We start from the raw sequence: 115,343 nt of genomic DNA, 5'->3' as shown, positions 1-115,343 counted from the left end.
GTTCCCATCAAGAGTAGGCCCATCATCACAAGGCAGACGACTACAGCCGGAAGATTGATCAGGCCACCGCGGCCTGCTTCTGGAGCATGAGCCAGCAGATCCGGCAGTTCAATTCCCACCAACTTGAGAACATTGACAAAATACCCGGACCAGCCAATGGCCACAGCCGCACTCGCCACGCCATATTCCAGAATCAAATTCCACCCCACTAACCAGGCAATCAATTCTCCCAACGTGGCATAGGTGTAGGAATACGCGCTGCCGGCCACTGGAATCATAGAGGCAAATTCCGCATAGCAGAGCGCAGCCAGCGCGCAGACCATTCCCGAACACAAAAAGGACAGAATGATGCCGGGCCCCGCACCCGGTCGGTGGGAATTGCCGACCGTGGCCGTTCCTATTAAGACAAACACTCCGGTCCCAATAATGGCGCCAATCCCAAGCGCGACTAAATGCCACACAGTCAGATCCCGTTTTAACTTCAATTCATGGGAATCCTCGGAGCGCGGGTGGCTCAGTAAACGTTTCGTCCGAAATACTGAACGATCCATCACACGTTCAAGCATAGTGGTGGTTCGACTTTCCTTTCCAAGGTACGGTTTTTATGCCTTAAGGGGAGGACCGGTTTAGAAAAAAGAGACCTTCACTCCCTAAGCACGACCCGACTATGCTATAACTGTGCCTGATGTCAGCCCCCTGGATACGAGAAGCCCATTTGAAGCAGAAGGACTTGAATTTGAATTCGTTCTTCCTCAAGAATTAAAACTCTCAAGGTAAAAGCCCGGGTATCTTGTAAGACCCATGATTCTCTTGGAATGGCGCCATGCAGAAAATCATGCCCTCCCCGGCATGTCGGGTGAACCCAAGCCATCAGCTTTTCCTCAACATACGGGTTCTTCTACAATTCAATCTCCGGCTCCCCTCCAGTGCATGTCACGGCCGGGCAATGACGTCTATTAACGTAATCTGTTTAGTTGATTGATCTTTCATAAGATTTTCTCATGAAAACCTCCGGACCTCACGAATCGTACAACCTGGATATTCAAACCCCTGCCGGAAATCTGGCGGCGTCGGTTTCCGTACCGACTGGATTCATTCCCCTTACCGATATTCTCCCCCTCATGCGATCCCTTGGAGAACAAGCTCAACAGTTGGAAATCGACAACACCACTCAAACCGGTGACACCATTTCCTGCCAAAAAGGCTGTGCCGCCTGCTGTCGCATGATGATTCCCGTCGCCCCACCGGAGGCCTTTGCGCTCCTGTCGGTTGTCGAGGCACTCCCTTCTCCAAAAAAGGAGCGTTTGCTTGAGCGATTTCAGGCGGCTCAAGAAATCTTACGTGAGGCCGGCCTGGAGGATGGATTGCAACGATTGGCTTTTTCCGAACATCAAGGCTCCGATGAAGAACTGGAACCTCTTAATCGCGCGTACTATGCGCTTCGAATGCCCTGTCCATTTCTGGAAAACGAAATCTGCTCCATCTATGAACAGCGGCCCTCCGCCTGTCGGGAATTGCTGGTCACGTCCCCTGCGGAACTTTGCCAAGACGTGATACAGAACCCCGTCAATCTGATACCCTCCCCGTTTCGAATCGGCACGGTCCTAAGCAAACTATGGGCAGATTGTTACCAAGGCCCGATTCGCCTCATTCCCCTCCCCTTCGCCCTGGACTGGGCCAAGGCTCATGAAAGCCAAACCACCCGAACCTGGGCGGGGCCTGAACTACTGAGCCGGGCCTTAGATGCCGCCACACAATATTTACAACGCCGATCATCATAAGAGGCATTGAACTCCTTCAGTTTCCTGGACGTATTCAACGGCCTCCGTCTGTGCCGACCAGGTATCCTCCAGCGTAGGCAACAGAATGGTAAGGGCTGGTCAAGCCTCGGATGACCAGCCAGAATTTATTCCCGACCCTCCCTGGAACCCCAGGAGAAAATTTTAAAACGAACCTCCCAAGCGGGACCAGAATTTCCAGAAATTTTGGACAAGATTTCTTGCACTGGACAGGATGTCTCTTCGCATCATGTTCCTTCGCGAAATTTCATCGACTTATCCGCAAAAAATAGGGAAATTACCCCTGCAACACGGATCAAAAACTGGCATTACCTTTGCTTTTATATCTCCGAATAGTAAGCCATGACGGCTTACCTAACCTTCAAAGGAGGTGCTACTGTGAGCCAATCCAATCAAAAAGATCCCAAAAAGGGTATGCCAATCGGGAAACCGACTGCCGCTCCCAGCCCTGCTAAACCACAGCAAAATCCGCCCAAAAAGCCATTCGGCAAATAGGTATCCTGACGATCCCCACGACCTGCAACTCCCGACCTTTTACCATTGAGGAAAAGGCCCTACCTGTTCAGGTTTTGATGCGGGCGAACGACAAGAGGGGCCGGAACGTTTCGGCCCCTCTTCCTCTTCATGAAGAACGACCTTCCCGATGTCAAAGAATGCTCCAATAATCGTGACAGAAAGACTTCAACTCAACATGGCTGTATGGAAATCCACCAGTCAACGCAGCCCTCGACAGGTTAACCTTCTCCACTACACCCAGGCACTTTTTCTGCTCTGGCTGCTCATAGCCGGTTGCGCAGAACCACCTCTCTCCCAATGGAACGCAGCCACGCAAGCCCTTGAAGACGCGAGAATGTCAGAAGCCGAACAGTACGCGATTGAGAGATTCACTGAAGCAGAAACGGGGTATCAACAGGTCAAGCAAAATCTGGATCAACAGGGAGATCGGATACCGCTCTTTCGAAATTATGATCCTGCGATCACGATATTGTCAGAAGTTTTCGACGATGCGACCCAAGCCAAAATGGAAGCCATCGCCAATAAAAGAGAGAGTAAAGCGAATGCCGAGGTGGCTCTCGCCTTTGCCAAACAGCATCTTCAAGACGTTCGTGCCCTTCTGACAGAAGTGTCCACTCCCGCATCTGATCACGGGAAGCTGGACCAACTTCTCCAAGCCTTTCAGGATACCGAAAGGCTCCTCGCCGAAATCGACTCCATTATGGCCCAGGAACAATTCATCGACGTGATGATCACCTCCCATTCCGTAGAATCTTTTTCCACCCGACTTCAAGCCCGGATTATCTCTCTCAAACGGCTTCCCGCAAAGCAACAGGCCTGATGAGAGAGAACACATTGATCACTCCGCCCACCTGTTTTCAGTCGGCCTGGCGTCGGCGCTGGATCATCACGTTCATACTGGTCCTGCTTCCAGCCTTGGCGTATGCCTGGTGGGGGCACACAGGGAAGCCCGAGACCTTTCCCCCTCTGATCGAGGATCTGGACCGACAAGCCCGGGCCAACGGCGCAGAGGCCTTATTTCCTGATCGTTACCAACAATTTCATCACCAGGTGATTGAACTCCGTTCCCAATGGCGGAGGGAGGCCAATTACTGGTGGACAAACGGCGATGAAGCGACCTTCAACCAGCAGTATCAACAACTGGTGGAAGAAGGCTCTCTGCTGATCCAAGCTTCGCGCCAGAAAGTGTCAGCGCTTCACACGGAGGTCAAGGAACTCCTTCAACCCGAACAAGCTCATCTCACACGATTACGTGAACTGTCCCACCTGTTCGATCTGGAAGACGACATGTTTGCGCTTTCCCTGGCAGAGGGACTGTTACAAGAAAGTATCTTGCGATTAGAGCAGGGACAATACCGGCAGGCACGGGCAGCCGGAGAAAAGGCCCTTGAGCATCTTCGCCGCGTGGAACCCCACGTACTGGCTCAGATGAATCGCTACAGAAATGATGCCCAGATTACCCTCTGGGAACAATGGGTCACGGACACCATTCAACGATCAACCGGGACAGCCGGCACAGCGGTCATTGTGCTCAAAGCTCCCCGTCGCCTACTCGTCTACCAACGGGGCCGGATCATTGCCGACTATCCGGCACGCGTGGGGTTTTCAGGATTGGCAGATAAGCTCTACGAGGGAGACGGCGCCACGCCGGAAGGCCAGTTTCATGTGATACACAAAAAAGACGGATCGGGGACCAATTATTATAAGGCCTTATTATTAGATTACCCGACCGTTGCCCATCAAAAGCGCTTCCAGGATGCCCAAGCCAATGGCCTGGTTCCAGCGGATCGATCCATCGGCAGTCTGATTGAAATCCATGGCGAAGGACCTAATAACGAAAATACCACCAGCGGCTGTATTGCCTTGAAGAATTCAACCATGGATGACGTATTTGGTCGGACACAAGTTGGAACGCCTGTCACCATCGTCGGGGCACTGAACCAAGACAATGAGGTCGTGAACTTAGTACGCCGGATGGAAGCGCATATTCAGGAGCGAAATGAACGCTGGCACACCCTCCCCACATTTGCGGCCTCATTCACCGACATAGAATAGAATGTCATTCTTCATGACCCCCCACTCACACCTGACGCTTCTGCTGAGCCTACTCGTCCTGCTGACAACGACACTTGGGGCCTCACGCCCCCCCGCCCCCAAACGCACTACAACCGTGGTCCCGGTGGCGGCGCACCCCCAGGAAGAAAACATCCCGTTTTATCCTTCCGCTCCCCGCCTCCTCGCCACGGCGCCCAAGGGCCTGTACCTCGTGGTCGATACGGCCCAAAATCGGGTGTCCCTTCGAAAGGGCAATCGAATCCTCTACAGTGCCGTAGCCTCAACCGGCAGTGGAGCGCGGTTACAAGATCCTCGCAATCCCGGCAACGGATGGGTATTCGATACTCCGCGTGGGGTCTTTACCATTTCCAGCAAAATTAAAAACCCGGCCTGGAACAAACCCGACTGGGCCTTCATTGAAGAAGGGCAACCCATTCCAACTAAACCCAAAGACCGGATTGAAACCGGGGTGCTCGGCGACTATGCCCTCGGCTTCGGCAATGGCTATTTCATCCATGGCACGCTGTACACGCGAACGCTGGGCACCAACGTCACCCATGGCTGCATCCGACTTGGCGATGAACCGCTTGAATATGTCTTTCACCACGTGCCCCTTGGCACCACCCTGATCATCTATTGAACCCGCTCAAAGCTTCCTTCAACCCCTGGCCGCTCCAACCCCCCGGTTCCTACCTGGTGGTGACGCTTCTTTTTACCCTTGTCCTGGGAGAAGCCTGTTCTTCTCAGAGCGGGGCTCAACCGAAAACCTCTTCTCATCCCGTTGAACAAGAACTGCAAATGGCACAAACAAAATCTCTCTATGTCATCGTCGATACCGACAAAAACATCGTATTGCTCAAAGCCCGTGGCATTCCCTTGCGGACATTTCCCCTCACCCGCGCCGAGTGGATCGGAGACCCGTTCTCCCACTCAACCGTGCTTCATCTCAAGACGAAAGACCCATCGGTCTCACCCCTGCCCATTTCCCCGCCATCAGATTCTTCTCCGGACTCTCCGCCGGTAGATCCCATCACTCCGTTAACCGTCAACAATATGCCCAATCGCTATGAGCTCATCTTTCAAGAATCCGTGACTATTTTGGTACAACCGTCTCACCTTCCCTCTTTTTGGGCAAACATGGGACACCAGATAGCCGGCTGGGGGCGACGGGTCACAGCCAGAATAGGCACCTGGGGCGGGTCCCACCAATACCTGGTGCTCTCACTTGATCCTGTGGAAGCCCAGGCTCTGTATTGGGCGGCCATCCCGCCTATGACGTGTCTGGTGATTCCGGGAAACCCCACAGCCCCATAAAACCAGACCCCGGCAGTGAACAGAAAGAGGGGTAGGACCATCTGAAGGATCAACGAGGGATTACAAAACAACAAGGGAGACGGGGACCTAAAACAACAACCGGAGAACAGGAACTCCAGGCAGGCAGGACGCACTTCGATTCAAACCACTGAATATGATCAGCGCCGGGTAGGAAAATCCCCTTCGTATGGATCGACACGAAAGACGGAGAGGGTACGTTACCGGGATGCTTGAAAATCAAGCCTGTTCCAGACGAATGAATAGGCTTGAACTCGGGATGGGGACGGCTATTCTTTCAACATCACATACAATTGACCATCCTGAACTTTCATATCCTTCACCCCCTTCGAAAATTGATCCCAAAACCCGCCTGAGCCGCCAAATTCTTCCACCAGGTTGGTATTTTTGATATCTCCCCACCAGGCACTGGGAAGCGGAATTCCACCTAAACTAATCCCGCGCATCGCCACCACCGGCTTTCCATCGGCATAACTCAGCGCCAATCCAAAATTGACCTTCAACATCCTTCCACCCACAAGGGGCATCTCGTGTTTTACCGGGACCACAAGTTGGACACTCAGGAGATCATCCGACATATCAACAGCCATATGTCTGGCCATATACGAATCGGTGGCAATCAAGGCATTCACCTCCCGCTCGGTTAACTGAATCTGCCGACTCGCATCCGCTTCAGAATACGGCACCGGCTCAATGGGCAAATTTACCGTGGAGGAAGGAGGTTGGGACATAGATGAAGAAGGGGAATCGGCCGTGTGAAGCAAATGAGCCATTTTGACATTCAGGACCTGCTGTTCCGACTCACCCAATCGGGTCGGCGGAAACATCGCGGCATTCACGTACTGGTTGATCCACAATACAACGCCCAACGCCATGACCAACATCGCAAGCCCGACTACAAGGATAACCTGTTTCCCACTAAACTTTCGCCGTGAAACCACGACTTGGGTTGTCTCAGTATTCATCGCCTCTCCCTTTTCCAGGTGCCCATCCGGCATGGATACATGCATCTCATGATTATCAACGCTAGCCTCGCCTGGCTTGTTTGCAGTAAGCTTTCACTGCCTTCCCATGTATTCTACCGCAAAAATTTATTAGCGATACTGCTTGATTAAGCCCCCGGAGAACACAGGCGATGCGCTTCGGATTATTTGGGAGAAATAGGGGAATAGGTGGACAACCCCGTGCACGCATGAGTTGGAAAATGCGGCTCATCCCGCTCGTCCTATTCGCGATATACGGACTGTATTTTTACGTCTCGAACCAGGAAACAGTTCCGTTGACCGGCCGTTCCCAATTGGTGGACATGACCCATGAGCAGGAAATGGCCTTAGGGCTGCAATCGTATCAAGAAATCCTCAGCCAGTCCCAAGTCATTCCGGAAGGGCAGGTCGTGGATCTGGTCCGAACCATCGGACGCCGTCTGGCAAATGCGGCAACCGATGTGGATCCCGGATTCGACTGGGAATTTAATGTCATTGAATCTCAACAGGCCAATGCATTTGCCTTACCGGGGGGAAAAACCGCCGTGTATACCGGGCTCATTCCAGTTGCGGAAAACCAAAGCGGGTTGGCCATCGTCATGGGCCATGAAATCGCCCATGCCATCGCGCGTCATGGGGCCGAGCGCATGGCTCATCAAAAATTAGTGCAGATGGGCACCATCGCCGCCACGGTGGCCGTCGGCGATATGGATTACGACACACAGAGAATGGTCATGGGCGCATTAGGAGTGGGTGCTCAATATGGTGTGCTCCTCCCCTTTTCCCGTGACCATGAATCAGAAGCCGATTATATGGGCCTGCTGTTTGTGGCCCGTGCCTGCTTCGATCCGACCGAAGCTCCAAAACTCTGGGAGCGCATGGGAGAAATGAGTCAAGGGAAACAACCGGCCGAATTCATGTCCACCCATCCCAGCCACGGGACCCGCATCAAACAATTTCAGGAATGGATGCCCGAAGCCCTCGCCCTTCGCGAACAACATTGTGGCAACCCGCCCCCCTCCTCGTAAAAATATACTATCGAAATATTCAAAATTCTTACGCCTCACTTCTTTCTTCGGCACGACGCCTGCTCCCTGGCCCTTGGGCGGACGCTCTCATCCACCGGCAGCCCCTGTTCGAGCCCTTCGACCTGGCTCAGGGCAGGCTCCGTGAGTTGGGCGGCTCTCCCCAAGTTCGCGTCCGGCCTCTCCGATCTTCCCAGGGAGGGCGTCACGGGTTTTGGCTACTTTTGCCCGACCAAAAGTAGCTCGGCTGCCGGGCCGAAACCCGGCAACCCTCGAATATGCAAATCACACCCAGGTAATAAAAGGAGGGGGCTCAAACTTGTTGGCAATTATTCAGAAATACTTTTAGGTGAAGGAAGAACTAGGCGTTAAAAAATTGAAGAGCCTCCGCAAACCTCCGATAGTCTCGCTGGTCAATTTTTCCGCTGTCGAGGGGGAGCGACACCCGAGGCAACACGGATTGAATCAAACTTCTATACGTGGTGAACCACTGGCAAGCTTTCTGATAGGCGTCCTGCACCTCAGGGTGATCCTGCCAGGGTTTGAGGTCGAGTTGATCGTTAAAAAGTATTTCCAACCAGAACAACCGTCTGGCCCGAGGGACTTGCAGAATGGCCTCAACAGTATCCAAACCCGTATAGGCTGGTAAAATTTTAAGGCCATGAGATGAGGAAGGAGTTGAATAATTCTGCATACCAGCGAGTGTAAGCCAATAAGACCTTTCCATCAAGCTCAAACCCTGCTTCCCGTTGCAGAATGACTACGAGTTTCCTCCTTCTTTAAATCAAGTTCTGGAATAAGAAAAATGCTTGACATCGTAAGGGGTTACGTCTAATTTCCGTTGCACATGCCGCCTACAATTCCCCCATTCCAAGTATCAACGTTAAGTGACACGCTTGATCGGCTCCACTGAGCCAGGAATCATCATGTCCGCCAAGGAAGCCACAGCCAGGATTAAAATCAACAGGCTGCTTGACGGCGCAGGCTGGCGCTTCTTCGCCGATGGCAATGCCCCAGCCAACATCCGCCTTGAACCCAGCGTCACGATCAAAACGACCGATCTCGACGCGTTAGGTAACAATTTCGAAAAAACGACCAAAGGCTACATTGACTTTCTGCTCCTGGACGCCAGAAATTATCCGCTCATTGTTCTTGAGGCCAAGTCCGAAGATAAAAACCCGTTGGTTGGCAAAGAGCAGGCTCGCACATATGCCCGTTCTCAGAATTGCCGCTTCATCATCCTCTCGAATGGAAACCTGCATTACTTCTGGGATCTTGAAAGAGGCAACCCCTACCTCATCACCTCGTTCCCGACCCCGGGCTCGGTGGTTGGCTATCAAAAAATCACGCCTAACCCACAGCGCCTGATCGATGAGCAAGTTGGGGACGACTACATTGTCCTCACCCAACGCCCGACCTATGCATCCGAAGCGGCCTGGAAAAACGAACCCGAACGAACTGGTTACATACAAACCAACAAACTGCGATTCCTACGCCCTTATCAGTTGAAGGCCGTGCATGCATTACAACGGGCTGTCAAAGACGGAAAAGATCGCTTCCTTTTCGAGATGGCCACGGGCACAGGCAAAACGCTCATTGCCGCCGCCGTCATTAAGCTGTTTCTCCGGTCCGGCAATGCCCATCGCGTGCTCTTTCTCGTCGATAGACTCGAACTGGAGGACCAGGCGAAAAAGGCCTTTGTGGGGCTACTCTCCTCAGACTTCAAAACGGATATCTACAAAGAAAGCCGCGACGACTGGCGACGCGCCGAAGTGGTCGTCACCACGGTGCAGTCCTTGCTGTTCAACAACAAATATCAGAGGCTCTTCTCTCCAACCGACTTCGATTTAGTGATCTCCGACGAAGCGCACCGCTCGATTGGCGGGAATGCCCGCGCCGTGTTCGACTATTTCATTGGCTACAAACTTGGCCTGACCGCCACACCCCGTGACTACCTGAAGCGGTTCGACCAGAGCAGCCCAACCACGCGGGATCCGCGTGAGGCAGAGCGACGTTTGCTGCTGGATACCTACCGGACCTTCGGGTGCGAAAATAGCCAGCCCACCTTTCGCTACTCCTTGCTAGATGGGGTGAAGGAGGGTTTCCTGATCAATCCCATCGTGGTGGATGCGCGGACGGTCGTCACAACCGAGCTGCTTTCCAAAGAGGGATTCGTGGTTTCCATGAACGACGATACAGGGGAGGATCAGCAGGAAGCCTTTAAGCAACGTGAGTTCGAGAAACAGTTCTTTTCCAAGTCCACCAACCAACTCTTTTGCAAGACCTTCCTAGATAATGCCCTTCGCGATCCGGTCAGCGGTGAAATCGGCAAGTCCATCATTTTTGCTGTCAGTCAGAATCACGCGGCCAAACTGGCGCAGATTTTCAATGAGATCGCCGACCGCATGTTTCCGGGCATGTATCAGTCGGACTTCGCCGTCCAGGTGACGTCGCAGATACCGGATGCCCAACAGTTCACGATCAACTTCACCAACAATAACTTGCTCGGTTCGGCCAACGTTCTACCCAGCTACAAAACCAGCAAAGCCAGAGTCTGCGTGACAGTCGGCATGATGACAACCGGATATGACTGCCCGGACATTCTCAACCTCGGCCTGTTTCGGCCTATCTTTTCTCCCACGGATTTCATCCAAATTAAAGGGCGTGGCACCCGTAAGCATAACTTCCTGGAGCAGCTTTTCGACGACACCATCAAAGAAGGAGTTAAGGAACCAAATAAGACGTCGTATAAGCTCTTCGACTTCTTCGCTAATTGCGAATACTTTGAGGAGGAATACAACTACGATGAAGTCATAAAGCTGCCCAAACCTACTCGTGGAAGAAGTGATGGTGAAGGAGAGGGAACTGACCCGGTCGTGGTGGGAGGCACCTACGAGCACCTGGGGCAAGACATCCTCTCCACCATTAAAGAAGAGAAAATCAATGAATACGGCATGAGAATCGACCGCATGTTCTTTGAGAGGTTTGGAGACTCTATGCGCGAGAACGAAAACATTGCGCAAGCCGTCGAGGCTGGACAATGGGATAGAGTCATCGACTACGTCAACCGGGAGGTCTTCGATAAACCCGAGGAATACTACAACCTCGACAAGCTGCGCAAAGCTGCCGCAGTGGATCGCCGCCTCACGCTGCGCGAGATTCTGGAAAAAATATTTGGCCTCATCCCACGGTTCAAATCCAAGGACGAACTTTTGGAAGAGGAATTCGCCAAGTTCGTCGCCGACCACAAGCCGGACAAAGCCGAAGCCATTTCAGCCATCAAAAACTATTTCAAAGCCTATGTCAGTAGCAACCAGATTCGCTCCATTATTGAAAATCGACATTTCACGGACCTGGCCACCAATGCGGTCTTCTCCACACGCGACTATAAGGCGGTGCCGGAGAAATATCGCGCCCTCATTCCCGAGTACATCAAGGATTACGTCTCCTTGACCCAGTTCGTCGCCTGAAAGAAAATAGGAAAATGAGCAAATCCAAGAAAACAAGCATTGATGTCCTCGGAACGACCATCACTGTCCTTTCGCGCAAGGATGCGGACTATATTTCCTTGACGGATATGTTGAAGGCGAAAGACGGCGAATTTTTCATCTCGGACTGGCTAAGAAATCGCAACACCGTTGAGTTTCTCGGTATCTGGGAACGCGTCCACAACCCCGACTTTAATTATGGCGAATTCGCCATAATTAAAAGCCAAGCAGGTCTGAACAGCTACAAAATCAGTGTCAAGGAATGGGTCGCCAAGACCAACGCCGTCGGCCTTCGAGCCACGGCCGGAAGATACGGTGGGACCTTTGCACACAAGGACATTGCCTTTGAATTCGGCATGTGGATCAGTCCGGAATTCAAGATCTACCTTATCAAGGAGTTCCAGAGGCTCAAGGAAGAGGAGAGCAATCGGCTCAAGCTGGAGTGGAATCTGCAACGGACCCTCTCGAAGATCAACTATCGCATCCATACGGATGCCATCAAGGAAACCCTGCTCCCGGCCATCGTCACGAGTAAGCAGACATCTCTTGTCTATGCCAATGAGGCCGATCTGCTCAACGTCGCACTATTCGGGAAAACAGCAAAGGAATGGCGCACACGGCATTCGAATACCCAGGGCAATATTCGTGACCAGGCCACATTGGAGCAGTTGGTCGTTCTGACCAATCTGGAAAGCCTCAACGCAGTCCTTATCCGCCAAAGGCTTCCCCAATCCGAGCGCCTCGTCAAATTAAACCAGATTGCGATCACCCAAATGGGGTCATTGCTCTCCAGTCCCGCAATGAAAAATATGAAATAATGTTAGACACCGACACCAAACGCCGAATCGATACCGCCCGCGACATTCTCGTGGGCAAAGTGCCAGACCCCAAAAGCCAGGTCGAGCAGATCACCATCGCGCTCATCTATAAATTCATGGACGACATGGATGCCGAGAGCGAAGAGTTCGGGGGAAAGCGCAAGTTCTTCGCCAGAGAGTTTGCGCGCTACGGTTGGGCCAAACTCATGCGCTCCGGCCTAGGCGGGCACGAAATCTTGACCCTTTACGCTGAGGCCATCGCCAAGATGCCGGAGAACCCCGGCATTCCGACTCTATTTCGCGACATCTTCAAGAACGCCTACCTGCCCTATCGTGACCCGGAAACCCTGCGTGCCTTTCTTAAGATCATCGATGAGTTCGCCTACGACCACTCCGAGCGCTTAGGGGACGCCTATGAGTATTTGCTTTCTGTCCTCGGCTCCCAGGGAGATGCCGGACAGTTCCGCACGCCGAGGCACATCATCGACTTCATCGTCGCCATCCTCGATCCGAAGAAGACCGAGACGGTGCTCGATCCAGCCTGCGGCACCGCTGGATTTCTCATCTCGTCCTACAAGCACATCCTCAAAGCAAACAGCTCACCGGAAGGTATCGAACCGAACGGGAGCAAGATAAGCGGGGAAGAAGCACTCCATACTTCCAAAATTCCCCCCGCCAAGGGCGACCTGCTGACCCCGGATGAAAAGGGTCGCCTGGCCACCAACTTTAAGGGGTACGACATCTCACCAGATATGGTGCGCCTGTCCCTGGTGAATCTCTACCTGCACGGCTTCACCGACCCACACATCGTCGAATACGACACGCTCACCAGCCAGGACCGATGGAACGAGTATGCCGACGTCATTCTCGCCAACCCGCCCTTCATGTCACCAAAAGGAGGCATCAAGCCGCACAACCGTTTTTCGGTGCAATCCAAGCGAAGCGAAGTGCTATTCGTGGACTACATGGCGGAGCACCTCACGCCCACTGGCCGTGCTGGCATCATTGTGCCCGAGGGTATCATTTTCCAGAGCCAAAATGCCTATACCCAACTACGCAAGATGCTGGTCGAGGAATACCTGGTTGCCGTCATCTCACTTCCAGCAGGAGTCTTCAATCCTTACTCTGGTGTGAAGACCTCGATCCTCATCCTCGACAAGTCCCTGGCAAAGAAGACAAACACCATCGCCTTCTTCAAAATCGAGAACGATGGCTTTGGGCTTGGCGCCCAGCGGCGTCGCTTTGATAAAGACGACTTACCACAAGCCCTAGTGGAACTCAATGAATACTTGCGTCGCTTGCGGGAACAAGGCCTGGTTGAAAACTTTCAAACTACCCTTGGCTTGATCGTTGGGAAGGAAAAGATCGCCGAAAACGGCGACTACAACCTGAGTGGGGAGCGGTATCGAGAGAGGGGGGTCTTGAATCAAAAGTGGCCACAGGTGGAACTCGGCACCATCTGCAAACCGGAATACGGATTCACGGCGAGCGCCGAGGAAAAAGGTGATGCACGGTTTGTGAGGATCACTGACATCGCTCCAGATGGGCGAATCAGGAAAGACGAACCCAAGTTCATCAAGCTTACTCAGGATTCCGAGCCGTATCTGTTAAAAAAAGGCGACCTCCTCGTTGCGAGAACTGGTGCCACCTTCGGCAAAACGATGCTGTTCGACGAAGAATATCCGGCAGTCTTCGCGTCCTACCTGATTCGCCTCAGATTTCCACAGGATAGCCTTTTGCCTGATTTCTACTGGTCGTTCGCTCAATCAGAAAAGTATTGGGAACAGGCGCGAAACCTTACGACCGGCGGCGGACAGCCACAGTTCAACGGCAACGCGCTCACTCAAATTAAAATCCCCCTGCCGCCGCTGGAGGTGCAGAAGGAGATCGTGGCGGAGATCGAGGGCTACCAGAAAGTCATCGACGGCGCCCGCGCCGTCCTCGACAACTACCGCCCCCACATCCCCATCCACCCCGACTGGCCGATGGTTAATCTTGGTGAGCACTTCTCAACCTCAAGTGGTGGCACCCCATCGACGGAGGAACCAATTTATTGGATAGGTGAGATTCCGTGGGTCTCACCGAAGGACATGAAATCAGATGTTATTGTCGATACCGCAGACCACATCTCGGAGAAGGCGATAGCCGGAAGTTCCACGAAGTTGTTTCCTGCCAAAACAGTTGTTTGCGTGGTGCGATCAGGCATACTCAAACACTCATTCCCTGTGGCCATCCTTTCGCGGCCTATGTGCATCAATCAGGATTTGATCGCGTTCCTACCAAAAGACAGGGCAATGAGCCCAGATTTTTTGTTTTATGTGCTCAAAACAAAATCTGCTTCCATCCTCGCAGAAGGCATTAAGCCGGGCGTTACGGTTCAAAGTTTCTCCAACGGCTTCTTTAAAGAATACAAAATCCCCCTCCCACCCTTCGCCACACAACAAGCCATCGTGGCCGAGATCGAAGCAGAGCAAGCACTGGTCGCCGCCAACCGCCAACTGATCGAACGCTTCGAGCAAAAGATCCAAGCCACCCTCGCCCGCATCTGGGGGGAAGAACCAGCTACCTCATCGGAGGAATAGGATTGTGAAGGGTCATCGAGGAAACCCAGGGCTTAAAGGACGATTGGTTGATAAGAGTGTAGAGGCATACATCCACGCCTTAGAAACCATCAACAGGCTTTCCATCAAATACCGGCTCGAAACGTTCTGTTACTTGATCTGCAATGCTTGGGAATTGTTACTCAAAGCAAAGATATTGGAGGACACAGGGAAGCAAAACTCTATCTATTACAAAAAGAAACGAGGACTTCCGAAACGTTCGCTTTCTTTGCGAGACTGTCTGGAAAAGATCATCCCCGAGCAAGAAATCCCTGAGCGGAGAAATATTGAACGCATTGCTGACCTGCGAGATGAAACGGTTCACCTTGTGTTCAGCCAGATTCCGCGCGAAGTGCTCTGTCTTTTCCAGGCAAGCGTAATCAACTACCACAACCGCCTGAATGGCTGGTTCGAAGTTTCGCTTTCCGATCGAGTGCCGGTAGGAATGATGAGCCTGGTTTACGATCTTTGCCCGGAGCAAAGCGACCTGACCGACAAACGACTTCGTCGAGAGTTAGGCCGGGATACCGCAGAATTTCTCACCCGCTACTGCTCGCAAATCAAACATGAATTCGACTCCCTCCAACGGCCTTCACAATTTTCAATCGGTATCGAATATCGCCTAGTACTGACAAAAAATCAAAATGATGCAGATATTGTGCTTTCGACGGGAACGGAAAGCGGTGATTCCGTCAGGATTATTGAAGTCCCCAAAGACCCCAGCAAGTCCCACCCGTTCCGGCAAAAAGAAATAATTGAACAGATGAAAACAAGGGTTCCAGGATTGCAGATCAATCAACACGGCATCCAATGCGTAAGTAAAGTGTATGGCATCAAAAAACGTTCGGAATATTTTTACAAAGGAAAAATTAAGGGATCTCCGACCCAATATAGCCCAGCTTTTATTGACTGGTTGGTACATCAATACAGCAAAGACAAGGCCTTCTTCACCAAAGCCAAGGCAAAAGCGAAAGGATAATCTATGGAAGGAGCCTCCGAACTCGGAAACTACCTACCGCTCTCCTCCAAGACCCCAAAGGAGCAGGAGTATATCGCCTTCCTGTGGGATGTTTCCGAGACGAACAAAATCCCCTGAAAGGCACCAATTTTGGTAATCCTTTTATCAGCACTTTCTGTAAAAAATTGACAGCGAATCCCATTAGATTTCTTTGCTCACGGTTCGTCACTTGTTGCCTTCCGTCTTTCGAGTGATGATTTGAACAAGCTTGAGTAACACCGTTAGGATCAGCTGAATGGTAAGCGATTGAGGCACGCAGGCCTGGGCGCCTATGGCATCATGAAGATGAAGATGGACCTCGCCGAACTTTAAATGCTTCACCTGGATACAGATCATTCGTCATGGACTCAGGATGACAACTTGGGGAAGGGCGAACTGAGACAGCAGGTGTTGCCCTAAAGCCTGAAATGATTAATTCCAATTTTTGTAGATGATGACTTCCTTGAAGATTCCCGCACCAATGCTTAAGATATGGGCGTTCCCATCGCACGGTTTCATGTATCCGTTCTTCCTCGTCATTCTCCCGGACTGTCCTGACGACCACTGTAACCCGCAAACTGAATTTGTTCCCTGCATATGAAGAAAGATCTCTCAGGGCAACTGGTGTTCTCGCCGAGCGACCTTATTCGCTATCTGGGCTCACCGTTTGCATCATGGATGGACCGATATTTTTTGGAAAACCCCGGCGCCGTTGCGCCTGATGAGGATACCGAGGATGGACAACTGATTGCACAGACCGGCGCGCAGCACGAGCGCGAGGTGCTCGATGAGTTCAAATCATCCGGTGCCAACGTGGTCGAGATTTCAAAGTCCGATCCGGTCATTGCCCGAACAACAACCCTCTCCGCAATCAGCTCAAAAGTCCCCATTATCTATCAGGCGTTTTTGGAGCATGAGCCGTTCGCCGGGTTTGCGGACTTTCTTCTGCTCGAGGAATCGGGACAGTATCAGGTGTGGGACACGAAGCTGGCCCGCTCGCCTAAGCCGTATTATGCGATTCAGCTGTGTTGCTATTCGGACTTGCTCGCCGCCGTCACCGACGCTCCAATGCCCGAACAGTTCGGACTCATCCTCGGCACTCAGGAACGAGTTCAGTTTCGCATCGAGGACTTCATTCATTACTACCGTCGCATCACGGCGAATTTCCTGACCATGCAGAACGGTTTCACCGGGAACATCACGGATCGCCCTGAACCCCTTCCCCGAGCCGATCACGGCCGGTGGACTTCCCATGCCGAAAAATTTTTCCACGACACGGACCACCTTGTGCAGGTGGCGGGAATCACCGTGGGCCAGATCAAGAAGCTGAAGAAGGGTGGGATCGCCACAGTCGCCGATCTTTCTGAGGCCTCAGGCACGTCCATTCGCAAACTGGCTGCCGACTCACTGGAAAAACTCGTGGCTCAGGCGCGTCTGCAGTGCCAGACCCGGGCCGACCGCATAGGAAATCCCGATGCCCCGCCCCGCTACGAAGTACTGTCTTCCATTGGGGCGAATGGCGAACCCGTGGGCCTCGCCGCTCTTCCGCCCGATCATCCGACGGATGTCTTCTTCGACATGGAGGGATACCCGCTGGTTGCCGGTGGATTGGAATACCTGTTTGGAATCTGCACCCGGAGCGAACAGTCGGATTCTTTTGAGTTCATGGACTGGTGGGCACACACACGTGAGGAAGAACAGCTCGCTTTCGAAGGCTTCGTGGACTGGGTCTTTAATCGATGGCAGCACAACCCCGGCATGCACATCTACCATTACGCCCCCTACGAAGTCAGCGCAGTTCGGCGGTTGAGCACACGCCACGATACCCGGCAGGACGAGGTGGACGCGCTGCTCCGGAACGAGGTGTTTGTTGATCTCTTTCAAATCGTCCGTCACGGCCTGCGCCTCGGCGAGAACAGCTACTCACTCAAAACCGTCGAACGCCTCTACCGACCGAAACGCGCCACCGAGGTGGCCACCGCGGCTGACTCGATCGTTCAATACGCCAGGTGGATCGAAAGCCAACAGCCGGATGATTGGAATCACAGCCCCATCCTGAAAGATATCCGCGACTACAATCAGGACGATTGCACATCCACGGCAGAGTTGCTGCAGTGGTTACGAAAAGTGATCGTCGAACATCAGATCACTGCGGTGAACCAAAATCCCGACCCGGCTCCTTCGGCCCCAAAAGAATTGCCCCCGGAGGTCGTGGCGCGATTGGAGACCGCTGCACAGCTTCGCACGCAAGGAGATGCTATTTCCCTGATTCTTGCCGATGTGATCGACTTTCATCGCCGGGAAGAAAAGCCCATGTGGTGGCGCATGTTTGACCGCGCCACCGCGACCCCTGAAGAACTCCGCGACGACCAGGCCTGCATCGAGGGGATTCGCGCCGTTGGGCCTCCCGTGCCCGAAAAACTTTCACTTGTACAAGAATATCGTTTCGACCCCTCTCAGGAATGCAAATTGTCTGCGGGGGATAAATCCAAAGTGATGTTCACCCATAACCTGAATGCGAAATTCACACTCGTGGAGTTGGATGTGTCCATCGGAAGACTGGCTCTCAAAATCGGCAAGAAGGGTCTAACCGAGAAATGCGCAGGTATATTCCCTCAGCAGGGGTCACTGCTTCCCGACGAACATGTGTCGCCAACGGCCATTCAGCTTGCGCTGACAGAAGTGGTAGGCAGGCACCTATTGGGAAACCTCGATGCCTCGGTGTCCGCCCTCTTGAACCGAGTGCCACCCGCAACACCTCTGCAACATGCGGACGAAACGCCAACGGATGCGGCCAGCCGGATCGCCGGCTCAATGGCCGGTGGATGCTTAGTCATTCAGGGACCTCCCGGCACGGGAAAAACATTCACAGCTTCACAGGTCATCACCAGATTGCTCGCTTCCGGCAAGAAAGTCGGCGTCGCATCCAACAGCCACAAGGCCGTGATCAATCTTCTCACTGCCTGCGGGGACGCTGTTAAAGGGAGTGGTTCCCAGCTCCACGGACTTAAAGTTGGTGGTGACCCCGATGATCCCTTGTTTAACTGTAACCCCGGCGTGCAATACCTCAAAGACACCGGCACCGCGCACCAGACTTACACCCGTGGCGTGGTCGGCGGAACGGCTTGGCTTTTTACCAGGCCTGAGTGGGAAGGCACACTTGATTTCCTGTTCATTGATGAAGCCGGGCAGGTGGCCCTAGCCAACGCCATGGCGATGGCTCGATGCGCGAAGAACCTTGTGCTTCTAGGTGATCAGATGCAACTCGAACAACCCGTGCAAGGCTCCCATCCCGGCGATGCGGGACTTTCCGTCCTCCAGTATGCGCTCAAGGACATGGAGGTCAGCCAACCCGACTATCCCGTCATGCATGCCGTGGTACCTCCCGACTACGGGCTTTTCCTCGGGGAGTCCCGCCGGATGCATCCGGCCGTCTGCCGTTTCATCTCGGAAAGCATATATGAGGGCCGCCTTGGGTCCCATCCGGATTGCGCCCGGCAGCGGATCAGTGTCCCACCAGGTGCCAACAGCCTCATCACCTGCGAAAGCGGAATCCTCTTCTGTGGGGTGGAGCATGATGGCAACATCCAACAGAGCGATGAAGAGGTTGAACGGGTCACGTCCATGTACCATGAACTCCATGGACGTCTTTACACCGACAAGGATGGCATCACCAAACCATTAGACTTGGATCACTTTCTTTTCATCGCCCCCTACAACGCTCAAGTCCGCGCGCTTCAGGCCGTGCTACCCGACGGCGCACGCGTCGGAAGCGTTGACAAATTTCAAGGGCAGGAAGCTCCCGTCTGCATTCTTTCCCTCTGCTCCAGTTACGGTGAATACGGTTCACGCGGACTGGCCTTCATTCTCGACCGCAACCGGGTGAATGTGGCCATCTCCCGGGCTCAATGTCTTGCCGTGGTCATTGCTGATCCCCGCATCGCCGGCACTCCTCCCGGTTCCCTGGAGGAGATGAAACTCATCAATTTGTTTTGCAAATTGACCATGTATTCACCTCCATGTGCAATATGATCGCTCCGTCACCTAGCGAGGCCCATAAGGGAGTTCCCCCATTTCTGATGTAAGCGTTTGAGACCCGTCGCAGATTGCGCGAGGGCTATACCCTTTCCGGAAGCCTACATACCGCTGGAAGACTGGAATCCTAAATTCTGGATAAGCTTTAACCCTGCCACACGGTTCCCACGATCAGAACCGGCTAGGATTTAAAAGCGTTGGACTTTCCAGACGACATGAATGGTTTCAAGGAAGGTGATGAGGTATCCGGCCGGATCCAAAGACGCCGGTTGGTTCACAGCGGTGCGCTGATGGGCGTGATGGTAGCTATGTAGCCCTTCACCCAAAAAGAGAAGCGTGACTCCCCAATGCATATTTCGCGATTCATCCCGGCTCCCTTCCGTTTTCCCACCGAACATATGACCAAAAGAATTAACCATCCAGGTAAATTGGTGCATGAGGAAAATTCTCAAACACCCGGCCCAGAAGAAAGCCCGAACCGCTTCATCCGAACCTCCCATGGCATACCCAAGCATGGCCGGCACCAAAAACGACGTGGCACAGATCGGCCAATACCACCGGCTGCATCTTCGACTGATCGGATCACTAATCGTATCTTTCGCATAGAGACGGGTATCGGTTGGCCATTCCACAAACATCCATAATAGATGAGCATGCGCGAAACGCTTGAACCCGGAGGTGATCTTATTTTGCCGACTCCAATACGGACTATGAATATCCAATGGCTGATCAGAAAAACGATGATGCCGCCGGTGGTCAGCCACCCATCGATCAATAGGACCTTGCATCGCCCAGGTGCTCAAAATACCCAATAGCCATCGAACCCAAGGACTCGTTTCGAAGGCATGATGAGAGAAATATCGATGCAACCCCACGCTCACCCCGATAAGGTTGAACAGGAAAAACAACAGGAAGAGAAAAACCGTGGAGGAAGTGGGAGCAGAGAAACCAGAAGACAGGAGCCCGATAAGCGTGCCAATAAAAGGGATTCCAATCGACACCCCATTCACGATAGCATTGCGCCTCATGGCCTTTGAATCTGTCATAATGCCCACTTCACTCAATTCCACCCTCATCAGAAACTCCTACCTTCCTCACAAAACAGGTGTCTGTGTCTCTCATTCACCTTGAAAAAATTTGATCCAACATTACAAGAAAGCCATTTGCGTTTTGACGTCAAAAGGAGAAAACCAACCGGAACATGCACCAGCCTTTTACCCCAAGACAATGGGTTGGGGAGTGTAAGGAAATTTTAACTGAACGAGGGCGTCTGACAAGGGGGCATGAGCCTAAAAAGGATATGACCCACAGGAATGGCTCATTCGAAACAACAAGTGAACGGTGGTATTAAACAACCGGAGGCTCTGGCACCTGAATGGTAACCTTGCCGGAAAAGATGCTGTGGGTGTCCGACTTCCTGGAGAAGCATGTCGATGCGAGGCACGACCATGTCTTCCTAAAAAACCTTCCCATTCGTTTCCACGATAAATGAATCCTGAGAAACATCCTCCTTGAGAATGCCCAGTGAAGCCGATTATGGTGGGCAAACATTTTGCCGATACCTTACCTAATTTCTGGTGAAAGGAAGTCGTGCCCAATACCTTAGCCCACATCGGCGTGCAAGGCCTTCTGAATCAGGCGGTCAAACCCGGAATCGATCCCAAACTGGTCTGCATGGGTTGTTTGCTTCCGGACATCCCCTGGATTTTCCAAAGAGTCTTGATGGGATTCCTGCCGGGAAGCGATCCCTACACCATTCGCCTGTATTGTATCGCCCAGGCCTCTTTATTCGTCACGTTGGTCTTATGCGGGGCCTTGGCCTTTCTTACGCGTACACCACGAGCCGTGTTCCTGATTCTCGGGGTCAACGTTCTCCTACATCTCGTGCTTGATGCGCTTCAAACCAAATGGGCCAATGGCGTCCATCTCTTTGCTCCACTGTCATGGGACTTATGGAATGTGGGGTTATTTTGGCCGGAAAGTCTTCCAACCTATATCATGACCGCGGGTGGCTTATTTTATATCGGATGGCAATGGCGAAAGGGGATCTCACAGCCTCTCCCAATTTCGCTTCTGTCTCCGTTCAAATTGGCGATATCGGCGTCGTTACTCATACTCTATTTCGCACTGCCCTTTGTCCTGTTAGAAGGACCGCGAAACGCCAATAACCATTTCGTCCGAACACTTGAGGAAACGGAGAATCGCCCAGGACATCTTCTGGAACTGGATCGGTCATTCTATCTGAAAACCCCCTCAGAAGATTTGATTGGCCTATTCAATGGTGAACAAATCGGCACCACGCAACAGATTCTGGATCACTCCGCTACCGTCTCGGTTCGTGGGCGGTTTGTCACACCCACCAAACTGGACGTTCTTGAATTTCATGAACATTCCAGTTGGTTCCGTGATACGGGTAGTTACCTGGGTATCCTTCTCCTGTTTGGCATGTGGGTGGGGGCATTCCTGAAACAAGGCATGTTCCCCTATTCACACAAATTCAAAAAATTTTCAAACACGTAACAAACCGTAGATACCCAAACCATCCAGGAGGGATACCGCTAAGTAGGAAGGCGAGAAAGGTCATCCAACTGCCAGCCAAACGGGGATATTCTCCCAAGCCAGGCCGGATTTCGGTCGAAGTTTTGAAACCAGCCATAATTTTTTAAGACCCGCTTCACTAATTTCCATTTTTCACCCGCCGAATCACCCCATCACTTCTCTGAGTTTAAACCTCCGAACTAGTTTTCCCTCTACTGGATTTATTTCCACGACTGGGGTAAATTTCTTTTTCCCATGGATTTATTCATCATCGCCGGATTTTTTCATCCCGGCTTCATCGTTTTTCTAAATTCATCTTTTTCTATCCGAGTTTCCCAAAGGGTTACAACCATAAGTCATACCATTAGGAAATTCGAGAGAAAAAGTACGTGAATCGCACATTCCAGAACAAAAAAATAGTCCCGGCATGGACACGATCCGTTTTGGCCGGCAGCGTTTTGATCGCTCTCATAGGAACCCTCTTACCCGAGACGTTCGCACAAGAGAACAGACCCAATGTCGGCAGGGACAATCACGACCGCAGACCCGGTGCTAACAGGGACAATCCCGAGACCAGACCCGATCATGGCTGGAACAATCTCGAGATCAGAGCCATTGATGGCAGGAACAATAATGTGCAGAACCCCGACTGGGGAAGCGCCAATAGCCAATTGCTTCGGCAGGTTAAACCGGATTACGAAAATGGTAGCTGGACACCTGCCGGCTCCAACCGGCCAAATGTCCGTGACATTTCCAATACGGTGGCCGCCCAAGACAAAGCGATCTACAACGAAAAATCGGCCTCGGACTTTATCTGGCAATGGGGACAATTCATCGACCACGATATCGACCTGACCGAGGGGGCAGACCCCCTCGAACCCTTCCATATTCAAATCCCGACAGGCGATCCTCACTTCGATCCACAATCAACCGGAACACAGCACATGTCGCTGAACCGGTCCACCTATGATCCGGCTACCGGGACGGATTCCCGGAATCCACGGCAGCAAATGAACCAAATCACAGCGTTCATCGACGCATCGATGGTGTATGGCTCCGACCCGGTACGCGCCGCGGCCCTTAGAGCCACTGACGGAACAGGCCGGCTGAAAACCAGCCCGGGCAATTTGCTGCCGTTCAATACCATCGGCCTGCCTAACCAGGGCGGTCCCGCTCCCACGCTATTTGTGGCGGGAGATGTGCGAGCCAATGAGCAAGTGGGGCTGACGGCCATGCATACGTTGTTCATGCGGGAACATAATCGCCTGGCCGACCTCATGCATGCCAATTCCCCCCGATTAAGCGAGGATGCCATTTACGAAGCCGCGAGGATCTGGGTCGGGGCGTTGATCCAGGTCATCACCTATAAGGAATTTCTCCCCGTACTCCTCGGACCCAATGCCCTGAGGCCCTACACCGGGTACAAGCGTGGGGTCAATCCCGATATTGGCAATGAGTTCAGTACGGCTGCCTATCGTGTGGGCCATACCCTGCTCTCACCGGTATTACTCCGACTGGGTAAAGATGGAAAGTCGATTCGGGAAGGCCATTTACCGCTGCGAGAGGCATTTTTTGCTCCAGGGCGTCTCATCAATGAAGGAGGGATTGACCCGTTACTTCGAGGGCTCGCGAACAATCGCGCGCAAAAGGTCGACAACTATATCATCGACGACGTAAGGGGTTTCCTCTTCGGCCTCCCTGGAGGAGGAGGATTCGACCTGGTCTCACTCAATCTTCAACGGGGACGGGACCACGGACTGGCGAGCTACAATGATGCCCGGTTGGCCTTGGGCCTCTCACCTGCCGTGTCCTTTGACGACATCACCAAGAATCGTGAAGTACAAGAACGTCTGGAAGCTGCATATGGAAGCGTCGAACTTGTGGATTTATGGATGGGCGGGGTGTCTGAAGATCATCGCCCTGGCACGTTAGTGGGGAATTTATTTTATACGATTCTGGTGGATCAGTTCGAACGGTTGCGGGACGGAGACCGGTTTTTTTATCTCAATGGGTTCCCTACTTTTGAAATTAAAAAATTGGAAGAGACCACCCTAGCCGACATCATCAGGCGGAATACTTCCATCGACCGGGAGATTCAAGATAACGTGTTTCTCGTCTCGCAAAAAGACAATCGTCAGAGAAGACGCTAAGCCCTTTCCTCAAGACCACGATCTAGATTTTGAATCAACCCTGGCAGGAAGCTCAAATGGGCAGCACCCGGGTTTTCTGCTATTCATTTTGGGGGTGTTTCAGATTGCCTTTTGTCATCATCCACCTTTTCGGTTCCCGCGCAGGTGGGTAGATTTTTGATCAGACCACTACTTCTCTTTCACGATATCGGAAGAGGGCACATCAATGGTGAGTTTGACAGGAAAGAGTGTGTGGGAGTCTGAGCGGTGCCGGACTTCCTGTAAAAGCGTGTCGATGCGTGGCTCGACCATGCCTTCATAGGATACCTTCCCATTCGTTTCCACGATGACGGGTTTGGAAAAATCCACCAGGTCCTGATTTAGAAACAGGGTATAGCGGCGAATCCGATTGGTACTCACCTCAAATTTGTTGGAATCTGTGACTTGGGCGTGCAATTTGGCGTATACCCCTCCCGTGATAAATTCATCCCGGCTGTCAATCAGGTTTTCCGTAAAGGCGGCAATCTGATCCGTCATATCGATACGCACCCACGAGAAGGGCGTCAGATGGGTGGCATCCCGAACCAATGAAATGGTCCGTGGCAATGGCTTTCGTTGTTGACTATCGAACCAGGTGATCAATTCCGGCAGGGCTTGCTTGGGAAAGAAATGCCCTCCCGCATGGGGATGCGTCCAGGTATGCTCCTGGTACTGATAAGAAATGCCGCGACGCTCCATCTCTTTGACCAAGTCGCGACTCAACTGCACGGGCATGACCCTATCCGCCGCACCGTGAATCACATAGACGGGCGTGTGGACCAGGTTTTCGACGAAGGGAAACAGCACATCATCAATACCGCTAGCCATCGGCGCAATACCCGCAAAGCGATCCGCATAATGCATCCCGATAATCCAGGTTCCAATCCCACCATTGGACATGCCGGTGAGAAAGATCCGATCGGGATCGATATGGTATTGCGTTTGAACCTCAGCTAAGACCGTTAACGCCAGATTCTCCCCGAATCGGGTCCACCATGACCCCATGGTTACCGACGGACAAGCCAGAATGTATTTTTCACCCAGACGTGGAATCCAGCGATCCAGATAAGCTTCCCCCGTAAACCCTGCCCCATGCAAACAGAGAATGAGGGCCATAGGCTTCTCGGGTGAATAGGAAGGAGGAACATACAAGGCATACTCAGCATCCTCACCTCTCACTCGTATTGGTCGTCTGGGTTGGGCACCAACCGGTTGAGTCTCATATTGGCGGGGCTGCTGAAGAATTTTTGAAATGGATTCAACCGTGGCGTCGGGGCGCTGTTGAATGTCAGCCAACAACTCTTTGGCTCTATCCGGAGCGGCCTCCACATATTTTTGCACCAATGAGGACAGACTCCGATCAGAAGGCTGTGCGCTCTGGTTTCCTGCTGTTTCCGGAAATGGATGAGCCCAACTCTGTAGAGCCCCCAGGCTCAGTACCAGACATGAGAGAAGGACAATAATTTTTTTACCGTGCATCATGAATATCACTCTTACAATTATGATTATGAAAGCGTTCGGATCATTGAGCGTTCTCTATGTATCCTCTCATATTCCAACAGGCATTCCTATAGGCTCATGGAAGTGAAGGCAACTGGAAGACGAGAAGAACTGACCGCTTAACATTATGGCGCATCCAAGTTTTCCGTGGATAATCCGCTAGGCTACTGATCTTTTTGGGAATTGAATCGGCTTTGAATTCCTCTCCTTTGTAAGGAGAGGCAAGGTGAGGTAGAGTCCTGGTACCATCAGGAAGCCACGATGGTATCAGCCATTCCGTGCGGTGAAGAGGCTACCTCCCCTCCGCCCCTCCTTACAAAGGAGGGGGCTCGAGGAGGATCAACTCTACTTTTTACCCATGCGAATGTCTGAAGGACCAACACAATAGAGCCCCTCCAAATATTTTCAGACGTTTTCGAGGACAATATTGCATCAACTAGAATAATTGGCATGTACAAGCGTTTCCGGGTTTCGGCCGAGCAGCCGAGGTTTTGCCTGCTGCGTCCCGAAGAGCGCGACCTAACGTCTGGTTCGTCTCGAAGAGCGGATCCTTTGTGTGGAGGCAAAGGTCCCCAAAACCGATGAGACGCCCCACCGGGGCTTCGCTACAAAGACCAACCTGAACACAACCAGGATTTCATCTTGTTGGGACGTTCCGGTGGAACGTCTTCGTCATTGGACAACATGATGGCAGAACGGTAGGGCGGGCAACGCCCGCCTCATAGGCTTCAGAGTTCCTGAGGCCAGAGAAGACAGAGGTCAGCGTGAAGAACATGGAGAGGCCACCACTCGAAACCCGAGGTAGTCATACCTGCGACACGGGAAGTACCAGTTGCGGTAGGCACAGTGCACTATGTGTTCATTGTTGTTCCACGACCCGCCACACAGCACACGGGATTGATTTCTTTCGGCCGTGAGATCTTCCCGTGTGGACCATATTTTTTGATCAGAAGGGTATGGCTCCATCATAAATAAACTCCTTGTCCATTCCCACACATTGCCGCTCATATCTTCGAGGCCATAAGGACTGATTCCTTGTGGGAAACAGCCAACCCCGGTCGTCGCGTTGAGGTAGGTCTCACGATAATTCGCTCTATTGGGATCAGCCTTGTTACCCCAGGGGTACATTCGGTCATCCTGTTCGCCTCGTGCAGCCTTCTCCCATTCTGGTTCGTTAGGTAGAACAATCGCCCAAGGCTTTCCAGTCTCTCCTCCTGTGCTTAGCAATGTTTTCACCGGCTCCGGCGTGTCATCCCACGCTCGAAGCTTTTGCGTGAGCCATCGGCAATAGGCCAGAGCTTCATACCAGGTCACACCCACTACGGGATGATTGAGAAGATCAAAGAAGCCACCATAATTTTTGGGTCCATTTCGTCCCTGTACTTTCCCTGCCTCCCAGATACCCGCCGCTATGGCTTCCAGCCACAATGCTTCTTCTTGATACCCGCCATCCTCCACAAACGCTTGGAATTGGGCCTGCGTGACGGGATAGCGAGAGATATAATAGTCGTACGGAATTTCAATCTTTTTGTTTGCCCATCTTTCGCCCATCTGAAAGTGGCCAGCCGGAATTTTCACAAAACCTAAAAGAGATTCATCCGGAAGTGACCATCCAGCGGCTCGAAATCGGGGATCACCGATATCGACCAATGTTTGGGAGGCTTTCGTTCGTTGACGAAGGAGACCGTCCCTCATCACGCTCACTAGGCGATTTTGCACACGTGGCAACAGTTCCCGGCCCAGGCTGCGGTCCTTCACACGATTGAGGCCAATCTCCTTCACAATATCTCCCGCCAACCATTGCTTGGGCCATTCGACAATCGAGCCCTCCTTGATCTGTTCCGGACACAGTTCCGCGATCAACGCGAGAGGTTTCTCAATATCTCCGCTCCAATGGACGAGTCGTCCAACCGCTAAAAGAATGACTTCACGCCACACGGCAAATTCCTCAGCCAATTGCGCGGCTTGCCGGCAAAAGTCGGTCTGTGCGGCAATATGCGCACCTGCGAGGTATTCTTGGTAGGTCCGGTGAGGAAAGGTAAATCGCCCCGGCACCCGTTCGACTAACAGGCCCGCCCGCAGCTTGATTGCCGCCACCATTTTTCTTCCCCAATCCAAACTCTGTGTGGGATGCAGCGGGGCCAAGGCTTGAATTAAATCCATTTCACCGATATCTGCGATACGCTCGTATCCACTACGGCCTTTCCAATGGGCGGTAAAGGCCAATTCCCATAACACCCGCTTAAGGTCCACATTGGTTCGCTTGGCTTGCTGTAACAACTGCAGCACACTTACTTCCTGTTCTTTTTGCGCCTTGTCCTTGACCTTCATCTGTTCCCATCGCCACAACAAAATCTCAATAGTCTTTTCGTAAAGCAGCGCACGCTCATTAGGAAGGCGCCCTTTGTGCGTATGGACAAGCGCCATGACCATGAGCAGAAGCGGATTGGGCGCCAACTTTCGAAGATCAGGACGGCACACGGCCTCTTTAAGCTCTTTTATGAGGTCGTCAACCTCCTGCTGAGTTTTGATTTGTCGAGCGCGATACAGCTTGGCATACCAGGATTCGATGAACGCATCGATTTGTTTTGGTGTGAATGGGGCGAGTTCAAAATCGGGAATACCCTGAAAGTCACTAAAGTCACTCCGAAGCCCTTGAAAGGGCAAGACTCGGCAGGTCACCAGCATTCGGCTCTTCCTATACCGCTGCATAAAACTTCTCACGGCTCGACTCACCAAGGCTAACTGCTCTTCCGTTACCGTCTCATCCAGACCGTCCAACAGCACGATGACATTTCCCTGATCCAAGCACTGCTGTAATGGCGCGGCGACACATTCGAGATTTTTGGCATTCCAGCGAGATACAAGAAACTCCCACAGGTGAGCTTTCCCCACATCGGGAGGGTCCCACTGCGCAAATTCCCGAAGCGTGACAGGAATTGGAATACAAGACCCCGGGTTCACATCCTCCCACCCCGGCAACTTCTCCATCCAATGGCCTGTGGGCTCAAGCCAGGCTGAGGCTAAACAGAAAGCCAGATAATTCACAAATGTGGACTTCCCAGAACCTGGATCGCCCAGGTTCACCACCTGAGGATGCTTCAGGACCGCTTCAAGTGCGGTCACAGGTTTCCGCTCTGTCTCATCATCCTGATCTCTCTCGTGTTGAGCGGTGGTATGTAAATTGACGTAGACATGATCCAGTTGGAGAGGCTGTTGCTTCTTATCGGTGGAATCGCTGGATTGTTTATCCAGACCCCGAAGCAAAAAAAATTGTCCTTGCTCTATCAGAACGCGGCAATAAATGTTCAGCGCCTGGGTGGGATCTGTCGGAGGGGGACCCATATAGACATCGCCCACAATGTTGCCACCCACCGCCACACCTCTTGCACCGGCAGCAGTCGCTCCTGACCCTTGCGCCACACTCCCGCTGCCTTGCACCACTGCATTACCCGCCGGTTTCCCTTGCTGTTCCAATGCCGCCACGGAAGCCTGATAGGTCTCAGCATCCAACACTCCCCTCTCGTGAGCCTGACGAAGTTGCGCTAACTTTTTTGTGAGATCATCCATGTTGAATGACGGTTCAGGATTGCCCGGATTTCTCACCAGTTGTCACATTCCCATGAACATTGCCGCCAACAGCAATCCCACCAGCACCCGCCGCAATAGCACCTTTACCCTGCGCCACGGATCCACTCCCCTCCACTTTTGCTTGGTAAACGATCCGAGGCATCAAATTCTCTTGTTCGAGCCTGATCCTCAACTCATTCGTTTTGGCTCGGATCTCTTCATCGTAATCGACACCAGCTTCTCTCAAGGCCTTCTCAACCGCCTCTTGGATGTCCGTTGAATCGGGCTTGGTCCCCAAGATTTGCAGAGAGGCTCCGACGTTCGGGTTGGATTCATATTTCGAGCCGATGAGTTTTTTAAGACCGTTCCACGCATCTATCACAGCTTGGCTGACGACTTCTTCCCCTACCAATTTTGCCCCTGCGACCAACACCTCCACGATTAAGGTGATTGGATCTGGCATGATGACTCCTCCCTCTCTAAAATTTAAAAATGAAAATGCAATTCCAAAAGATGTTCAGGTTTTTCTTTGCTGCTCCAAAGTATCGCTGAATCGTGAACGCCCACCTAATAAGCTTCAGAGTTCCAGAGGTCAGAGCAGACAGAGTTCAGCGTGAAGAAAATGGAGAGGCCACCACGCGAAACCCGATAAAGTTGCCCCAGTCACACGGCGAGTTGAGCCTGAGGCGGTACGCACAGCGCACGTAGTAGTGGTCGTTGTCCCACGACCCGCCACGCAGCACACGGCTTTTATCGACTCCAGCCGTGAGGACTTCTCGTGTGGCCCAAGCTATTGGGTCAGGCGTATACGATTCTTCCTCGTAGACACTTCGCGTCCATTCCCGCACATTCCCACTCAGCTCCTCCACCTCGTATGGACTTTTCCCTCCCGGGAAACATCCAACCGCATTCGTCCCAATGATGTTGGTTCCCCTATAGTTCGCCCGATTGGGATCGACGTGTTTACCCCAGGGATACGTTCGATCATCGTGACTTCCTCGGGCGGCCTTTTCCCATTCCGGCTCGTTTGGCAACATGATGGACCATGGGGTTCCGGTCTCCCCACCCGCTTGCAGCAAGGTCCGTAAGGGTTCTGGCGTGTCATGCCATTCTCGCAGCTTCTGCGTGAGCCACCGGCAATAGGCCAGAGCTTCATACCAGGTCACACCCACCACCGGATGATTGGAAAGCCCAAAAGGGTCGCCGAACTTTTCTGGTTGTTGGCGGGGTTCATCGTCGTATTGGCTTTTCACCTTTCCTGCGTCCCATATTCCCGCCGCTTCGGCTTCCGGCCAAAACTGTTCTTCTTGATACCCTCCATCTTTCACGAACGCTTGAAACTGGGCCTGGGTGACAGGATAGCGAGAGATATAATAGGTATAGGGAATATCGATGTTGATGATCTTCCACTTTTCCCCAATCTGAAATGAACCTGCCGGGATTTCAATAAATCCCAACAACCCCTCATCAGGAAGCCACCAAGCACCTTCGCGAAATCGTGGGTCGCCAAGTTTCGCCAGATGTCGGCCCGCCTCTGCCCTCTCTATAGCCGGTAATGGACTCTCTCGCATGACTTGTTGCAATCGCTTCTTCAATATTTGGAGAAATTTTACTCCCCCCCTAGAATGTTCCCCATCGGCTTCAAACGGCTCGACACCAAGCAAGACTGCTATAGTTCCTGCCCAAAGAATTCCTCTCCATTTAGCCACAGAATCCGGTCGTGCCTCGGGGCACAACTCATAAGCTAACCCTAAAAGCCCTTCCTCATTGCGACGGTTAAACCAGAGTTCCTCAATTCCTAACTGCGCGGCCACATACCAATAATCCCCTTCGCTCGTACGTCTGCGGTATGCTCGATTGACATGCCGATTAACCATATGACACCCGGCCAGATATTCCTGGAAGGTGCGATGGGGAAACCGATAGGTTTCGGGAATGCCTCCCTTACCTCCTCCCTCACCCATGAACAGCCCCGCCCGCTGATCCACATAATTGAGAAATGGCCCAGCCAAGCAACCTAAAACCTCTGACTGCTCCAATTCTTGTAACAATATATAACGATCCATACCCTTGTGGCTTTCCTGCCAGCCTTCCGTCTCGTGCACAAAGTGCGCGATATGTTCCATCAATTTCCGAAGCCGCCGCTCATCTTTCAGCACCCCACTAATTGGCCGCGACTCCTCCGTGTCTCGATCTTTCTCCCAGCGTTGCAACATGTTATTGACCGCCAAGTTATAAAGCTTCACGCGTTCTTTTGGCAGCCCCGCTCCTTTTCGATGCAGAATCGCCATAGTGGTGAGCAACATCGGATTGGGGGATAATTCCGCTAACGGGCCTAGAGCGTTTGCTTGCAGATCCTGGATGAGGCCTTTACGCCTTCCCTCATCCAGTTCATGTTGGGCTGTATACCACGCCTGGGCAAATTGCCCTATTTTTTCTTCTGAAAAGGGGGCAATATGGTGTGGCGCAAACCCGGGAAGCATTTTCGGTCCTGTGTAGGAGCGGCTGCGGCATGTAATGATCGTATGTTTGATCTTCGGATACCGGCCCAGGATGGCCATGACCGCCTGATACACGCGGGGACGCTGTTCAACCGGTACTTCATCAACGCCATCAAAGACCAGCAGCATATTTCCGGAAAGTAACGACTCTTCTAAGCTGTCCGTCGCACTCTTCTGGTCTGGACCAAACTGCTTACACCAGGCTTGAAACAGCACATCCGCCAAACGATGATCCTGTTGTTCCGGAGGACAACTCTTGAGATCAACCTTACCTAATTCCTGGACAACGTGGCGAAGGGTAAGAAAGAGCGGAAAGGTAGTAGACTCCCAACCTTCAAGCACTTTTTCATTGTTTAGCTGCGCTAGGGCCATTTTTGCGCAGAGTTTTTTTGCAAACGTACTCTTTCCACTCCCAGGCCCACCTAACAACAGGACTTTCTTCGTCTTGGTGACAATGTCCAACGCCGTGTAGACTTCTCTTTCTGCTGCCCCTGGAGGGCTCTGTGCCCTAAGAATTTGCTCTGAATGCGCGGGACTGATTATCTCAGCAAGGGGAGTTTGCGTATCCAGTTCAATATAGACTTGATCCAGCGTCACCTCTCCCTTCAGTTCATCTCCACCTCCCATAGCGGCAAGAGGCAAGATTTGGAATTCATTGATGAGCCGTTCGAGATATCGATGCTTGGCTTTTTGTACAGGGTCGGCGGCAGGAGGGTTTATATAAATGGAACCATGCACGTCGCGGCCGACCGCCACGCCTCCAGCACCGGCGGCAATCGCTCCTGGCCCTTGCGCCAGACCGCCGGAACCCGATTGCGTGGCAGAGTATGTGGTGGAAACATACAATTCTTTTTGGATCAAGAGGCGTTCTAATTCGGCAAGGTGCTGAAGCAGTTCTCGGTTCTGAGAAAAGTCGTGTTTTTCAATTTGTCCTTGCAAAGTTTCTTGTTTTAACCGGGATTGAGGTTTGGCTTCGACATCATCCAAGGCTTCGAGCAGATCTTCATCCTGGCCAAACAGGTCCTTGATCGCTTGCTTCGTCACTTTATAGGCATCTTTCACCGCCTCACCGCCCAAGGCTCCTGCCGCCGCTGCGAGTAGACTACTTATTGTCACCGGGTCCATAGGCTTGGCTTTTTCCCTACTCTTAAATGAGGAGATGGTCACGCTCCGGGGATTATGCCAAACACGGGCAATAATGTAACCTGCGATTTGGATAGACGACCCACCGGGTCGTCGCTACATCAATAGCAGGGAAGGAATAAAAGAAGTAGTCGGGCTATGCGGGATCTTCGTAGAAGATATATGGAGTGGAGTAATCGCTGAACTCGAAATAGACTTTTTTGAGGATCATACGGAAATTATTGTTCGAGCCCTTCGACGTTGCTCTCAGTACAAGTTCTTCGGGCAAGCTCAGAACAGGCTCTAGAAGGCTCCGCGCCTTTCCTTGTCATCTCGAGAGCAACAAAGGATCTGAGCCCAGCCCAAAAGGCCATGCCTGCCCTGAGCGAAGTCGAAAGGGCTCAGCTAGATGCTTCGCGCTGCTCAGCATGACGATTCTGTTGAGGATGTCTCCCCCCTGGTATTCTTGTCATTCGCAGACGTTCAATGGACCCCATCAGGATTCATCTGTTCAGATGAATGAGCGCTGTAGGCCGTAGAATCCTATATTCGGTATGATCCCCAATATCCCCAGTGCGAGCTTCCTGCAATTCATTCAGGTGGATACCGGCTCACAACCGGCGGATAGGACGAACCAGAAAGCGACAAATCTAATTCCTGGCGGCAACTTGGCGGTACGCGTCCTTCACGGCCTCTTTGCCATGGATACGTTCCAAACGTCGGACGATAAAATGGCCACGCGCCATATTTTGGAAATGTTCCATAAACAGAAAATTGATGGTGGCTCCTCCTGCGGCCCCCAGCAACGGGATTGCCTGGGCGGCAGCTTTTTCTGATACTTGGATACTGTACCGTGAGGCAATTTCAGACAGAAGTCTGACCAATGGCGGAGCGCCTGACCCCGCCAAGCCACGTTCAAGCAGATACTTGCCCGCTTCGGTCATCGCACCCGCCAACGCCGCCCTCACTGCAAAATATCCCGTTTCCGCCCCGTCATCCGCTTGACTGGTGCCTCCCATGGCGAACACCTCCAAACAGGCCAGCTTGCTCTCGGCCTCCATAATCGGTTCTCCCTCACTTCTCGCGATATCCGCGATAGAGCGCAACATCAGTGTCGTCGAGATCGGCAATTCTACGCTCAACGCCATGAGCCCCATCGATCCCCCGATTGCACCGCTGACGGTCGTCAATACCCGGTGAGCCCCATTTGCCGGCTTACCCCGATACCGTTCATTTATACTGGACACGGCCAGATTTAACGCTTTATTCAAAGCTTTTTGCGTGGTCGTCAGAAGTTTGTTGGAGAATCCCTCGGGCAACATGGTGATGGCCCGTTCGACCGGCCCTCCGATGAGATTCGTGACTTTAGCTGCAAAGCTGGGGGTTTCTAAGAGATCTACTGCTAATGCTAAATACTGCTCGTCAACTTTATTGAGATTGGACATGAGCGCGATCTCCCCGGTTTCTCTGTACTGCACACGATTGGAGTATTCTCTATGGTAATGAATCGCAGACACCGTCAGCCTGCCCGTTATCGATGACTTAGTAGACCCTCACCGTCGTGGCTCAATTGTTCCCGTCATGAGCCAATCCTTCCCGAGCTTTTTGAGTTGGCAATCCGCGAGTGGCCAGGCTCGATCAATTTTTTTCGGCGACAGTCCGCCGATGAGGCCAATGGCATCCTGCCCACCCAGCAGCATTGGAGCCGTATACAATCTTACCCGATTCACCAATCCCTGGTGAAGCGCAGTCGCATTCACCTTACTGCCGCCTTCGATGAGGACCGATGTGGTACCCTGTTTTCCTAATCGAGCAAGACAGGCTTTCAACGAGACGCGTCCCGCTTGCCCAGGCAACACCCACACCTGAATGCCACGTTTTTCAAAGTGCTCGATTTTTTTGACTGGAGCCTGTGTGGTCGTACACAAAATGGTGGGCTGCTCCTCCACCCATTGCAACACCTTGGCATTGGAGGGAATGCGCAATCGGCTATCGAGAATGACTCTCACCGGTTGCCGTCCCACCCGCCTGTTGGTCATCGTTTTTCCTCTGGCAGATAATTCAGGATCGTCGGCAATGACCGTGCCCACTCCCACCAGAATCGCATCCATCCGGTTACGCAGACGATGGACATCCTGTCGGGCGCGTTCACCTGTGATCCACCGTGACTCGCCGGTGGCGGTCGCCAATTTTCCATCCAACGTCATGGCCCCTTTGAGGGTTACCAATGGGCGTCCGGTCGTAATCCAATATGCATAGACCTCATTCAGGTTTCTGGCCTCCTGTTCTAACATGCCAACCGACACGGGAATATTCGCGTGCTTGAGTTGTTGAAGCCCCCGTCCATTGACCTGTGGATTGGGATCGATCATCGCCACGCATATCCGTGCTAGCGCGGACTGAATAAGGAGAGGGACACAGGGAGGCGTGCGCTTGTGGGTATGGCAACAGGGTTCTAACGTTACATAGAGGACGCCCCCTCGCGCTCGAGGGCCCGCTTGATGGAGGGCTAATACTTCTGCATGAGGTTCGCCGGACTGACGGTGATAGGCTTCTCCGACGATCTGCCCATCCTTGACGATCACAGCCCCTACCATGGGATTGGGACTCGTACGCCCTTTCCCTTTGGCGGCGAGGGAAAGGGCTCGCTTCATGAAAGTGTTATCTGATGGGACGGACGTCACCGCCTTTTAGCAGCCGCAGTCGGTTTTTTACGTCTAGGAGAGGGAGAAGCCTTTTTCTTGGATGTACTCTTCTTGCCTGTTGTCTTTGTCACGACATTTTTCTTCACGGTGCTCTTCGCCGCCGGTTTCTTTGGGGCTGATTTTTTTGTGGCCGGTTTCTTCCCAGCCACGACTTTCCTGGTCGTGACTTTTTTTCCTGTCGTTTTCTTTGTTGGCGCCTTTTTAGGCGTTTTAGCGGAACCGGATTTGGAGGACACCGCCCGGGATTTGTTGACTATGCGAAACGTTGATCGAGACTCACGTTGACTCTCCTCACGTTCGAGCACCGCTACTGCCGCTTGAGCGGCAGCGAGGCGTGCAATCGCCACTCGGTAAGGCGAACAGCTCACATAGTTGAGGCCTAATTCATGACAAAAAGCCACGGAACTCGGTTCACCCCCATGCTCTCCGCAGATTCCAAGTTTAATTAACGGGCGGGTCTTCCGCCCTTCCTGAATCGCCCATTTCATTAAGGCTCCAACCCCTTCCTGATCCAATACCGCGAAGGGATCCGCCTCCAAAATATTTTCGGCTTTTTTGTCGATCGTAGCCTTACACATCCGGCATACCATTTTCTTCCAATCGACGTTGGTCCGTTGGCAGACCGGACACCGGTCCTGGCGATCCAGATAAAAGCCGATATAGGGTCCTGCATCATCGCGCGAAAACCCGAATGTCGTTTGAGTCAGATCATTGGTCCCAAAGGAAAAGAATTCAGCATGTTCGGCGATTCGCCCTGCCGTTACCGCCGCACGAGGCAGCTCGATCATGGTGCCGATCAAGTAACTCAACTTCATGCCATATTCCGCCATGGTCTTTTCCGCCACGTCTTGAATCAGCTCCTTTTGGGCTTTCATCTCTGACGGCATCCCCACCAACGGAATCATAATCTCCGGCACAATCTTTTTGCCCTCGCGCGCCACTTCACAGGCCGCTTCAAAAATCCCCTGAACCTGCATGCGGGTAATTTCCGGCATGGTAATCCCAAGCCGACATCCACGAAGACCCAGCATGGGGTTATATTCATGTAACTCTTCGACTCGATCCAGGATGCGCTGTTTCTCCTGAATGACTTGAGGGTCTCCATTGGTCACTTCCAATTTCGCGATTTCAACCAGGAGATGTTCTCGTTTGGGTAAAAACTCGTGGAGGGGAGGATCGAGTAAGCGAATCGTGACGGGATATCCCTTCATTTCCCGATAGAGTCCGATAAAATCCTGCCGTTGAAGGGGAAGAAGTTGCTCTAAATACAGCTCCCGTTCTTCTCTTGAAGATGCCAGGATCATCTGCTGCATGATGGGTACCCGGTCTTCGGCAAAGAACATGTGCTCCGTCCGGCAGAGGCCGATGCCCTCGGCCCCGAATCCTCGCGCAATGTGCGCCTGCTCGGGAATGTCCGCATTGGACCGGATCTTGAGCACTCTAAACGCATCGGCCCATTTTAAAATCGTGGAAAAATACTGATATTTTTCGGAATCTTTCGGATCCATTCTTCCCTGAATGACCTGGATCACTTCGGAATCCACTACCGGGATGTCCCCCGCATAAACCTGTCCGGTAAACCCGTTCAAGGAGAGAAAGTCTCCTTCGGACAGAACCATGGACCCAAACTGGACCTTTCCATTTGGCAAGACCTCCACGGCATCACAACCGGCGATACAGACTTTTCCCATCTGACGGGCCACCACGGCCGCATGCGATGTCATTCCGCCCTTCGCCGTAAGAAATCCTTCGGCTGCATGCATCCCCTGAATATCATCAGGACTGGTTTCATGACGGACCAGAATGGCACGTTCGCCCTTGGCCTTCATGGCCACCGCTTGATCCGGAGTGAGAGCAATATGCCCGGCCGCCGCTCCCGGACCAGCCGGAAGTCCCTTCCCGACCGACTGAAATTTGGCTTCATCACTGCTTTCGAATATGGGGTACAAATATTGAGAGAGTTGTTCGGGCGCGACCCGTTTGACCGCTTCTCTCCGGTCGATGAGTCCCTGACGAACCATATCCACGGCAATTCGAACCGCAGCGATCCCGGTCCGTTTTCCAACCCGGGTTTGCAACATATACAGTTTGCCCTCTTGGATCGTGAATTCCAGATCGAGCATGTCCCGGTAATGTTTTTCCAGAGTACGCTGGGTCTTGATGAGATCCTTGTACGCTCCCGGTAACGTGTCTTGTAACGCCAACACCGGCATGGGAGTTCGAATCCCGGCCACAACATCCTCGCCTTGGGCATTCAACAGACATTCGCCAAAAAAGACCGGGACGCCGTTTGCCGGATTTCGGGTGAAGGCCACCCCCGTTCCACTGGTGTCCCCCATGTTGCCAAATACCATGGACTGGACATTGACGGCCGTTCCCCATTCATCGGGTATATCGTAGAGCCGGCGATACGTCACGGCACGATCCCCGAACCAGGAATCAAACACCGCATCCACCGCCATCCGGAGTTGTTCAAAGGGATCTTGCGGAAAGTCTCGTGCTGTCTCGGTTTTAACCAATTCCTGATATTGAACCACTAACTCCGCCAAGGCCTGTTCAGACAAATCGGTATCATGCTTGACCCCATGCGCCTGTTTCATGGCTTCCAGGCTATGTTCAAACCGCTCACGGGGAATGCCCATCACCACGCTGCCAAACATGGTGATGAAACGCCGGTACGCATCTACGGCAAACCGTTGATTGCCGGTTTTTTTGCCTAAACCCTGAACCGTCTGTTGGTTGAGGCCGAGATTCAATACCGTATCCATCATACCGGGCATGGACGCTCGTGCCCCGGACCGTACCGACACCAGCAATGGATTGTCCGGATCGCCGAGTCTGGCCTTCATGGTTTTTTCGACCTGCCGCAGGCCATTCAGCGCTTGATCCCACATCCCGGCTGGAAAGCGTTTTTTTGAATAAAAATATTCCACACAGGCCTCGGTCGTAATCGTGAACCCTGAAGGCACGGAAATTTTCAGGTTGGTCATTTCGGCCAATCCCGACCCTTTCCCTCCTAAGAGTTCTTTCATGTTGCCGGATCCTTCAGCTTTACCGCCGCCAAAGAAATAGACATATTTTTTGTGCCGCATTTCTTCGCTCTCCTTTACCCGACCCACCGGCCTCCCGGAAAAAAAGACGTCAGCACCGGAGAAGACAGAATGCCTGGCATTCTTCTCCCGACCATTCTCCCTGTTGTCAGGAGACCCTCTCGAGCAACAGTCTTGTTTTTCAGAGACGCCTGAGACAGGCGTGGTGTATGAATATAAATATGTGAGCTGGTTGTTAGAACAAAGGTTGGATACACAAGCATTCAGGTTGAATGATGATTTACAGATTGAAGACGGTCCTGATATTTAGCTATCAATATTTGCTTTGTCCACATGCCGGATATTATGACAACTATGGCAAAAATCATGAGCGCAATCAATCGGTAATTCTCCGCCGGATTCCCTGGGACATACAGGTTGCCATCCGGCCCCATGGCCAGGGGTTTTCCTTTCGGCAACCGATGTGTCTCACCCGAGATATCGGAGAAATCAAGCCATTCGGAGCAGACCTTGACCAACCCGTCCACACCCGCAACCTTTAACCACGTGACCTGAACACAATGCCCATTTTCCGGATCAAAGAGTTCCGATTTTGACACGATGCTCTCCAAATCAACACCACTCACCCAAAGACCGGTCAGAATTAAGGCATTGCAGACAATAATAAGGGCAACCGTCACGACCAGGGTAAAGCGTTTCAGGCGTCGTGAAATCTTTGGGCTCACTCCCCCGTCCGTACTACCCCCCATCGGATGTTCCTTCCCATGACCGTCTCGCTTTCACGAGGGCGTCCAGGAATCCTCTTCCAGCGACGGTTATCCACTTGCCGGTTGCAGACAGGACAGATCGGCAACCGTGAGAAACAGGTCATCCGTCGCCTTTAATAAGGAAAGGCGATTAGCCCGCGTCTGTGGGTCTGAATCATTGACCATCACCGCTCCGAAGAACTCATCAATCGGGCTCTTGAGTTCCAACAACGAAAGAAGGGCTTTCCCGTAATTCCGGTCATTCACCGAATCGCGGACTTGCTGTTGCACCACTTCCAAGGCCTGAAACAGCCGACGCTCCGATTCATGCACAAACTGTTCAGGCAGGGCCTGCGCGTTCGTCCATTGTTCTTTTTCGACAATTCGATGAGCCCGCTTAAATCCGATCATCAGCGGATCAAAATCCGGCTGAGGCACCATGGCTTCCAAAGCCTGCATGCGTGCGACCAAATCAGCCATATCACAGACCATCGAATTGGAAACATGGATGACCGCTTCCATGATATCTTCCCGTAAGCCCAGATGTTGCCTGCCATAAAACCGAAGCCGGTCAAGAATGAACGCCACAACATCTGAACCGGTTTGAGGGGTGCCACGCACCTTACCACCTTGTCCATCTAAGATCCGCAGCGCCTGATCCACAACGGAATTGACATTCAACCGGAGGGGCGTTTCGGCGAGTATCCGCACCAACCCATACGCAGCGCGGCGCAACCCCAACGGATCTTCCGAGCCGGACGGAGACATGCCGGCCGCAAAAAAAGCCACGATGGAATCACACCGATCGGCCACGGCGACTAGGACTCCTGGCAGCTCTTTCGGTAATTGGTCATCTGGAAACCTGGGAAAATACTGTTCACCAATGGCGCGACACACCTCTGGAGATTCGCCATCATGCCTGGCATATTCTTCCCCCATGACCCCTTGCAGGGTCGGAAACTCACCTACCATTCCGGTCGTCAAATCCGCCTTGGCCAGAAAAGCGGCGCGACGGCACATCTCGTCCAGATCCTTTCCGCCGATCTGTTCAGCCATCCATCCGACCAGATGACCCACCCGATCCACTTTTTGACGAACCGTGCCTAACTTGTGATGCAACAGAACCCCTTCTAACGCCGGCACTCGTTCATGGAGTGGGCGTTTCGAGTCTTCTGTAAAGAAATATTGAGCGTCACTCAGGCGAGCGGCCAGGACTCGTTCATTCCCTTTGGTCATGAGCGGGGTATTTCCCCACGGCATATTCGTCACCGCAATAAATTTTGGCAGGAGCCCACCATCCTTGGTGATCAGCGAGAAAAATCCTTGATGCTCTTTCATCGATGAGATCAGCACCGGTTTGGGAATCGCTAAAAAGTCTTTCTGAAACGTTCCAAGAATAGCGTGAGGGTATTCCACACCGAAGACTGCTGTTTCAATCAGCTCATCCCGGTACAATGGATCCACCTGGCCTTTTGCCGCCTTAGCCAACGCAGAGACTTGTTCCGTAATGAGGCTCCGACGCTCTTCAGGGTCAACCAGCACCCCCAGTCGCTTCATGGCCTCGATATAATTGTTGGCGGTGGTAAGAGGAAACGCCTGTCCCGGCTTTTTCCCTTTCGCTCGATAAAATCGATGCCCTTTCGTCATGGCGCCGGATTGAATTCCCGCAAATTCTATTCTGAGCGGTTGGTCGCCTAATAACGCGACCACCCAACGAATTGGACGACCAAATTTTGCCCTTGAGGCATTCCAGCGCATCGATTTCGGAAAGGCCAGTTTACTTAAGATCTGCGGAAGCGCCTCCGTGATCACCCGCTTGGCCGACTGACCTCGTTGATGCGTTTCGACCGCCATGTAGGCCCCTTTTGGCGTATCTTTCCTACGAAGTCGGTCAACCGGCACCCCTTGAGATTTGGCAAATCCCAAGGCTGCCTTGGTGGGCTGGCCCGAAGCATCCAAGGCTGCAGAAACCGGAGGGCCTAATATTTCCTGAGTCAGGGAAGCTTGCTGTGGTTGCACACTTTTGACCAGCAAGGCTAAGCGCCGCGGCGTACCCACGACCCTCAAGGACTCATACTCCAACCGGCTGTCCGCAAAGAGCCGTTGCCCAAGATTTGCCAGGTCTTCCAATGCCTGCGGGATAACAGCCGACGGCAATTCTTCCGTCCCAATTTCTAACAAAAACGGGACAGTCTTTGGTTGAGATTTCGGGACAGACTTGACCTTGACGTTTTTGCGGGTCGTTCTTGATGGTGCCATAAGCCTAATTGCCACAGCCCCGCCTCGGGGCATCGATTCAAATGATCTGTTGTTTTCTATGAGGACGGGAGGAAGCTGACGCCTGTCGTAAGAGTGGGAACCCCATCTGCTCCCGTTGACCAAGATAGGCCTTCGCACATTTCCTGGCAAGGTTTCGAACCCTGCCGATATAGCCTGTCCGTTGAGCCACACTGATCGCTCCTCTGGCATCCAACAAATTAAAGAGATGAGAGCACTTCATACAGCAATCATAAGCCGGCAGCACCAATCCCCGTGGATGCTCCAGTAACTGCTCACATTCCTTTTCGTAGCGATCAAAGCCGGTCTGAATCAAGTCCACATCGGCCGCCTCGAAGTTATAGACAGAAAACTGGACTTCGGACTCATGATAGAGATCTCCGTATCGAACGTCTTCTGTCCACATCAGGTCATACACGTTGTCGACTTGCTGCAGATACATAGCAATGCGTTCCAACCCATACGTTAACTCCACTGTGACCGGATCCAGCTCCAATCCCCCGATCTCCTGGAAGTAGGTAAATTGCGTGATCTCCATCCCATCCAGCCGGACCTCCCATCCCAACCCCCAGGCCCCTAACGTGGGAGACTCCCAGTCATCCTGAAGAAATTGAATATCGTGTTGGTAGGGATCTAACCCTAAATGGGCAAGACTTTGGAGATACAGATCCTGCGAATCCGCAGGAGCCGGTTTTAACACCACCTGATATTGAAAGTAATGCTGGAGGCGATTCGGATTATCCCCGTATCGGCCATCGGTTGGTCTTCGACAGGGTTCAATATACGCCGCACGCCAAGGCTCGGGTCCGATCGCGCGAAGAAAGGTTGCCGGATTAAACGTTCCAGCCCCTTTTTCAGTGTCATACGGCTGAGTCAAAATGCAGTGGTGGGATTTCCAAAACTGATGAAGGGAGAGAATAATGTCTTGAAAGGTCACAACACTTGACCCTGGCCCCTAGGTTGACCCCGGAACAGTCGAGCAATGAGGTACGCCATGATTGATTCCGTCCGTTTTCTGCGCGTAGGGAGGAAAATTTTACGTTAGCAATAAACCCTAAATCAGTCAAGATTATCGGATGGGAAACGACTCAAATGCGGTAGAGATCAGTAAAGAAGATTTTGCTCTCCACACCTTGTTTTTTTTTGGAGTCTCAAGTATATTTCGCGACTTGTTTATCTATTGAGGAGGGGTTCGACCAATGAAATCATTTTCTACACTGTTCCTCTATGCTTCTTTCGGTCTCGCAACCTTGACGATGGGCTGCGCTGAGATGAATGGCGGCGCAACCGGTGCAAGTGGCGCTCCAGCTTCACCTAATTCGCCGTCCTCAAGCGCTGAAACCACAGCCGTTACCACGGGACCCACCCGAGTCTCTACTGGCACGCAGGGCGACACGCTTGAAGCCTGTATCTCCAGGATTCCCGCTGATGCAACTGCAGGCCAACGAATGATCGCCACGACGAGTTGCAAACGTGACGCCCAGGCCAGAACCTCCATTGACGCTGTTCCAGGCAAATAGGACCATGCTTGCTGGCGGCTCACTGCCACCAGCAAGCGTTTTGTCTCTCGCCATCATTCAGATCCAAAGAATCCTAGATAATTAAAGTACCTCAGGTCTTTGGGCTTCTCAAGCCACGATATACGCCGACAAGAAGATCCAGGGCTTTCTGGTTCCCTGATGGTGGTCCTATTGTGATTTCATCAAGATGATCTCTATTAGCTTGAGGAGAGGTCTTTGATAAGGATCGTTCCCTCCATGCCGGTGTGCCCTTTTATCCAACATCGAAAGGGATAGAGACCGGCAGATGCAGTAAAAAACAACTCAATCGATTGACCCGGCTCAAGCACAACGGCATTGGTCTCCTGCAGCGCAATCCTTGGCTGATGCCATAGGACGTTAGCATCCGGACCAAACAATTCCTGACTGTGAAATACATGACGTTCACGTCCCTGATTCCGAATCAGAAGACGAAGAGGCTGGTCCGATTCCCATTCAATCCGGGTAGGACTAAATCGAAATTCCTCAGCAGTCAACATGATGGTGGGTGGACCACTCCACTCACACGACCCCTGCAGAACGAGGAAACCGATAACCCACAGCAGGCCCGAGCGAGCGTTCCAGCAAATCCCAGGCTGTAGGGAAATCCATTTCCCGAATTTCATCAACATCTCCTGAAGGGAACATACAAAATCCCTCCATTCCGGAACACGATTGGGACTATTTATGGGCTCTTTTCAAAAATCACATGCACACGACGAGGAAGTTCTGACATAATGGCCCATGTCATCATCCATCGTCGTCAAAGGTATCCAGTTGTCCGCACGATGCGGGGTCACTGAAAAGGAAAGACAGCAACCTCAACCCCTCCTGGTCGATCTCATTTTCCGTTGCCCCAATCAATCGGCCTTTCAGAGCGATGAATTATCCGATACGGTCGATTATGGATCAATCACGCAACGAATTCAGGACATTGGGGAAGGGCAAGCCTTTTCCCTGATTGAAACAATGGCGGAGAAAATCTGCCAAGCCCTGTTTGATGAATTTCCCATTACCCGTCTTAAAATATGGGTCAGAAAAATCCGCCCTCCGTTGAAGAGGATTGAGGGGTCAGTCGGGGTTCAGTTGATCCGGTCACGCCAACCAATGGCCTCAACCGATCTCATGCATCTTTCTCCATTTCTGGTAGACCACCTCTCACGACTTCCTGACGGAACAGCGTTGGATGTGGCAACGGGACGAGGTCGTCATGCGCTGTATCTGGCTTCCAAAGGGTTTTCCGTTCATGGAATTGATCGTGATGCCGACGCGCTACATGAGCTTCAGACACAAGCCCAGGAAGCCGGTCTGTCCTCGATCACAACCGAATCCATAGATTTAGAAGTGAACCCGCAACATCCTCCGGACTTGGGCACGGCCATGTATGATGTCATTTTAGTCTTTTTCTACCTGAACCGGCCTCTTTTTCCTCAACTCATTAAAGCTCTTAAATCCGGTGGCGTCATCATGTATGAAACCTTTCTTCTGGACAACCATATCCATCGACAACACCCACGCCGGAAAGAGTTCTGTCTTGAATCCAATGAATTACTCGGACTTCTTCAAGGGCTCAGCATTCTCCATTATGACGAAGGAGATCATGCGGGCTCTTCAGGACCGGCGTTTACCGCACGAATCTTAGCACGCAAACCATAATTCCCAATCATATGAGCCGTATCGACCTTCATACTCACACCCATTTCTCGGACGGAAGCGAATCTCCCACCGCACTCGTGGAGCTTGCTCATCAACAAAACGTGAGCATCCTGGCGGTAACCGACCATGACACCACTGAGGGCCTCACGGAAGCCATGGAGGCCGCTCAGGACCTCCCGGTTGAAATCATACCCGGCATTGAATTAAGTACAGAGTTTGAAGGGCGGGAAACGCATATGCTCGGGTATTTCATTGATCTCGCTGATCCTGAGTTTCAAACCAGGCTTGAGCAGCTTCGCACGACACGCTTTGATCGGCTTCACCACATCCTTGACCGGCTCCACAACCTCCATGTAGAGGTTTCTCTCGCTGAAGTGGAGCATGTCGCCGGAAGCGGAACGATCGGTCGCCCGCACATTGCACAGGTATTAATTGAAAAAGGGTATGTGAAGGGAATGAAAGAAGCGTTCGATCGCTTCCTGGGGGTCAGAGGCTCAGCTTATGTTCGACGAATGGTCCCTGAAGCAGCCGAAATCATGACGTGGATCACAGACGCTGGGGGCATCCCCATACTTGCTCACCCCTATTGGGAGGGATTGGGTGCGGATAAGACGGAGTCCTCATGCCGGACGTTGATGGACCAGGGATTACGGGGGCTTGAAGTCTTCTATGGAACCTTTTCCGCTCGTCAAATTTCAATCAATCTCAACTTAGCCAAAAAATTTGACCTGCTCATGACAGGAGGCAGTGATTTTCACGGAACCCTGAAGCCTGATATCTCGGTCGGAACCGGACGTGGTTCGCTACGGGTTCCTCCCAAGTTGATGGATCACTTACGTCAGGCGGCTGCCCGGTAAAACCCAAGTCGCATGGGCCAGGCCCCATAACGATTGTTCAATTGTCCGTGGCTTCCACAATGTGGTTTTCAAATCGTGTGCAGCCCTCTGCCAATAGGCGGTTGGTTAACAATTCCCCTGGCCATTCAATGGGTAAGTCGGCCGTAAACACCCACACATCCGGAGACGTCCAAATCGGTCCATGGTCTTCAGGTAGATCCGGATCAAACAGATCCGTCCACACGGGCATATACACGCCATTCCCGCATTGAGTATGCAGGTGAACGACCGTGCGACTTCGAACCGGGCCTTCCAGGTCATGCCACACCGCAGCTGTTTCATCAGCCAATCGATGAAGACGAACGGCGTTTTGTGCATCATACAAGGCATAGGCGGCGTAATTAGGCGCTTCCAATAATTGAGGCGCCTTGGCCACTTCGGGACATTGATTGACGAGATGATCCATAATTGCCTGACAATCATCCTCGGAAAGAGCTTCCGGTAACGTGGTGTCAGGAACGCCAAGAATTTCAAAAAATAAAAATGCGGTGGCTTCGACCGGTGGATGAAGCCTTGCCGCAATCGCCTGACGCGGCTGTCCATCAGCCAGATTGGAAATATGGTCGTGAATCTTCTGCAAGCTTAAAAATTCCAGGGTAGAATCGGTAAGAAGCCTTGGTTCAACCGTAATCACGGCTTCTGGCGGGACATGCAGATGTCTCCGTAACAAATCCGCGGTTTCCACAGGATCGATTTTCAACTTCAACGGAAACTCCAGATTGGCCTGGAGTGATAATTCAAATGAGGCCAGAATCCCATACTGCTCGCTGTCTTCGCTCTCATCCTCCATCAGACACGAGCTGGCCGCTTCCGCCAACAAATCGAATAACCACTCCGCCATACTTTCGTCTAAGGCTGCAAGAACGGTAAGCACCTCATGTTCGCGGTCCTGATCGAGCAACGCCTGCAACACTTCAATGGCTAAACTGGGATCCCCATGTTCGTGTCGCCGGGCATTAATGAGATGAATTAAATCCCGGGTGAGGGGATCAGGACGATACCAACTAGACATTGCATTCATGGGTGTAAACGATCCAGGCGGAGGTAAAAAATACTTCTGAAAAGGCAAATCATCAAAATATCCAAGGTATTTTCACATGACCGGAACCCGTTTGCCAACTCATTACTCTCCAATGATCTTCACCAACACCCGCTTCCGACGTCTGCCATCAAATTCCGCGTAAAAGATTTGTTCCCAAGGACCAAAGTCCAAGCGTCCATTGGTGATAGCCACGACAACTTCCCGGCCCATGATTTGGCGTTTGATATGTGCGTCACCATTGTCCTCTCCGGTGAGGTTGTGCCGATACGTTCCCGTCTGCGGAATCAGACGCTCAAGAAACTGTTCATAATCATGTAGCAATCCGGGTTCATCGTCATTAATGTAGACGCTCGCGGTGATATGCATGGCATTCACCAAGACAAATCCCTCTTGAATCCCACTCTGTTGTACCACACGTTCCACCTGAGGGGTAATATTCCGAAATTCCCTTCGTTCTTTGGTCTGAAACCAGAGTTCTTCTCGATACGATTTCATGATGTCCCCCAAATCAAAGATTCCATACCAGGTCTATTTTCCATAACGCCGATCACGATATCAATCGTCATTATTGCCAGGCACAACTGACCGCCCGGATCCTTTCAACCTTCGAATGAACTCGATCGTTTCCCCAGGGCGTTCTGTTCGCGGGAAGACGCGACCATGTGGCCTCATTGATATGGCTGGAAGATTTGACAGGAAATAGAAGTGATGTTAATAAACTTCATGGATGGGTATTTCTTCGTACACAACCCGCTGATTTGGCAAATTCATCCCACGCCAATCTGGCACTGACACTCGCTCGCAGACCTCACGAATAAAAAGGAGATAGGCATGATGACCTCGACAATCGGTACGGTGTTCACCCCAGAACAACCTTCTCGATGGAACGTGCTCTTTGCCCAGGAGCCTGATAAAGATTTGGAATTCGACGAAGGATTGGAAGAGGACGACCTCAACCAATCCAAGCCTCCTTCAAGGAAACCGCTTTTCTGGATCGTCCTTTTATTGGTGATTGGTGGAGTAGCGTATTGGGCCCTCAATTCAAATACCTTTTTGCCCCAAGAGACCGCCACTGAGACAACTGCCATCACCAGGAATCAAAAGGGTAATGAATCCAAGATTGGAATGAAAGATCCAACCTTTCACGAGAATCAGCAGGTAACACTTACGAATATTCTTGGAAGGTCCTTGTTGATGGGAGATCCTGCTAACGCCACGCCTGGTCCCATCGTGAAATTAGGAGAAACATTAACGATTCTGGATGGAGCATATCAGCCAACCGGATGGGTCTACCAGGTTCGAACACAAACGGGAAAAACAGGCTGGATCTCTGCCGATAAGCTCGAACCACAGGCAAAAAAATAGGAGAGGTTCCCATCCGGTAAGGAGGAACCTTCCCATTTTTTCACTGGGATGGCAGGACTTGTTCCATTGTTCCACTTAGGATCCGGGGTCAATTACCGGGAATCATCCGGCTTGCGGTTGAATCACCTGAAAAATATTCCGCTCCATCCAGAAAAGTACCCTCTTCCCATCCATTGAAGAGCTTCGCAATCCTTGCTACTCTGCATTGACGTTTATCAGTTGTATATCCGGTAATCGGATTGTTGCCATATTGAGATTGTTGATCAATAGATGAGTCACCCAGAGTTATGCGTAGAAAAGAGGGGACTCAAAATTTCCCTCCAGGGCAGCGCGGGAACCTCGTTAGCGGCTTAGTCCGACATAGCTTGCCCTTAAATTGAAAAGTTGCCGCCATTCATTTGTACCCCCGGTTCACGATCATTGACTGACCACCGCCTTTGGAAAATACTTCATGAAGCCGATGACTCCTATTGAAGCGCAGACGTTCTGCACAAAATATACGAAAGAAAGTGGCAGCAATTTCTATTACTCTTTTCTGTTCCTGCCACAGCAGCGGCGGGAAGCGATGTATACCATTTATGCCTTTTGCAAAATGGTGGATAGCGCGGTTGATGAACCGGCACCGGGAAGCCATCCCATCGAAGAAGTCCGCAAATGGCGACAAGAATTGACGGCCACCTATCAAGGCCACCCGACCCAACCGGTCACGACGAGCCTCGCCGCCCACCTACAGACCTTCGATATTCCGGAAGCACTCCTTCAAGAATTAATTTCTGGCGTCGAAATGGATCTGACGACCAATCGGTTTGCGTCGTTTGCCGATCTCTATCAATACTGCTACAGGGTTGCGTCGGTGGTTGGGCTCATTTGCCTCAAGATATTCCAAACCCAATCCCCTGCGGCAGAAGACTATGCGGTCAATTTGGGATTGGCGTTTCAATTAACCAATATTCTTCGCGATCTCAAAGGGGATGCCGAACAGAACCGCATCTATCTTCCGCTAGAGGACTTACAGCGATTCGGCTACCCGGAGGAAGCACTCCTGGGTCAACAAGAATCGCCAGCGCTGGTTGAACTTGTAAAATTTGAATGCGAAAGAGCTCACACCTATTACCGCCAAGCTCAAGAAATTCTCCAAACCCTTCCCCCCACCGACCAGAAGTCCCTGGTGGTTTCCGAAATCATGCGTGGGGTCTACAGCCGCATCCTCACACAACTCGAAGACCAACATTATCAGGTGTTCGGCCCACGGATTCGGGTCGCCCCCATACAACGACTCGGGATTGCCGCCAATATCTGGATTCGGTCATTTCTCTCCCATAACATTGCCCCATCAGTGTGACACGCCACATTCTGATACTGAGTGGAAATCTGCCCGGATTACTCACGGCTTTTCGGCTCGTCCCCTACGGATTCCGGATCACCATTCTCGAACACCACAGATCTTTTTCTCCGACAACATCCTCTCCTCAATTTTCCGAATCGAAAGAACCGGAACCTCCAACATCCTTTCAACACCTCATGACACAGCCCTCCCCGCTCATTCTTCCCCGGTTTTACCATGCTACATGGGCACTTTTTCAGGAACTGGCCTTCGAACATACAGCCCAATCCATTCAACCGGTTGAGCTGGAGTTTGGGACATCCGAAGGCTTAACAGAGACGCTATCCAACCCGCACGGAATTACGACTCTTCATCCCATGATCCGACTCGCCGGCTTTCGTGGCCTTCCCTGGGCTGATCGATGGCGTTTGATAAATTTTTTAGAAAAAAAATGGGAAGATCCCCATTCACCGGACCACCACCCTGACATGCTCACAGTTGAATCCTGGCTGAATTCGACTCAACAATCGACTCTTGCCCGGCAACGTATCTGGAACCCATTTTGTCGATTATTTTTAGGATGTGATGTGGCCCAGGCATCGCTCGAGTATTTTCTTGAGGTACTCTCGCGATTCTGGTTATCCAAACCCAATGGACCAGAGACATTTCTAGCCTCACCTGACATGCTCGACCATCTACAACAACAGCTTAAAGGAGTCTTACTTGGAAAAGGCGTGACGTTTTATCCCTTAAATGAAATCACCCTCATTCAAGCCGACACGGAACGCATCCAAGCCATTGTCCTGGATAAGGGCGAACGTCTCACCGCTGACATCTACGTCTCGCCTCTCTCCCCTCCAGAGCTTCTTCGACTCTTGCCGGAAAGAGCCCCGGCTCGTTTTTCTTCTTTTTCCCATTTGGCTCACCTGCAGGAATCCTCAGGAACAACGGTCCGATTCACCCTGAACGACACATTCCTTCCTCCTCGCCTTATCCTCAACTCCGGTGTATTTGATTGGATAACCAGCCAGGCCGTTCGGAATGCTGATGGCGCCAGGACATCGATCACGGGCATTAACCTTACCCCTTCCCCATCCTCAGGACATACCGACGACTGGCTGAAAGAAACAGTCTGGCCTCATATCAAAAACATGCTTCACATTTCTCCTGAGCAATCCTTCCCGTCCGGTAAGCCACCCGTCACGTACTCAGCTTACCCCTATCTTCCTTGCCTGGCAGGTTTCCGCACATTTCGCCCTCTGCCCCACACGCCCATTCCTAATCTCTTTCTTGCCGGCCCCTGGACGGCCAGCCTCCTCCCTCCTTCTCTAGAAAGCACCGTCTTGAGTGCCTCTGCCTGTGCAAGGGCTGTGACTGAATGGGTTCAGACCTCTTCACATTGACATCCAAAACCGTCAAATTTAAGATCCCCCCTCAATGGATCTTCATGAACTCAAATCATCCCTTCACGAATGCCAACGATGTGCATTGTCTTCAGGACGCACTCAGGTGGTGTTTGGGACAGGACATCCTCAGGCTGACATCATGTTTGTTGGAGAAGCCCCGGGTTTTTATGAAGACCAGAAGGGAGAGCCTTTTGTCGGAGCGGCAGGAAAATTACTCAACGAGTTGCTGCAATCAATCGGGCTCAGTCGCGCAGATATTTTCATTGCCAACGTCATTAAATGTCGGCCACCCAACAATCGAGATCCTCTTCCGGAAGAAATCGAGACATGCAAACCGTTCCTGCTTCAACAAATTGAACTCATCAAACCTAAATTGGTTTGCACCTTAGGAAACTTTGCCACACAAACGTTATTGGAAAGAAAAGTCGGTATCACCAAAGTACGCGGGCAAGTCATTCGAATGCCCAACTTCATCGTGTTCCCACTGCTTCATCCGGCAGCCGCACTCCACCAGGGAAATCTCCGGGTTCCTCTCAAGGAGGATTTCCAAAAACTCAAGACTGTCCTGGAAGGTATGAGCAAAACTCCCACCCTCCCGCAAACCGCGTCACCACCAACCCTTCCCTCATCCCAAGCCTCTTCCAAAGATAAAACTCCAGCCGATCCACCCACCCAAATGAGCCTGTTCTAGAAACCATTTAACCAATTAATTAGCAGATGCTGTGTTTCGGCCCAACAGCCGAGGTCCTTTTGTTTCGGCAAAAGGACCCAAAACCATTGACGCCCCGCCCGGGCTCATCAGATTGATCAGACGCGAAGGGGGGAGACGGGCTAACTCGCGGCGCTCACACAAGCCCGTCAAGAACAAGAGCGTCCGATCATGGGGCTGGCCGGCAGGCGTCCGGTCATTTGAGATGAAATTCTGGAAGATTTGGTGTTGGCATGATTTTTTGTGTTGCCGGGTTTCGCCCCCGCGCCACGAGCCACTTTTGTTTCGGCAAAAGTGGCCAAAACCATTGACGCCCCGTCTGGCCTCATAAGAGGGGACGGACGCCAATTTGGGGAGAGCGGACCAACTCGCCTGGCTCAAACAAGGTCCGCAGAGGAAAAGAGCGTCCCTCCCTTTGCCAGACGGCAGGCGTCGGATTTCTCGGCTACTCTGTCATTCTGAGCCCCTTCGACTCCGCTCAGGGCAGGCTCCGCGAAGAATCTGTGCCCAGCTCAACGACGGTATTCGTGGTTGAAAGGAGACCAGGTGGATTTGAGCGTTTGGTTTCGACCTCGAATAATTTTCGAAAATACACTAATCTTTAGTTGACTTATTTCGATGATTATTAAATTATCTCCTGACTCGACTCTTCATGAACCTATAGGAAGTTTCTGGAGTCCATAGGACGGCCTTTAATCTTAATCAAGAAAGGGATCTAATGCTGATCCACATAAGTTCCCCTGATAAATCAGTTAGAGTGAGTGGGGAATTGAACGTAGATGGTTCACACGTTTTCGGTAAGGAATGCAAAGGTAGTTTATCCGGTGTAAAAACCAGCACTCTGCAGCTTATGCGGTCCAATTTTATCATTGTTAGATCGTTATTGAGAGTTGTCGCATGAACGGTCAGTGGATTGGTAGATACGGTGAGTCATCCGAAGGCTTAATCGTAGTGAATATCGACGAGCGTAGAACATATTATCAAGGGGTCGCTTATCTTAACGAATCCGACAGAAGTTTCCCTAGTACTGCGGCATTTTTTCGCACCTACGACAAGAGTTCAGCAGCCAAATTCCGTACGGACGTGATACATCCTATTAACCCGAAAACCGGAATCCCTGATACATGGGATGAGGTAAGAAAACATTATGGAGCCAACGTTGCCGTGTCGGAGTATGCGGATGTGTGTGCAAACTATCATTCCGACGAACTGACGTTGGCATGGACGACAAATTTAGGGGCAGTCGGCAACTGCAAACTCTTTCGCTCAAGAGCAGCCAACCCGTCTGAGTTAGTTCCACTGATTCAAGAATGGGGTGAATTTAAGACATATGTCGAAAGGCTAGAAAGCAGGAGATTCTTGTTCCGTGGCCAAACGGAGCCGTGGCGTCTACGAACGTCCTTTCACCGTGCGGGTCGCGCAGACCTGACTAGGTTTCTGAGCGAGGACATTCAAATTCTCCACAAGCATCTTAGCGCGCGAACAAGACATGTCTTCAATTTGGAAAACCCAAATGAGAACGGCGCTTTCTTTAATCTGGTCCAACATCATGGCTATCCTACGCCTTTACTCGATTGGACTTACTCTCCATACGTTGCGGCTTTTTTCGCTTACTGAGCAATATCGAGTGCAACAGCCGCCCAGGCAGATGCCAATGCCAAAGTGAGAGTATTGGTATTCGATCAGTTGCAGTGGAAATCCGATTGGCCCCAACTTGTGATGCTTGCCACTGCTGTCCCTCACGTATCAATCGGAGAGTTCCTGGCCATTGAAAATGAAAGAATGATTCCTCAACAAGCGGCATCAACAGTTACTAATGTTGACGATATCGAGTCATATATTAAATTAAAGGAATCTCCAGGGAAGACGTACTTGTCGGCGATCGATCTGCCGGCAAGCGAACGGGATAAAGTCGTACAAGAGCTGCGCTTCATGGGTATCACTGCTGGCTCCTTGTTCCCAGGGTTAGACGGTGCTTGTGAAGAACTGAAGGACCGCAACTTTGAGATTTAGAAAAGGCATAGAGAGGATGTGCTAGTAGCCGTCCCCTCTATGCGGGGCTATAGATGAATAGAACTCGAAAAGCGAATATGGCAATCATGAAAACCTACAGCCGGTCTTTCATTGAAACTCGAGTTATGAAGGCAATTAACTTGCTCATTCGGCAAGATGCGTTTCTTCTGCAATGTAATGTGAATGAGCGCTCCATGTCGCATAAGTTGGCGGAATATTTGCAGAAAGAATTCCGGAAGTGGCACGTTGATTGTGAATATAACCGCGATCATGATCTTACGAAAAAGTTGGTGGTGCCAAATGGTACAACCCGAATTGACGATACTGAGGCCAAAACGGTTTTCCCTGACATCATTGTTCACCATAGAAATGAGAATAGTAATTTGCTGGTAATTGAAGTAAAGAAAACATCAAATCCAGACAATGGAAATTTTGATCGAAGAAAGCTTGAAGAATTCATTAAGCCCCCATTCAACTATCAATATGGTCTTTTTCTAAGATTGAATGTGGGTGTTTCGGATATGGCAGATTATGAATTGGATTGGTTCCCGAAAGACCCCTTGCAATCCTAATGAGCGAATACGTTGAATTTCTTAAAGAGGTGTTCGAGCAATTGGGACCCATTCAGCGGCGACGCGTGTTCGTTGGCTAACCTCTTTTGCTACTTCAATTTTTCCCACTTTCCCTGACTGGCGCCTGCCGCCCGGCCCTAGGGGTGGACGCTCTTATCAACCAGCGGACCTTGTCTGAGCCCTTCGAAAAAACTCAGGGCAGGCTCCTCGAGTTGGTATTCTATAATTTAAAAAAGCTTAGTTTCAGCAGACTCCCCTGGCCTTGTGATGTGGCCGAGCAGTGCAGCCGACCCCGGAGAAAAGGCGCGCATTGTTTGAGCCTTGCGAGTTTGCGCGACGCCGGGGTCGGCGAACCGCGCAGGGAACCCGAAGGGCCACAGCATGGCCAAGATGGTTTTGGCCACTTTTGCCGAAACAAAAGTGGCTCGGCTGCCGGGCCGAAACCCGGCATCTTCCAGACGAAGCGGAAATTCTTTGAAACCAACACAAGGTTTTTGCTGATAGCAGAGCATACGCTGTATTCTAAAGCCGACGAGACGTTATCCATACTCTTCTAAGAACGAGGGGCAGCTCCTTTCCAGTAGGACAAAAGAGCCAAACCTTTCAAGATGTCTTTCGATATGGCACCCGAGGAGATCATTGACAATCCTTTGGAAGCGAAGGGCTGTAGCCGCTCATCAGCCGCCTGCGGCGGCCAAACTAGCGGCTGGACCAGACAAGCCTCAGGCCCCCCGCTCAGCTGCGGACTCTGTTCGGCAAAGAGACAATAATGGATTGGCTCAGTAGACTATTCAAAGCGATACCAAACGACGAAATGGAAGGTATTCGTCTGAGCACCAGAGGAACCCATTGGGAGCTTGAAGGACCGAATACCTTCGAAGAATTGTTCAACGCACTCAAAGGCTGGATTCCAGAAGATGCACTTCTCTATTTTGAGGGTGGCTCTCCGGACGCAGAGATCAATCGTTTCTTCGCCATACACTCAGTTCCGGAAACATTACACGTGGCGATGGGAACTATATGGCCACGCCCGAAGATATTTCACGTCCCTGCAACGCGTATCGTATTGACCGAGTTGTCTGGGATCATGAAACACCATGCGGGGCCAGAATTGGCTGTTCATTTCCATGTCTACCGTAACGATGCAGTTTTGCTCGAATGGCATGATGCATTCTTTCAACCTATGTTGATGAGCGGTGCCATTCCAGAAGAAAAGGTCCAGAATTTTGCTAACAAAATTGGAAAAAAATTCAGAAAAATTATCGGAAAAGGCCCTCCAGCGGATGCGGACAAGCCGTGCCCCTGAAATTTAGCGTTAGCGAACAGCCAAACTGCGTCGTGTGAGAAGATATCGTTGGCTACACGGGAACTGCGGGGTTAGGGCCAGGTCTTGCCATACAGTATGGAGAGCATCTGAAAATCCAGCATATGGTGAGATAGGTAGTGTACCTTTTTACTTACTTTTGTCTCCCTTTCCCTGACCGCCGCCTGCCGTTCCGCCACATGGGCGGATGCTCGTGTCAGCCGGCGGGACCTGAGGTCTTCGAACTGACTCAGGGTAAACTCCGCGAGTTCGTCCTCTATAATTAAAGAAAGCTCAGTTTCAGCAGACTCCCCTGGCCTTGTGATGTGGCCGAGCAGTGCAGCCGACCCCGGAGAAAAGGCGCGCATTGTTTGAGCCTTGCGAGTTTGCGCGACGCCGGGGTCGGCGAACCGCGCAGGGAACCCGAAGGGCCACAGCATGGCCAAGATGGTTTTGGCTACTTTTGCCGAAACAAAAGTGGCTCGGCTGCCGGGCCGAAACCCGGCAAAACTTCAACATTGTAGACAGGGTTTCAAGATGGATACCCACTTACAACTGCCGGTATGACGGAAATTTGAGGATGTCTGCCCCTAGAAGAAACTTCCAGGTTAACACGGCTTAGGATACATCAGACAGCAGGCTTTCCCTCAATCCTTCAATGTGTTTCATAATTTCCTTGGTGCACGATTGAAGGGATTCCTTTCTCGGACGAACCTCTTGAGGGAATTGCAGGGGTTTCCCATATCGAATTCTCGCCTTACTCGGAACCAAGAGCGTTTTGACCATCGACGTCACCGAATGGGGGCCGTCCCAGACAATAGACGCCGGGATAACAGGCGCGCCGGATTTAATTGCCAGATAGCCCACCCCCAAATGCCCCGCATCTAAACGATGCCGATCCAATCCGCCTTCCGGAAAAAGGCCGATCACCTCCTGCGCTGCCAACCCCTCCAACATCGTGCGAATTGCACGAATATCCCGCTTGCCTCGTTGTACCGGAATACAACGAAACGCTCGAAATACCCAACGAATGTGCGACTTGGCATAGATCTCATTTGCCATCAAAAATCGAATAGGACGTCCTGCTGTGGCCAATAACACCAATGGATCCCCCATTGAAGTATGGTCACAGACAATCAATGCCGGACCGTCTACAGGAACCGGGTATGGCTTCGCCACCACACCATACATAAGCCGACAAACCCAGGAGTTTAATCGATGCAAGGAAGAATAGACGAAGCCCTTGTGTGTCGCTGAAACTTTCAACGATGAAGAGGAAAAAGGCCGGTGAGTCGGTATAGAAGTATGTCCCTCCATGCCCTTACTGTTGAAAATAGGCACAAGAGACCCGCGAGAAGCCTGACAAAAATAACTTAGGTAGTGGGTTTTTTTGCGTGAGATGGACTTTTTGTGGAGTCGTCAGAGGCATTGGCGGCTTCAGTAGATAGTTCTCCTTCCTCAGATGATTCAGCCTCGGCCTCGTCATCGCCCTCTTCTTCCGGCTCTTCAAACCAATTGACGAGCATGTCCTCCCACCAGACCGCATCGACTTCCGAACCCGGATCTTCTCCAAAGCCAGCCACCTGGTCTTTGGTAAAATCGGGATCAATAACCGTGGGCTTAAACAATGCCCGGTCAATCACTTCCTTCGTGGCAAAACCTCCCACAATCCAAGAAGGAGCATCCGCCCTGCGGGATTTGTACATTTGCAGCCCGACCTTAAGATAGAGAAATGCTTTGCGTTGATCTTCGTCTTTCAACCCCGATGGGGGTAAGCTTAAGGTCTTTTCAATTTTTTTTCTCCATTCCCGGTCATTGTACCGGGAGGTGATCAACTGGAGAACTTTGGCTCCATCCTCTTTTTCCAGTGGCATCCTAACTCCTTATGGGCCTGCGGCCGTTTTCTGTCTTCATGAAATGGATAGGTATCGATAGACCCTTGAATGAGTTCTTGTCGTGTATTTCTCTAATGACCGGCAACCATCATTTTCCGAATTTTGACGGTAGGACTGGCCAACCGGCCACGAAATTCTAAATCATTCCCGACCATTTCAATATCCTTCAAGATCTGTTGTAAATTCCCGGCAATGGTGACCTCCTCCACAGGATGGGTCAGTTCTCCATTTTCAACCCAAAACCCTACTGCTCCCCTTGAATAGTCTCCGGTGACAAGGTTGACGCCAAACCCAATCAGATCCGTAACGAATAACCCCCGCTTCATTGACTTGAGAATTTCTTCTGGTGAATAGGAGCCTGGCGAGAGATATAAATTCGTGGCACCCACTGTCGGATTTTCACCCACGGATCGTGACGCATTGCCGGTGGATGCCATTCCCAGTTTTCGTCCAGAATACGTATCTAACATGTAACTCGACAGCACGCCTTTATCGACCACCAGGGTTTTTCTCGTGGGTAACCCTTCACCATCAAAAGGTCGAGACCCAAGCCCTCCGGCTAATCGACCATCATCGATCACGGTCACTAAATCTGAGGCAATAGACTTTCCGAGTTGTCCCAACAGAAATGAGGCCCCCTTATACAGGGAGTAGCCTGAAACCGCTGAGGAAATATGCCCTAGGAGGCCTTTGGCCGTTTCCGGATCAAAGATCACGGGAACTTCTTGCGTCGTAATGGTTCGACTGCCTAGCCGCCGCAAGGTTCGGCGAGCTGCCTCCTGTCCGATCTTTTCCGGGCTCTCTAATTCATGAAATTTCCGTTTCACGGAATACCAATAATCCCGCTGCATGCCGCCATTCTGGCTGTCCAATGCGATGGGCGACACAGAGAGTGAGTAAGAGGAACTGGCGTACGATCCAATAAATCCATGGGAATTCGCCAACAAAATCGACCCATAACCAGCCGAACACTCAGCCCCTTCAGAATTGGTGATTCGGGTATCAGCGGAAAACGCGGATTGTTCGGTTCTCCTGGCCAGGTCTATTTCCTCATCAACGGTCAATTGCCGATCATCTTTCATATCCATGTCGGGGATATCGGTTACCATGTGATCCGGCGCCGGCAGTCCTGACGTTTCGTCTTCAACCACAGCCCTGGCCAAACTACATGTGTCACTGACTAAACGATCCAACGAGGCTTTGGAAAAATCCGATGTTGAAGAACTGGCTGAACGTTTGCCAAAAAACACCCGAATCCCCAAGACCTTCTCACGGGCTTTGGAGAGGCGGTCCACTTCTGACATCCGCACCTGCACCGAGACTGAATCACCTTCAGCCACAAGAAGATCCGCTTCTGTCGCCCCCAAGGCCTTGGCTCGCTTGAGAACCGTGTCCGCCAATTCCGGGAAACGGTCACCATGTATGGTTGACAGATTTGACATTATTAAATGGAGAAAAACAAAACGGAAGGGTTATCCATCAGCCCATCGCCGTGCCACCGACGATCATTTCATCGATTTTAATGGTAGGAAGTCCCACGCCGACCGGAACCGATTGCCCATCTTTTCCGCATGTACCGATTCCTTCATCCAATTTCATATCATGTCCGACCATCGAAACTTTCTTGAGAACATCAGGACCGTTCCCAATCAACGTTGCGCCTTTGACCGGTTTGGTCACCTTCCCATCTTCGATCAGATAAGCTTCGCTGGCTGAAAAGACGAATTTTCCACTGGTGATATCAACCTGCCCTCCCCCAAACGAGACGGCATACAACCCGTTCTTCACCGACCGGATGATATCCTGCGGATCGGATTCTCCGGCTAGCATAAAGGTATTGGTCATCCGTGGAAGAACAATACTCCTGAAATCTTCCCGTCTTCCATTCCCTGTTAACGGGATGCCCATCAAGCGGGCATTGAGCCGGTCAGTGATATAGCCCCGCAAAATACCTTTTTCAATGAGCATGGTTCGTGACGTCGGCGTCCCCTCATCATCGATGTTCATAGACCCACGCCGGAATGGGAGCGTCCCATCATCCACGATGGTGCATAATTCGGATGCGACGGACTTTCCGACTAAGTCACTAAAGGCTGAGGTTTTGCGACGATTGAAATCCGCTTCCAACCCATGCCCGATCGCTTCGTGAAGCAAAATGCCAGGCCAGCCTCCACCTAAGACAACCGGCATGGTGCCAGCCGGAGCTTCGACCGCGCCTAGATTAAGAATCGCCTGGCGTGCAGCTTCTCGCGCAAACTCCATCGCGCGGTTCTGCTCCAGGTAGAAAGTAAATCCGACCCGTCCCCCTCCTCCAAATGACCCGACCTGGCGATTGGATCCATCTTCAGCAATGCAGGTAATCTGAAGACGAGAAAGAGGCTGCACATCTCCCACCAGCTGCCCTTGGGAGTTAATGACTAAAAATATTTTCTGTTCCGTGTTAAAAGACGCCATGACCTTGGTTATTCGCGGATCATAACGCCTGGCTTCCACGTCTATTTTATTCAGTAAGTCAACCCGGGCTTCGGTTGTAATATCGGTGAGCGGCTGAGCCAACGAGTAGAGATTCTGTGTTGGTTGAGAACGATGGGTGACGGCTATAGGGTTGTCCCCTTGAGGAGAATCCGCAATATATCGTGCCGTATCAGCGGCAATTTCAAGATCTCGCACAGACAGATCATCTGAATACGCAAACCCTGTTCGTTCACCAGCCACCGCTCGAATGCCTGCCCCCTGGGAAATACTTTTGACCGCGCGCTTGACCAGGCTTTCTTCCATAGAAACGGAATCGGTCACGCAGGACTCGACATACATGTCCACGTAATCCACATCGCGAGCGATGGCCTTATTTAAGGCCTGGAGGACATCTTTTTCTTGGAGGGCAAAATCTGAAAGGCTGGGTACCATAAACCTCAATTACAACAAATTACGTATCAAAGAAGGAAAAACTGGAGTATAGCCCATCTCCTAGGTGGGCGCAATTTCCGGTGAAAGTTCTGCCCGCAATTTGACAAGAATCGGTTTCATTATTAGACTGAAATTGTTGTGAAATTTTGCTAGTTTCTAAAACCTTTCAACTGAATTGCAACGCGGTTCTCACCCTCACAATCGGTTTCAACACAATTCAATGGATGACTTTCACGCGGTGGATGCAAGGCAAGTTGCTGAAGGGGAATTGCTGGATCAACTTGACCTCACCTCCCTTCCCCGACATATCGCGGTCATCATGGATGGCAATGGCCGATGGGCCGCTCAACGAGGATTGCCTCGAATTGCCGGTCACAAAGAAGGGCTTCGTGCGCTCCAGGACGTTCTGGAAATCGGGCATGAACTCAGGATTCCCTATATCACCATCTATGCATTTTCCCAGGAAAATTGGAAACGTCCTCATTCTGAGATTCGACTCCTCATGGGGTTGCTTGAGCAGTACCTCAATCAAGAACGCCAACGGTTTCAAGAGCGACAGGTACGATTCCTGCCGATTGGACGGCTTGAACAACTGCCGTCTTCCGTCCGGTCTCTGGCCTTAGAAGTAGCGGAAGAAACCCGCCATTTAACTCAGCGCACTCTGGCCGTCGCCCTGAGCTATGGAGGACGCAGCGAAATTGTCGATGCCGCTCGAAAAGTTGCGATCGAGGTTCAGATGGGATCGCTTACACCAGACCAAATTGATGAGTCCTTATTTGAGCAATATCTCAGCACATGGGGTCTCCCTGATCCCGATTTGCTGATTCGCACTTCTGGAGAAGCGCGAATCAGCAACTTCCTTCCCTGGCAGATTGCCTACACGGAACTCTATTTCACCAAAACCCTGTGGCCTGATTTTCGTCGCGCTGAGACTCTTCTTGCCTTACTCGATTATCAAAAACGGGAGCGTCGTTTTGGCCGAATCACTCAAACCGTTTCGCCATAACACGGGCTGTGGCCATCCCGCATTCACCCTACTTCTTGTTCATCTAACCCACTGCTAATTGTACTCCCCTAAACAATGGATCCCCGGAGACTCTACTCAGCCATCGTATTTATTCCTTTGCTCTATGCGGGAATACGCTATTCTCCACCCTGGCTGCTCTCCATCCTGATTGGGGGCGCTTCCCTCCTTGCATTGTGGGAATTTCTCACGCTCTACTTTGGACGGACCGGCACCCTTATTCCTAAGGTGATCTCCTGCCTTTGTGCGGTCATGCTCCTTGTCGCTATGTATACCGGCTACTCCCTCGCCTTGAACCCTTGGTTCTTGGGAATCGTTGGGGTCATTTTGACAGGATTTTTCATATCTCCGACCACCATGAGACAACGTCTCCCCTTATGGGTGGCCTATCCCTTTGGGATCCTCTATGTTGTGGTTCTGCTCGGGCATTTCATACTCCTCCGGCAGCTCCCTCATGGAATCGCCTTAATCTTTTTTGTCTTAGCCATCACGTGGTTGGCTGATACCGGTGGATTTGTCGTAGGTTTATCTCTTGGACGACATGCCCTGGCTCCCACCCTGAGTCCTAAAAAAACGATTGAAGGCCTGTTCGGAGGAGTTCTCTTTTCCGTACTGGGAGCCCTCATCAGCCACTTTTGGTTTCTCCCCTTTTTCTCGCTGGGGGAATGCGCTATTCTCGGCATGGGCATGGCCATAATCGGAACCCTTGGTGATCTTGCAGAATCCGCGATCAAACGTAGCGTGAGTGTCAAGGACTCAGGCACAATCATTCCAGGACATGGGGGAGTGTTAGATCGTGTGGATAGCCTGCTCTTTACCGGCCCGGTCATTTATTACTTTGCCTTATTCACGGGATCAAACTCATAACCAGACTGTACGCAACCATAGGGAGAGAATCTGGTGAAACACATCGTTATTTTGGGATCTACCGGGTCGATTGGGAACAGTACCTTAGATGTGATCTCCAGATTCCCTGAAGAGTTTCAAGTCGTCGGCCTGGCCGCCGGATCCAATGATCAGGCCCTTGAGGAACAAATCCGCCGCTTCAAGCCCGAAGTGGCTGCGCTTTTCTGCCAGGATGCCGCCAACCGATTGCGAGCACGGATGGGACGCACGTCAACTGAAATTTTGGACGGAGAACAGGGGCTCTGCGCCGTCGCCAGTGCATCGAAAGGCGATTTAGTGATTTCCGCTATCGTCGGGGGGGCAGGGCTCAAACCAACATTGACAGCCATCCAAGCAGGCCGGCAGGTTGCCCTCGCAAATAAAGAGCCAATGGTCATGGCAGGTCGATTAATGCAACTGGAAGCCCACAAACATCACGTGACGATTTTCCCCATCGATAGCGAACATAGTGCTATTTTCCAATCGATGGAAGGCCACCGGAAGGTCGACATTCGCCGGATCGTGCTAACGGCTTCCGGCGGACCATTTTGGGATTGGCCCATCAATGACCTCGAACACGTGACACCCGAACAAGCGATGCAACATCCAAATTGGAAAATGGGAGCTAAAATTACCACCGATTCCGCCACCTTGATGAATAAAGGCCTGGAGGTAATTGAAGCCCGATGGCTCTTTGATATCCCTCAGGATCAAATAGATGTCATCATTCACCGAGAAAGTATTATCCACTCTTTGGTAGAATATTGTGATGGGTCAGTCATTGCGCAATTAGGCCACCCGGATATGCGAACACCAATCTCCTATGCTCTCAAATACCCGGAACGCATTCCCTTGAATCCCCCACTCCTGGATTTAGGGAAAATCGGAAAGTTCACGTTTTATCCAACTGATTCGGAAAAATTCCCGTGTCTCCAGTTAGCCTACGACGCCCTGGCAGGAGCGGACGGGCTTCCAGCCACATTAAACGCCGCAAATGAAATTGCCGTGGATGCCTTCCTCAAGGAGCAGATTGCCTTTTTGGATATACCCAGAGTGATTCAAGAAACCATGAATGCCTATAACGCGACTCCCGTCACATCCATTGAAGACACCTTAGAGATAGACCAATGGGCCCGACGAACAGCCACGGAAATGATGAAAGCCTGCTCTACTTCACCTCTATGAATATCAACCCACGATTACACATCCATGAATAACCTCCTGGCGTTTTCTCCTGATTCCATTTTCCTATTCGGGCAAAAATTATGGTGGTTCCTGGTCGTCCTGGGAGTCCTTGTGACTTTTCACGAATACGGACATTACCTGGCCGCTCGCTGGGTGGGAGTGAAGGTCCTCAAATTCTCCATCGGGTTTGGACCAAAACTGATTGGTCGCAAGATTGGAGATACAGAATATCTCCTGGCAGCCATTCCTCTTGGGGGATATGTCAAATTATATGGAGAAGAAGGGTCAGAGGCGGTTTCAGCTGCTGAACAACGTGAATCCTTTATTCACCAGTCACTTCCCCACAAAACGTTGATTGTGGCGGCTGGCCCCGGCTTCAACTTTATCCTCAGCTACCTGATCTTTACGGGAATGCTGGCCTTAGGGTCACCGCTGTTTGTTCCCAGCATCGACAACATCACCCCGGTCATTGAAGCCATCATCCCGGACTCTCCGGCTGAAACTGCCGGATTACACATCGGTGATCGCGTAATCCGTGCCAACGAAGAAGACATCTCGACCCTGGGTGAACTATACGAACAGGTGGGCAAGGCCCATGGGCGTCCCGTCACCTTGGATGTTATTCGTGGAAATAGCGTGAAAACGCTGATCATCACTCCAACCGTTCAAATGGTGCCTGATCGCCCGGACGAACCTCAATACACCTTAGGCATTGAGGATCATGCTCCACTAGTCGGAGGAGTCATGCCAGACACGCCTGCCATGGCTGCGGGTCTTCAACAGGATGACCGAATTATCCAAATTAATGACACACCGATTGCCACCTGGTCTCAGATGACCGAGATCGTACGCAATCACCCTGGAACCCCTCTCGAGGTACAGGTCGAACGCGGAGGACAGACGGTGTCACTTCGCATCACCCCTGAAGGCCAAACCAGCACCTCCCCGGATGGAGAAACAACGTCTATTGGCCGCATTGGCGTCAAACTAGCCGGCGCGGGTACGGTGCTCAAGAGTACGTCTCTCTTCCTCGCACCTTGGGATGGCCTCAAGGCGACATGGAAATGGTGTGAATTAACCGTTATGGGGCTCTATAAGCTCGTAACTGGAGAAATTTCATCGAAACACCTGGGCGGCCCGCTCATGATTGCCACCGTGTCCGGTGAGCAGGCCCAACAAGGCATGGCCAGCGTCGTGTGGCTTATTGCGATTTTGAGTATTAATTTGGGAATTTTAAATTTGTTACCCATTCCCATTCTTGATGGAGGCCATCTATTCTTTTTTGCCTGCGAAGGTATTTTAGGTCGACCTTTAGGGGATCGGTCGAGAGAAATGGCCCAACAAATTGGCCTGGTATTGTTGGTCTTCCTGATGGCCTATGCGACCTGGAATGACATTAGTCGACTTCTGCAATAATTCTATCCTGTTTAACGTCTACTGCCTTTCAAGCCCTATGAATCTGCCCTGCGGCTTTTTTCCTCAACCATATAACCAGGTGTCTTCATGCGTGTATCAGAATCCTTAATCCCAACGATGCGACAAGATCCGGGTGAAGCCGAGGTGGTCAGTCACCGACTCATGCTTCGCGCCGGAATGATCCGGAAAGTCGCAGCCGGTATTTATTCCTACCTTCCCCTTGGATTGCGGGTCATTCGGAAAATCGAGGCCATTGTTCGGGAAGAAATGAACCGGACAGGAGCTCAAGAACTTTTACTTCCGATTCTTTCTTCTGCCGAGCTGTGGAAGGAAACCGATCGCTGGGATTTCTACGGAAAGGAACTGTTCCGATTACAAGATCGTCACGATCGAGACTTTTGCCTGGGCCCCACTCACGAAGAAGTTGTCACTGATTTATTCCGTCGAGAGGTCAGTTCCTATCGTCAATTGCCCCTTACCCTTTATCAAATCCAAACAAAGTTTCGTGATGAAATTCGGCCACGGTTTGGCATTATGCGAGGGCGTGAATTCATCATGAAAGATGCGTATAGCTTTGATCAGGATGCGGAAGGAGCCAAACGTACCTATCAAGGCATGTACGACGCCTATTGCCGTATTTTTTCTCGCATGGGCCTCGAATTTCGTCCGGTGGAGGCCGATACCGGCTTGATCGGGGGCATCTCTTCTCACGAATTCATGGTCCTAGCCAATACCGGAGAGGAACTCATCGTTTTTGATCCGGATACACAATATGCTGCCAATGTCGAGCGAGCTGAGATTGCTCCACCCACCATCGGGAAGCGTGACGCCCCACTACCGTCAGAAAAGGTTTCCACACCCAATGCCAAATCAGTTGAAGAGGTATGTGCCCTACTTAACGTACCTCCTTCCCGTCTGGTGAAAACCCTCTTGTATCAGACTGGCACGGATGAGATAACCGCAGTCCTGATTCGAGGGGACCATCAAGCAAACGAAATCAAAATTCAACGACATCTTGGTATTCATGAATTATCCCTGGCGACTTCTGAAATGATCGCCCGCTTCACAACAGCCCCAATCGGCTTTGTCGGACCGATCGGTCTTCAGAACGTTCGAATTCTGGCTGACCATGCCGTGGCTGTCTTGAGCAACTTCATTGTCGGTGGGAACGAACCGGACGTCCACTTCATCCATGTCAACATTGATCGGGATTTTTCCATTGAGAGCATAGGAGATTTTCGCCAGGCCCAGGCAGGTGATCCTTCTCCGCGTGGGGGCAGTTCGCTGCAAACGGCAAGGGGAATCGAAGTAGGTCATATCTTTTTGCTAGGGACAAAATATAGTGAAAAAATGGGCGCAACCTACCTTGACGACCAGGGTCAGACGCTCCCCGCTATCATGGGATGCTATGGCATTGGTGTCAGCAGAGCAGCGGCAGCAGCCATTGAACAGAACCATGACGACAAAGGTATTTGTTGGCCCATGCCCATTGCCCCCTTCCATGTCCACATTCTTTCCGTCACGGCATCAGACAACGTACGTCAAGCCTCCAATCAGCTCTACCAGGACCTTTCCAAAAACGGGATAGAGGTGTTGCTTGACGACCGTGAGGAACGAGGTGGTGTTAAATTTAACGATGCGGATTTGCTAGGCATTCCGTTCCATATTATCCTTGGGGATAAGGGCCTGGCACAGAACACCATTGAAATCAAAGACCGTAAAACTGGCGAAAAGCATCACATTTCCCGTGAGGAAGCATGTGAGTGGATAACCGCTACAGTCAAAGCGAAACTCGAATTCCAGGCATAAACAGCAAGGAAGGCAGATCAAATGCAGGCTGGTTACCGATGTCCTTCTATGCATGATATAATTCTTTGAAACCCTCATCCTCTCTTCTGGGGATGACAAATGACGGGATATCAACCAAGAGCATGATGAGATTGGAAAGCCCTTATTTTCATTGACAAAAGATCTCATTGAATGCTACTTTTCTAGGTTTGATTTTCAAGTGAAAATCACTTTTTATCTATGACTGGCATATCGAATGTTGAATCAAATGAACGTCAGGGGTCTTTTATTTGACCCCTATAATAACGCCTATATTGTCATCCTGAGAGATGAACAAAACTCGGACATGCTCCCTATTTGGGTTGGGAAAGCCGAAGCCAGCGCGATTAGCTTTGCCTTGGAGCGGATAGCTCCTCCAAGGCCAATGACCCATGATCTCATGAAAACGGTGCTTGATAATATGGATGCCAAGGTTATCAGTACGGTTATCACGGATCTGAAAGACAATACATATTTCGCTAAAATCCATCTCCTCTTTGGAGACTCGGAATTTACGGTTGACTCTCGGCCAAGTGACGCAATTGCCGTGGCTCTTCGTACGGATGCCCCCATTTTCGCATCAGGAGAAGTGCTCCATAAACAAAACTCGGAAGAATTGGAACGATGGCTGGAAAACCTCAAGCCTGAGGATTTTGGCAAATCAGATGTTTAGCTGATGTTCATGAGGCCATCTGAAATAGTAACGATTAATAGTGAGTGTGCGGGTGATGACTGAAATAAACACATTAATTCCGTTAAAGGTCCATGGGGTCCTGGTCGATCCGAATACCGATACACAGATTGTGGTCTTACGGGATGAAAAAAACTCAGAGGTTCTTCCCATATGGGTCGGTACCGCCGAAGGGACATCGATCCGGTTGGCGTTGGAGAACGTCATCCCACCACGCCCCATGAGCCATGACCTTATTTGCAGCTTTGCCTCGCACCTTGGCTTTACCCTAAATAAAGTGGTGATCACAGAAGTCAAAAATAACACCTATTTTTCCACGCTATTTTTATCCAAAGATGATTTGGAAAAATCGATCGACTCAAGGCCGAGTGATGCGATTGCCTTGGCTCTTCGATGTCAATGTCCAATCTACGTCACCCCTGAAGTCCTGGAACGTCGCGGCGGAGAAGATTTGGATACCTGGCTTTCCAAACTCGATCAAAAAGGATTAGAGCAGACTGATATCTAGGCATACAATCAAGTAGAGGAAAGGAAATACAACACTCATGCGATCCTATCAAGCTAAACCGCTAGAAGTTGAACGACAATGGTTTTTAGTCGATGCTAAAGGAAAAACCGTTGGCCGCTTGGCCGCGAAGGTTGCCTCTATCCTTCGTGGAAAGCATAAGCCAACGTTTACTCCGAATGTCGATACAGGGGATCATGTCGTCATCATAAATTCCAGTGAAATTCAATTCACCCGCGATAAATTTCGTTCAAAGATCTATTATCACCACACCGGGTATCCTGGAGGCATCAAAGCCATTACTGCCGAGCATCTTCATGCAAAGAAACCGACTGAAGTGCTCTCTAAAGCCATTCGTGGGATGCTTCCAAAATGTACGTTAGGAAAGCAAATGGCTAGAAAACTCAAAATTTATCCTGGTGCCGAGCATCTGCATCGAGCGCAAAGTCCAACGCCTCTAAACCTCTAAAATCATCAGTTACCGTTCCAACGTAAAAAAGGAGATCTATTCTCACATGGTCGATACAGTTCAATACGCAACCGGAAAAAAGAAAAACGCGATTGCCCGAGCATGGGTAGAACCAGGACAAGGCGACATTCTGATCAACGCACGATCAGTAGATTCGTATTTCCCACGATTGACACATCAAATCCAAATTCAAACACCATTCGAGGTCACCAAAACCGGTGGACAATTTAATGTCAAAGCCACGTTGACGGGTGGAGGCGTTTCAGGTCAGGCAGGAGCTCTTCGCCATGCGATTGCAAAGGCCTTAGCTTTATATAATCCTTCCTTACGGGATCCCTTGAAAAAAAATGGATTGCTCACCAGAGATAGCAGGGTGAAAGAGCGAAAAAAATACGGGCAAAAAGGTGCCAGGGCCAGGTTCCAATACTCCAAACGATAATTGGCCAGCTCACCGTTCACCTAGGACCATGGGGGAGGCCATCCAGCCTCCCCCTTTTTTAATCCGTCATCTTCTGATGCCTTTGCCCACCTCAAACCTCAATTTACCTTTCCACAAACAGGCATTTGGCACAGAGTTAAATGATTTCCTAATAGGTATTGTCCTTTTCTCCCAAAACCAATTTCTTTGAAATGACCATGAATAAAAAAATTCGCGTCGCAGTGATCGGAGCCAGTGGCTATACGGGAGGTGAATTACTTCGATTACTCACCCTGCACCCACAGGTCACACTGAACCGCGTGGTGGCGTCTGAAAAATCTGAAGGCATCGCTGTCGCTTCGCTGCTTCCTCATCTTACGAAGATTTTTGACTGTTCATTGTCATCGTTGAATACCGAAGCGATCGCCAAGGAAGTCGATGTGGTGTTTCTCGCTCTTCCCCACACACAATCCCTGCAACCAGTAGCCGATTTTCTGTCACAAGGGAAACATGTTATTGACTTGAGTGCCGATTATCGTCTTCAAGACCCGACGGTCTATGAACAATGGTATCAGACCCCCCATACTTTTCCTGACTTGCTCAAAAATGCGGTATATGGGCTCCCAGAACTCAATCGCGCGGCTATCGCTAAGACCCATCTTGTCGCAGTCGCCGGGTGTTATCCCACCGTCGCCATTTTGCAACTCGCGCCATTTGTAGCCCAAAACCTCATTGAGCAAAATTCCATTATTATTGACGCAAAGTCTGGAATTTCAGGAGCGGGTCGCACACCTGCACTCGGGACCCATTTCCCTGAATCCCATGAAGCCATTCATGCCTATAAAATCGGCAAACACCGCCATGTGCCTGAAATCGAACAGGGGTTAGCACGACTGACTCCTGCTCCATCCTCCAAAACAACTTCCTCCAGTCCATCCATAATTTTCACGCCTCACCTCATACCCATTAATCGAGGCATTCTGAGCACGGCCTATGCCAAATTGAAACCTGGCATTGATCAGTCCCATTTGGATGCCGCCTATAAAAGTCGGTATCAAGACGAATATTTCATTCGACTCTTTCCCAGTTCCGAGGGAGTCAATCCGAAAAATTTGCGAGGGTCGAATTTTTGTGACCTTAGTTGCACCTATGATCCTCGAACGGGGTATCTGGTCAGCACAGGTTCTCTGGATAATCTCGTAAAAGGCGCAGCCGGACAAGCGATTCAATGTATGAATCTTATGTTAGGCTTTCCCGAAACACTCGGATTGACCGCGCCAGGCCTCTTTCCCTAAACCATTTTTCACCGATTGCTCCTGACGAGAAGAGGATGTCTCCATGTCTAAACGCGTAAAAGGTGGGATCACTGCCCCCCAAGGTTTCGTAGCAGCAGGCATGCACTCAGGCATTAAAAAGACCAAGCAGCTTGATCTGACCATGATCATGTCAGAGAAGCCTGGACCCATCGCCGGGGTGTTCACCTCTAACAGGCTCCCTGCCGCTCCGGTGATTCTCGACCGGCTCTATCTCAAGAGGGGCATGGGTCAAGCGTTCATCATTAATAGTGGCAATGCCAACGCATTTACCGGACAGGAAGGATTGGCACATGCAAGAGAAATGGGTCAGAGAGTTGCCGACCAACTCATAATTCCCCTCCACCACGTGTTTATCGGATCCACTGGTGTCATTGGGGTTCCTCTACCCATATCCGCCATACGTAGCGGCATTCCGATTCTGATTTCACGTCTACGCAAGGCTGGTCACCGTGAAGCTGCCAAAGCCATCATGACGACAGACACCTGTCCTAAGGAAATCGCGATTCAGGACCGTATTGGTGGAAAAACAGTAACCATTGGCGGGATTGCCAAAGGTTCAGGAATGATCCACCCTGACATGGCCACCATGTTGGCCTATATCACGACAGATGCGGCCATTGACCAAAAAACTCTACAAGCAACCTTTCGCGCCGTCACCAAACAAACATTCAACTGCATTTCTGTTGACGGAGAAACCAGCACCAATGACACGGCATTATGTCTGGCTAACGGGAAAGCCGGAAATTTAACCATCAAAACCGGAACGACGGCACATGGTAAATTTGAAGCACTCTTATTTCAAGTCTGCCACCATCTGGCCATGGAAATTGTTCGGGATGGCGAAGGCGCCACCAAAATCATAGAATTTCAGATTACCCAGGCTTCCAGTGACCGGGCCGCGAAACAATTTGCCAATACTCTAGCCACCTCCCCTTTAGTCAAAACCGCTATTTTTGGCACGGATCCCAACTGGGGGAGAATTGTGGCCGCATTGGGACGGGCAGATGCCCCTGTTAAAGCGGAGAAACTCCTTATCGAATTCAATAAGATTCCCATTGTCCAAAATGGGAAAGGGCTGGGTCCTCAGGTCGAACGACGAATTAAACAGGAAATGAAGAAGCCCTTCCTGACGATTTCCATTTCACTCGGAATGGGAAAGGGCTCCTCCAAGATTTGGACCACGGATTTGACCTACGATTACGTGAAAATCAACGCATCCTATCGATCGTAAATTCCATCCAGCATTCAATCTGAAAATTGAGAATAGCCCATTACCGAGGGAGGATTATTTTTTTATGTGGTGACGGGATATTAAATCATGCAGGGTCGGACGACTCACAGCAAGAATAGTCGCAGCCTTCGTAATATTTCCACCGGTCTTGGCCAGAGTTTGCTCAATCACCCGTTTTTCTACCGTGTCTCTGGCTACCTTCAAGGTGAGTCCAACCTGACTCTCATCGGGTTCAGGTAAATCCAAATCTTCCGGGGCAATTCTTGGATTGTCGGTTAGTGTCACGGCCCGACGAATCCGATTTTCTAATTCTCGAATGTTGCCAGGCCAATGATACTGTTCTAGCGACAATAAGGCTTCCCTCGTAAATCCTGAAATCTTCTTTTTGGCCTCTTCTGAATAACGCTGAAGCAACGATTTGCCCAACATCACGATATCGCCACCCCGCTCGCGTAAGGGAGGCGCCGTAATTGTCACGGTATTCAATCGATAATACAAATCTTCCCGGAAACGGCCATCTTTCATCGCCAGTTGAAGATCCATATTGGTGGCCGCTAAAACTCTCGTGTCAACTGGAATTTCTACGCGTCCGCCTACCCGCTCGATGCTTCGTTCTTGTAAGACCCGAAGCAGTTTGACCTGTAATGCAGGAGAAATCTCACCAATCTCATCGAGAAAAAGCGTCCCGCCCTGAGACGACTCAATTCGACCTGGACGCTGGAGATGAGCCCCGGTAAACGCACCTTTCTCATGCCCAAACAACTCACTTTCTAGCAACGTTTCGGGAATAGCCCCACAATTAATCGCGATAAACGGGCCATCCTTTCTGTGGCTTTGCTGATGAATCGCCCGAGCCACTAACTCCTTCCCGGTGCCACTTTCCCCAACAATAAGAATAGAAATATCCGACCCGGCCACTCGCCGGATAGTATCGAACACTTTAACCATAACCGGGCTGCTTCCAATAATTTCTGGAAATCCTCGTTTCGCCTCACGGTCCAGAAGCTTTTGATTTTCTTTTTCCAGGCCAGCCAAATACCCGGCCCGCTGAAGAACGACTTTTAACACCTCCAAATCTACCGGCTTTTCCAAGAAATCATATGCGCCCAATTGAATCGCCTTGAGCGCATTGGCGCGATCTTGATTTCCCGTGATGACGACCACCTTCACCAAAGGGTTTACCGCCAGCAATTGTTCTAAGGCAGCCAATCCTTCGGTCACCCCGCCGGTATCAGGTGGCAAACCTAAATCCAAGGTTACCAGTGAGATCTTTTCCCGCTGAAGAATATCGACAGCCGCCACACGTTGATCTGCCTCATAGATCATATAAGAGGACTTCAATCCCCACTTCATCTGTTCAAGAATCTCTGGGTGGTCATCAACCAAAAGCAGGGAAGGAAGACGTGAAGATTCGGCAAGAGGATCAGACTTCATGGTCATTCGTTTCTTCCTGAGTCAGACTTTACCCCGGCATTAGAAACACCAAACACCACACTACTTGCGTTATCGGCACTTTGTACCGGAAATGTAACAATTACTGTCGTACCTCGCCCTTCCTGGCTCTCAATGTGAATCACGCCATGATGGTCCTCGATAATTCGCTTACATTGAAACAGCCCCACACCCAATCCATTTTTTTTGGAACTTTTAAATGGCTGGAAAATTTTTTCAAGCTGGGCCGCAGGGATCCCACCCCCCGAATCGACCAGTTCAACGATCACCTGCTCACCATCATAGGCGGTAGAAATATCAAGCGTACCATTCCGGTCGGTCGCCTGACGCGCATTAAGGATCAAATTTAAGAAAACCTGTTTGATTGCCTCCTTTTTGAGCTGAAGGACGGGAACCTCTAGCCCTGGTGTAAAATTCGTTTGGCATCCAGGGTCATTTACGGCAGCCAGTGTATCCTGAATTAACAGATTCACATCCACTGATTCCGTAACGGTTCCTTCACCCAGATTTGGTTCCTTCGCCTGACGAGACAATTCCCCCATTAAATCAATAATTCGCTGAGACGTATTTTTAACGGTCTGCATTGCAGATGTCTGAAATTCAACATTACTCCCGTATTGAGCAGCATTCTGAGCCACAAGAGATAAACTCGAGGCCAAGTTTTTTAAATCATGTAAATAAAATGCAGAGAACCGATGCACCGCTTCCCATTTGGCGGATGAACTGCGCTCTTCAAGCAACTCAAATTGAATGAGCAGCATTGTCACATGGTGCGCAATGGCTCTCAGTAAATAAAAATCGTCCTGATCATAGCATTCATATGCCGATTCCTGACTAAGCGTACAAAACCCGAGCAGTCTGCCCTGTCCAGTCACCAAAGGCACACACACATGGGCGTGAGTGACATCAAGAAATTCTCTCGAATCCTCGGCCGCCGGCTGACCCGCCTGTACAAACAAGGGTTCTTGCTGTGCTTTCAACTGTTGAATAAGAGGGTGAGTTTCAGGAATGGGAATCGGTTCTGAAATATTCGGTGACCAACCATTCTCCGTCAACTTTCTTCGACGCCGTTCCGTTCGTATTTGATGATAGCGGCCGTCAACATCAAAATATTTCCAAATTGTGACTCGAGAGGTTCCAAATGTTCGACTGAGACACTCAAGGTACCGATTCAAAATTTGTTGGACATCCGGACAAGCCGCAAACATCTCGGTAACCTCTATCCATTTTTCTCGATAATCATATTTATTTTTTAAAAAATGACGAGAAATGAATTGCTGAAACTCGACACGAATACGCCTGGAAAGCACGGCAATCACCAACCCCATAACGGCAAGAAAACTAAGGATCACACCCAGTGATTCCTTGACCTCCCAACCGGTTTTTTGCACCAGTGCGATCACCATAGCCACAAGAACGAAATACCCGCTGACACACACCACGGCCAGTGAGGCGTATACTGCATGGTGACTGATTTGAATTTTCTGGATCACCTGGGGTCCTGGCCATCGCCTTAACCCCAGTGCCATGACAACCAGAGAAATGAACGATGCGATTTCCCCCGCCCACACATCTTCCTGTTTCCACACCGAAGCCACGGCCACATGAAAAGCCTGTGCGATGGATATACAAGCCAGACCTCCCAATCCAATTAACACGTATTTCAATCGATATTGCAGGGGATCTGGAAAAGATTTGAGCATACGTTCCAACTGAAATATTGCCACACACGAGGCCAATACAATAAACCCCCAGACCATCAAACCCTCTGGTCTTTTGAAAACAACTTCCCTTTCTGAATTGACCTGCATGAATCCATCTGGAATACCTATGATCAACATTGCTAAGAGAGCAGCCCCACCGGCGATGACCTTCCACCACCCTTTGCCCAGTGCCAAGGAATTAAGAGAAAATTCCTGTAATAATGAATACCCGACATAGCCGATCATAACCGGCAGAATTATCTCACCAATGAGAATTAATTTCCTGGAAATAATGAGATGGGCTGGCAACGCCTCTTGAATGACATTCAGCCCATGGATCCAAACCATAACCACCATCAGGAAGAGTAAAGGAAAAAAATGAGCACCATCCTTTCTCCTCCAAAATATGATCGTCGCCAAAAACAGGGAGACTCCTGCCGTGAGAATAGATGGAAAAACCCACACACTCATACCGACCCACATTACCTATTGAGAGTTAAACAGAGACAAGTTCATTTCTCGGTGCTACCAAAGGACACAGCCTTTCTATTTTTCTGATTGATGAGGACATGCTACGTAGCACATGCCTCAATCACTCTGGCGCACCTGGGTTTATGGAATAAACACCCGACTACCTACGCTGGTCATCGAGTCCTTTGCGTATCAAGACAAAATTATCTCTTCCGGCCAGGCTCATGAGGATTCAGTCATTAAGCGACTAAAGCTTGGTTTAATAGATAAAGTATTTTCGCCCAATAGGTTTCGATGACACCTTTTTCATGGAGAGAAAGTTCAAGATAGAGAACCACTCTAGCCTGCATCACAGGACTTTAGTCAGAATACAACTGTAGTATTTTTTCGGAAGATGAGGAGGGGGACTGTAGGGTTCGGCTTCTCAAATCGACCTCGCCTCTCGCCTGACAACGAAAGCTAGGGTTCGATTCTGATGAATAGGAGTATTTTTAGATTCTCCATCTACAGGACAGAGCCGTCCCGTTTCAGCCAATAAATTGAGTCATGCAGAAAGGGGGACATGCGGCTATTCGACAGGAACGCCTTATCCGAATTGCTGGAATGAAACATACCAGGTATATATAGGCCTTTTCAGGCGATTTCTGCCGAAAATCTGGAAGTATAAATCAGCGTGAGACTACTTAACTGCCGTTTTTAAAGTGAAGCGAACCTGGCGCCTTCCCGACCCCATGGCGAAACATAAGCTTCTGGACAGCTGTACCAAAATTACTGAAGTCCTGGTTGGCCGTTTGAAGGAGGCGCGTCATCCTGTCTATCGGAAGGATGCAGGCCATATTTTTTAAGCAGTTTATAAAAATCCGCCCGATAGCGACCGGCAATTTGTGCTGCCTTGGAGATATTCCCTTGTGTGGCCTTGAGCAGATCCTGGAGGTACTCCTTCTCAAACGCTTCCTTCGCATCAGTTAATGGTTGAAGACTCCCTGGCTTGCTTTGTTCGTGGGGAGAAAGGGCGAGAAATTCTGCTGTAATAATATCCTGAGGGGACATGACAACCGCGCGCTCAATCATATTTTCGAGTTCTCGAACATTTCCAGGCCACGGATAGGTAATTAAGGCCTGCATAGCTTCCGGTGAAAATCCTTTGACGACTTTCCCATGATGCTCAATACTCCGCTTAAGAAAAAACTGGGCGAGAGAAGGAATATCCTCCCGACGTTGACGAAGCGGGGGAATCCACAAGGGAACGACGTGAATTCGATAATACAGATCTTCCCGAAATCGTCCCTCCCGCACAGCTAATTCCAGATCCTTATTGGTTGCAGCCAGAATCCTCACATCCACCTTTGTAGGCACCTGACCGCCGACAGGCAACACTTCCCGATTTTGAATAGTTCGCAGGAGTTTCCCTTGCAATGACAGCGGCATTTCACCTATTTCATCTAAAAATAATGTCCCTTTATCGGCACTTTGGATTAAACCCCGCTTGTTTTGATGGGCTCCGGTAAAGGAACCCTTCATGTGTCCGAACAACTCGCTTTCGAACAAAGTTTCTGGGATTGCCGCACAATTGACGGCCATAAACGGCTTTGAAGCTCGGGGGCTATTACAATGAAGCACGCGTGCAATCACTTCCTTTCCGGTCCCTGTTTCCCCGGAAATACAAACGGTGGTATCGGTCTTCGCCACTTGAGCCACCTGCTTCAACACCGTATGCATTTCTGCACTCCGTGCCACGACATTTTCGAGCCCATACAATTCGTTCACCAGCAGTTGTAGCCGATGAATCTCCTGACTCATTCGTTTGGTAGTGAGGGCTTTATCAATACTCTCCAGCAACTCTTTGTCATCAAACGGTTTGGTCAAATACCCATACGCACCCTTTTTCATCGCTTCCACTGCATTGGGAATACAGCCATGAGCCGTCAAGATCAGGATTGGAAGATTGGTTTGATGCTGGTGCAATTCTTCCATGAGATCCAAGCCATCAGCATCCGGCAATCGAAGATCCAGAATGGCAAAATCATAGGGATCCTCCTGTACGCGGCTCAACGCATCTCCCCCCGACCCACACGCAGTCACCACAAACCCCATGGAATGCAGGCGCATTTTCAGGAGGGTCAGTAAACTTGGATCGTCATCAACAACAAGAATTCGTTCATCAGCCATCACAGTTCCTTTATTTTTTTCCATCACCTTCATATGGTATTTCTTTCTCCTCGGCTCTTTCGAGTTTGGGGGTTGGGGCCATTTTTTCAGACGGGCGGGTCGGCGGGGCCTTCTCGCGTATTTCCTGATCGATACGGCGTAAAGCCTCTAATTGATTCGTCAATTCTTGAACTTTTCTCTCACTGGCCTTAAGTTCCAGCTGTACATCCTGCCGGAGCGTCTGCTCCTTTTTCAATTGCTCTGTTTGTTTGGAAAGATTCGAGAGAGCCTGATTCAACTCTTCGACAGCCTTTTCCCGATTCGTCAGTTCTTGCTTAAGTGCATCAACAGAGTCTGTTTCTAATTGACGACTTAATTCATGAACCAGTAATTCTTTATTCACAATTTCACGAACTAATCGCTTTGTAAGACCCTCTGGTAAAGTCCCTCCTCCCGGAGCATTTAATACATCCAATAACCATAACCAGAATCGACTTTCACTCGCCAAGGCGCTATTGGGATTTGAGACCACCACTTTTCGAAAATGAAGCGCAGCCAATTCCCTATTTTCATATAACGCAGCGACTCCAAGAAGGAAATGAACCGCCCGACATTCAGCTTCATTTTTACATGAACCCAGCTTCTTTTCCTGATCATCCGCAATTGCCCGAAAAAATGGAACATCTTCGGGGTCAGGAGTTAACACCGAGGGCCCAGTGGAATAGCCGGGTGAAACAGATTGAGCCATAGCCAAACTCTTCCAGCCGGTAAAATTCCACTCTCCCCATTCAAGAGAAATTAGAATTATCAGAGACCCAAAAAACACCCAGATCAACGACTCAAACTGTTTGCGTATCAAGAGACAGTCCCCGTATGTTTTCGCTTCGGAATGGTAAAATGCAACGCCGTCCCGGTTCCAAGAATGCTCTCCGCCCAAATTTTTCCACCATGGGCTTCCACCACACGCTTCGCCAAAGCCAGCCCAATCCCACTCCCCACATACACACGACCTTCTTGGGTTTTCCCCTGGTAAAATCGTTCAAAGATATGAGGCAAATCGGCTTCGGGAATTCCTGGTCCCGTATCAGACACGGTAAATTGCAACCCTTCTCCTGAACTTTCTGGCCTCGATCGAATCAACACCGTCGTTCCTTCAGGACTAAATTTAATGGCATTGGATAAAAGATTTTCCAGCACCTGTTCCATCCTCGGTCCATCCAGATCATAGAACCTCACCTTGTTCTGAAACAAATCGAGGGTCAGATGAATATTTTTGCGTTCCGCAAGAAATTTCACCTTTTCTGTCGATCGAACGGCCAAACGATTCAAGTCGGTGGGACTAAAATTATAGGAAACCATGTCGGCTTCCATCCGGGATAAATCTAAAAGATTCCCGATCAAGTGATTGAGTCGTTGGCTGCTTTCAGAAATAATGGTGAGCGTTTCTCGTTGGTCCTTGGTCAACGTTCCAGGAATGCCATCGAGCAGAAGCTGTGAGCCCTCACGAATAGATGTTAACGGCGTCCTCAACTCATGGGATATATTTGCCAGGAATTCCGACTTCATCTCATCTAACTTTTGTAGTTTTTCGCCCATCCAATTTACCTGGCCGACCAGTTCGCGTAACTCCTGGGGAACAGACAAGGAGATTGTGCCTCCAAATTGACCTTGTCCAATTCGGCGGATTTGCGCTTTGACTCGTCGAAGGGGGCGAAGAATACTATAGCTGGCGATTCCGGCCAAGCCAAGACCTAGAACCAACGCCATCACGAGAAGCTGTTTTGTAATTTCCTGGGCCTGTACCGAGCGAAGATGAGAATCCTTGAGAATCGCGCCAACACTGGCTTCCTGAGAAGTAATATAGGCTGTGATGGATTGGGTTATGGCAGTAATCAACGTATCCCGGTTTTGTTCATATCTGGCGATAGCCTGAGGAGAACGGTCGGCTTGTTCAACGCCAACGCTCAAAAATAAGGTATGAAATTCTTCATGCAGTTCTTTGGTTTCCGCAAGCAATTCAAGCGTACTGCCAGGATTTTCCTGATCCTCAAGGGCTTTCAAGGTTTTGCGAAAATTTTCAGCTTCCTGAAGGAAATCCTTCAGAAGGGCCGTATCCCGAAGCACCAAGTATTGCTTATCACTTTTTAATTGCGCATACAGACTGGTAATGAGTCGTTTTGCCGTTTCCACTGCCGGAAAATGGTGCGTTGCTAACTCAGCGCCTAATTCCGTTAATGCACGAAACTGATGGAGGATATATAAATTCACCCCAACCACTAACGCAAGGATTGTCAGGTATCCCAGGGTTAATCGCCAAAATATGGACAAGCGTGGCAACATTGTTCAAACACCAAAATTCTTTAGCATCGTTTTAAAAAAAATCCCGTTGTCTCTGGCTCGAGGCAAAGAATTTCCCCAAACAATCCGTTTTTCTTCATCCTAAAAATTTAAAGATCTTCTTCCTCAGAATCACCAAATAACTTTCACATAAATATTAGTTACGTAGCAATGCTGAATTGTACTTCCTACATTACATTGAGTAACCCTACAGCAGAATTCCATTTCTTGATAGAATTTCCGTAAACCCACCAAATATTTTTTTCTTTATTAACAAGCTAATATTAAGCCTAGGCCGTCAATGGTCTCCATATTGCATATGCCTCCGTAGCGGTCATAATTAATTCGAAAGATCTTTAAATTCTATCAAAGCCCACGTTTTAAATTTCTCCTTATTATCTGATGAAAAGTCTGCCTTTGGCATTTTTATTATCGTGCTTAAAACAATATTTACTCATTTTGCGTTTTTTCTTCGTGTCCCCCCCAAATTTATCCATCTTCATGATTTTTCAACAACCTCCCCCTGAACTGGAAACATCTTCCAATTTTTCTTAGGTAGTACTTGGAAGTTTAGGTTCTATTGCTGGATTAAATATTCTGATTGGATTTCTTCTGCCGGGAAACATCCAAGCAGACAGGAAGCCTTGATTTCTTCTCTCAGATTGAAATTCCACTAGAGAGGCGAATTTGACAATAGACACGCACAGAGAAAAACCGTTCAAGAAAACTGGAAATGAAATAGGAAAAAACTACCAAAAGCAGGAGATGAATAATGAAATTACAAAGTACTTTCCTTTTATTTAAGGAAACTTTCCCAACCAATGATCCTAAGATCGCTTCGTCTCAACCTGGGAAGATCGCACAAAGGTTTTGCAAAAACCTCATGCAGTTTTTTGCACAATTAATCATGGCCCTAGCCTCTCACGCACCTCCTAAAATATTTTCGTTTTCCATTCTCCTGATAGCAATAATAACTGTTATACCTTCTACTTCTGTTTTTTCAGCTGATGTTTCGGTCACATGGAATAAAAATACCGAATCGGATTTAGCAGGATATAAAATTTACAAACGGACGCTACCATCCCAAGATTTTGGACAACCACTATTTTCAGGAATGCCCACTAATCCATCCTCACCTTCAACAACCGTATCCGGACTTAGTGCTGGCACAACCTATGGATTTATAGCGACAGCATTTGACACCGCCGGAAATGAAAGTGCCCCTTCAACAGAAAGGCAAATTTCTGTACCGACAGGCACGTCGCCTCCAGCCCCCTCAACACTCAATATTTCGAACCTGACCGTGTCCAGTGGGAAAACCTATGTGGTGCCCCCCTCCGGACTGCAAATCGGGGGTACCGTCTATATCGACCGCACCTATACCTTTACGACCGTTCCCACTCTCGTGCAGGGAGCCAGATACATCCAAACGGCCAATAATGACAAAGCGGCGACCAATTCGACCTTCCTCAGCTTTACAGTCAATCAACCCGTCTCCGTATATGTCGCCCATGGCGATCGTATTACCTCGAAACCCTCCTGGTTGAGCACCTTTACCGATACCGGCGCAAATCTGGTGACCTCGGATGCGACCTTTAGCCTGTTTGTGCGGTCCTTCCCGGCCGGCACGATTACCCTCGGGGGCAATGCCAGCGGTGGAGGATTCAGCATGTATTCCGTCATCGTCAAACCCCAGAGTGGCACACCAGGGGACACCACCTCCCCGACCGTCACGCTGACGGCTCCCAGCGCCGGTACGGTTTCCGGCACGGTGACAGTCAGCGCCAGCGCCAGTGATAATGTCGGCGTCGCGGGCGTCCAATTCCGGCTTCAGGGCGCCAACCTCGGCCCTGAAGATACGACCAATCCCTACAACACCAGCTGGAACACCACCACCGTCCCGAATGGCTCGTACACCCTCACGGCGATCGCCCGCGATGCGGCGGGCAATACGAAAACCGCTACAGCCCGCACGGTCACCGTGAGCAATACCAGCACACCACCAGCCGACACCACTGCACCGACGGTCACGCTGACGGCCCCCAGCGCCGGTACCGTCTCCGGCACGGTGACGGTCACCGCCAGCGCCAGCGATAATGTCGGCGTCGCGGGCGTCCAATTCCGGCTTCAGGGCGCCAACCTCGGCCCTGAAGATACGACCAATCCCTATAGCACCAGCTGGAATACCACCACGATGCCCAATGGCTCCTACACCCTCACGGGGATCGCCCGCGATGCCGCCGGCAATACCACCACCTCCGCATCCCGCACGGTCACGGTGAGCAATGCTAGTCCGCCGCCAGCACCGCCACCCTCATCACCACTCAACATTTCGAATCTGGCCGTGTCCAGTGGGAAAGCCTATGTTCTGCCCACCTCCGGCCTCCAAGCCGGCGCCACCGTGTATATCGACCGTGCCTATACCTTTGCGACCGTCCCCACTCTCGTACAGGGGGCCACGTATATCCGGACCGCAAATGATGACAAAGCCGCGACCAATACGGCCTTTCTCAGCTTTACGGTTAATCAACCCGTCTCCGTATATGTCGCCCATGGCGATCGCATTACCTCGAAACCCTCCTGGTTGAGCACCTTTACCGATACCGGCACAAACCTGGTGACCTCGGATGCGACCTTCAGCCTGTTTGTGCGGTCCTTCCCCGCCGGCACCATTACCCTCGGGGGCAATGCCAGCGGGGGTTGTTGCAGCATGTATTCCGTCAGCATCAAACCAGAGGGCGGGAACGCCCCCCCCGCAGGTGACACCACTCCCCCGACCGTCACGCTGACAGCTCCCAGCGCCGGTACGGTTTCTGGCACGGTAACGGTCAGCGCCAGTGCCAGTGATAATGTCGGCGTGACCGGCGTCCAATTCCGGCTCCAGGGCGCCAACCTCGGTCCTGAAGATATGACCAATCCCTACAACACCAGCTGGAACACCACCACCGTCCCGAATGGCTCGTACACCCTCACGGCGATCGCCCGCGATGCGGCGGGCAATACGAAAACCGCTACAGCCCGCACGGTCACCGTGAGCAATACCAGTGCGCCACCACCACCACCCTTATCACCACTCAACATTTCGAATCTGTCCGTGTCCAGTGGGAAAGCCTATGTCCTGCCCACCTCCGGCCTCCAAGCCGGCGCCACCGTGTATATCGACCGTTCCTATACCTTTGCGACCGTCCCCACTCTCGTCCAGGGAGGTGCTTATATCAGAACCGCCAATGATGACAAAGCGGCGACCAATTCGACTTTCCTCAGCTTTACGGTCAATCAACCCGTCTCCGTATATGTCGCCCATGGCGATCGTATTACCTCGAAACCCTCCTGGTTGAGCACCTTTACCGACACCGGCACAAACCTGGTGACCTCGGATGCGACCTTCAGCCTGTTTGTGAAGTCCTTCCCGGCCGGCACGATTACCCTCGGGGGAAATGTCAGCAATAACAATGCGGGAAATGATTTGAGCATGTATTCCGTCATCGTCAAACAGTAGGGCGGGATTATCCCATGAACCATCAATGGCGAAACTATAAGAGACTATCCGGAGAAAGATAAGTGATACCTATATTATTTCGACTAGATATAACAGATCCAAGAAGGAGGTGGTGGAAAGCTTTGAGTGCTCAGCACCATCCCTTACAGACAACTCTTCAGATGAGGAGCAGTTGGTCGAAGCCTGATCAGATAAGGGAAATGCCTTTGAAAGGGCTTTTGATCTCTATTGCTTCCCTTAAAAAGATTTAAAGACACACTCAACAAATTATACGTGCTTTAAACTGGCTTATAGGGTTGTATTACAGGTTAGCAAATTAAGCGGTACTTAAACTTAAGCATCCCCGTAGGAGAGAGATTTAGCCTATGATGACGAATCCATTGACATATATCTTTTACCAACCACAGATACCCAGATTAGGCAGGGGAACCATACAAACTCCAACCAGACGCACAGCAAGCAGCTTTTTCCGAAAACTTCGTCCGTCAACAAGGTTGAGTTTTCGAACTATGCCCTAATTAAGGTTAAAAAAATTCCTAAAAACTTACTAAAGCTTTTCTAAATATTACCGAAACATAACCAGTCACGGGATGTGACAACCCAATTTCCAGGAAACTATAAGGGAATATGTCTAATAGCTTTACCATCCATTAAATTCCTATGCGTAAGGCATTCTAGAGAAGTCACGACATAGCACCACAAGGAGAAATCCATGAAAAGTCGATATGCAACCAATCCAGCAATACTCTGTTGGTCTTTACTCGCAGCAGTTTTCATGCTGAATGCCACTCAGAGCATTGCCGCGACCTACTACATCTCCCCCACAGGGAGTAATGTCCTAGGTAATGGCACCAGCCAGAACCCTTATTATACGCTCACGCATGCCTTTTCGAAGGGAGGAGGCCACACGTATATCCTTAAAGATGGCCTATATAATTATGAGGGAGGCACCATCGTGAATCCGCCAAGTGGGTCAACAACTTCACCCACGATAATTCAAGCAGAACACGATGGCAAAGCCGTCATTGATGGTGCAGGTGTTCGTACGGGGGTGGACATCCGTCAAGCGGGCACCCATCATATCGTTATCGAAGGGCTCCGCCTCCAGAATTGCGGCGAAGGACCGTCCGTTTCGGTCCAATCCCCAGATGGCACATCGTTAACCAATCAAATCAATAATATTACCATTCGCCGTACAGGTGCGTATGGGAGTGCGGTAAACACGAACAATAATGTCTGGAGCTTGTCCAGGATTCGCGACTCTCTATTCGAAGATGTGTGGGGCTGGGGAGCTGGACGATATGTTCTGAGTGTCTATGGAGGCACAAAAGTGACCATCAGGCGCGCTGTGCTCCGATGGGATAGGTGGGATGGATTGGCTTACAAGCCAGGTGACCCGAAATTCAACATGAGTTTATATAATACCTTTGACAGCTTGGTGGAAAATGTGATTCTCCTTGATGGGACCACAGCCACAGGAGGAGGAGATCGTGGTGGCATATTGCTTGCCGGAAATAGCAATGGTGACACCGCTCCCTATACTGGCTCATCAAATAACGTCATTCTTGGCATGATTAGCCTCAATAATGTCGGAAACGGTCTGGCATCTGAGTCAGGAGGGGCAGTCAATAACAATAATCGATTTGAAAATGTTGTTTCCTGGGGCAACGAATACGCAATTACGGTTCCTAGGAAAAGCAGTAATACCACACTCAACCATGTCACATTGGGTGGGGGATCTTATGGGACGTATTTCGGTGGGGGCGGCAATCAGGTGACCAACGTCTCCCTAAAAAATAGCCTCATACACAATAATTCAAATAGTGGAATCAATGGATCCGTCACATCAGATTACAATAACGTCTATTCGAATAGTCCTAATTATAACGGCGCAAGTCCTGGTGCTCACGATTCCAGTATACAACCAGGATTGAAATATCTGCTGCGGGCGGAAACAGGGACACCGAATAAAGGGGCGGCTTCGGATGGTGGAGATATTGGCGCCACAATCATCAAACGCTATCAAAATGGCAATTTAACCAACCAAAATCTCTGGCCATTCCCCAATGAGGCACGGATCAAGGCGGATCTCTGTGCAAATGAATCACGAGGATTCTGCGGCAAATCATCCCTCACACATTATATTTGGGAATTTCTTGGGAACCCACTTCCAGCAGAATATGCGAATGGGGGGGGCACCTCAGATACGATTCCTCCGGCTTCCCCAAAAGGCCTTACCCTTACCATTCAATAATATGGTCTAACCTGGTGCAGCAATCAGCCATGAAAGGTTTGCTGCACCTCCCCCTTCCGGGAAATACTTCCACCCATCCGTTAGACAATCACACATCAGAACAGGCGCCGAGGAGGACCGAATAGTATTGGGATGCGGCGGCATCCCAGGTCAAGTTACCGACAGACCCGCAAATTTCCCCTTCATCCCATTCCCTGGCCAGTGCCATATCCAACGCCTCAGATAATTGGTGACTATCGCCAGGCTCAACAAGAATCCCATTAGTTTTCCCAATGAGATTGGGAATATCACCCACTCTGGATGCCACCACTGGACGGCCACAGGATAATGCCTCAAGAATCACATTGGGACACCCCTCACGAAGACTCGGCAAACAGAAAACATCACATGCACCGATCCATAGAGGGATATCCTGATGTGCCTTCGCACCAACAAATTGAATATGCCCTTGAAGGTCCTGCTTGTGGACGAGTTCTTGATACGCTTTGAGCATGGGGCCATCCCCGATAATATACAGGGTTATTGGCTTTCTAATTTGAACAAGTTCTTGGAAGGCCTCAATCAGATACCGAAGCCCCTTCTCTTCCTCTTCTGCTAATCTTCCCACAAATAGAACGCAGGGGCCCTTTTGTGGAAGTCCAAGGATGGTTCCTGACTCAGTTGGATCCCTTGGAAAAAATAATTGTTTATTAACCCCGTTACGAATAACCGTGACACGCTCATGGTCTATTCCCACGCCTAAGAGGTGAGTCTTCAATTCTTCTGAAACGACTGTGACTCGAGAAGCCTGATTCAAGGCCCGAAGAATCGGCCCCTTCTTACGCTTGTCTAACAAAAACATATTTACATCACATCCCAGACCTGTCAGTACCAAGGGCACCCCCATAATTCTGGCCAGCAGGGCAGCAGCCACTCCATCAGGATAAAGCCAATGGGCATTTATCACATCAAATCGAAAACAGCGCCTCAGGGTGTACGCGTATCGAACAAGACCTAGAAATAATAGGAAGCTATGGTAATGGTCACCCCATTTAGGAATAAACGGATATTTGGGGCTCAAGACGGGTATGCTATCGATAGCATATTCAATTGGAATTAATGAATACCCATGCCATCTTTCCAAAAATTTCCATCGAGGGAGCTTCGGGAACCAGGGTTGTGGGCAAACGACGCGGACCTCGCAATAGTTCGTTAAACCTTGAACAAGTTGGTGGCTAAAGACTCCCTTAGTTGGATTCACGGGAGTTGGAAAAATTTGAGAAATAAACAGAACATTTAAGGACATTGGCATGACGAACAGAACCATCAAAAATGAGAGTGATCAATCAATGTACTTTTTGTGCCACATTTCCAAAGCGACAAGGGAAAAAAGTCTTCGGCTCAAATCTTCCTTTCCCTGCCGATGTCGCTTCAAAGCATTATCAATATACGACTCTTGAAAGTAATTTCGTGTGAGACTTTTGCTATCCAGCAAGACATCACGAACCTGATGATAAAGTTTTTCCTTAAACCACCTTGCCACTGGCACGGGAAATCCTTTCTTCTTTCGATAAATAATCTCATGAGGCAAAACTTTTTCCATAACTTTTTTTAAGGCCAATTTCCCCTCCCACCCTTTCAATCGATACTCATCAGGCAAGGACATGGCAAATTCAAGTAAATGGTGATCCAAAAATGGTACACGCAGTTCAAGGGAATTGGCCATGGTCATCTTATCCGCTTTGACCAGCAAATCATCAGGCAACCAAGACTTAATATCCAGATAGCCCATTTTCCTCAATCCGGAACTTTGGGAAAGTGTGCCAAGAAGTTTTTCAAAAAATACATCAGAATCATTGCCTAAACGAGAAGCAAAGCCCGGTTGATACATTTTCCGCTTGATGCTCGGCGTCACATCGTTAGAGATTCCTCGATAGCGGTTAAGAAGAGACATTCTCATCCAATCAACATACTTTGTGTATTTCTCATTGGCCTTGAGGCTCGTCGACAGACATTCATGAATCCAGGATGGGAGGTAGCCAAATACACGGTGGATTCGATCAAGCCTTGCCATAATCGGGTACAGGGGATAGCCGGCTAGAATCTCGTCACTTCCCTCCCCTGAGAGAATAACCGTCACATGCTCTTTGGCTAACCGAGAGAGGTGGAAAAGTGCAATTGCCGCACTTTCCACAATGGGTTCTTCCGTGTACTCAAGTAACAAATCCAATGAGGCAAAGAATTCTTCCGATTCAAGAATATACTCGTGATGTTCCGTGTGAAAAATATTTGCAATACACTGGGCATAGGGAAGTTCGCTGGCATCTTTATCATCATGATATCCAACAGAAAAGGTCTTGACCGGCTCGGTCATAGATTTACTCATTCCTGCAACCACCGCACTGGAATCAATCCCACCACTTAAAAATGCCCCCAATGGGACATCACTCATCAGACTCATTTCAATGCTTTTTTGAAGTAATTCGGCATACCGTTCTTGAGCTTCACCAAAAGATAACTCGCTGGGCGGAGCATCATTCAGATCCCAATACTGTGAAAGCGTCACCTGTCGATCCTGAAGAATTAAACCATACCCAGGGAGCAATTTTTGGACACCTTGGAACAATGTAGTTTCTCCGGGTACAAATCCTACCGACACGTAGAAATCCAAAGCAGCTATATTTGCGGATGGGCGAAATTCAAGCACCTTGAGAATGGCGCGCACCTCGGAAGCAAAGAGGAACTGATGCTGGTCCATATAAAAGTAGAGTGGCTTTATCCCAACCCGGTCCCGAGCGAGAAAGACCGAATTCTTGGTGGCATCATAAAGGGCAAAGGCAAACATGCCGTCAAACCATTTGGGACAGTCAATTCCATATTCTTCATAGGCATGCACAATAACCTCAGTATCACACTTGGTTTGAAAGGTGTGCCCCTTAGCTATTAAGTGCTCTCGCAATTCCAAAAAATTGTATATCTCGCCATTGTAGACAACCGCAATAGTCCCATCCTCATTAAACATAGGCTGTGCGCCAGCATGTAAATCAATAATCTTCAGCCTTCGGTGTCCAAAGCCCACATGCTTATTCAAAAATATTCCCGCGGAGTCAGGACCCCGATGAGCCATCGAATCCCTCATCTGCACAAGGAGATTTTGTTCGACAGGTTCACCGTCCCTAAACCTCACCACACCACATATGGCACACATAGCATTTGACTCCGAAGAAAAAGGTTATGACATTCCGCCAGCAAAAAACAGTGCAGTAAATAATCGAAGAAACAGTACAAATCCAACTTCTATCACGGCAATCCAAAAAATATCATTTAGAGTCAACCGAGGAAGAAAACCATTTAATGAGCAAAAGGCTGCAGCAATACCAAGCTGTACATAAAAAAGAATAAAATCTGTGGTCACAAACATCGAGGTGGCTGCATACGAACAAATGCTCGCTAAAAGAGCCAAAGCGAGTGAGCGATCCTTAGGATCAGAGACTTGCCTCGATACATGCCACAGCCCTTTTATCGACAGATACGACAATGAGATGTAGATAAACAGCCCGGGGAAGCCAGTTTCGCCAAGATTTTCCACATAAGAATTATGTGCAATGAGGCTGAGCCCTGTTTTATCTCTCGCAGCGCTCTTAAAACGCATCTTTCCTACACCAAAAACAGGGTTTTCTTTAGCCATCTCCAACCCTGCAGCCCAAAGATCCACACGATGTGCCGCTGACTTACTCCCATCACTATCATCAAACCCGCGTGTCGTCAGAAAGCCAACCAACGGCGCGGCCAGAACCAGAACAATGGCACCAAGGATCAACGCGGTACGTGGCTTAAATCGTAAGACCAGCGAAGCGAACAAGGCTACGATTGTGGCCAATAATCCTCCGCGTGACTGAGTCAAAAGAAGTCCTTGAAAAATAAGTAGGCTAAAAAGAAAGGATGTAATCCGAATAAAGATATTCCAGGGAGAGAACATAAATTGAATGAGAAACGGAAAGGAAATGACAAAAAGCAAAGCCAGAACATTCATCCCATCCCAAAGTCCCACCCACTTTGCGCGACCACCGTGTCCATCATCCCAACCAAGATGTTGCCCGGCCCACCCAACCCCAGTCGCCACTTGATCAATACACTGGTAGGCGAGAAGCCCTGACAGGAAAATTTGGAACCATATCAGCCGACGGATTTGTCCAGTTGAGTTTAAAAACAGAAACAAGCACATGAAAATAAGAAAGGATTTCGAATACTCCGTGAAAGCCGCACGCGCATACCATGCTCCTTCCCCTCCTTGCGCAAGGTTTGACAGGCTGATCACCACAAGCCAGACTACCAATACATACAATAATGGCAACTTGCACAAACGCTGCCATCCATCCATTTGAAAAATGGAGCCACCGAGCAAAAAGGCAAAAATTATATAATCAACAGGCCAATTCAACATAAACGGCACCCAGTCCTGGGGCCGCAAATAAAGCGTGATGAAGTAAAGAAATAGAAGAAAAGACAGCGGTGAAGGTATAGGTCCATTCCCAGATGCCCGGTTGGGCCCAATAGAGTCCACAGGCTCTAGATCTGCGGTTTCTTCTTTGACCATAATGTTTTAAATGAAATCCTTTTCGCCGTTTCGGAATAGAATAGCCTGGAGAGTTGTATTTAATTCATTTGTTTTTTGTTGTAGCTTTGAAAGATCTCCCAAATTTTGCTAAATAGAAAGAAGGATCGAGCGCGACTCCACTTTCCGCAGCTTTGACTGCCTGAAATAATTCGTAGGCAGTCACATAATGGAGACAGTATCTTTGACCATCGTTATATTCGTCCTCCAGATAGGTCCACATACGGTCCATGGGCTCTCCAAGCAAAACCGCCATGTTCTGCTCATCGGCTCCATGAGTATGAAGTTTCACAAAGATCCAATTGGGCTGTCCTTGTACGTGAATATGAGTCTTAATCCAAAGGTCAACGCGTTCTTTGGAGGGAGGGTTATCCCCGGAGAGTTCTCCATTTTCAATCCTGGGGAGTAACCCTAATTTTCGAGATTTCCAATTCAACCCCAATGGACCTTGGATCAACATCAAATCTCCACTGGACTTCCTCCCAGCTTCAACAGCAACACCGGTGTTATGGGATTTCGGTCTCAGGGGGTCATCGGTGGCATAATACACAGAGTTAATTGTGGCAACCTGAGACTCGTCGGGAGCGGAAGGAAAGGTAAAATCTGCGTAACACCCCGTCTCACGCAAAATGGAGATCTCATTATTGACTCCACACCATCTCCCTGCACCACCACTATTATCTAAGGCCCAGTTTCCATGGATAAAACCATATTCGATCTCTCCTGATTCAGGATTTTTACGGAGGAGATCGTGGCGCTCATGAAGAATGGTCTTAAATTCATGAAGTGTATCCCTCAAATGTTCGGGGGTATCATTATCATGATGTAGATGAATCTCAACATCTCCAAACCCCATTCCACATAAAGTGGCGAGATGATCTAAATGAGCAGGTCGATATTCTTCCGCAGGAAAGAAGAAGCTATGCTGTGGACATCTCCCACTCACATCCCGATGCTTGGACGCGATATGCGGATAATTTTTCATCCATTTTTCTACCCGGGCACATTCTTGTTCATACGACACCCCACCAACAGCGGGCTCATAATGGTCGGTCACACAAAAAAATATATGAATCGGCCCCGCAGTCACCTTTGGACGAGAACGAAATTGCTGGATGACATAGCTCGCAATCCAGAGATGCATCTGCTTTTGCCGCAATACGAGCCCGACAAATCCCAGGATGATCAAAAACCCACCGAGCAGTCCAGATACGAGATACACTTAGCCATTCTCCAGGGTTAGCGAATCCTAACGTTCGGCTTTACGCCAAAGACTGGTTTGTCCGGCACTAAAGAAATGAAGGAAAAATCCGTACAACGCGGCGGCATTCCCCATACAGAAGTACAGCGGCACATAAAAAAAGGTAGCGCGGCCGAGTGTTTTCATGAGAACCCATCCCAGGACCGCAGCAAGATAAAAAGACACTTGCCCCCAGAAAAGGCTGTGATACCAAAGGGAGGGAATCAGCGCACTGCTCAACAGCATGGTTAAAAGAAAAAATGGGATCAACCAGCGGAATAATTTATGAGAGATAAACTGGGAGGCAAAGAACGTCTTTGGCGGAAAAAACATCTTGGGGAATTGGGTGAGAATCTGATACCCGGCAGATGCATAGCGAACCTTGAGAAAAAATTCATCATGAAGCGTTTTTGAGGAATATTCGGCTGAAGTCGCCTCTCCTTCATAAATCACTCGAAATCCGGCTTCAATAATTTTCAGAGAAAGAAACATATCGTCATGAACAATGAAGGATGGCATAGGGGCAAAAAGAGCTCTGCGGATGGCGAAAATTTCACCATCCGCACCCACGATGGAACCTAAACGGCTTTCCCCCAATTTAAGCCAACTTTCATAATTCCAGAAGGCCGTCTCCCCTTGACTGGTTTGCCTATCGCAGTCTATTAAAATGACCTTTCGACCCGAAACCCCACCCACAGAAGGATCATGGAAATTTCGTGTAATCTTCTGAATCACCGTTGGCTCATAGACGGTGTTAGCATCAGAAAATAAAACAATCTCCCCAGTAGCCACCGAAACGGCATGATTCAAAGCTGCCGTCTTTCCTTGCCTGGCCGGTCGATGCAAGACGGTGACTCCCTGTTTTTCATATGACTGAGCAATACTCACCGTTTGATCAGTCGACCCATCCGCAACAACAATAATCTCCAATTGCCCTTCTGGATATGCCAACGCCATAGTGTTGGCCATTTTGCTACCAATCACTTTCTCTTCGTTATAGGCGGCAATAATCATAGATACAGAAGGATAGAATGCGCCTTGCTTGATGGGCCTCGGTCTTATCCGTGCGAAAACCCAAACAAGAAGTGGATAACCAAAATAGGTATACAGCACCGCCCCAAATGCCGCCCAAAAGAGCAGTTTCATCCCAAATCCTTTTCAGTACAGTAGAGATTCATGCAACACCTCTCATTTCCTTCAAGGAGAGCCTACGGCCGTTCTTCCCTCTCAAAAAGGAAAGGAGAGATTAAACTTTATTAAAGTTAAGTGTATGCTGTTTATGTCGGTAATTTTTCGACAATCCTAAGCGGATCCATATAGCGAGGAAGGAAAAACCAGGGTCTTCAACTCTTGTCTATGAGTGCAGAGGCAAACCGTTCAACCTTTTTTCCGTTCTCATGCCAGGTATGCTGACCCAGAACTTTTTTCCTGGCACGGGCACCTAACTCCATCCGCAGTGCACTATCGCCCAATAACAGTGAGAGGGCCTGCCGGAGCGCACCAGGATCGCCACATTGGACGATCAATCCATCCTTACGATCTTCAATAATATCTCGAATGGGCAGAAGGTCCGGCGCAATCACGGCCTTCCCCATGCCCATAAACTCAAACAAGACGATCGGAGAACCAAAGACATTTGAATCTGGAAGCACACAGATATCCATAGCCGCAATATACGATAACACCTGAGATCTGGGCACGGGGCCAGTGAGAAACACAACCTCTTCTAACTTGCTGGCTCGAATCTGTTCGATGAGCCCATCAACAACCGGGCCATTGCCTACCAGCATAAGCCGAATATGTGGATATTCCTTGTGAACATCTCCGACCGCTTTAATAAGCAGATCTAACCGATCCCAGGTATCAAACCATCCTGCAAAACCAACGACAGTATGACCATTGAGGTGATACCGCTTTCGAATCTGATCTCCCCATTCCGTCGTTTCTATCACTTGGGCATCCACCGCGTTGGGAATCACATGGACTGCACCTGGTTTTCCGCCTCGCTGTAACACCTCTTCTTTCAAAAAGCTCGAGACAGTGAGTATCACATCGGCCTTTTTGAATATCATTTTTTCAAACCATTGAGAGACAGGAACCAGCACCTGGTTTCGAGCCCTCTGAACTCCGACTACCTCATTCACCTCCAGCAAAACAGGCCACCCAAAAAATTTGGCTAAAAACACTCCCATAAACATGAAAAATGCATACCGTTCATAGTACACATCTTGGCCTCGCCGTAGTAAAATTGGCCCCAATCGAATCATCACCACCACGTTATAGCCGATTTCAAGAATTTCAAAGAAAATATCAGGAACCCAACAACTCACAAATTTCCAGATTCGGGTTATCCCTCGTACCTGGGCCTGACCTTTATCAACGGGCGAGGCGCCGGCCATCCGGAGTGGATCTACACCAGACGGAGATGCCACCTGAATCGTATGGCCTAGCGTTTCAAGAGCCCGAACCATACTGGCAATATGAACCCCTTCCCCTCCTCGACCCAGCGTTCTGTGATGATAAAGAAATTTCACCGTGGCTCTCCGTCAAACCGTGAGCATTTTTGAAATATGAACCGGGTTCAGGTTTTGGCGGACGATAACATCCAGGATATTCGGAAGTGCCTTGACCGCAGAGGGATTGGTTCCGTGATATAACAGAATATCCCCGGATTGAAGAGACTGGCATTGTAGCGCGGCAAGAATTTCTCCTGGACTCTCTGCCTGGAAATCCTTGAGATCAACATTCCACATGACACACGTGAGACGTGCAAGCCAAGCTCCCCCAATAGAGCCCAAACATAATTTTCCATAGGGAGGACGGAATAATCGACAGGGGCGTCCTGTGATGCTTTGAAAGAGTGCCTGAGTGCGCTCAATTTCCACGACGACTTCCTTCCATGACAAGTGATCGAAGGAAGGATGAGTAAACGAATGATTCCCCAATTCGTGACCTTCCTCAATCATTCGTAAAACCAACTCTTTGTGCCGCTCGATCTTTTCACCAACAAGGAAAAATGTTGCGGTGACACCATAGGTTTTGAGGATTGCAAGAATTTGCGGGGTATAGGTTGGATCGGGGCCATCGTCGACTGTGATGGCAATGTGACGGGTATCCCGCTCCCCATTCCATAACATCCATCGCCGTGGAAACTTCTGAGCTACCTTTTTCACGATATTCTTCAAGAATGAAGGTGGTGGCTCCATCTCATAGAGATATTGATAGGCCTCGGTCATCGGAGTCATTCCAAAATGGTCTCGAATTCGGTTTTGGGCATTGTTAGCCATTCGCTTGGCTTCACCAGGATCCTGGATAAGTCGGGACAGAGCTTGAGCAATATCTTCGGGATTCCCCGGAGGAATTAAAAGACCTGATTCCTGATGAACTATAATCTCAGGAATACCCCCAACATTCGTCGCCACAACGGGAAGACCGTTGGCCATCGCCTCCAACAATGAAAGTGGTATGCCCTCGGTCAAAGATGGAAGAACAAAAAAATCAAAAGTGGACAGGAAGATTTCAACATTTTCCTGGTACCCCATAAATTCTACGCTTGAAGAGATACCAAGACCCTCTGCTAGCGCTTCCAATTCACCGCGCTGAGGTCCGTCTCCAACAAGGATCAGTCGAAGGGCAATGCCTCGTGCCTGAAGGACCGAATAAGCGTGCAAAAGATGATGTATTCCTTTTTCAGGAGAGAGCCGGGCTACGGTCCCCACCACCCATTCTCTTTGATTTTGAAAATCGGGGGCCTCGCGAAAAGCCATGTTCTTCCCATTGTGGGGGTTCGAAAATTTCTTTTCTTCGATCCCATTTAAAATCGTAAGACCTTGAGGAGAAGAGATTCCATACTCCCCAAACGCCCGCGTTGTATCTTGAGAGACACCGACGATTTTATGAAAAAACAGAGAACCGACTCGAAACTTCAGACGGTCCTTCCAGTTGTATGTTCTCAACCAGATATCATGTTGCGTATGAATACGAACGGCGACAGACATCCACCACGCTGCCCACCCGGCATACAACATCGGATCAAGACTGTGGGTGTGCACCACGGTAACTCCTTCCCGCTTCAATACTTTGACCAAACGACCAATCAAACCCAAATCAAGTCCTGGCCTACGTTTGACGACCACAATCCGACAGCCGGCATTTTCTACCATAGGAGCAAGAACCCCCGGTTCATCTAAACAAAGGACAATCGTTGGCAAGGTTGAAAGAATAGGAGAACAAACAAGCGTACATACCAACCGCTCGAGTCCACCGGGTTGAAGACTTAAAACCACATGAGCAACTTTTGTTTGATTGGCCAATGCATTCCTCTGATTAAAGCTTGTTGAAAAAGCCTCCATTCAGGACAAAGGGATTCCCCTATATAGTTGTTCCCCGCAACCGCCGGATTTCTTCGACAGCGAAATGCCACCCTGCCTCGACTTCTGACCAGTTCAGACAGCCTGCACTTAATATGAGAAAAGGATAACAACTCACAATAGCTATCCCGGCACCCAGGAATCCCCCATATCCCATAAACAGAATTCCCCAATTGAGTCCTAAAAGGAGAGCACAAATCCCTCCAATTTTTCCCAGAGCCCGATAATCATATTGAATGGGAAAAAGCTGTTGCGAATAAAACAGCATTAAACTCACACTCACGACTTCCGCCAAAAGATACGCAAACCCGGCCCCCATTGCCCCCAAACGAGGGATCATGGCAACACTGAAGATGATTTTCACAAAGCCGGCCAACACAGTCACATAAAATAAGTACTTCGTTTTTTTTAAATACAAAATACCGGTCTGAAATGGGTAGCCCAAGCTTGACACCAAAAGACCCGCGGCCAGAATCGGGATAAGGTGTTCAGCCGGCCAATATTCTAATGTCGTCAGCATCCGCAGAATAGCCGGTGAAAAAGCTGAAATTCCCAGTGCCAACAGGCCAACCACTAAAGCCATATAAATAACAATTTTGGCTTGCAATTCTTTCACATTTTCATTCTTCATTATTGAAAATCGAAAAGATCCATAACTGTTTTTAAACGGCTCGAGAACCAGCACATTGCCCAATTCCACGAACTTCAGCGCCAAAGCATAAAGTCCGACCGCTTCAAGTCCATACAAAGCCTTCAGGAGAAACCGATCTGAATACAGAACGGCAACCCCAACAATGGTGCTCAAGAGAAAGGGGAAACTATAGGTGAGCACCTGGCGAAACTTGGCTTGGTGAAACCGTAGCCCGCATTCATACACCGTGGTGCCAACAACATAGACCCACGATATCCCAACGCTCATGAGATTTCCCAGAAGAATCCCCCACACTCCCCATCCAAGGATAGCCACCGAGTAATAATTACATCCTACCTGTAAAAGTAATCGCAGAAAGGAAGCCACCACAAATCGGGTGGAATACTCCCTGGCCCGGAAGTACGCGAGACCAATTTCCGTGGATAATTGTAGAATGAGAATAAGGAGGCCAAGCTGTAGGAGACTCGCGTCTTGTCTTGAGCCAAGCAGAAATCCTGACAAAATCGGTGTCGTAAACCACAACAAGGCGACCCCGCTGGAGGCAATCACACTGGATCCGACCAATGTCGTACTCACCAGAAATTTTCGTTCCAACTCTTCTTGGAACTCAAAATAAAATCGCAATGTCGCATGCGCCAATCCCACTCCCAGCAAAGAAGAGACGAGTGCCGTGACCCCGTAAACTAACTCCAGCGTCCCATACTCAGAAGGCGTCAAATAGCTTGTATAGAGCGGAAGAAGAAGAAATGCTCCAGCGCGATTGACAATTCCTCCGACTGCATAAATGGAAGAATGCTTGAAGAGGCGCTTCATATCTGACTGCATATTCATAAGTCCCATTCAAAAGCAAAACCTTCAACAGAAACCATCTGGCTGTTTATGACCCTATATTCAATCGGAACATTATGAAACGGAACAGTTTGCTTCAGTGACCGTAGCTAACGCCTTCTCAAAAGCAGAACGCAAAATTGGCATCATGGCGTGAGAGAACCAATCTTCTTCCGATTTATGCCAATGATCGAAATGCTCATGAAATTGATAGAGAAGCAGAATGACCGCATAAATTTTCTGCCGATCTCCAGGGCCTAAATCGAGTGCGTGCCAATACGTTTGGACACACTCATTCTTAAAAAGATCTTCTTCAAAGGCCACTCTCACAATGGCTTGGTAAAAGGGAATTCGCTGCTTCAAATAGACTTCGTAACTCAAGTACCACAATAAATCCATCAACGGAAAACCCATCTCTCGCGACAAATCCCAATCGATCAAACCGACAACTTCCCCGGACTCATTGACAAGTAAATTTGTCCGCTTAAAATCACCATGGGTCCGCACCAGAACCGCTTCCTTTCCCAGCAACCCTTCTTTCAATAGGGCTTCAACCTTTGCAACCATCTCTTTATCGGTTCCATTGGAATACCCCATTAAATGGGAAAGAGAAGCACCCACAAGGCGCTCAAAAAGCGCGTCATCAAGAATCACTTTCTGTGCTGTTGCGGTATGAAGTTGCAAAATGAAGTGAAGGGCCTGAGCCGTCATCCTGTCAGATTCCCACGAACATTTTCGGGTCCCTGTTGGTTCAAGACCGGGTAGTTTGGATTCGACAAAATACCTCAAATCCCCAAAACGACGAAGATTGTAGGGAGCTGGAATGGCCACAGGAGCTTTACCCTGTAACGCATGTAAGGTCTCATAATTATTTCGACATCGAAACAAAGGCTCGTCGCCTAAAGGAAACCGGACAATCCGACCTGGAAGTTTCCCCACAAGTGTATTGGCAGTTCCGACATACACTTGAATATCTGATCGGTCCGATTGGTCAATCTCAGGCTGACTCACGATGTCCCCTATAACCCCTGAAGACCGCTCCGGGCAGGACTTTCCTACAATCAAACCGTACGACTCCCCTCTTAGCACTTTTTTCAATGTGGACCGACCTTTCGAGACCCACGACTTTTTGTTTCGCTCCTCAAATACCGCTTCAACAGGCCCGCAAGTCGGATAAAAACTGAGTCTGTTGAGAACTCTGCTTGAATTCCTCACCATTGCAGATCCAAGGCCGCGTTGGTATACCCGGGTTGCCTCATAGCCAATGTCAGAGAATAATGGCCCTTCCCTCATTCCCAAATAGATCATTCCACCAGGAGTCAATAAATTGAAGAGTTCGGAAAAAAAATCCCTAGCCTTGCGCACAGTGCCTACGCCGGCTTCCAACCAAACCTGCGGGTCAGGAAGGCACACAAGATCAAAGAGGCCTTCCTGAAAAGAAAGGGACTGATTAAGTCCATAGAGGACAGTCTTAATTTTTCGGCCCTCTTGCCTGGCGCGAGCAATGGCACATCTCCTGCTAGGCTCATCTCGATAGACCCCCGTCACATTGATAAATAAATAGGATAGGGCCACCGTTGTGGTTCCTAACCCCGCATCAAGAACCAGGACGGTATCCTGGCTTGTTCTTCCCACCCATAACATCCATGCTGCCTGGGATCCGAGGTGGATTTCCCAAAAGAGTTTCTTTCGCTCTTCGGAGCCCAATTCATTCAGAATCTTTCCGACACCGTCCAGCCAGCCATATCCTTCCACCAAATCGGCAAGACGTTCATGTATCGTTGAGGCCATCACCCGATATCCTTGCGAAAACCAATATTCCCTTGGAAAGGACGAACAAGGCTTTTCACCATGTGTTTAATCAATCCCCAGCCGAACCGGACCTGGTGGTAGAGGTTTGCCGGATGCAATTTCATAGCCTTGGCTTGCAACTTCCAGGCATGCTTTTCCCCAACAACAAAGCTACTCTCGGCCCATTCACTATAAATCTTGGCCTTACGTATGTTGTAATTCTTGAGAGAATACTCACTTCTGTACATTTGCAATATTTGGAATTGCGCAGAATATTCTTTTCGCAAGCTTCCATGACTCCTGGATTTTCTGAGAACCCGATATTGACCAAAATATTCATAGGGCAGGTAAAATTTTGTTTGGTTCGAAATTCGTATCCAAAAATCATAGTCCTCCGCCTTGAGATGTTTATGCTCAGGATCAAATCCCTGGATTTTTTCCAAAACATTTTTTCTAATGATCGCAGTCGACATGTCTATACCGTTCACATTACCTTCCATCAGTAGAATCTGCCTAAGATTTATCGGCTTGTCATATAGGTCTAAATAACACAGGCATGCTTCGATTTTTCTTCCCAATTCATCAACATTTTCCAACAACCCCCCGACAACCCCTACATCAGGATGCCTATGCATAAGGTCCATTTGACATTCGATTTTCTCAGGAAACCAAATATCATCGGCGTCACAAAACGCGACAAAATTTCCCCTACTGTGGGCAATTCCCACATTTCGAGCAATGGCCACCCCATAGTTCTCCTGATCTATCCAATGAATCCGACCAGAAAATTCTTTTAAAATTTCTCTCGAGGAATCCGTAGAGCCATCATTTACGGCAATAACCTCAATTTGTTTATAGGTCTGGCATAGGATGGAATTAAGAGTTTCAGTTAAAAATTTAGCGGCATTATAGACTGGAACAACCACAGAGACTAAAGGTAAACGTACAATGCTTTGTTCAGTAAAATTCAATTTATGGCCCATGCTTATGATGGATATCGGACAACTCTGACAACCTGTATTCGGCGATCTTTTCCGGCCACCCCACTTTGGATCACCGAATTTTTTTCACCAAAAACCTCGGTCACCCATCCAATCAGCAGTGACCGGTATCTTGGTTTGGTCAAAATCCAGACCGTTCCATTAATTTCCTGAACAGCTTTTTGTACGGTCTCCTTATTATGAAGAATTAAATTTCCCCATCGGTCTTTCCTTCCCCGGTCCTGGGAATTTTCCCTAAATAAGGAAGACTGATCGTCATAAAATATATAGTTCTCAGGCGTGAGATAAAATGACGAAGAAGGGACGGCATTGAGAATCAGGTCGCCCGGCTTCCAAGCTTCATTAATAAAGTCGGCAGGACCTCTTACATCAGCCCGCTGATAATAGTGAACGGAAACTTTTTCGGGAACATTCATCCGAAAGTTCACCTCGGCTTTCCCGACATTCATGATATGTGCGAAGGAAAAATCTTCCGAGCAGAGCAATAGTCCAAATGGCAGGAATACCACGGCACACTTCGGAATTCGTCCCAAATTAGTATTGGTGAAAAATTTCGAGTCTAGCCATGATTTTAAGGCCAGCCCCCCTTCAAACCAAAGAAGAAGAACCAAGGGATACAGGAAAAATGAATATCTTGTCGAGTTGTACATCGTATTGATCACTCCCAAGATGAGGACACAACTAACTAACACCAGAAGGAGAAAGTGATTGTTCAGGAACTGGCGGGATTCTGTCGAACCCCACAACACCATAAATCCGAAAAGACAGGACACCATCAGGAAATAGGGCATCACATCAAGCCAGAGAAAGACAAACTCCTCCATCACTCTTGGATAATGAAAAACAATCGCAAAAATTTTATGCAAAGATAGACTTTCTGGTCCTTGTGTAACCATATACCCAGTAGTCGTGAGAAACCCCACGGTAAGCCAGAATCCAAGGCATGCGACCAGGAATATGGCAATACTCCTTTCAATTGACCTTCGTAAGACCGACTGTGGATCAATGGTTTGAGTGAAATATGATACAAGTAGAATGGCCAGCACGACTCCAAACAACTGGAATAGGCCCGCGCCAAGTAACGCTACGGCTATGGCTTTTTGCCGCCAATCCCATAAGGAATTTTTCATCCCCATATAGGCGAGACCTATTCCCATCAGGACAAGTACCATATATCCCACACCCCAGAGATCTCCTCGCAGGAAGACAGACTCCCACAAGGAAATGTCTGGCAGTAGAAGAGGGCCTCCCCCCTCCTGAGGGAGAACGAATCCCTTTGGGTACTCGTTTTCCGAACCTCCAGGGAAAAGCCACAACCACACCTTCGGAAAAACAACATTCAAAAGAAGAATTGCACTAGCCCAAATACCATACCGTAACTGATTTACAAGGCTTACCCCTCGAATCAATAGTGGCAAGAACAGTAAGCACGCCATGAAAATCGAACCCTCATAGATGACGGTGCTGATGGAAGCAATGGCATATGACCAAAGAATTGCCCGTTTTCGGCCAAGAAAAAATCCTTCATGAAAATAATAAAGAAACCAAAGAAAGGCACATTGAAACATAGAATACATTCGTGCAAATCGAGCAAATTCCACTTCCCAAATTGATACACAAAAAAAGGCAACTAGAAGAAGTGCTCCTGCGTTTCCAATTCGTTTTCTACCCAACAAATAGAGAGGGGGGATCGTTAACAGATTAAACAGGACCGCTGGCAATCGAAGCGCATATTCATTCAGACCGAATAGGCCTGCACTGGCAGCTTCGAAGTATTGGAAAAGCAAGCCTCGCCAATACATGCCACCATGGGGATATAAAGGGATCCCCTTTTGCTGAATCAGTTCAACCGATTTTGCGATATAAAATTCATCGACAGCCAGGCACCAGGTACCTAACGCATCGAACCTGGCCAAGACCCCAATTAAAAAGGCGGCAAGACAAACAATGGCACAACCTAACTCGCTTTTCGAAATGGATACACCTGGAGAGGAAGCCAGAGGGGAATTCATAAGAACAGAGTGACCAGAAATCGTGTTCGAGCTACCTAACTTCAGACTATCGTTTTCTTACTTGATATTGATTTGGCGACTATTCTTAAGGTTTTGCCTTTAAGAGATCTTTGATGGTGTAGTCTTTCATCTTCCTGGCATGAGTGAAAACGATCATTTCACCAAGGAGGCCGACCGAGGCGGTTTGGACTCCGAGTACCATCAATAGGACACCCAGGATTAACAGTGGCCGATCGGTGAGTCCAGTGAGACCAAAGAGTTTTTGGATAGCCAAAATCATAGAAATGACCAGGCCACCTGAAAACAATCCCGCTCCGATCAGCCCAAAAAATCGCAATGGTTTTTTTGTGAATTTAAAGAGGAAGGCGACCGTAATGATGTCCAGAAAACGGCGAAGGTATACGCCGGGCCGAAGCATTCGGGAGTGGCAATCGGCCGGATGCTGGGCGACATCTCGCTCCACTACCCGGAACCCCCGTTGATAGGCAAGCAAGGGAAGGAATCGGTGAAGATCTCCATAAAGATTGACTTCACGAACCACAGGCCTTCGAATGCCACGAAGGCTGCAGCTCATATCATGAAACTCCACGCCAGTCAGCAATCCCATGGCAAAATGGAAGATGCGATTTTGCAGACGATTGATCCAGGGATCTTTTCGGGGATAACGGCGAGTCGCCACCAAATCATATCCCTCCTTAAGGGAATCCATCACCGTGTGCAGACCTTCAGGCAGTGTCTGAAAATAGGCTGATAACGTAATAATGACCTCAGCCTTGGCCTCCTGAAACCCCACCATCAGAACAGTGGCCTCTCCAAAATGTCGCTGAAGCGGAACCATTCGAATCGGTTCACCCTTGGCTATCAGGGCATTGAGAGATTCGGCTTGTTGCTCAAACCCTTCGTCCAGGACGAATATAAATTCAAAGGAGGGAACCATACGACGTAAGATGTCCGCATGCAGACGATAAACCTCATCGAGGGCATCACACCGTTCTGTTACCGGGACGACAACCGAAACGGCAACCTGCAATGGCTCTGAAGTGACACATGCTGGATGGACGGAATGGACAGTCATGAGAATTCGCCTTTTAATGTTAAGCATGGCAAAGCACAAGAAATGACAAATGGGAGAAGGTAGGAGAGAACCCTGTGTATTTGGGATATGCATTGGCCTTCAAAAAGACTGGCAATCCAATGAAAGTCCACCCCCGTCCGGACATATGCGTGAGGCGGTCGATACATCATTCCAAACCGATTTAGGTCATTCCCTTGCCAATTTTGAAGACTGGACGAAAGAATCATTGAGTCTGATCTCTCCAAATCATCTGATCCGGACGAAAATCCCCGGAAAAGAGAATCATTTCACCAAGCATTCCCATAGTCAGCAAATGCCCTGTCAGTGCGCATAACAAAAAAGTCGTAGCAGGGAATACAATTCCAATGGTATCTGAGAAAACCATGCCGACCAAACTCAGCCCCGCCAACAACGCTCCAGGAATGGCGAGTATGCCAAACCACAATGCCGGCCTGGCGGCAAACCCGGTCACCATTTTCACTAAAAACAAATCCAAAAACACACGCCACGCTCTTGAAATTCCATATTTGCTTTTTCCGAACATCCGTGGATGGTGGGTGACAACCAATTCAGTAATTCTCGCACCGGACAAAGTTGCCATTGCCGGAATAAACCGATGCAATTCTGAATATAGAGCTACGCGTTTAATAATGGAGGCTCGATAGGCTTTCAGTGAACATCCATTATCATGAATGGCTACTCCTGTGATTTTGCCGATAAGCCAGTTTGCAATGAGTGAAGGAAATCGCCGAGAAAGAAATTTATCTTTCCGCTCCTTCCTCCATCCACAGACCACGTCATAGCCTTCTGCGATCTTGGCCAACAATTGCGGGATATCACTGGGATCATTTTGAAGATCCCCATCCATACTGATAATAATGTGCCCGCGAGCCGCTCTGAACCCTGCAGCCATCGCTGCGGTCTGTCCAAAATTCTTTCGTAAACGAATCACGGTGACTTCAGGATTTTTTCGATGAATGTCTTCAAGTAACTCATAGGTACGGTCCTTGCTTCCATCATCCGCAAACACGATTTCATACGATTGTTCATTCCTCTCACAGGCCGTTCGTATCGCTTCATAAAGGGGATGGACACATTCCTCCTCATTGTAAATTGGAACAACAATAGAAAGGAGAGGTCGCATCATCCAAAACCTTTATCCAAGAAACTCCGAACAGAAACCTATGCGCCTTTGAATAATGAACTCAAATGACTCACCTGTGTTTCCGCTCGCATTCCCTACACCGATCAAGCGTGGTCACAAGGACTATTTCGGGAGAAAGTCATGAGCTCCCCTTACGCTCAACCACATTTCTCAAAGACAAGGAATCCCAAGCAAAGAAAATAGGGAACAAACAACACAGAATTCCTATTTATCATGAGAACTGACAAAAATGAATATGTAGTTATGTTTCGGATAGGGAAAGACGAAACTAAAGGTCCTTAGCCAAGTGACCGCACAGGCCAAAGTCGTCGAGAGGAACCTGTCACCTTCTGAACAACTCTATTCGTTAGTAGGCAGGCGAAAGACCTGCTGTCCTATCTTTTAATACAACTCCACCATGGAGATACAAGCCTTCCTACAAATCCAAGTTGAACAGAAAACCATAGGACGCTCCGTCCATTCCATGCCACTAACATGCGGGGGATGGGTCCCTGGCAACTACAACGAATTGATTCTGTGAACTGGGTGGATAGGATTAAAATCGAGGTCTAGGCGGAGCACAAAACGGTGACTGGGTGCCTCGTCATAGAAGGAATCTCAAAAAGAAAAAAGTCTTGTAGGTAAAAGACGATATCTGCGAACCAATCTGAAATCTAAAAGTGCGGAAAGGGAGGGCGAATGGGCATTTGAAAATGATAGAGAGAAAGGCTTCAGCTTAATGAAAGTTCACGACTGATCCTGGAAATATTCACTCCCATTATCTAGACTGCTAGAAGTTGATTCTCAACCGTTCACAATCAATGCGCAATTGGTAACCTTACTCACAGATCAGCCGCATCTAGCTGCTCCTGTATGCGCACCGTTCATTATTGATCGGCGAAAGAAAGCCACGAGGCTATCAAAACCATTCACTCAATCAAGAGCAAGAGTTGCACTGAAAAATGCAATTAAGGAATGGGCGCGACATTCAGATTTTTGGGAGGTTCGGGTGGCACATTGTCTGAATTGGCAATCGGGTGCGTGCGAAGCCTGATGACATTATTATTCCAACTCGGGTCATCACTGTAATACCATTTCCATTCATTGCCATCCCGCAATATTTTATTTTGTAGTACTCCTGATGTCGTGATGACCCGCTCATTTTGTATGTTCCTCATGTCGTCGAGGTGAGTGGTAGCAAAATACAGATTGTCATTGCTACTCCCGGGATGACTACCACCCTGGGGATTATATATTAATGTGAGAGTGTTGTTATCATCGTGTAAATAGACATCGAGTCCGGACCAGCCCCAGTCCAATGCACTGATACCGCCCAATTCATTGAGGCTCCATGCATTTGATCCTCTAGAGGCAGATTTTAGCTGGCCACCCTCAGCAGTAGTCACGTACAGACCAAATTGGCTGCTATCATAAACCCAACCTGCAGCATAGACTTCGCTCCCACTTGAGGAATATGTGCCACCGACTGACCCTTCCACCGTCCAAGCTTTCCCGTCAACCGACGTCGCTCCATACACCCGAGAATCAACACTAATATTACATCCACAGGTTCCTCCACCACCAAAGTTACATGTCTGAGAACCCCCTGGCGATTCAACACCAAAGTATCCGTAAAACTTCCCCTTCGAGGGAAGATACTGAATATACGCAGTTCGGATCCCCTCTTCCTGGGAACTTACAGATACAAAATCATGGGGTTTCAACAATGGATTACCTGTGAATTTCGTAAAATTCACTCCGTCCGTACTGGTGGCAAGACCGAGAGATTGATGGTTGACATCACCATCCGCATCCCAACACCCGTTAAACCCTGCGAGATAATGGAGATAATAGATCCCGCCCACTTTCGAGATACCACTCACGGCGATACCAGGTTTATTTTCCCAAGCAACGCCTGAACTGTTTTGGAGAACAACCCCTTTTTCAGTCCAATCAGAGAGTTTTTCCGGAATCGTATCAAGGGCAAACGCCTGCCCTAGCATTGCCAAACTTATAATTCCAAGGAATAAAATTCGCATTGTGATACATACGTCATGCCTTCCTTGAATTTTCAAAATTGACACTTTTCCTGTTTTGCTCTTTTCCATTTTCATTTCGCCCCCGTTTAGTTTTTTCAACCTGTGGTAAGATTTGTGGTTCACTAAAAACTGATTGTAAGCGCAAGCAAAATCTACGCCATCGTACCAGGAGCATGCTGGATGCGATTCAAAGGAATGGGTTTTACCCCAAGAAATCCCTTTCTTCCATTCGGAGAAAAAGCCAAATCTTAAGGCATATCAAGGTACCAGGAAGTAAGTTGGAGTCGCTGGTAATGCAAAAAAGTTCATTTCCATAAAAATATGGAATAAGAAAACTAAATCAATAATAGACCAGTGCATCAAAATAAAAACCTTAAACGCAGTCATAATCATTCATCAATAATACGTAGCTGCAAAGAAACCAGTATTGAGGCCAATCTGTTTAATCATAAAAATTCTAGAGCGTTGGCGTCAGGATTAGATTGACAGGCCAACGAAGGGAAAGCATGCTTTTGGCTTTGCTCATGATTTTTTCGCACTCCTTACAAGAGCACCTTGTGCGAAACAACTGTCCCCTTAGCCAGGATAACTCCTCATACAGGAGGCAATCAGCACAAGGGACCTCAGTAAGAGCAGCCTTTGCAGCTATTCTTAGCTTCAAATTTCTATCGCAGGATACCTGAGACCTTGTTCACTCATTTATCTTTTCAGGCGGAAAGTTCCCATTCCTCTAGGCCAATAAGTCCAAATTAGTTTGAGAATTCTGGGATTGATTGGTTGGTTGGTTGGATACATGCCAGTATCGTTTATTCAACTGTGAAGGTCCAAGTATATGATCTCCTAATATCCCCGACGTGCACTGCATATCGAATCGTATCCCCAACGGCATACTCCACACGAGGCATTCGGAAAAGCCGGTTTGGCCAATGGGTACGCCCAGGACGAGTGTCAAGCTGAAAACCCTCTCCAAAGTCAGCCAGGAAGTACAGACAAAATCCATCAAGACCTCCAGCCCGATTAACACGTTTGTTCGCCTGCCAATGCATTGGTACCGTACTGGCATCATCCATCTTATTCAGATCAAATGTCATAATTGGCTGAGGCTCACAAAGGAAAAAATCCACTGCAGCTTCTTCCACCATGTGTCGGATATAACCAGGTGGTTGGAATGCCTTGGCTTCTGGAAGATCACGCAAGAAGCTGAAGTCAACCCCCTGAGGAAGGTCACGCACGGTAACAGGCTTCTCCCAGAGAAAGGGCATTCTGCGACCTTTCTTCAGAGCAACAGGTTCCAGAAACAGTTCGAATCGCCCAGGTAAAATCTTTCCGGTGCTCTTTAAAGCCCGTCGTTTCAAGTCCAGCAGGTTATGTATCATATTCTCGTTAAACAGATCATCGCCCATTTGTTCATGTATGATGAAGTCAACTTTCTCCGGGGGATTGAAGCGCTGGCTGTTAGAACGTACGAATGTGATGGTGTCGATACCATTCTTTGCGGCTGTTGTCCGTGCGATGTCAATGAAACTGGAATGATCAATGGCGTAAACCTTGGCTCCTTGTCGTGCCGCAAAAAGTGCAAGAATGCCCGTACCGGTTCCCAGATCAATAACCGTATCTCCCGCCTTAACATGCGCACGGATAGCGTCATGATAGGTATCGACGCGTAAATGGTCTGCCAACATTTTTTCATGCTGGTAAAGACTGCTAAACTCCCCCATATTAGAAAAATCATAAAACAGCCTGTCTAGAGCTTTATTAGACATGATGACCTTCTTTGCGAGGCCGGTTATTCGGCTGACCATTCCATCAATCATTTTTCCCTCCTTAGAATTCTCACCTTTCGAACACGCTCTTAATGCACTAAGATCATGAGAAGATGCGACACCGGCACGGTACCCACAATTATCTTTCCCACAATTTGTGACTAGCCACAGCTTTGGGCAGTGACTTTTTATCGCCAAGTATTGCTGATCGCTGCCTGAAATCCTTTAGCTGCCAATAGGACGTTGCTGGCACCCAGAGTTGGAAAGGAACTCATGGACGTTCACGCTTCAAACTAGAATTGTACGCTTCATCAGACCGCTCCAAAAAACCCGGGACAATATATTAACCATACATGCCACATATCCAACCTCCCCGTAGATGCTTTCCATGGCCAAAAACCGGCGAGGCTAATGGGCCTCGTAGCATTAATTAAATTCAGTAATTAGCATAAAACGAATACTTGACTAAGTCGATAGTCAGGAAGACCACTGCAACCATAGACAGAAAGCATGGGATTCTCAGGGAAATTTTCTGCAGTATGTTTCCTTTTAACCAATATTTCTGAAGATGCAAAGCGCGCGGCATTTTCCCTCTCCGAACCTCAAGGTGAAAGACCACTTTAACTATACGGAGTGGACCGCACCCTGGTGGAATGAGCCAAACGGTTCGACCTACATCACGATCAGGTGCAGGACTGGAAGAAGCACCAAATCGCCAGGGGGGAGAACGTATTTGGACAGGGATAGCCACCTCTGTTACCCCTAAACCGTTACAGCAAAAGCCGCATGCAACATCGGGCAGTTGCCGATGGAGGGGTGTGTTTTGATCCGCCTTGGACCCGGCCAATGACTAGGCGCATAGCCATGACCAAGCCCAAGTAAAAACTCTCGGTGATCCGTCATGTCACCTGGTGGCCGTTCCATGTTCCAGTGAGGTGGCCACGGATAACTTGACATCTCTTAAGTGAGAGAGTCCCAAATAATTATATTCCCCCATGGATGTCTTGAAAGGAGCGACTGAAGAATATGACTGCCCAGTTAGCATGAACTCCGATCAAGGCAGCCAATTTACCCGTGAACACTTCACTCAAACATGTAAAGATAAAATTATTTACGTGCGCATTAACGGAAGAGGAACCTGTACTGACATTGTTATTGTTGAATGACTGAGGTGCTCAGTTAATTTAAAGATAGAAGTGGACCCCGATTTCTGGACAGGGCGCTAAGTGAAACTTCTGCTGGGCATTATGCCGCCTTCGTTGCCATTGGACCTGCCCAATATACGGTATCCGGTGTCTGTCGATTCAAGGACTGGTGACGGCGTTCCGTGTTATAGAACGTGAAATAGCCAGTCAGCCCAGCCCGTAGCGCTGCGGGCGTCTCATAGGCTCGCAGGTACACGTCCTCATACTTCACACTGCGCCATAGTCGTTCGACGAATACGTTGTCGACCCAACGCCCCTTACCATCCATACTGATTTGCACCCCACGATCTTTGAGTGTCGCGGTGAATGCCTCACTGGTATATTGGGCACCCTGATCCGTATTGAAGATCTCTGGCGCCCCATAGCGCAAGAGGGCTTCTTCCAGCGCCTCCACACAGGCATCCGTTTCCAGCGTATTCGAAACGCGCCACGCCAACACCCGACGTGAGTACCAGTCTATGATGGCGGTGAGATACATGAACCCCTTGGCCATCGGGATATAACAGATATCACTCGCCCACACCTGGTTTGGACGTTCAATTCTCAGGCCTCTTAATAAGTAGGGATAAATTTTGTGCCCCAGTCCTGGTTGACTCGTTCGCGGCTTCGGGTAAATCGCTCGGATCCCCATCTTGCGCATCAACCGTTGAACGCGTTTACGATTCACTCTATGGCCCTGTTGTTGAAGCTCAACACACAGGCGACGGCTGCCATAGAACGGCCATTTCAGATAGAGCTCGTCGAGTTGGCGCATCAAAACAAGGTCTGCCGCTGAGACATCCTGGGGCCGTGCATAGGCACTCGAACGCGGCACGGCTAACAGCTGACATTGACGAGTCACCGAAAGTCCTTGCTGGGCCTTGAGCATCGCTTTGCGCTCAGTCATCGGCCGGGTCCGAGCGCGGTGGCTAAAAAATCCTTCTCCATGGTCAGCTGGCCAATCTTGGCATGCAGCTTCTGCTGGACCTGTTCATGGTCGGCAGCAGCAACGAGACTGGCGCCAAAAACATGTTCTGCCTTGCTCAGCAGCTGCTTCTTCCAATCTTGGATCTGATTCGGATGTACGTCAAACTGCTCGGCCAATTCCGCCAACGTGCGTTCGCCCTTGACGGCGGCCAAGGCCACCTTGGCCTTAAACGCTGGGGAATGATTCCGTCGGGATCGTCGTGCCATCTTCTGCTCCTTTCGTTGCAAACAAATATAGCGCAGAAGATTTCACTTAGCATCCTCATTATTCTGTCCAAGGACTGGGGACCACTTCTGATCTGAACTTGCACGCCTATGAGATCACAATTGAGTTTACACAAGAACAGAGGCCGTATTGCCTTAAACAATACCAGTAGCCACTATCAGGCCCAGGGTGACAAACACCCGAGGGGGCGTATGTCACCCTGTTGTCGACAACTAAAGTCGAGTCGTTCCTTGGACCACTTTCCATTTAAGGAGGAACGTGGAGTGTTCAAATAAAGTGGACTATGCTGAATGCCACGACAACGTGGGGTACGATCCAAACCCCTGAGAATCTGGAATGTGGAGTAAAAGCGAAGAAATTTGTATACCAGCAATGAGAGCTCTGCACAGACCCTGTGAAGGTGCGCGAAAATTAGTGAGTGGTCCATGATCATTCGGCACACTCTATGCGGTCCCAAGTATTTGCGATGTGTTATTCCCAATTCACTCAATTATCAGGCTCGCCTTGACATAATTATGGTCCAGCGATAGGTTGTTTTCATTGGCAGTTCACGCGATCGAACCGGGTTCGGCAAAAGGATTCACGAGGTGTCATTGAAGGTCGTCATAATTAGCTATTGCGGCGCCAGCGAAGCCTATGTGGCCAGGAAAATCATTGAGCAATATCCGTCAACCGTCATCATTCAACCCGTCCGTTCGCAGAAAACACCCGAGGTACATATCAGCTCCCTCACGGGTGCAACTCGATTACTTCGAAACTGGCTCGGAAAGATGGGTGAAAGGCGCCACAGGGACCGCCTGATTAATAGGCTCTACCCCGGCGGAACACAGCCATCGATCCCGAACATCGTTCCGTTTCCTGAATCAGATATGAATTCTCGCCCGGGAGTTGAACTGATCGACAGCCTTCAGCCTGATGTACTGATGTCCTGCGGTGCGCCAATGCTCAGCGCCGAGCTGATCGGGATACCAAAGCTAGCAGCTATCAATATACATTACGGAATCCCTCCTCATTACCGCGGCAACAACACCCTGTTCTGGCCGATGCTAAAGCGGGATTTCAAAAATCTCGGCGCCTGCATACACCATCTGACGAAGGGTGTTGATACGGGGAACCTGCTCGCGGTGATTCGCCCCGCTCTCCAGCCGAAAGACGGGCTGCTATCTGTTGAATTTAAGATAACGCATCTTCTGCCTGGAGTCCTTCTGGAATTCTTGGCACTCATCGAGCAGTCTCACGCTGTTCCGGGGATACCGCAAACGGGTGCTGGGAGAAATTACAAGAAGAAGGAGCGTACTATCCGGAAACGGATCGAGTATCACTCGAAAAGGACTTTTGGTCTATTGCGTATTCCCAATCGCCCTGCAGAGGTCATTAAATACTTTGGGGACATACGGCAATCTCAGGGGGAACTCGGCCACGAGGACCCCGGATCCACGCAGGAGAAAATTGTAATTTAATCGATCTCACTCCCCCTTCCTAGCCAAGTTAATGACAGCAATCAGAGCCTGCTCCCTGAAATCTGGTGAGTGAATTGGTGGCTAGTGCGGTTGAATTCCAGATAATTCTAGGACTTCTTCGGAAAGACAGCTCAAGGTTCTCCGCTGAAATGCATATCTTGTTGCTGTCGCAAAAACATTTGCGTAGAGGGGATTATTACCTCGACAACAGAAATAATTCATAGCAGCTGTTGGCGACCAGTCGCACTTGTAGGTCCCGTAACCATCACCTAAGTCATAAACTTCACAGCCGAGTTCCTCAAAACCTCTACGAATCGTCTCTGTTAAAAGAAGGCGCATGGGTGAATAACGGGAAAACTCTGGTTCAAAACCGCCTTGAAAGTAAATATAACTCTTTCGATCCTTTACCATTAAGACGGCTGCCACTGTGGTGTCATTAGCTCGAAGCTGGACGATCTCAAATTGATTCCGGTTCGTGCTATCTTGCATGGCCCGTTGAAGAAATGGAAGAGTTTGCCCCTGCAACAAACTGGACTGGCCTTTTGCGTCAAATCGTCGCAAATGAAGTTCAATGAGTTCACTCATGGCAGGACTGAAGTCCTGCGACTTAACTACCCGGTATTCGATCGAATACTCTTTCATTAGTCGATTATGCGCTGAACGAAAAGCTTTTCGCCTTGTCTGACCAAGGCGTTTGCTTTGATCGGTGATAGCGGGATCATTCCTCAGCAATAATCGTGGGCACTGAATCTGCGCCCAATTCTTCAGGAGAAGTGCCTTTGTGAAGGTTGACTCCCCTCCCAAGTGACGGAGGTGGACTATGGTAGTTGGACCGAGGGATTCAATGAGCGATTCAGCTACAGCCAGGGCAAGTTCCTGATTTTCAGGCTCACAGAGTAGTATATCGTTGTAGATCGACATCCGGTGGGCAAGGAATTGCAGTGTGGAAATTCCCGGTATCGTCCTTTTGTCGAGATACGTTGGTAGAATAGCTACTATCTTTCCATTTGATTCTTCTGCCACCCGGACATCTAAATTGGCATATTTTTGTGATTGGAGAACTTCCTCACACCATGCACGATTCCAGGTCCACGATTGAAATACCGATGGCCCATTTTTAGCGTTCTGAAATTCTTCCCAGATTACCTTTAAGCCGTCCAATTCTTTATAGGTCTGGATTCTCTTGATCTTCAATTTCATGTCACAGTCTCCTGTAATGCCCTCGGGCCGGCAAGTACCATTGCAAGCGACCAATATCTATAGTTGTTTGTCGGGTCTGCTCCCTAGGCGACTAATCTTACGCTGAAGCTTTTTAATGCTCTTATAGTGCCTAACTTTTGAAATAATTTTGGCTCTTATGAAGTAATGGACCATCGACTTCTTCTTTTGTGCATACATCCAGAGGTTCGTATATGGGCAAACCAGCTTTGTCCACTGCAGCTTATAGTCATCTGACGCCCCCATAAAATCAATTTCACTGAATTTATTGGAAATAAAATACTCGACGTTGTACCTCATTAATATTTTCCCCGGGGAAAATTGCCGATAAGCTTGGTCGTAGCCAGACTTGAGTTCGTACACGGTACCTCCAAAACATATATTGTATTCAAAGGCTATGGGATGGTCATCGAGAAATAGAATTTTGAGATTCAACCACCCACGATCGGCCGCCGCTTTCGCAAAGGAAGCATAAAATCGACCGTCCTTGCCTGAGGAAATATCAGTGCCCTCTTGAGCCTGCCAGCTCCGTTCGGATATTTCATAAATAATTTCAATTCCTACGTCTACCCTATCAGGGGTTGAATAATCTAACGTCTTGAGCGTTCCGCACTTCTGAATATCCTTGATACCCCTACGTATAGAATTTCGAAGATTTTTTGAAAGATTTTTGTAGTAATTCTCCCAGTCAGTTTTAATAGGCAAGAAGGGTGATTCAATACTGGTATCCCATATCCATCTACGTGGATTTTTCTTCAAAAAATCCTCTAATAAATGCATTGTCGTTGACTGTTTCTTCAAGCCCCGCAATTTCATGACATCCCATTCGTTTTCCGCCTCATAAAGGTACGAGAAGAATGCCGCAACACACCGGGATTGATCAGACTGACCAATGATTATTTCATTGGGATTAGTGTCAGATACAAAGCCTAGCTGAACAAACGACATCCCATAGTGCCTGACTACAGTTCGTACAAGCGGTGCCAGACCGATGGGCTTTCCATTTTCCAGAAATAGGATAATGAAAGGACTAATCGCTTCGGAAGACGCGTAGTACCATGAGCTAAACCAATCATATGTGGCCCAGGGAGGACAGGTAGTGTTGGTTCTCGCTACCTCGTCCCAGACCGGGCCCAAGCGGTCCAAATCTTGACTCGATCTCACTACCTGTATGTTCACTGGCATCATCCTTTTAAATTAGACCACGAGTATATGAACACAACTTTCTTACGATCCTTTATGGACGCTTGCTCCCCACTTCAAATTTTGCTCGTGAACAGATGGAGTTTCATTCGAACACCCCTTCGGCCTAAAAGTGTACTCTTTATTCAACGCCGGACCACCGGCATGGTCGAGTATTTTTATGTTCATAGGGCACATGTCTCACTTACCTTCTCTAGTTCTGCCCGGTTTTTTAGCTTGTTATTTGGTAAGACCACTCTGTATTGGACGATTATGCGATAAATAGTTGAGAAGCAGCCGAAGTTCATCCTGTCGAATATCGCTAAAAAGAACCAACACGCCACTATAAATGAGGACAGCACAAAGTATCGTGGCAGACAGTGGCAAACTGAACCAAAACACTAAGATCATCAGAAAAACGGCGACCGCAGTGCTACTAACAACAATTCTGATACCGACGTTCTGCCACACAAAAAACTTCTTAAGCTGAAAGCCAAGAAGCCCAATGAGCAAAAGTTCCGCCAAGAGCGTTGCTACCGCTGCCCCTTGCAAACCAAACCTGCTAATAAGCCAGTAGTGAAGAATGCCCCCGACACACGCAACAAGAAATTGGCTTCTGGTGACGGCCTCCTGGCGATCACTGGCTATGAGAAAAACCCGCATGATACACCTGAGAAATACCACCGGGACGAGCCAGGCAAGCCAACGGAGTATGACAATTGATTCAACAAACTCTAATCCATAAAGAAGCTCGATCAATCTTGGTGCAATCAGCCAAATACCCCCCGCCATTGGAAGACCAAGAACAATAGCCACGTTTAGCGTGACTCGATAGAGTTCCTGAAACTCCTCCAACGAACTGACATAAAGACGGGATGCAAGCGGTAAGATTGCGAGGCCGGCGAATATCGGCATAAACAACAGGACCACAATAAATCGATAGGCGACATTAAAGACCCCGGTGGCGGATACAGTAAGCATGAACCCGACAAATAATAAGGCAACCCTGGAGGAGAATAGATCCAACAGGGAATACAGGGCATAGGGGAACGCTTCGCGCAACACCTGACGAACACCGGCAGTCCTAACCGAAATACGAAGCGCCCCACAACGCCTGAGAATTAAGTGATACCCAAGTGCCACATGAAGTAAGGTCATGACTGGCAGGGATGATACGGCGAGTAACAGGCTTCCACCCAGATAAACAATCACCATCCCTGTTAAAGCTGTCGTGATTCGAAGGGAGACCTCAAAAAGACTCGTGATGTGCATATCCTCCCAGGCGACAAATACAG

At 49.7% G+C, this 115,343-nt stretch carries 85 protein-coding genes (2 of these 85 cut by a window edge); 38 read left to right on the top strand and 47 right to left on the bottom strand.

Annotation, left to right across the window (positions count from 1 at the left end; all coding sequences use genetic code 11):
* A protein-coding gene (locus PJI16_12100) for an amino acid permease (protein MDT3778300.1) crosses the window boundary here: on the bottom strand, window positions 1-566 show its 5' portion. The gene continues 886 nt to the left of window position 1, outside the view; 566 of the gene's 1,452 nt are visible here — the first part of the coding sequence; its start codon is at window positions 564-566; its stop codon lies beyond the left edge, outside the window.
* 435 nt (window positions 567-1,001) lie between these two features.
* On the opposite strand from PJI16_12100, the gene PJI16_12095 reads away from it, so the two are divergent.
* The 5 genes from PJI16_12095 to PJI16_12075 all read left to right on the top strand — a co-directional run bounded on the left by PJI16_12095 (window position 1,002) and on the right by PJI16_12075 (window position 5,684).
* Window positions 1,002-1,781, top strand: a complete 780-nt coding sequence (locus PJI16_12095) for a YkgJ family cysteine cluster protein (protein ID MDT3778299.1) — start codon at window positions 1,002-1,004, stop codon at window positions 1,779-1,781.
* A gap of 709 nt (window positions 1,782-2,490) precedes the next feature.
* Window positions 2,491-3,135 carry a hypothetical protein gene (locus PJI16_12090; protein MDT3778298.1) on the top strand — a complete coding sequence of 215 codons (645 nt, stop codon included), beginning with the start codon at window positions 2,491-2,493 and terminating at the stop codon, window positions 3,133-3,135.
* Window positions 3,135-4,370 carry a L,D-transpeptidase gene (locus tag PJI16_12085; protein MDT3778297.1) on the top strand — a complete coding sequence of 412 codons (1,236 nt, stop codon included), beginning with the start codon at window positions 3,135-3,137 and terminating at the stop codon, window positions 4,368-4,370. Before PJI16_12090 ends, PJI16_12085 begins: the two co-directional genes overlap by 1 nt.
* Window positions 4,371-4,383: 13 nt before the next feature.
* Entirely contained in the window at window positions 4,384-5,010 is a 627-nt protein-coding gene (locus tag PJI16_12080) for a L,D-transpeptidase (protein MDT3778296.1), read from the top strand.
* Window positions 5,007-5,684 carry a hypothetical protein gene (locus PJI16_12075; protein MDT3778295.1) on the top strand — a complete coding sequence of 226 codons (678 nt, stop codon included), beginning with the start codon at window positions 5,007-5,009 and terminating at the stop codon, window positions 5,682-5,684. The genes PJI16_12080 and PJI16_12075 overlap by 4 nt, the downstream gene beginning before the upstream one ends.
* A gap of 287 nt (window positions 5,685-5,971) precedes the next feature.
* Here PJI16_12075 and PJI16_12070 read toward each other — a convergent pair whose 3' ends face one another.
* On the bottom strand, window positions 5,972-6,667 hold the full coding sequence (locus PJI16_12070) for an arginine N-succinyltransferase (GenBank protein MDT3778294.1): 696 nt from the start codon (window positions 6,665-6,667) through the stop codon (window positions 5,972-5,974).
* Window positions 6,668-6,894: 227 nt separating this feature from the next.
* On the opposite strand from PJI16_12070, the gene PJI16_12065 reads away from it, so the two are divergent.
* Entirely contained in the window at window positions 6,895-7,713 is an 819-nt protein-coding gene (locus PJI16_12065; protein MDT3778293.1) for a M48 family metallopeptidase, read from the top strand.
* 358 nt (window positions 7,714-8,071) lie between these two features.
* On the opposite strand, the gene PJI16_12060 is transcribed toward PJI16_12065, so the two are convergent.
* A complete protein-coding gene (locus PJI16_12060) occupies window positions 8,072-8,437 on the bottom strand; it encodes a hypothetical protein (protein MDT3778292.1) in 366 nt (121 codons plus the stop codon).
* Window positions 8,438-8,636: 199 nt separating this feature from the next.
* Here PJI16_12060 and PJI16_12055 point away from each other — a divergent pair, with 199 nt between their 5' ends.
* From PJI16_12055 to PJI16_12040, 4 genes are read left to right on the top strand one after another with little or no spacing between them, the layout of a single operon-like run.
* A complete protein-coding gene (locus PJI16_12055; GenBank protein MDT3778291.1) occupies window positions 8,637-11,180 on the top strand; it encodes a DEAD/DEAH box helicase family protein in 2,544 nt (847 codons plus the stop codon).
* Between the two features lie 14 nt (window positions 11,181-11,194).
* Complete coding sequence (locus PJI16_12050) at window positions 11,195-12,016, top strand: KilA-N domain-containing protein (GenBank protein ID MDT3778290.1); 822 nt, start codon at window positions 11,195-11,197, stop codon at window positions 12,014-12,016.
* Window positions 12,016-14,598 carry an N-6 DNA methylase gene (locus PJI16_12045; protein ID MDT3778289.1) on the top strand — a complete coding sequence of 861 codons (2,583 nt, stop codon included), beginning with the start codon at window positions 12,016-12,018 and terminating at the stop codon, window positions 14,596-14,598. Before PJI16_12050 ends, PJI16_12045 begins: the two co-directional genes overlap by 1 nt.
* Before the next feature lie 4 nt (window positions 14,599-14,602).
* Window positions 14,603-15,595 carry a DUF3644 domain-containing protein gene (locus PJI16_12040; GenBank protein MDT3778288.1) on the top strand — a complete coding sequence of 331 codons (993 nt, stop codon included), beginning with the start codon at window positions 14,603-14,605 and terminating at the stop codon, window positions 15,593-15,595.
* Window positions 15,596-15,799: 204 nt separating this feature from the next.
* Here the strand turns inward: PJI16_12040 and PJI16_12035 are convergent, their stop codons facing one another.
* Entirely contained in the window at window positions 15,800-15,970 is a 171-nt protein-coding gene (locus tag PJI16_12035; GenBank protein ID MDT3778287.1) for a hypothetical protein, read from the bottom strand.
* A gap of 240 nt (window positions 15,971-16,210) precedes the next feature.
* On the opposite strand from PJI16_12035, the gene PJI16_12030 reads away from it, so the two are divergent.
* A complete protein-coding gene (locus PJI16_12030; GenBank protein MDT3778286.1) occupies window positions 16,211-19,645 on the top strand; it encodes a TM0106 family RecB-like putative nuclease in 3,435 nt (1,144 codons plus the stop codon).
* Window positions 19,646-19,836: 191 nt separating this feature from the next.
* Here PJI16_12030 and PJI16_12025 read toward each other — a convergent pair whose 3' ends face one another.
* Window positions 19,837-20,724, bottom strand: coding sequence for a fatty acid desaturase (locus PJI16_12025; protein ID MDT3778285.1), 888 nt, complete (start codon window positions 20,722-20,724; stop codon window positions 19,837-19,839).
* A gap of 514 nt (window positions 20,725-21,238) precedes the next feature.
* Here PJI16_12025 and PJI16_12020 point away from each other — a divergent pair.
* Window positions 21,239-22,168, top strand: a complete 930-nt coding sequence (locus PJI16_12020) for a hypothetical protein (protein MDT3778284.1) — start codon at window positions 21,239-21,241, stop codon at window positions 22,166-22,168.
* 407 nt (window positions 22,169-22,575) lie between these two features.
* A complete protein-coding gene (locus PJI16_12015) occupies window positions 22,576-24,336 on the top strand; it encodes a peroxidase family protein (protein ID MDT3778283.1) in 1,761 nt (586 codons plus the stop codon).
* A gap of 168 nt (window positions 24,337-24,504) precedes the next feature.
* Here the strand turns inward: PJI16_12015 and PJI16_12010 are convergent, their stop codons facing one another.
* The 10 genes from PJI16_12010 to PJI16_11965 form a co-directional block, all read right to left on the bottom strand.
* Window positions 24,505-25,836, bottom strand: a complete 1,332-nt coding sequence (locus PJI16_12010; GenBank protein ID MDT3778282.1) for an alpha/beta hydrolase-fold protein — start codon at window positions 25,834-25,836, stop codon at window positions 24,505-24,507.
* 777 nt (window positions 25,837-26,613) lie between these two features.
* Complete coding sequence (locus tag PJI16_12005) at window positions 26,614-29,424, bottom strand: SUMF1/EgtB/PvdO family nonheme iron enzyme (GenBank protein MDT3778281.1); 2,811 nt, start codon at window positions 29,422-29,424, stop codon at window positions 26,614-26,616.
* Between the two features lie 13 nt (window positions 29,425-29,437).
* Window positions 29,438-29,887 (bottom strand): hypothetical protein, encoded by a 450-nt coding sequence (locus PJI16_12000; protein MDT3778280.1) that lies wholly within the window; start codon window positions 29,885-29,887, stop codon window positions 29,438-29,440.
* Between the two features lie 145 nt (window positions 29,888-30,032).
* Window positions 30,033-33,050: an SUMF1/EgtB/PvdO family nonheme iron enzyme gene (locus PJI16_11995; protein MDT3778279.1), complete on the bottom strand. Its 3,018-nt coding sequence runs from the start codon at window positions 33,048-33,050 to the stop codon at window positions 30,033-30,035.
* Window positions 33,051-33,697: 647 nt separating this feature from the next.
* Window positions 33,698-34,492, bottom strand: a complete 795-nt coding sequence (locus PJI16_11990; GenBank protein ID MDT3778278.1) for an EcsC family protein — start codon at window positions 34,490-34,492, stop codon at window positions 33,698-33,700.
* A 108-nt stretch (window positions 34,493-34,600) separates the two neighbouring features.
* Window positions 34,601-35,701, bottom strand: coding sequence for a bifunctional diaminohydroxyphosphoribosylaminopyrimidine deaminase/5-amino-6-(5-phosphoribosylamino)uracil reductase RibD (ribD, locus tag PJI16_11985; GenBank protein MDT3778277.1), 1,101 nt, complete (start codon window positions 35,699-35,701; stop codon window positions 34,601-34,603).
* Between the two features lie 26 nt (window positions 35,702-35,727).
* Window positions 35,728-38,844 (bottom strand): pyruvate, phosphate dikinase, encoded by a 3,117-nt coding sequence (gene ppdK / locus PJI16_11980; protein ID MDT3778276.1) that lies wholly within the window; start codon window positions 38,842-38,844, stop codon window positions 35,728-35,730.
* 221 nt (window positions 38,845-39,065) lie between these two features.
* Window positions 39,066-39,551 carry a hypothetical protein gene (locus PJI16_11975; GenBank protein MDT3778275.1) on the bottom strand — a complete coding sequence of 162 codons (486 nt, stop codon included), beginning with the start codon at window positions 39,549-39,551 and terminating at the stop codon, window positions 39,066-39,068.
* 66 nt (window positions 39,552-39,617) lie between these two features.
* Window positions 39,618-41,807, bottom strand: a complete 2,190-nt coding sequence (glyS, locus tag PJI16_11970) for a glycine--tRNA ligase subunit beta (GenBank protein MDT3778274.1) — start codon at window positions 41,805-41,807, stop codon at window positions 39,618-39,620.
* A 37-nt stretch (window positions 41,808-41,844) separates the two neighbouring features.
* Window positions 41,845-42,762 (bottom strand): glycine--tRNA ligase subunit alpha, encoded by a 918-nt coding sequence (locus PJI16_11965; protein MDT3778273.1) that lies wholly within the window; start codon window positions 42,760-42,762, stop codon window positions 41,845-41,847.
* 262 nt (window positions 42,763-43,024) lie between these two features.
* Between PJI16_11965 and PJI16_11960 the strand changes: the two genes are divergently transcribed.
* Complete coding sequence (locus PJI16_11960) at window positions 43,025-43,345, top strand: hypothetical protein (protein ID MDT3778272.1); 321 nt, start codon at window positions 43,025-43,027, stop codon at window positions 43,343-43,345.
* Between the two features lie 197 nt (window positions 43,346-43,542).
* Here the strand turns inward: PJI16_11960 and PJI16_11955 are convergent, their stop codons facing one another.
* Window positions 43,543-43,989 carry a cupredoxin domain-containing protein gene (locus PJI16_11955; GenBank protein MDT3778271.1) on the bottom strand — a complete coding sequence of 149 codons (447 nt, stop codon included), beginning with the start codon at window positions 43,987-43,989 and terminating at the stop codon, window positions 43,543-43,545.
* Between the two features lie 118 nt (window positions 43,990-44,107).
* Here PJI16_11955 and folB point away from each other — a divergent pair, with 118 nt between their 5' ends.
* Both folB and PJI16_11945 read left to right on the top strand, forming a co-directional pair.
* Window positions 44,108-45,019 carry a dihydroneopterin aldolase gene (gene folB / locus PJI16_11950; GenBank protein MDT3778270.1) on the top strand — a complete coding sequence of 304 codons (912 nt, stop codon included), beginning with the start codon at window positions 44,108-44,110 and terminating at the stop codon, window positions 45,017-45,019.
* An 11-nt stretch (window positions 45,020-45,030) separates the two neighbouring features.
* Window positions 45,031-45,876, top strand: a complete 846-nt coding sequence (locus PJI16_11945; GenBank protein MDT3778269.1) for a PHP domain-containing protein — start codon at window positions 45,031-45,033, stop codon at window positions 45,874-45,876.
* Window positions 45,877-45,913: 37 nt separating this feature from the next.
* Here the strand turns inward: PJI16_11945 and PJI16_11940 are convergent, their stop codons facing one another.
* Both PJI16_11940 and PJI16_11935 read right to left on the bottom strand, forming a co-directional pair.
* Window positions 45,914-46,936 (bottom strand): hypothetical protein, encoded by a 1,023-nt coding sequence (locus tag PJI16_11940; GenBank protein MDT3778268.1) that lies wholly within the window; start codon window positions 46,934-46,936, stop codon window positions 45,914-45,916.
* Between the two features lie 102 nt (window positions 46,937-47,038).
* Window positions 47,039-47,452, bottom strand: coding sequence for a secondary thiamine-phosphate synthase enzyme YjbQ (locus tag PJI16_11935; protein MDT3778267.1), 414 nt, complete (start codon window positions 47,450-47,452; stop codon window positions 47,039-47,041).
* Window positions 47,453-47,788: 336 nt separating this feature from the next.
* Here PJI16_11935 and PJI16_11930 point away from each other — a divergent pair, with 336 nt between their 5' ends.
* From PJI16_11930 to PJI16_11900, 7 genes are all read left to right on the top strand, one after another.
* Window positions 47,789-48,322, top strand: a complete 534-nt coding sequence (locus PJI16_11930) for an SH3 domain-containing protein (GenBank protein MDT3778266.1) — start codon at window positions 47,789-47,791, stop codon at window positions 48,320-48,322.
* A 451-nt stretch (window positions 48,323-48,773) separates the two neighbouring features.
* The gene (gene hpnD, locus PJI16_11925; GenBank protein ID MDT3778265.1) at window positions 48,774-49,664 is read left to right on the top strand and encodes a presqualene diphosphate synthase HpnD; all 891 of its coding nucleotides are present in this window, start codon (window positions 48,774-48,776) and stop codon (window positions 49,662-49,664) included.
* Entirely contained in the window at window positions 49,661-51,049 is a 1,389-nt protein-coding gene (locus PJI16_11920) for an FAD-dependent oxidoreductase (GenBank protein MDT3778264.1), read from the top strand. The genes hpnD and PJI16_11920 overlap by 4 nt, the downstream gene beginning before the upstream one ends.
* A gap of 34 nt (window positions 51,050-51,083) precedes the next feature.
* Window positions 51,084-51,743 carry a uracil-DNA glycosylase gene (locus PJI16_11915; GenBank protein MDT3778263.1) on the top strand — a complete coding sequence of 220 codons (660 nt, stop codon included), beginning with the start codon at window positions 51,084-51,086 and terminating at the stop codon, window positions 51,741-51,743.
* 915 nt (window positions 51,744-52,658) lie between these two features.
* Window positions 52,659-53,378: an FRG domain-containing protein gene (locus tag PJI16_11910; GenBank protein ID MDT3778262.1), complete on the top strand. Its 720-nt coding sequence runs from the start codon at window positions 52,659-52,661 to the stop codon at window positions 53,376-53,378.
* Between the two features lie 54 nt (window positions 53,379-53,432).
* Window positions 53,433-53,774 (top strand): hypothetical protein, encoded by a 342-nt coding sequence (locus PJI16_11905; protein ID MDT3778261.1) that lies wholly within the window; start codon window positions 53,433-53,435, stop codon window positions 53,772-53,774.
* 125 nt (window positions 53,775-53,899) lie between these two features.
* Entirely contained in the window at window positions 53,900-54,346 is a 447-nt protein-coding gene (locus PJI16_11900; protein ID MDT3778260.1) for a hypothetical protein, read from the top strand.
* A 227-nt stretch (window positions 54,347-54,573) separates the two neighbouring features.
* Here the strand turns inward: PJI16_11900 and PJI16_11895 are convergent, their stop codons facing one another.
* A complete protein-coding gene (locus PJI16_11895; GenBank protein ID MDT3778259.1) occupies window positions 54,574-54,858 on the bottom strand; it encodes a hypothetical protein in 285 nt (94 codons plus the stop codon).
* A gap of 257 nt (window positions 54,859-55,115) precedes the next feature.
* On the opposite strand from PJI16_11895, the gene PJI16_11890 reads away from it, so the two are divergent.
* On the top strand, window positions 55,116-55,652 hold the full coding sequence (locus tag PJI16_11890) for a hypothetical protein (GenBank protein MDT3778258.1): 537 nt from the start codon (window positions 55,116-55,118) through the stop codon (window positions 55,650-55,652).
* Window positions 55,653-56,267: 615 nt separating this feature from the next.
* Here the strand turns inward: PJI16_11890 and PJI16_11885 are convergent.
* From PJI16_11885 to tldD, 4 genes are all read right to left on the bottom strand, one after another.
* On the bottom strand, window positions 56,268-56,840 hold the full coding sequence (locus PJI16_11885; protein MDT3778257.1) for a lysophospholipid acyltransferase family protein: 573 nt from the start codon (window positions 56,838-56,840) through the stop codon (window positions 56,268-56,270).
* A 182-nt stretch (window positions 56,841-57,022) separates the two neighbouring features.
* Entirely contained in the window at window positions 57,023-57,523 is a 501-nt protein-coding gene (locus PJI16_11880) for a hypothetical protein (GenBank protein MDT3778256.1), read from the bottom strand.
* A 92-nt stretch (window positions 57,524-57,615) separates the two neighbouring features.
* Window positions 57,616-58,986, bottom strand: a complete 1,371-nt coding sequence (locus tag PJI16_11875) for a TldD/PmbA family protein (protein MDT3778255.1) — start codon at window positions 58,984-58,986, stop codon at window positions 57,616-57,618.
* A 37-nt stretch (window positions 58,987-59,023) separates the two neighbouring features.
* Window positions 59,024-60,451: a metalloprotease TldD gene (gene tldD / locus PJI16_11870; GenBank protein ID MDT3778254.1), complete on the bottom strand. Its 1,428-nt coding sequence runs from the start codon at window positions 60,449-60,451 to the stop codon at window positions 59,024-59,026.
* Between the two features lie 220 nt (window positions 60,452-60,671).
* Between tldD and PJI16_11865 the strand changes: the two genes are divergently transcribed.
* The 11 genes from PJI16_11865 to argJ all read left to right on the top strand — a co-directional run bounded on the left by PJI16_11865 (window position 60,672) and on the right by argJ (window position 71,418).
* A complete protein-coding gene (locus PJI16_11865; protein ID MDT3778253.1) occupies window positions 60,672-61,457 on the top strand; it encodes an isoprenyl transferase in 786 nt (261 codons plus the stop codon).
* Between the two features lie 75 nt (window positions 61,458-61,532).
* Window positions 61,533-62,342: a phosphatidate cytidylyltransferase gene (locus PJI16_11860; protein MDT3778252.1), complete on the top strand. Its 810-nt coding sequence runs from the start codon at window positions 61,533-61,535 to the stop codon at window positions 62,340-62,342.
* 33 nt (window positions 62,343-62,375) lie between these two features.
* The gene (locus PJI16_11855) at window positions 62,376-63,545 is read left to right on the top strand and encodes a 1-deoxy-D-xylulose-5-phosphate reductoisomerase (protein MDT3778251.1); all 1,170 of its coding nucleotides are present in this window, start codon (window positions 62,376-62,378) and stop codon (window positions 63,543-63,545) included.
* Between the two features lie 24 nt (window positions 63,546-63,569).
* Window positions 63,570-64,961 (top strand): RIP metalloprotease RseP, encoded by a 1,392-nt coding sequence (gene rseP, locus PJI16_11850; protein ID MDT3778250.1) that lies wholly within the window; start codon window positions 63,570-63,572, stop codon window positions 64,959-64,961.
* An 87-nt stretch (window positions 64,962-65,048) separates the two neighbouring features.
* Entirely contained in the window at window positions 65,049-66,770 is a 1,722-nt protein-coding gene (locus PJI16_11845) for a proline--tRNA ligase (GenBank protein MDT3778249.1), read from the top strand.
* A gap of 235 nt (window positions 66,771-67,005) precedes the next feature.
* Complete coding sequence (locus PJI16_11840; GenBank protein MDT3778248.1) at window positions 67,006-67,461, top strand: bifunctional nuclease family protein; 456 nt, start codon at window positions 67,006-67,008, stop codon at window positions 67,459-67,461.
* A 55-nt stretch (window positions 67,462-67,516) separates the two neighbouring features.
* The gene (locus PJI16_11835) at window positions 67,517-67,987 is read left to right on the top strand and encodes a bifunctional nuclease family protein (protein ID MDT3778247.1); all 471 of its coding nucleotides are present in this window, start codon (window positions 67,517-67,519) and stop codon (window positions 67,985-67,987) included.
* Between the two features lie 37 nt (window positions 67,988-68,024).
* Window positions 68,025-68,453, top strand: a complete 429-nt coding sequence (rplM, locus tag PJI16_11830; GenBank protein MDT3778246.1) for a 50S ribosomal protein L13 — start codon at window positions 68,025-68,027, stop codon at window positions 68,451-68,453.
* A 46-nt stretch (window positions 68,454-68,499) separates the two neighbouring features.
* The gene (rpsI, locus tag PJI16_11825) at window positions 68,500-68,892 is read left to right on the top strand and encodes a 30S ribosomal protein S9 (GenBank protein ID MDT3778245.1); all 393 of its coding nucleotides are present in this window, start codon (window positions 68,500-68,502) and stop codon (window positions 68,890-68,892) included.
* A 197-nt stretch (window positions 68,893-69,089) separates the two neighbouring features.
* Complete coding sequence (gene argC / locus PJI16_11820; protein ID MDT3778244.1) at window positions 69,090-70,166, top strand: N-acetyl-gamma-glutamyl-phosphate reductase; 1,077 nt, start codon at window positions 69,090-69,092, stop codon at window positions 70,164-70,166.
* 43 nt (window positions 70,167-70,209) lie between these two features.
* Window positions 70,210-71,418 carry a bifunctional glutamate N-acetyltransferase/amino-acid acetyltransferase ArgJ gene (gene argJ / locus PJI16_11815; GenBank protein ID MDT3778243.1) on the top strand — a complete coding sequence of 403 codons (1,209 nt, stop codon included), beginning with the start codon at window positions 70,210-70,212 and terminating at the stop codon, window positions 71,416-71,418.
* A gap of 54 nt (window positions 71,419-71,472) precedes the next feature.
* Here the strand turns inward: argJ and prsR are convergent, their stop codons facing one another.
* The 5 genes from prsR to PJI16_11790 form a co-directional block, all read right to left on the bottom strand.
* Window positions 71,473-72,858, bottom strand: coding sequence for a PEP-CTERM-box response regulator transcription factor (gene prsR, locus PJI16_11810; GenBank protein ID MDT3778242.1), 1,386 nt, complete (start codon window positions 72,856-72,858; stop codon window positions 71,473-71,475).
* Window positions 72,855-75,044, bottom strand: a complete 2,190-nt coding sequence (locus tag PJI16_11805) for an ATP-binding protein (protein MDT3778241.1) — start codon at window positions 75,042-75,044, stop codon at window positions 72,855-72,857. The genes prsR and PJI16_11805 overlap by 4 nt, the downstream gene beginning before the upstream one ends.
* A gap of 768 nt (window positions 75,045-75,812) precedes the next feature.
* Entirely contained in the window at window positions 75,813-77,213 is a 1,401-nt protein-coding gene (locus tag PJI16_11800; protein MDT3778240.1) for a sigma-54 dependent transcriptional regulator, read from the bottom strand.
* Window positions 77,214-77,223: 10 nt separating this feature from the next.
* Window positions 77,224-77,940 carry a hypothetical protein gene (locus tag PJI16_11795; protein MDT3778239.1) on the bottom strand — a complete coding sequence of 239 codons (717 nt, stop codon included), beginning with the start codon at window positions 77,938-77,940 and terminating at the stop codon, window positions 77,224-77,226.
* 107 nt (window positions 77,941-78,047) lie between these two features.
* Window positions 78,048-79,532 carry a HAMP domain-containing sensor histidine kinase gene (locus PJI16_11790; protein MDT3778238.1) on the bottom strand — a complete coding sequence of 495 codons (1,485 nt, stop codon included), beginning with the start codon at window positions 79,530-79,532 and terminating at the stop codon, window positions 78,048-78,050.
* Between the two features lie 1,111 nt (window positions 79,533-80,643).
* Between PJI16_11790 and PJI16_11785 the strand changes: the two genes are divergently transcribed.
* Window positions 80,644-83,028 (top strand): Ig-like domain-containing protein, encoded by a 2,385-nt coding sequence (locus PJI16_11785; protein ID MDT3778237.1) that lies wholly within the window; start codon window positions 80,644-80,646, stop codon window positions 83,026-83,028.
* 712 nt (window positions 83,029-83,740) lie between these two features.
* Window positions 83,741-85,282, top strand: coding sequence for a hypothetical protein (locus PJI16_11780; protein MDT3778236.1), 1,542 nt, complete (start codon window positions 83,741-83,743; stop codon window positions 85,280-85,282).
* An 88-nt stretch (window positions 85,283-85,370) separates the two neighbouring features.
* Here the strand turns inward: PJI16_11780 and PJI16_11775 are convergent, their stop codons facing one another.
* The 16 genes from PJI16_11775 to PJI16_11700 all read right to left on the bottom strand — a co-directional run bounded on the left by PJI16_11775 (window position 85,371) and on the right by PJI16_11700 (window position 110,169).
* Window positions 85,371-86,567: a glycosyltransferase family 4 protein gene (locus PJI16_11775; GenBank protein MDT3778235.1), complete on the bottom strand. Its 1,197-nt coding sequence runs from the start codon at window positions 86,565-86,567 to the stop codon at window positions 85,371-85,373.
* A 36-nt stretch (window positions 86,568-86,603) separates the two neighbouring features.
* Complete coding sequence (gene asnB, locus PJI16_11770) at window positions 86,604-88,469, bottom strand: asparagine synthase (glutamine-hydrolyzing) (GenBank protein ID MDT3778234.1); 1,866 nt, start codon at window positions 88,467-88,469, stop codon at window positions 86,604-86,606.
* Window positions 88,470-88,493: 24 nt separating this feature from the next.
* Window positions 88,494-89,858, bottom strand: coding sequence for an O-antigen ligase family protein (locus PJI16_11765; protein ID MDT3778233.1), 1,365 nt, complete (start codon window positions 89,856-89,858; stop codon window positions 88,494-88,496).
* Window positions 89,859-89,922: 64 nt separating this feature from the next.
* Complete coding sequence (locus PJI16_11760) at window positions 89,923-91,098, bottom strand: hypothetical protein (protein MDT3778232.1); 1,176 nt, start codon at window positions 91,096-91,098, stop codon at window positions 89,923-89,925.
* Window positions 91,099-91,125: 27 nt separating this feature from the next.
* Window positions 91,126-92,262, bottom strand: a complete 1,137-nt coding sequence (locus PJI16_11755) for a glycosyltransferase family 2 protein (GenBank protein MDT3778231.1) — start codon at window positions 92,260-92,262, stop codon at window positions 91,126-91,128.
* A 197-nt stretch (window positions 92,263-92,459) separates the two neighbouring features.
* On the bottom strand, window positions 92,460-93,650 hold the full coding sequence (locus PJI16_11750) for a glycosyltransferase family 4 protein (protein ID MDT3778230.1): 1,191 nt from the start codon (window positions 93,648-93,650) through the stop codon (window positions 92,460-92,462).
* Between the two features lie 12 nt (window positions 93,651-93,662).
* Complete coding sequence (locus PJI16_11745) at window positions 93,663-95,429, bottom strand: glycosyltransferase (GenBank protein ID MDT3778229.1); 1,767 nt, start codon at window positions 95,427-95,429, stop codon at window positions 93,663-93,665.
* Between the two features lie 58 nt (window positions 95,430-95,487).
* Window positions 95,488-96,969 carry an oligosaccharide flippase family protein gene (locus PJI16_11740; protein MDT3778228.1) on the bottom strand — a complete coding sequence of 494 codons (1,482 nt, stop codon included), beginning with the start codon at window positions 96,967-96,969 and terminating at the stop codon, window positions 95,488-95,490.
* 72 nt (window positions 96,970-97,041) lie between these two features.
* Window positions 97,042-98,757 (bottom strand): phosphotransferase, encoded by a 1,716-nt coding sequence (locus PJI16_11735; GenBank protein MDT3778227.1) that lies wholly within the window; start codon window positions 98,755-98,757, stop codon window positions 97,042-97,044.
* Window positions 98,757-99,728, bottom strand: coding sequence for a glycosyltransferase family A protein (locus PJI16_11730; protein MDT3778226.1), 972 nt, complete (start codon window positions 99,726-99,728; stop codon window positions 98,757-98,759). The genes PJI16_11735 and PJI16_11730 overlap by 1 nt, the downstream gene beginning before the upstream one ends.
* Before the next feature lie 14 nt (window positions 99,729-99,742).
* Window positions 99,743-101,770 carry a glycosyltransferase family 39 protein gene (locus PJI16_11725; GenBank protein ID MDT3778225.1) on the bottom strand — a complete coding sequence of 676 codons (2,028 nt, stop codon included), beginning with the start codon at window positions 101,768-101,770 and terminating at the stop codon, window positions 99,743-99,745.
* Window positions 101,771-101,855: 85 nt separating this feature from the next.
* Window positions 101,856-102,845 carry a glycosyltransferase gene (locus tag PJI16_11720; GenBank protein MDT3778224.1) on the bottom strand — a complete coding sequence of 330 codons (990 nt, stop codon included), beginning with the start codon at window positions 102,843-102,845 and terminating at the stop codon, window positions 101,856-101,858.
* A 223-nt stretch (window positions 102,846-103,068) separates the two neighbouring features.
* On the bottom strand, window positions 103,069-103,992 hold the full coding sequence (locus PJI16_11715; GenBank protein ID MDT3778223.1) for a glycosyltransferase family 2 protein: 924 nt from the start codon (window positions 103,990-103,992) through the stop codon (window positions 103,069-103,071).
* Between the two features lie 965 nt (window positions 103,993-104,957).
* Window positions 104,958-106,028 (bottom strand): hypothetical protein, encoded by a 1,071-nt coding sequence (locus tag PJI16_11710; GenBank protein MDT3778222.1) that lies wholly within the window; start codon window positions 106,026-106,028, stop codon window positions 104,958-104,960.
* Window positions 106,029-106,834: 806 nt separating this feature from the next.
* Entirely contained in the window at window positions 106,835-107,842 is a 1,008-nt protein-coding gene (locus tag PJI16_11705; GenBank protein MDT3778221.1) for a methyltransferase domain-containing protein, read from the bottom strand.
* A gap of 1,194 nt (window positions 107,843-109,036) precedes the next feature.
* A protein-coding gene (locus PJI16_11700; GenBank protein MDT3778220.1) for an IS3 family transposase occupies window positions 109,037-110,169 on the bottom strand; the annotation gives its coding sequence in 2 pieces (ribosomal slippage) (window positions 109,037-109,905 and window positions 109,905-110,169; 1,134 coding nt in all).
* A 612-nt stretch (window positions 110,170-110,781) separates the two neighbouring features.
* On the opposite strand from PJI16_11700, the gene PJI16_11695 reads away from it, so the two are divergent.
* On the top strand, window positions 110,782-111,648 hold the full coding sequence (locus PJI16_11695; protein MDT3778219.1) for a formyl transferase: 867 nt from the start codon (window positions 110,782-110,784) through the stop codon (window positions 111,646-111,648).
* An 81-nt stretch (window positions 111,649-111,729) separates the two neighbouring features.
* On the opposite strand, the gene PJI16_11690 is transcribed toward PJI16_11695, so the two are convergent.
* The 3 genes from PJI16_11690 to PJI16_11680 form a co-directional block, all read right to left on the bottom strand.
* Window positions 111,730-112,848, bottom strand: a complete 1,119-nt coding sequence (locus tag PJI16_11690) for a GNAT family N-acetyltransferase (protein ID MDT3778218.1) — start codon at window positions 112,846-112,848, stop codon at window positions 111,730-111,732.
* A gap of 57 nt (window positions 112,849-112,905) precedes the next feature.
* Window positions 112,906-113,814 carry a GNAT family N-acetyltransferase gene (locus tag PJI16_11685; GenBank protein ID MDT3778217.1) on the bottom strand — a complete coding sequence of 303 codons (909 nt, stop codon included), beginning with the start codon at window positions 113,812-113,814 and terminating at the stop codon, window positions 112,906-112,908.
* Window positions 113,815-114,288: 474 nt separating this feature from the next.
* Window positions 114,289-115,343, bottom strand: partial view of a flippase gene (locus tag PJI16_11680; protein ID MDT3778216.1) — the 3' portion only. Its footprint extends 424 nt past the window's final position; only the last 1,055 of its 1,479 coding nucleotides appear in the window; its start codon lies off the right edge, out of view — the gene reads right to left on this strand; it ends in the stop codon at window positions 114,289-114,291.

This window comes from Nitrospira sp. MA-1 (assembly GCA_032139905.1).
GTDB lineage: Bacteria > Nitrospirota > Nitrospiria > Nitrospirales > UBA8639 > Nitrospira_E.
Note: the sequence above shows the minus strand (reverse complement) of the source record. Positions and strands in the feature narration are given on the sequence as shown.

Bases quoted from the DNA above. Each gene is read 5' to 3' on its own strand.
- PJI16_11940 (MDT3778268.1), bottom strand. From the start codon at position 46,936: ATGAATGCAATGTCTAGTTGGTATCGTCCTGATCCCCTCACCCGGGAT.
- PJI16_12010 (MDT3778282.1), bottom strand. From the start codon at position 25,836: ATGATGCACGGTAAAAAAATTATTGTCCTTCTCTCATGTCTGGTACTG.
- PJI16_12050 (MDT3778290.1), top strand. From the start codon at position 11,195: ATGAGCAAATCCAAGAAAACAAGCATTGATGTCCTCGGAACGACCATC.
- PJI16_12005 (MDT3778281.1), bottom strand. From the start codon at position 29,424: ATGGATGATCTCACAAAAAAGTTAGCGCAACTTCGTCAGGCTCACGAG.
- PJI16_11955 (MDT3778271.1), bottom strand. From the start codon at position 43,989: ATGAAATTCGGGAAATGGATTTCCCTACAGCCTGGGATTTGCTGGAAC.
- PJI16_11890 (MDT3778258.1), top strand. From the start codon at position 55,116: ATGGATTGGCTCAGTAGACTATTCAAAGCGATACCAAACGACGAAATG.
- PJI16_11740 (MDT3778228.1), bottom strand. From the start codon at position 96,969: ATGAATATGCAGTCAGATATGAAGCGCCTCTTCAAGCATTCTTCCATT.
- PJI16_11895 (MDT3778259.1), bottom strand. From the start codon at position 54,858: ATGCTCTGCTATCAGCAAAAACCTTGTGTTGGTTTCAAAGAATTTCCG.
- rplM (MDT3778246.1), top strand. From the start codon at position 68,025: ATGCGATCCTATCAAGCTAAACCGCTAGAAGTTGAACGACAATGGTTT.
- PJI16_11715 (MDT3778223.1), bottom strand. From the start codon at position 103,992: ATGATGCGACCTCTCCTTTCTATTGTTGTTCCAATTTACAATGAGGAG.
- PJI16_11735 (MDT3778227.1), bottom strand. From the start codon at position 98,757: ATGGCCTCAACGATACATGAACGTCTTGCCGATTTGGTGGAAGGATAT.
- PJI16_11900 (MDT3778260.1), top strand. From the start codon at position 53,900: ATGAAGGCAATTAACTTGCTCATTCGGCAAGATGCGTTTCTTCTGCAA.
- PJI16_11690 (MDT3778218.1), bottom strand. From the start codon at position 112,848: ATGAAATTGAAGATCAAGAGAATCCAGACCTATAAAGAATTGGACGGC.
- PJI16_11795 (MDT3778239.1), bottom strand. From the start codon at position 77,940: ATGGCTCAATCTGTTTCACCCGGCTATTCCACTGGGCCCTCGGTGTTA.
- PJI16_11865 (MDT3778253.1), top strand. From the start codon at position 60,672: ATGGATGACTTTCACGCGGTGGATGCAAGGCAAGTTGCTGAAGGGGAA.
- argJ (MDT3778243.1), top strand. From the start codon at position 70,210: ATGTCTAAACGCGTAAAAGGTGGGATCACTGCCCCCCAAGGTTTCGTA.
- PJI16_11860 (MDT3778252.1), top strand. From the start codon at position 61,533: ATGGATCCCCGGAGACTCTACTCAGCCATCGTATTTATTCCTTTGCTC.
- folB (MDT3778270.1), top strand. From the start codon at position 44,108: ATGTCATCATCCATCGTCGTCAAAGGTATCCAGTTGTCCGCACGATGC.
- PJI16_11875 (MDT3778255.1), bottom strand. From the start codon at position 58,986: ATGTCAAATCTGTCAACCATACATGGTGACCGTTTCCCGGAATTGGCG.
- PJI16_11705 (MDT3778221.1), bottom strand. From the start codon at position 107,842: ATGATTGATGGAATGGTCAGCCGAATAACCGGCCTCGCAAAGAAGGTC.
- PJI16_12030 (MDT3778286.1), top strand. From the start codon at position 16,211: ATGAAGAAAGATCTCTCAGGGCAACTGGTGTTCTCGCCGAGCGACCTT.
- PJI16_11755 (MDT3778231.1), bottom strand. From the start codon at position 92,262: ATGAAACTGCTCTTTTGGGCGGCATTTGGGGCGGTGCTGTATACCTAT.
- PJI16_11710 (MDT3778222.1), bottom strand. From the start codon at position 106,028: ATGCGAATTTTATTCCTTGGAATTATAAGTTTGGCAATGCTAGGGCAG.
- PJI16_12060 (MDT3778292.1), bottom strand. From the start codon at position 8,437: ATGGAAAGGTCTTATTGGCTTACACTCGCTGGTATGCAGAATTATTCA.
- PJI16_11910 (MDT3778262.1), top strand. From the start codon at position 52,659: ATGAACGGTCAGTGGATTGGTAGATACGGTGAGTCATCCGAAGGCTTA.
- PJI16_11935 (MDT3778267.1), bottom strand. From the start codon at position 47,452: ATGAAATCGTATCGAGAAGAACTCTGGTTTCAGACCAAAGAACGAAGG.
- PJI16_11845 (MDT3778249.1), top strand. From the start codon at position 65,049: ATGCGTGTATCAGAATCCTTAATCCCAACGATGCGACAAGATCCGGGT.
- PJI16_11930 (MDT3778266.1), top strand. From the start codon at position 47,789: ATGATGACCTCGACAATCGGTACGGTGTTCACCCCAGAACAACCTTCT.
- PJI16_12090 (MDT3778298.1), top strand. From the start codon at position 2,491: ATGGCTGTATGGAAATCCACCAGTCAACGCAGCCCTCGACAGGTTAAC.
- PJI16_12065 (MDT3778293.1), top strand. From the start codon at position 6,895: ATGAGTTGGAAAATGCGGCTCATCCCGCTCGTCCTATTCGCGATATAC.
- PJI16_11725 (MDT3778225.1), bottom strand. From the start codon at position 101,770: ATGAATTCCCCTCTGGCTTCCTCTCCAGGTGTATCCATTTCGAAAAGC.
- PJI16_12000 (MDT3778280.1), bottom strand. From the start codon at position 29,887: ATGCCAGATCCAATCACCTTAATCGTGGAGGTGTTGGTCGCAGGGGCA.
- tldD (MDT3778254.1), bottom strand. From the start codon at position 60,451: ATGGTACCCAGCCTTTCAGATTTTGCCCTCCAAGAAAAAGATGTCCTC.
- rpsI (MDT3778245.1), top strand. From the start codon at position 68,500: ATGGTCGATACAGTTCAATACGCAACCGGAAAAAAGAAAAACGCGATT.
- PJI16_11885 (MDT3778257.1), bottom strand. From the start codon at position 56,840: ATGTATGGTGTGGTGGCGAAGCCATACCCGGTTCCTGTAGACGGTCCG.
- PJI16_11765 (MDT3778233.1), bottom strand. From the start codon at position 89,858: ATGGTCAAAGAAGAAACCGCAGATCTAGAGCCTGTGGACTCTATTGGG.
- hpnD (MDT3778265.1), top strand. From the start codon at position 48,774: ATGAAGCCGATGACTCCTATTGAAGCGCAGACGTTCTGCACAAAATAT.
- PJI16_11840 (MDT3778248.1), top strand. From the start codon at position 67,006: ATGTTGAATCAAATGAACGTCAGGGGTCTTTTATTTGACCCCTATAAT.
- PJI16_12070 (MDT3778294.1), bottom strand. From the start codon at position 6,667: ATGAATACTGAGACAACCCAAGTCGTGGTTTCACGGCGAAAGTTTAGT.
- argC (MDT3778244.1), top strand. From the start codon at position 69,090: ATGAATAAAAAAATTCGCGTCGCAGTGATCGGAGCCAGTGGCTATACG.
- PJI16_12035 (MDT3778287.1), bottom strand. From the start codon at position 15,970: ATGATCTGTATCCAGGTGAAGCATTTAAAGTTCGGCGAGGTCCATCTT.
- PJI16_11790 (MDT3778238.1), bottom strand. From the start codon at position 79,532: ATGTTGCCACGCTTGTCCATATTTTGGCGATTAACCCTGGGATACCTG.
- PJI16_11915 (MDT3778263.1), top strand. From the start codon at position 51,084: ATGGATCTTCATGAACTCAAATCATCCCTTCACGAATGCCAACGATGT.
- PJI16_11835 (MDT3778247.1), top strand. From the start codon at position 67,517: ATGACTGAAATAAACACATTAATTCCGTTAAAGGTCCATGGGGTCCTG.
- PJI16_12085 (MDT3778297.1), top strand. From the start codon at position 3,135: ATGAGAGAGAACACATTGATCACTCCGCCCACCTGTTTTCAGTCGGCC.
- PJI16_11805 (MDT3778241.1), bottom strand. From the start codon at position 75,044: ATGAGTGTGTGGGTTTTTCCATCTATTCTCACGGCAGGAGTCTCCCTG.
- PJI16_11960 (MDT3778272.1), top strand. From the start codon at position 43,025: ATGAAATCATTTTCTACACTGTTCCTCTATGCTTCTTTCGGTCTCGCA.
- PJI16_11720 (MDT3778224.1), bottom strand. From the start codon at position 102,845: ATGACTGTCCATTCCGTCCATCCAGCATGTGTCACTTCAGAGCCATTG.
- PJI16_12045 (MDT3778289.1), top strand. From the start codon at position 12,016: ATGTTAGACACCGACACCAAACGCCGAATCGATACCGCCCGCGACATT.
- glyS (MDT3778274.1), bottom strand. From the start codon at position 41,807: ATGGCACCATCAAGAACGACCCGCAAAAACGTCAAGGTCAAGTCTGTC.
- ribD (MDT3778277.1), bottom strand. From the start codon at position 35,701: ATGAAGCGAGCCCTTTCCCTCGCCGCCAAAGGGAAAGGGCGTACGAGT.
- PJI16_12095 (MDT3778299.1), top strand. From the start codon at position 1,002: ATGAAAACCTCCGGACCTCACGAATCGTACAACCTGGATATTCAAACC.
- PJI16_11880 (MDT3778256.1), bottom strand. From the start codon at position 57,523: ATGCCACTGGAAAAAGAGGATGGAGCCAAAGTTCTCCAGTTGATCACC.
- PJI16_11775 (MDT3778235.1), bottom strand. From the start codon at position 86,567: ATGTCCTTAAATGTTCTGTTTATTTCTCAAATTTTTCCAACTCCCGTG.
- PJI16_11990 (MDT3778278.1), bottom strand. From the start codon at position 34,492: ATGTCCAATCTCAATAAAGTTGACGAGCAGTATTTAGCATTAGCAGTA.
- PJI16_11785 (MDT3778237.1), top strand. From the start codon at position 80,644: ATGCCCACTAATCCATCCTCACCTTCAACAACCGTATCCGGACTTAGT.
- PJI16_11685 (MDT3778217.1), bottom strand. From the start codon at position 113,814: ATGTCGTTTGTTCAGCTAGGCTTTGTATCTGACACTAATCCCAATGAA.
- PJI16_11995 (MDT3778279.1), bottom strand. From the start codon at position 33,050: ATGGACCCGGTGACAATAAGTAGTCTACTCGCAGCGGCGGCAGGAGCC.
- prsR (MDT3778242.1), bottom strand. From the start codon at position 72,858: ATGACCATGAAGTCTGATCCTCTTGCCGAATCTTCACGTCTTCCTTCC.
- PJI16_11800 (MDT3778240.1), bottom strand. From the start codon at position 77,213: ATGGCTGATGAACGAATTCTTGTTGTTGATGACGATCCAAGTTTACTG.
- PJI16_11975 (MDT3778275.1), bottom strand. From the start codon at position 39,551: ATGGGGGGTAGTACGGACGGGGGAGTGAGCCCAAAGATTTCACGACGC.
- asnB (MDT3778234.1), bottom strand. From the start codon at position 88,469: ATGTGTGCCATATGTGGTGTGGTGAGGTTTAGGGACGGTGAACCTGTC.
- rseP (MDT3778250.1), top strand. From the start codon at position 63,570: ATGAATAACCTCCTGGCGTTTTCTCCTGATTCCATTTTCCTATTCGGG.
- PJI16_12080 (MDT3778296.1), top strand. From the start codon at position 4,384: ATGACCCCCCACTCACACCTGACGCTTCTGCTGAGCCTACTCGTCCTG.
- PJI16_11945 (MDT3778269.1), top strand. From the start codon at position 45,031: ATGAGCCGTATCGACCTTCATACTCACACCCATTTCTCGGACGGAAGC.
- PJI16_12025 (MDT3778285.1), bottom strand. From the start codon at position 20,724: ATGAGGGTGGAATTGAGTGAAGTGGGCATTATGACAGATTCAAAGGCC.
- PJI16_11780 (MDT3778236.1), top strand. From the start codon at position 83,741: ATGAAAAGTCGATATGCAACCAATCCAGCAATACTCTGTTGGTCTTTA.
- ppdK (MDT3778276.1), bottom strand. From the start codon at position 38,844: ATGCGGCACAAAAAATATGTCTATTTCTTTGGCGGCGGTAAAGCTGAA.
- PJI16_12055 (MDT3778291.1), top strand. From the start codon at position 8,637: ATGTCCGCCAAGGAAGCCACAGCCAGGATTAAAATCAACAGGCTGCTT.